106 protein-coding genes and 2 pseudogenes (1 of these 108 running past the window's edge) are annotated in these 115343 nt (G+C 63.2%); 57 read left to right on the top strand and 51 right to left on the bottom strand.

Annotated elements, in window-relative coordinates:
• Positions 1-772: the beginning of a S9 family peptidase gene (locus CV102_RS14300; protein WP_148858685.1), read on the bottom strand. Its footprint begins 1112 nt before the window's first position; only the first 772 of its 1884 coding nucleotides appear in the window; it begins with the start codon at positions 770-772; its stop codon lies beyond the left edge, outside the window.
• A 49-nt stretch (positions 773-821) separates the two neighbouring features.
• A complete protein-coding gene (locus CV102_RS14295; RefSeq protein ID WP_148858684.1) occupies positions 822-2078 on the bottom strand; it encodes an RNA-guided endonuclease InsQ/TnpB family protein in 1257 nt (418 codons plus the stop codon).
• Between the two features lie 152 nt (positions 2079-2230).
• Between CV102_RS14295 and CV102_RS14290 the strand changes: the two genes are divergently transcribed.
• Positions 2231-3574 carry a M28 family peptidase gene (locus tag CV102_RS14290; protein WP_148858683.1) on the top strand — a complete coding sequence of 448 codons (1344 nt, stop codon included), beginning with the start codon at positions 2231-2233 and terminating at the stop codon, positions 3572-3574.
• A 68-nt stretch (positions 3575-3642) separates the two neighbouring features.
• Here the strand turns inward: CV102_RS14290 and CV102_RS14285 are convergent, their stop codons facing one another.
• The gene (locus CV102_RS14285; protein WP_148858682.1) at positions 3643-4194 is read right to left on the bottom strand and encodes a DUF4188 domain-containing protein; all 552 of its coding nucleotides are present in this window, start codon (positions 4192-4194) and stop codon (positions 3643-3645) included.
• 117 nt (positions 4195-4311) lie between these two features.
• Here CV102_RS14285 and CV102_RS14280 point away from each other — a divergent pair, with 117 nt between their 5' ends.
• Positions 4312-4962 carry a helix-turn-helix domain-containing protein gene (locus CV102_RS14280; RefSeq protein ID WP_148858798.1) on the top strand — a complete coding sequence of 217 codons (651 nt, stop codon included), beginning with the start codon at positions 4312-4314 and terminating at the stop codon, positions 4960-4962.
• A 137-nt stretch (positions 4963-5099) separates the two neighbouring features.
• Here the strand turns inward: CV102_RS14280 and CV102_RS14275 are convergent, their stop codons facing one another.
• Both CV102_RS14275 and CV102_RS14270 read right to left on the bottom strand, forming a co-directional pair.
• Entirely contained in the window at positions 5100-5906 is an 807-nt protein-coding gene (locus tag CV102_RS14275; RefSeq protein ID WP_148858681.1) for a class I SAM-dependent methyltransferase, read from the bottom strand.
• Complete coding sequence (locus tag CV102_RS14270) at positions 5896-6465, bottom strand: hypothetical protein (RefSeq protein ID WP_148858680.1); 570 nt, start codon at positions 6463-6465, stop codon at positions 5896-5898. Before CV102_RS14270 ends, CV102_RS14275 begins: the two co-directional genes overlap by 11 nt.
• Positions 6466-6777: 312 nt before the next feature.
• Between CV102_RS14270 and CV102_RS14265 the strand changes: the two genes are divergently transcribed.
• The gene (locus tag CV102_RS14265; protein ID WP_148858679.1) at positions 6778-7995 is read left to right on the top strand and encodes an RNA-guided endonuclease InsQ/TnpB family protein; all 1218 of its coding nucleotides are present in this window, start codon (positions 6778-6780) and stop codon (positions 7993-7995) included.
• Positions 7996-8096: 101 nt separating this feature from the next.
• On the opposite strand, the gene CV102_RS14260 is transcribed toward CV102_RS14265, so the two are convergent.
• Positions 8097-8735 carry a helix-turn-helix domain-containing protein gene (locus CV102_RS14260; RefSeq protein ID WP_148858678.1) on the bottom strand — a complete coding sequence of 213 codons (639 nt, stop codon included), beginning with the start codon at positions 8733-8735 and terminating at the stop codon, positions 8097-8099.
• Between the two features lie 302 nt (positions 8736-9037).
• Here CV102_RS14260 and merB point away from each other — a divergent pair, with 302 nt between their 5' ends.
• Complete coding sequence (gene merB, locus CV102_RS14255; RefSeq protein ID WP_148858677.1) at positions 9038-9676, top strand: organomercurial lyase; 639 nt, start codon at positions 9038-9040, stop codon at positions 9674-9676.
• 35 nt (positions 9677-9711) lie between these two features.
• Here the strand turns inward: merB and CV102_RS14250 are convergent, their stop codons facing one another.
• Positions 9712-10350 (bottom strand): helix-turn-helix domain-containing protein, encoded by a 639-nt coding sequence (locus CV102_RS14250; RefSeq protein ID WP_233710695.1) that lies wholly within the window; start codon positions 10348-10350, stop codon positions 9712-9714.
• A gap of 210 nt (positions 10351-10560) precedes the next feature.
• Here CV102_RS14250 and CV102_RS14245 point away from each other — a divergent pair, with 210 nt between their 5' ends.
• The 6 genes from CV102_RS14245 to CV102_RS14220 all read left to right on the top strand — a co-directional run bounded on the left by CV102_RS14245 (position 10561) and on the right by CV102_RS14220 (position 19148).
• Positions 10561-10854, top strand: a complete 294-nt coding sequence (locus CV102_RS14245) for a hypothetical protein (RefSeq protein ID WP_148858676.1) — start codon at positions 10561-10563, stop codon at positions 10852-10854.
• Entirely contained in the window at positions 10851-11816 is a 966-nt protein-coding gene (locus CV102_RS14240; protein ID WP_148858675.1) for an ABC transporter ATP-binding protein, read from the top strand. The genes CV102_RS14245 and CV102_RS14240 overlap by 4 nt, the downstream gene beginning before the upstream one ends.
• Positions 11813-12661 (top strand): ABC transporter permease subunit, encoded by an 849-nt coding sequence (locus tag CV102_RS14235; protein WP_148858674.1) that lies wholly within the window; start codon positions 11813-11815, stop codon positions 12659-12661. The genes CV102_RS14240 and CV102_RS14235 overlap by 4 nt, the downstream gene beginning before the upstream one ends.
• Positions 12662-12762: 101 nt before the next feature.
• Positions 12763-15306, top strand: a complete 2544-nt coding sequence (locus CV102_RS14230; protein WP_148858673.1) for an efflux RND transporter permease subunit — start codon at positions 12763-12765, stop codon at positions 15304-15306.
• Positions 15307-15690: 384 nt separating this feature from the next.
• Positions 15691-17493: a PAS domain S-box protein gene (locus CV102_RS14225; protein WP_148858672.1), complete on the top strand. Its 1803-nt coding sequence runs from the start codon at positions 15691-15693 to the stop codon at positions 17491-17493.
• Positions 17490-19148 carry a sensor histidine kinase gene (locus CV102_RS14220; RefSeq protein WP_148858671.1) on the top strand — a complete coding sequence of 553 codons (1659 nt, stop codon included), beginning with the start codon at positions 17490-17492 and terminating at the stop codon, positions 19146-19148. The genes CV102_RS14225 and CV102_RS14220 overlap by 4 nt, the downstream gene beginning before the upstream one ends.
• A gap of 12 nt (positions 19149-19160) precedes the next feature.
• On the opposite strand, the gene CV102_RS14215 is transcribed toward CV102_RS14220, so the two are convergent.
• Positions 19161-20153: an FAD-dependent oxidoreductase gene (locus CV102_RS14215; protein ID WP_267903126.1), complete on the bottom strand. Its 993-nt coding sequence runs from the start codon at positions 20151-20153 to the stop codon at positions 19161-19163.
• 467 nt (positions 20154-20620) lie between these two features.
• Between CV102_RS14215 and CV102_RS14210 the strand changes: the two genes are divergently transcribed.
• Genes CV102_RS14210 through CV102_RS14195 form a run of 4 tightly spaced genes read left to right on the top strand, consistent with a single transcriptional unit; the run spans position 20621 to position 22312 of the window.
• Positions 20621-21034, top strand: a complete 414-nt coding sequence (locus CV102_RS14210; protein WP_148858669.1) for a carboxymuconolactone decarboxylase family protein — start codon at positions 20621-20623, stop codon at positions 21032-21034.
• A gap of 14 nt (positions 21035-21048) precedes the next feature.
• Positions 21049-21222 carry a DUF1059 domain-containing protein gene (locus CV102_RS14205; RefSeq protein WP_148858668.1) on the top strand — a complete coding sequence of 58 codons (174 nt, stop codon included), beginning with the start codon at positions 21049-21051 and terminating at the stop codon, positions 21220-21222.
• Positions 21223-21237: 15 nt separating this feature from the next.
• Positions 21238-22008, top strand: a complete 771-nt coding sequence (locus tag CV102_RS14200; RefSeq protein WP_148858667.1) for a methyltransferase domain-containing protein — start codon at positions 21238-21240, stop codon at positions 22006-22008.
• 10 nt (positions 22009-22018) lie between these two features.
• Positions 22019-22312 carry a GYD domain-containing protein gene (locus CV102_RS14195; protein WP_148858666.1) on the top strand — a complete coding sequence of 98 codons (294 nt, stop codon included), beginning with the start codon at positions 22019-22021 and terminating at the stop codon, positions 22310-22312.
• Positions 22313-22914: 602 nt separating this feature from the next.
• On the opposite strand, the gene CV102_RS14185 is transcribed toward CV102_RS14195, so the two are convergent.
• Positions 22915-23310 carry a winged helix-turn-helix domain-containing protein gene (locus CV102_RS14185; RefSeq protein WP_148858664.1) on the bottom strand — a complete coding sequence of 132 codons (396 nt, stop codon included), beginning with the start codon at positions 23308-23310 and terminating at the stop codon, positions 22915-22917.
• 147 nt (positions 23311-23457) lie between these two features.
• Here CV102_RS14185 and CV102_RS14180 point away from each other — a divergent pair, with 147 nt between their 5' ends.
• Positions 23458-24042, top strand: a complete 585-nt coding sequence (locus CV102_RS14180) for a response regulator transcription factor (RefSeq protein ID WP_148858663.1) — start codon at positions 23458-23460, stop codon at positions 24040-24042.
• Between the two features lie 22 nt (positions 24043-24064).
• On the opposite strand, the gene CV102_RS14175 is transcribed toward CV102_RS14180, so the two are convergent.
• Together CV102_RS14175 and CV102_RS14170 are read right to left on the bottom strand one after the other, a co-directional pair.
• Positions 24065-25627: a bacterio-opsin activator domain-containing protein gene (locus tag CV102_RS14175; RefSeq protein WP_148858662.1), complete on the bottom strand. Its 1563-nt coding sequence runs from the start codon at positions 25625-25627 to the stop codon at positions 24065-24067.
• Positions 25628-25636: 9 nt separating this feature from the next.
• A complete protein-coding gene (locus tag CV102_RS14170; protein WP_148858661.1) occupies positions 25637-26695 on the bottom strand; it encodes a sensor histidine kinase in 1059 nt (352 codons plus the stop codon).
• A 181-nt stretch (positions 26696-26876) separates the two neighbouring features.
• Here CV102_RS14170 and CV102_RS14165 point away from each other — a divergent pair, with 181 nt between their 5' ends.
• From CV102_RS14165 to CV102_RS14145, 5 genes are all read left to right on the top strand, one after another.
• Complete coding sequence (locus tag CV102_RS14165) at positions 26877-27074, top strand: hypothetical protein (RefSeq protein WP_148858660.1); 198 nt, start codon at positions 26877-26879, stop codon at positions 27072-27074.
• Positions 27075-27134: 60 nt separating this feature from the next.
• The gene (locus tag CV102_RS14160; RefSeq protein ID WP_148858659.1) at positions 27135-27365 is read left to right on the top strand and encodes a Sec-independent protein translocase subunit TatA/TatB; all 231 of its coding nucleotides are present in this window, start codon (positions 27135-27137) and stop codon (positions 27363-27365) included.
• A gap of 367 nt (positions 27366-27732) precedes the next feature.
• Positions 27733-28527, top strand: a complete 795-nt coding sequence (locus tag CV102_RS14155; RefSeq protein ID WP_148858658.1) for a helix-turn-helix transcriptional regulator — start codon at positions 27733-27735, stop codon at positions 28525-28527.
• A 286-nt stretch (positions 28528-28813) separates the two neighbouring features.
• Positions 28814-31567: a PAS domain S-box protein gene (locus tag CV102_RS14150; RefSeq protein ID WP_187432978.1), complete on the top strand. Its 2754-nt coding sequence runs from the start codon at positions 28814-28816 to the stop codon at positions 31565-31567.
• 11 nt (positions 31568-31578) lie between these two features.
• Entirely contained in the window at positions 31579-31788 is a 210-nt protein-coding gene (locus CV102_RS14145; RefSeq protein ID WP_148858656.1) for a hypothetical protein, read from the top strand.
• Positions 31789-31799: 11 nt separating this feature from the next.
• Here CV102_RS14145 and CV102_RS14140 read toward each other — a convergent pair whose 3' ends face one another.
• Both CV102_RS14140 and CV102_RS14135 read right to left on the bottom strand, forming a co-directional pair.
• Positions 31800-32144, bottom strand: coding sequence for a hypothetical protein (locus CV102_RS14140; RefSeq protein WP_148858655.1), 345 nt, complete (start codon positions 32142-32144; stop codon positions 31800-31802).
• A 214-nt stretch (positions 32145-32358) separates the two neighbouring features.
• On the bottom strand, positions 32359-34215 hold the full coding sequence (locus tag CV102_RS14135; protein WP_148858654.1) for a hypothetical protein: 1857 nt from the start codon (positions 34213-34215) through the stop codon (positions 32359-32361).
• A gap of 300 nt (positions 34216-34515) precedes the next feature.
• Between CV102_RS14135 and CV102_RS14130 the strand changes: the two genes are divergently transcribed.
• From CV102_RS14130 to CV102_RS14115, 4 genes are all read left to right on the top strand, one after another.
• Positions 34516-35106 (top strand): hypothetical protein, encoded by a 591-nt coding sequence (locus CV102_RS14130; protein WP_148858653.1) that lies wholly within the window; start codon positions 34516-34518, stop codon positions 35104-35106.
• A gap of 237 nt (positions 35107-35343) precedes the next feature.
• Positions 35344-35694, top strand: coding sequence for a DUF6677 family protein (locus CV102_RS14125; protein WP_148858652.1), 351 nt, complete (start codon positions 35344-35346; stop codon positions 35692-35694).
• A 137-nt stretch (positions 35695-35831) separates the two neighbouring features.
• A complete protein-coding gene (locus CV102_RS14120) occupies positions 35832-36704 on the top strand; it encodes a DMT family transporter (protein ID WP_148858651.1) in 873 nt (290 codons plus the stop codon).
• A gap of 361 nt (positions 36705-37065) precedes the next feature.
• Positions 37066-38031: a transcription initiation factor IIB gene (locus tag CV102_RS14115; RefSeq protein WP_148858650.1), complete on the top strand. Its 966-nt coding sequence runs from the start codon at positions 37066-37068 to the stop codon at positions 38029-38031.
• 515 nt (positions 38032-38546) lie between these two features.
• Here the strand turns inward: CV102_RS14115 and CV102_RS14110 are convergent.
• Positions 38547-39881: a metallophosphoesterase gene (locus CV102_RS14110; protein WP_148858649.1), complete on the bottom strand. Its 1335-nt coding sequence runs from the start codon at positions 39879-39881 to the stop codon at positions 38547-38549.
• Positions 39882-40026: 145 nt separating this feature from the next.
• Here CV102_RS14110 and CV102_RS14105 point away from each other — a divergent pair, with 145 nt between their 5' ends.
• Positions 40027-41001, top strand: a complete 975-nt coding sequence (locus CV102_RS14105; RefSeq protein WP_148858648.1) for a TackOD1 domain-containing metal-binding protein — start codon at positions 40027-40029, stop codon at positions 40999-41001.
• Between the two features lie 238 nt (positions 41002-41239).
• The gene (lrp, locus tag CV102_RS14100; protein ID WP_148858647.1) at positions 41240-41707 is read left to right on the top strand and encodes an HTH-type transcriptional regulator Lrp; all 468 of its coding nucleotides are present in this window, start codon (positions 41240-41242) and stop codon (positions 41705-41707) included.
• 155 nt (positions 41708-41862) lie between these two features.
• Here lrp and CV102_RS14095 read toward each other — a convergent pair whose 3' ends face one another.
• Together CV102_RS14095 and CV102_RS14090 are read right to left on the bottom strand one after the other, a co-directional pair.
• Complete coding sequence (locus tag CV102_RS14095; RefSeq protein WP_267903125.1) at positions 41863-43374, bottom strand: MATE family efflux transporter; 1512 nt, start codon at positions 43372-43374, stop codon at positions 41863-41865.
• Positions 43371-44015, bottom strand: coding sequence for a TetR/AcrR family transcriptional regulator (locus CV102_RS14090; RefSeq protein ID WP_233710694.1), 645 nt, complete (start codon positions 44013-44015; stop codon positions 43371-43373). Before CV102_RS14090 ends, CV102_RS14095 begins: the two co-directional genes overlap by 4 nt.
• Positions 44016-44418: 403 nt before the next feature.
• Here CV102_RS14090 and CV102_RS14085 point away from each other — a divergent pair, with 403 nt between their 5' ends.
• Complete coding sequence (locus CV102_RS14085) at positions 44419-44622, top strand: hypothetical protein (protein WP_148858646.1); 204 nt, start codon at positions 44419-44421, stop codon at positions 44620-44622.
• 370 nt (positions 44623-44992) lie between these two features.
• Here the strand turns inward: CV102_RS14085 and CV102_RS14075 are convergent, their stop codons facing one another.
• From CV102_RS14075 to CV102_RS14060, 3 genes are all read right to left on the bottom strand, one after another.
• Positions 44993-46387, bottom strand: a complete 1395-nt coding sequence (locus CV102_RS14075) for a protein adenylyltransferase SelO (RefSeq protein ID WP_148858645.1) — start codon at positions 46385-46387, stop codon at positions 44993-44995.
• A 556-nt stretch (positions 46388-46943) separates the two neighbouring features.
• On the bottom strand, positions 46944-48254 hold the full coding sequence (locus tag CV102_RS14065; protein ID WP_148858644.1) for an MFS transporter: 1311 nt from the start codon (positions 48252-48254) through the stop codon (positions 46944-46946).
• 542 nt (positions 48255-48796) lie between these two features.
• Complete coding sequence (locus tag CV102_RS14060; protein WP_148858643.1) at positions 48797-49777, bottom strand: hypothetical protein; 981 nt, start codon at positions 49775-49777, stop codon at positions 48797-48799.
• Positions 49778-49802: 25 nt separating this feature from the next.
• Between CV102_RS14060 and CV102_RS27230 the strand changes: the two are divergent.
• Positions 49803-49874: pseudogene (locus CV102_RS27230) on the top strand (hypothetical protein); the annotation flags it as partial.
• A 377-nt stretch (positions 49875-50251) separates the two neighbouring features.
• On the top strand, positions 50252-50497 hold the full coding sequence (locus CV102_RS14055) for a DUF7861 family protein (protein WP_148858642.1): 246 nt from the start codon (positions 50252-50254) through the stop codon (positions 50495-50497).
• Between the two features lie 254 nt (positions 50498-50751).
• Here the strand turns inward: CV102_RS14055 and CV102_RS14050 are convergent, their stop codons facing one another.
• From CV102_RS14050 to CV102_RS14040, 3 genes are all read right to left on the bottom strand, one after another.
• The gene (locus tag CV102_RS14050) at positions 50752-51078 is read right to left on the bottom strand and encodes a TRAM domain-containing protein (RefSeq protein ID WP_148858641.1); all 327 of its coding nucleotides are present in this window, start codon (positions 51076-51078) and stop codon (positions 50752-50754) included.
• Positions 51079-51296: 218 nt separating this feature from the next.
• Entirely contained in the window at positions 51297-52820 is a 1524-nt protein-coding gene (locus tag CV102_RS14045; protein WP_148858640.1) for an alpha-amylase domain-containing protein, read from the bottom strand.
• 238 nt (positions 52821-53058) lie between these two features.
• A complete protein-coding gene (locus CV102_RS14040) occupies positions 53059-53367 on the bottom strand; it encodes a hypothetical protein (protein WP_148858639.1) in 309 nt (102 codons plus the stop codon).
• Positions 53368-53596: 229 nt separating this feature from the next.
• On the opposite strand from CV102_RS14040, the gene CV102_RS14035 reads away from it, so the two are divergent.
• Positions 53597-54754, top strand: coding sequence for an MFS transporter (locus CV102_RS14035; RefSeq protein ID WP_148858638.1), 1158 nt, complete (start codon positions 53597-53599; stop codon positions 54752-54754).
• A gap of 128 nt (positions 54755-54882) precedes the next feature.
• On the opposite strand, the gene CV102_RS14030 is transcribed toward CV102_RS14035, so the two are convergent.
• Both CV102_RS14030 and CV102_RS14025 read right to left on the bottom strand, forming a co-directional pair.
• Positions 54883-55998 (bottom strand): DUF1616 domain-containing protein, encoded by a 1116-nt coding sequence (locus CV102_RS14030; protein WP_148858637.1) that lies wholly within the window; start codon positions 55996-55998, stop codon positions 54883-54885.
• Between the two features lie 130 nt (positions 55999-56128).
• The gene (locus tag CV102_RS14025; RefSeq protein ID WP_233710692.1) at positions 56129-58189 is read right to left on the bottom strand and encodes a hypothetical protein; all 2061 of its coding nucleotides are present in this window, start codon (positions 58187-58189) and stop codon (positions 56129-56131) included.
• A 198-nt stretch (positions 58190-58387) separates the two neighbouring features.
• On the opposite strand from CV102_RS14025, the gene CV102_RS14020 reads away from it, so the two are divergent.
• The 3 genes from CV102_RS14020 to CV102_RS14010 are packed head-to-tail and all read left to right on the top strand — an operon-like array spanning position 58388 to position 61346.
• Positions 58388-59899: a DUF58 domain-containing protein gene (locus tag CV102_RS14020; RefSeq protein WP_148858635.1), complete on the top strand. Its 1512-nt coding sequence runs from the start codon at positions 58388-58390 to the stop codon at positions 59897-59899.
• Positions 59896-60429: a hypothetical protein gene (locus tag CV102_RS14015; protein WP_148858634.1), complete on the top strand. Its 534-nt coding sequence runs from the start codon at positions 59896-59898 to the stop codon at positions 60427-60429. The genes CV102_RS14020 and CV102_RS14015 overlap by 4 nt, the downstream gene beginning before the upstream one ends.
• Positions 60426-61346, top strand: a complete 921-nt coding sequence (locus CV102_RS14010) for a hypothetical protein (protein WP_148858633.1) — start codon at positions 60426-60428, stop codon at positions 61344-61346. The genes CV102_RS14015 and CV102_RS14010 overlap by 4 nt, the downstream gene beginning before the upstream one ends.
• Before the next feature lie 44 nt (positions 61347-61390).
• Here the strand turns inward: CV102_RS14010 and CV102_RS14005 are convergent, their stop codons facing one another.
• From CV102_RS14005 to CV102_RS13995, 3 genes are read right to left on the bottom strand one after another with little or no spacing between them, the layout of a single operon-like run.
• Positions 61391-62392 (bottom strand): AAA family ATPase, encoded by a 1002-nt coding sequence (locus tag CV102_RS14005; RefSeq protein ID WP_148858632.1) that lies wholly within the window; start codon positions 62390-62392, stop codon positions 61391-61393.
• On the bottom strand, positions 62392-63501 hold the full coding sequence (locus CV102_RS14000; protein WP_148858631.1) for a DUF4350 domain-containing protein: 1110 nt from the start codon (positions 63499-63501) through the stop codon (positions 62392-62394). Before CV102_RS14000 ends, CV102_RS14005 begins: the two co-directional genes overlap by 1 nt.
• 37 nt (positions 63502-63538) lie before the next feature.
• Positions 63539-63820 carry a hypothetical protein gene (locus CV102_RS13995; RefSeq protein WP_148858630.1) on the bottom strand — a complete coding sequence of 94 codons (282 nt, stop codon included), beginning with the start codon at positions 63818-63820 and terminating at the stop codon, positions 63539-63541.
• A 156-nt stretch (positions 63821-63976) separates the two neighbouring features.
• On the opposite strand from CV102_RS13995, the gene CV102_RS13990 reads away from it, so the two are divergent.
• The 3 genes from CV102_RS13990 to CV102_RS13980 all read left to right on the top strand — a co-directional run bounded on the left by CV102_RS13990 (position 63977) and on the right by CV102_RS13980 (position 69171).
• A complete protein-coding gene (locus CV102_RS13990) occupies positions 63977-67027 on the top strand; it encodes an FtsX-like permease family protein (RefSeq protein WP_148858629.1) in 3051 nt (1016 codons plus the stop codon).
• A gap of 62 nt (positions 67028-67089) precedes the next feature.
• The gene (locus tag CV102_RS13985; RefSeq protein WP_148858628.1) at positions 67090-68436 is read left to right on the top strand and encodes a S8 family peptidase; all 1347 of its coding nucleotides are present in this window, start codon (positions 67090-67092) and stop codon (positions 68434-68436) included.
• Between the two features lie 60 nt (positions 68437-68496).
• Positions 68497-69171: an ABC transporter ATP-binding protein gene (locus CV102_RS13980; RefSeq protein WP_148858627.1), complete on the top strand. Its 675-nt coding sequence runs from the start codon at positions 68497-68499 to the stop codon at positions 69169-69171.
• 55 nt (positions 69172-69226) lie between these two features.
• On the opposite strand, the gene CV102_RS13975 is transcribed toward CV102_RS13980, so the two are convergent.
• A complete protein-coding gene (locus CV102_RS13975; RefSeq protein ID WP_148858626.1) occupies positions 69227-69952 on the bottom strand; it encodes a hypothetical protein in 726 nt (241 codons plus the stop codon).
• A 135-nt stretch (positions 69953-70087) separates the two neighbouring features.
• Here CV102_RS13975 and CV102_RS26015 point away from each other — a divergent pair, with 135 nt between their 5' ends.
• On the top strand, positions 70088-70252 hold the full coding sequence (locus tag CV102_RS26015; protein ID WP_187432976.1) for a hypothetical protein: 165 nt from the start codon (positions 70088-70090) through the stop codon (positions 70250-70252).
• 932 nt (positions 70253-71184) lie between these two features.
• Here the strand turns inward: CV102_RS26015 and CV102_RS13970 are convergent.
• Together CV102_RS13970 and CV102_RS27025 are read right to left on the bottom strand one after the other, a co-directional pair.
• On the bottom strand, positions 71185-72801 hold the full coding sequence (locus CV102_RS13970) for a sodium/phosphate symporter (protein WP_148858625.1): 1617 nt from the start codon (positions 72799-72801) through the stop codon (positions 71185-71187).
• A 460-nt stretch (positions 72802-73261) separates the two neighbouring features.
• Entirely contained in the window at positions 73262-73396 is a 135-nt protein-coding gene (locus CV102_RS27025) for a hypothetical protein (protein WP_267903124.1), read from the bottom strand.
• 799 nt (positions 73397-74195) lie between these two features.
• On the opposite strand from CV102_RS27025, the gene CV102_RS13965 reads away from it, so the two are divergent.
• A complete protein-coding gene (locus CV102_RS13965) occupies positions 74196-74642 on the top strand; it encodes a hypothetical protein (protein WP_148858624.1) in 447 nt (148 codons plus the stop codon).
• A 474-nt stretch (positions 74643-75116) separates the two neighbouring features.
• Here CV102_RS13965 and CV102_RS27020 read toward each other — a convergent pair whose 3' ends face one another.
• On the bottom strand, positions 75117-75245 hold the full coding sequence (locus CV102_RS27020; RefSeq protein WP_267903123.1) for a hypothetical protein: 129 nt from the start codon (positions 75243-75245) through the stop codon (positions 75117-75119).
• Positions 75246-75666: 421 nt separating this feature from the next.
• On the opposite strand from CV102_RS27020, the pseudogene CV102_RS26625 reads away from it, so the two are divergent.
• The 6 genes and pseudogenes from CV102_RS26625 to CV102_RS13940 all read left to right on the top strand — a co-directional run.
• Positions 75667-76017 (top strand): annotated as a pseudogene (locus tag CV102_RS26625) (ribbon-helix-helix domain-containing protein); the annotation flags it as partial.
• Positions 76018-76020: 3 nt separating this feature from the next.
• Positions 76021-76212, top strand: a complete 192-nt coding sequence (locus tag CV102_RS26620) for a hypothetical protein (protein ID WP_233710706.1) — start codon at positions 76021-76023, stop codon at positions 76210-76212.
• 342 nt (positions 76213-76554) lie between these two features.
• On the top strand, positions 76555-76818 hold the full coding sequence (locus CV102_RS13955; protein WP_187432975.1) for an NAD(P)-binding protein: 264 nt from the start codon (positions 76555-76557) through the stop codon (positions 76816-76818).
• 132 nt (positions 76819-76950) lie between these two features.
• Positions 76951-78201, top strand: a complete 1251-nt coding sequence (locus CV102_RS13950; protein WP_148858622.1) for an RNA-guided endonuclease InsQ/TnpB family protein — start codon at positions 76951-76953, stop codon at positions 78199-78201.
• Positions 78202-78293: 92 nt separating this feature from the next.
• Positions 78294-79460 carry an NAD(P)/FAD-dependent oxidoreductase gene (locus tag CV102_RS13945; RefSeq protein ID WP_233710691.1) on the top strand — a complete coding sequence of 389 codons (1167 nt, stop codon included), beginning with the start codon at positions 78294-78296 and terminating at the stop codon, positions 79458-79460.
• A 306-nt stretch (positions 79461-79766) separates the two neighbouring features.
• Positions 79767-80033, top strand: a complete 267-nt coding sequence (locus CV102_RS13940; RefSeq protein WP_148858621.1) for a hypothetical protein — start codon at positions 79767-79769, stop codon at positions 80031-80033.
• Positions 80034-80086: 53 nt separating this feature from the next.
• On the opposite strand, the gene CV102_RS26385 is transcribed toward CV102_RS13940, so the two are convergent.
• The 3 genes from CV102_RS26385 to CV102_RS13930 all read right to left on the bottom strand — a co-directional run bounded on the left by CV102_RS26385 (position 80087) and on the right by CV102_RS13930 (position 81949).
• On the bottom strand, positions 80087-80227 hold the full coding sequence (locus CV102_RS26385) for a hypothetical protein (RefSeq protein ID WP_222863697.1): 141 nt from the start codon (positions 80225-80227) through the stop codon (positions 80087-80089).
• A 198-nt stretch (positions 80228-80425) separates the two neighbouring features.
• A complete protein-coding gene (locus CV102_RS26615) occupies positions 80426-81301 on the bottom strand; it encodes an HTH domain-containing protein (RefSeq protein ID WP_233710690.1) in 876 nt (291 codons plus the stop codon).
• Between the two features lie 462 nt (positions 81302-81763).
• On the bottom strand, positions 81764-81949 hold the full coding sequence (locus tag CV102_RS13930; RefSeq protein WP_148858620.1) for a DUF7563 family protein: 186 nt from the start codon (positions 81947-81949) through the stop codon (positions 81764-81766).
• Positions 81950-82622: 673 nt separating this feature from the next.
• On the opposite strand from CV102_RS13930, the gene CV102_RS13925 reads away from it, so the two are divergent.
• A complete protein-coding gene (locus tag CV102_RS13925; RefSeq protein ID WP_148858619.1) occupies positions 82623-82817 on the top strand; it encodes a hypothetical protein in 195 nt (64 codons plus the stop codon).
• A gap of 174 nt (positions 82818-82991) precedes the next feature.
• A complete protein-coding gene (locus CV102_RS13920; RefSeq protein ID WP_148858618.1) occupies positions 82992-83258 on the top strand; it encodes a hypothetical protein in 267 nt (88 codons plus the stop codon).
• Between the two features lie 163 nt (positions 83259-83421).
• On the opposite strand, the gene CV102_RS13915 is transcribed toward CV102_RS13920, so the two are convergent.
• The 3 genes from CV102_RS13915 to CV102_RS27400 form a co-directional block, all read right to left on the bottom strand.
• Positions 83422-83892, bottom strand: a complete 471-nt coding sequence (locus CV102_RS13915) for a hypothetical protein (RefSeq protein ID WP_148858617.1) — start codon at positions 83890-83892, stop codon at positions 83422-83424.
• Between the two features lie 234 nt (positions 83893-84126).
• Positions 84127-84711, bottom strand: coding sequence for a cupin domain-containing protein (locus tag CV102_RS13910; protein WP_148858616.1), 585 nt, complete (start codon positions 84709-84711; stop codon positions 84127-84129).
• 402 nt (positions 84712-85113) lie between these two features.
• A complete protein-coding gene (locus CV102_RS27400) occupies positions 85114-85353 on the bottom strand; it encodes a DUF7351 domain-containing protein (RefSeq protein ID WP_449289631.1) in 240 nt (79 codons plus the stop codon).
• A 73-nt stretch (positions 85354-85426) separates the two neighbouring features.
• Between CV102_RS27400 and CV102_RS13905 the strand changes: the two genes are divergently transcribed.
• A complete protein-coding gene (locus tag CV102_RS13905; protein WP_148858615.1) occupies positions 85427-85858 on the top strand; it encodes a DUF3995 domain-containing protein in 432 nt (143 codons plus the stop codon).
• Positions 85859-86315: 457 nt separating this feature from the next.
• Here CV102_RS13905 and CV102_RS26610 read toward each other — a convergent pair whose 3' ends face one another.
• The 4 genes from CV102_RS26610 to CV102_RS13890 form a co-directional block, all read right to left on the bottom strand.
• Entirely contained in the window at positions 86316-87737 is a 1422-nt protein-coding gene (locus CV102_RS26610; protein ID WP_187432974.1) for a S8 family peptidase, read from the bottom strand.
• A gap of 137 nt (positions 87738-87874) precedes the next feature.
• On the bottom strand, positions 87875-88024 hold the full coding sequence (locus CV102_RS26010) for a hypothetical protein (protein ID WP_187432973.1): 150 nt from the start codon (positions 88022-88024) through the stop codon (positions 87875-87877).
• Between the two features lie 18 nt (positions 88025-88042).
• On the bottom strand, positions 88043-88390 hold the full coding sequence (locus tag CV102_RS13895) for a hypothetical protein (RefSeq protein ID WP_233710689.1): 348 nt from the start codon (positions 88388-88390) through the stop codon (positions 88043-88045).
• A 546-nt stretch (positions 88391-88936) separates the two neighbouring features.
• Positions 88937-90178 (bottom strand): carboxylate--amine ligase, encoded by a 1242-nt coding sequence (locus tag CV102_RS13890; protein ID WP_148858613.1) that lies wholly within the window; start codon positions 90176-90178, stop codon positions 88937-88939.
• A 268-nt stretch (positions 90179-90446) separates the two neighbouring features.
• On the opposite strand from CV102_RS13890, the gene CV102_RS13885 reads away from it, so the two are divergent.
• The 4 genes from CV102_RS13885 to CV102_RS13870 all read left to right on the top strand — a co-directional run bounded on the left by CV102_RS13885 (position 90447) and on the right by CV102_RS13870 (position 95786).
• On the top strand, positions 90447-91799 hold the full coding sequence (locus tag CV102_RS13885) for an LLM class flavin-dependent oxidoreductase (protein WP_233710688.1): 1353 nt from the start codon (positions 90447-90449) through the stop codon (positions 91797-91799).
• Between the two features lie 885 nt (positions 91800-92684).
• Positions 92685-92903: a hypothetical protein gene (locus tag CV102_RS13880; protein ID WP_148858612.1), complete on the top strand. Its 219-nt coding sequence runs from the start codon at positions 92685-92687 to the stop codon at positions 92901-92903.
• Positions 92904-93269: 366 nt separating this feature from the next.
• On the top strand, positions 93270-94553 hold the full coding sequence (locus CV102_RS13875) for an outer membrane protein assembly factor BamB family protein (RefSeq protein ID WP_148858611.1): 1284 nt from the start codon (positions 93270-93272) through the stop codon (positions 94551-94553).
• A gap of 393 nt (positions 94554-94946) precedes the next feature.
• Positions 94947-95786 (top strand): succinylglutamate desuccinylase/aspartoacylase family protein, encoded by an 840-nt coding sequence (locus CV102_RS13870; protein ID WP_148858610.1) that lies wholly within the window; start codon positions 94947-94949, stop codon positions 95784-95786.
• 492 nt (positions 95787-96278) lie between these two features.
• On the opposite strand, the gene CV102_RS13865 is transcribed toward CV102_RS13870, so the two are convergent.
• The 3 genes from CV102_RS13865 to CV102_RS13855 form a co-directional block, all read right to left on the bottom strand.
• Entirely contained in the window at positions 96279-96878 is a 600-nt protein-coding gene (locus CV102_RS13865) for a hypothetical protein (protein WP_148858609.1), read from the bottom strand.
• A 48-nt stretch (positions 96879-96926) separates the two neighbouring features.
• On the bottom strand, positions 96927-97874 hold the full coding sequence (locus CV102_RS13860; RefSeq protein ID WP_222863696.1) for a thioredoxin domain-containing protein: 948 nt from the start codon (positions 97872-97874) through the stop codon (positions 96927-96929).
• 984 nt (positions 97875-98858) lie between these two features.
• On the bottom strand, positions 98859-99590 hold the full coding sequence (locus tag CV102_RS13855; RefSeq protein WP_148858607.1) for a hypothetical protein: 732 nt from the start codon (positions 99588-99590) through the stop codon (positions 98859-98861).
• A gap of 552 nt (positions 99591-100142) precedes the next feature.
• Between CV102_RS13855 and CV102_RS13850 the strand changes: the two genes are divergently transcribed.
• Positions 100143-103559 (top strand): hypothetical protein, encoded by a 3417-nt coding sequence (locus CV102_RS13850; RefSeq protein ID WP_233710687.1) that lies wholly within the window; start codon positions 100143-100145, stop codon positions 103557-103559.
• A gap of 217 nt (positions 103560-103776) precedes the next feature.
• Here the strand turns inward: CV102_RS13850 and CV102_RS13845 are convergent, their stop codons facing one another.
• Both CV102_RS13845 and CV102_RS26605 read right to left on the bottom strand, forming a co-directional pair.
• Complete coding sequence (locus CV102_RS13845) at positions 103777-104898, bottom strand: guanosine monophosphate reductase (protein WP_148858606.1); 1122 nt, start codon at positions 104896-104898, stop codon at positions 103777-103779.
• Between the two features lie 300 nt (positions 104899-105198).
• On the bottom strand, positions 105199-105483 hold the full coding sequence (locus CV102_RS26605) for a VOC family protein (RefSeq protein ID WP_233710705.1): 285 nt from the start codon (positions 105481-105483) through the stop codon (positions 105199-105201).
• On the opposite strand from CV102_RS26605, the gene CV102_RS26600 reads away from it, so the two are divergent.
• The 4 genes from CV102_RS26600 (at position 105442) to CV102_RS13820 (ending at position 108751) form a co-directional block, all read left to right on the top strand.
• Entirely contained in the window at positions 105442-105576 is a 135-nt protein-coding gene (locus CV102_RS26600) for a hypothetical protein (protein WP_233710701.1), read from the top strand. The two genes, CV102_RS26605 and CV102_RS26600, sit on opposite strands and share 42 nt — an antisense overlap.
• Positions 105577-106518: 942 nt before the next feature.
• Entirely contained in the window at positions 106519-106866 is a 348-nt protein-coding gene (locus tag CV102_RS13830; RefSeq protein ID WP_148858604.1) for a cupin domain-containing protein, read from the top strand.
• Between the two features lie 255 nt (positions 106867-107121).
• Positions 107122-107784, top strand: coding sequence for a hypothetical protein (locus tag CV102_RS13825; RefSeq protein ID WP_148858603.1), 663 nt, complete (start codon positions 107122-107124; stop codon positions 107782-107784).
• 286 nt (positions 107785-108070) lie between these two features.
• Positions 108071-108751 carry a helix-turn-helix domain-containing protein gene (locus tag CV102_RS13820; RefSeq protein ID WP_187432972.1) on the top strand — a complete coding sequence of 227 codons (681 nt, stop codon included), beginning with the start codon at positions 108071-108073 and terminating at the stop codon, positions 108749-108751.
• Between the two features lie 44 nt (positions 108752-108795).
• Here CV102_RS13820 and CV102_RS13815 read toward each other — a convergent pair whose 3' ends face one another.
• The 4 genes from CV102_RS13815 to CV102_RS13800 all read right to left on the bottom strand — a co-directional run bounded on the left by CV102_RS13815 (position 108796) and on the right by CV102_RS13800 (position 113577).
• Positions 108796-109998: a M20 family metallopeptidase gene (locus CV102_RS13815; RefSeq protein WP_148858601.1), complete on the bottom strand. Its 1203-nt coding sequence runs from the start codon at positions 109996-109998 to the stop codon at positions 108796-108798.
• Positions 109995-111263: a threonine synthase gene (thrC, locus tag CV102_RS13810; RefSeq protein WP_148858600.1), complete on the bottom strand. Its 1269-nt coding sequence runs from the start codon at positions 111261-111263 to the stop codon at positions 109995-109997. The genes CV102_RS13815 and thrC overlap by 4 nt, the downstream gene beginning before the upstream one ends.
• A 486-nt stretch (positions 111264-111749) precedes the next feature.
• Positions 111750-112958 carry a S8 family peptidase gene (locus tag CV102_RS13805; protein WP_148858599.1) on the bottom strand — a complete coding sequence of 403 codons (1209 nt, stop codon included), beginning with the start codon at positions 112956-112958 and terminating at the stop codon, positions 111750-111752.
• A gap of 67 nt (positions 112959-113025) precedes the next feature.
• Positions 113026-113577 (bottom strand): hypothetical protein, encoded by a 552-nt coding sequence (locus tag CV102_RS13800; RefSeq protein WP_148858598.1) that lies wholly within the window; start codon positions 113575-113577, stop codon positions 113026-113028.
• Between the two features lie 134 nt (positions 113578-113711).
• On the opposite strand from CV102_RS13800, the gene CV102_RS13795 reads away from it, so the two are divergent.
• Positions 113712-114689: an MBL fold metallo-hydrolase gene (locus tag CV102_RS13795; RefSeq protein ID WP_148858597.1), complete on the top strand. Its 978-nt coding sequence runs from the start codon at positions 113712-113714 to the stop codon at positions 114687-114689.
• Between the two features lie 286 nt (positions 114690-114975).
• Here CV102_RS13795 and CV102_RS26375 read toward each other — a convergent pair.
• On the bottom strand, positions 114976-115343 hold a 368-nt coding region (locus CV102_RS26375), incomplete at its 5' end, for a hypothetical protein (protein ID WP_222863695.1).

Here is a 115343-nt window from a genome sequence, read left to right as displayed (position 1 = left end):
CTGCCGGGTTGCCGGAACGGATCGTCTCGGCCTCGAGCGTCTCCGGGTCGATCCGGACCAGTTCCTTGGTGTCGGCGTTCGCGTCGCTCGCGCAGTAAATCGCGTCCCCGTCCGGTCCGAACGTGGGATGGCTGTAGCGTACGTGTCCCTCGTGTGGGGTGACGTGCCGGGACTCGCCGGTCGTCAGGTCGACGACGTGGAGGTCGTCGTCGGAGCTCGCGTGTGCCTTTCCGACGAGAAGCCGCTCGCCGTCCGGACTCCAGTCGGCCACGCTGGTCCGTCCGTTCCCTTCGTAGACGAGCCTCGGTTCGTCGCTGGAGCGAGCTGATTCCCGGTTGTCGGGCGAGCTTCGATCACCGCTGTCAGCGACGTCCATCACGTACACGTCGAAGTTCGCAGTATCGCGGCGGTTGGCGGTGAACGCGATTCGATCGCCTGCGGGGCTCCAGGCGCCCCACGAATGGATCGCATCGGGCCGATCGGTCAGTTGTTCGATCGTTCCGTCGTCGGGCTCGAGTCGGAACAACTGGTCGTGCTCGTCGGCCCCGGCGTCCTTGCCGAACGCGACCGCGTCGCCGGCCGGCGACCAGGAGACGAACGAGATCCGCTCGTCGTAGAACGTCCGCTGGGTCGGCCACCCTCGCGGCTCGTCGAGGGTCCAGACCTGCATCGTCCCCGTCGTGTCCGCGCGGAACGCCAGCCGACCGTTCGGTGCGATCGTCGCTCCTCTCGTCCCTCGAGCGGTTAGATAGCGTCTGACGTCGTTCGTCATACTCTGGTCCACAAATGCCGTCGATGTCAACTACCCCACCCTACTTCGCTCACCCTGACGGGTTCGCTCGTGGAGGGTGGGGCTTGTCCATGAACTCGGCCTCGAACCCTTCCGGGTGGGCGGTGAATCCGCCACTCGGCGTCACAGTTCCAGACTTTAGGGCAAGCTGACTGTTGCCCGTCCGCCGAGACGACTGTTGGCCCCGACGGACATACCGCATACCGATGTTCTTCGCTGCGTTGTAATCCGCGTTCGCTTCCGACTCGCACTTCACGCACCGGAAGTCGTTTCGGGTCGGGCGATTCTCGTCTGCTGTGAAACCACACTCGGCGCACCGCTTCGAGGTGTACGCCGAACCCACCTGCTTCACCGAGATTCCTTCCGCTTCGGCCTTGTACTCCACTTGCTCGTAGAGTGTTCGGAACGCCCACTTGTGACCCCACGACGCTCCGGTTCGGTCGCGGATGTGAGTCAGGTCCTCGAACACAATTACGTCACAGTCGTACCGGAGTGCTTCGTCTACGATGGCGTTCGACGCCCGGTGTAATACGTCACGGACGTATCGAAGTTCGCGGTCACTTGACTGTTCGAGCGTTCGGTGGGCGCTTCGCGTCCCGGTCTGTTGGAGTCCGGCACGTACCTTCTCGAACTCGCGGAGGTTGTGGGTCAACTCCCGCCCGCTGAAAAAGTAGGCGGTGCTTGTAACGGCGAGGTTTTCGATACCGAGGTCAACCCCGAGAACCGTTCCGTCCTCGGCGGTGTTCCGCTCGGTGTCATTCTTGTGTCGGCGGAAGCCGATATGTAAGTGGTAGTCGCCATCACGGGCGGTGAGCGTACTTTCCGTGACGCTCCACTCGTCTGAATCGAGGTACTGCCGTTGGTAGCCATCGTCGGCGTCGGGTAGAGCAAGGTCACACCGGACGCGACTCTCCGTGGTGGAAAGCGACACCGTATCGTCATCAAACAGCGTCATAGTCCGAGTATCGTACTTCACCGTGGGTGCGGTGAAGGTCGGTTTGCTCACCTTCTTGCCTTTCGACCGACGTTCGATACAGCCGGTGATGGCTTGTGCAGCTTGGTGGGTGGCGAGAATCGCGTGCTGACTACCGAGGTCGGTGTGTTCGCGTACGTCGTCGTAGGCGAGGGGCTGTACGTCGCTTTTCGCGCTACACTTTCCCCACGCCATATCCATGGCGATTTGGCAACCACGCTTCCACTCGGAGATAGTATCTTTGAGGAGGTCGCGTTGCTCGTCCGTAACCTCAAGACGAGTGATTGCCGTCCGACGCACGTAGTCGTCTGCCACAATTTCAATGTGGGTAGATGGCTACTTATAGATTGGTGCTTGTGACCGATGCGAACGCGCTCCTCCCCTCCCTACTCGCTCCCTCCGGTCGCTCCTTGAGGAAGGGGACTCCGCGCGACCGCGAAGTTGAACAGCCATACGCTCGGCCATTCATGACGAAACTGCTGAACGACGTCGTCGGCGATGCGTACACGAGTAGCTTTCACTGGGACGTCCTCGAGGATCTGGTCGACGTCGGCAACCGGATGGCCGGCCAGGAGGGTGAACGACGAGGCGCCGAGCGCGTCCGGGAGGCCTTCGAAGAGATCGGCCTCCGAAACGTCCATCTCGACGAGTTCGAGATCGACGGCTGGTGGCGTGGAGACGCCGCGATGCGGACGAGTGGTGCCCACGAAGAGAGCTTCGCGGCCGACTACCAGGTGATCGGACTTCCGGGCACACCCGGCGACACCGTCGAGGCGGAACTCGTCGACGTCGGCTACGGCCGCCTGGCGGACTTCGAGGACGCCGACCTCGAGGGGAAGATCGCGATGGCCTCGAGCGAGACGCCCGACGACTACGGCCGCAGGCTCCACCGGATGGAGAAGTACGCCAGCGCGGTCGACGCTGGCGCGGTCGGCTTCGTCTTCCGCAACCACGTCGAGGGCTGTCTGCCGGCGACCGGCGAGATCGGCTACGACAACCGGCCCGGCCCCGTCCCGGCGGTGGGCGTCTCGAAGGAGGTCGGGCACCGACTGCTGCGCCACAGCGAAGACGGGTCGCTGACCGTCGAACTCGACGTGGACGCCCGCAACGAGCGCACCGACTCGGTGAACGTCGTCGGCGAGGCCGGACCGGACACCGACGAGGTGGTGATGGTGACCGCCCACGTCGACGCCCACGACATCGCCGAGGGGGCCAACGACAACGGCGCGGGCACGGCGCTGGTCTGCGAGATCGCGCGGCTGCTCAAACGGGTCGAGGACGACCTCGAGACCCGCGTGCGGTTCGTCCCCTTCGGATCGGAGGAGATCGGCCTGCAGGGCGCCTCCCACTCCGCGGCGAGCCAGGACCCGTCGAACGTGAAGTGCGTCATCAACGTCGACGGCGCCGGCAACTCCCGGAACCTCCGGGTCAACGCCAACGAGTTCGACGCCCTCGAGGCGCTCTTCGAGGAAGTAGCCGACGAGTTCGACGTCCCGTTAGCGACGGGGGATACCATCAGCCCGCACGGCGACCAGTGGGCGTTCGTCCAGGAGGGCGTTCCCGCGTCGATGACGTCCTCGACCTCCGACTCGAGCGGCCGCGGCTGGGGTCACACCCACGCCGATACACTTGACAAGCTGGACCTCCGGGATCTGCGGGACCTGTCCGTCCTCATCGCTTCGGCGGCGTTCACCGCCGCCGAGAGCGACCGCGAGTTCCCCCAGCGCACTCGAGAGCAGACCAGGGAGATGCTCGACGAGGGGTACGTCCAGGAGCTGAAGGTCGGCGGTCGGTGGCCCTACGACGAGTAGCTCCATTTCGGCCGATCCGATGAAGGTCGGAGACGCAGATCCGCAGTGTAGCCTCACGGATGGGCCGATCAGTTCGTTTCACTCGTTCCGACGGCGGAATCCGTCCCGTCCGGGTGACCCAGCCGACCGGAAGCCGTCTCCCGCCGACCCCCTGCGGACACGATCTCCGTTCCGTCGCACGCGGCGAGTCCGTGCGGCGGCATGTTGTTGTAGACGGTCTCGTACTCACCGGCCCGAACGAGGTAGGTTTCGTGCCAGATGCCGACGGCAGTGTCCTTCTTGGTCCCGCTCCGGTAGTACTCCTGCCAGGCAGGGAAGTGCAACCGATCGTCGTCGCGGGCGTACTCCCGCAACGCGTCGAACGACTCCCAGTACTGGACGAACCCGACGTGGCGAACGCCCGGTCCGACCACCGTTCGACTCCCGAGCAGGCCCGACTCCGGATCGTCGACCAGTTCGCGGACCATACGTGGCGCGATGAGCACCAGCGGGAGCCACCGGTGAATCTTCCAGAACTCGTTGATCCGCACGCCGATGTGGAAGACGACGAACTCCGCCTCGCGTTCGGCGGTTACTTTCCGCTCGATAACCCCGTCGTCGCTTTGGTGCTGTGTCGCCATCACACTCATACTCGCGGGGGTTCTCCTTGCTGATTGCCCCAACGTGTTGGCGTCGAACCCGACCATCCGATATCGGCTCGGGTCGACGACACGGTCACGCCGACCCACCACCGAACCATGATTCGCGCACAGTTCCGGATCCGTTTGCCGGAGGGCGTATGGGTGACGGACCTCTCAAGGCGGTTTCCCGACGCGACGTTCAGGCTCCTGGCGGGACGTCGGATGGACGACACCGCGGTCGAACTCGGAGAGGTCAGTACAGCGACTCCGGACGCGACCGTCGACGCGCTGCGCGCGCATCCTGCGATCATCAGGTACGAACTGCTGGAATCGACCGACAGGCGCGCGTTCGGAAAGTACGAAACGACGGATACCGATCTCTACGACTTCGTCGAACTGCTCTCACTCCCCGTCGAGTTCCCGGTGGTCGTGCGAAACGGCTGGTTCGAGTTCGACCTGACCGGGACGCAGGAAGAACTCGAGCAACTGCGGGCAGCGCTCGAGGCAGGGGACGTCGCGTACGAACTGCAAACGCTGGTGCACACGACGGACACGGAGACGCTGTTGACCGATCGGCAGCGCGAACTCCTCGAAACCGCACTCCGAGAGGGCTACTTCGAAGTACCGCGGGAGTGTACGCTCGCGGAACTCGCCGAGACGGTCGGCGTCGACAAGTCGACCGCGAGCACGGTGCTGCGCCGAGGCGAGGCGACGCTGCTCAAGTGGTTTCTGACCGGTCCGGAAACGAAAGGCAGGCGCTTTCGGTGACCGGTGTGGTGAATCCGCCCTTGACTCCGATACCGAGTGCGGACCGGGAAGTACCGCCCGATCGACCACCGGGGTGACCAGTCGGCGGCCTGCCGTCGTAGTCTCCTCTCGAGGGGGGCGACCTTCGAGTGCTCTCGTTAGTTCGATTCCGGAACCGTCGCCGTCGTACTGCGGTACTCGAGTTCGACTGCATTCTCGCCGTCGTCGAAGTGTGATTCGATCGTCTCGAGCACCGCTTCCCGGAGTTCCGGCCGGTCGTCGACCCGTTCGATGTACGTGATGAACAGGCCGGAGTGAGCGACCAGTTCCCGCCAGAAGTGGGCCGGCGAGAGGGCGGGGTACAGCACCGTCTCGGCCCGGAACGTCAACTCGTCGACGGTCGCTCCCAGTCGCTGCGTGACGACGTCGGGATCGCCCCACGCGAACGGGGGTTCCGAGAACTCCGGCCGATCGTCCGGAGAGAGGCGCGCTGCCACGAGTCCAGCCATCTTCGGGAAGAGGCCCGTCGGCGTCCAGGCGGTGAATCCGATCCGTCCGCCGGGTCGCGTCACGCGAAGCAGCTCTCGAGCCGCAGCGTCGGGCGGATCGCCGTACATGTGCCCCAGCGACGAGAGCGTCACGTCGACGGCGTTCTCCTCGAAGGGGAGGTCGGTCGCGTCCCCTTCGTGCCACTCGACGTCGTCGACACCGGCGATCTCGGCGTTTTCCCGCGCTCGCTCGAGCATGACGGGAGCGACGTCGAGGCCCGATACCCGCGCACCGCGACGGGCGGCGGTGATCGCGACGTTTCCCGTACCGCATCCGACGTCGAGCACCTCGTCGCTCGAGTCGACGGCCGTGCGTTCGACGAGCTGTGCGGCCATCGACCGGTAGTTCCTGGCGAGTTCGACGTACGACCCGGTCGACCACGCTTCTTCGAGTGCTGCTGTCGGCTCAGTGCTCATCGGCCACCTCCGCTACTGCGGACGAGCTATTACCGGATCGCGTTCCCCGGTAGGCCAGCACGCCGCCGCCGATCAGGATCGGCAACCCGAGCGCGGCCGGCCCGAGGTGCAACAGGAAGTCGAACTCGAAGTGGACGGTCTGGTGGACCGGGAGGGAAAACGCCGCGAAGACGAGCGGCACGCCGAGCGCCGTCGTCAGCGCCCACCCGTCGCCGCGCCGAACCCCGTACCAGGCGAGGGCGACGATGCCGAGTCCGACCGCGATCATGAGGCCGGCGAAGCTCACGTGAACGTGGGCGATGTAGGACGCGACCTCCGGGTGGGTCGCGGCGAGTTCGGTCGCCGTGACGCCGTCGAGTTCGTCGACGCCCAGCTCGAACCCCGAGGTGTAGTAGGTCCGGTAAATGAACCCGATCCCGTGGAGCACGAACATGAGCCCGGCAGTGGCTATCAGATAGGCACCCCACCGGAGTCGCCGATCGGCGTCCGCGGGAAGTGATTCGGAACCGATTGTGTCCGTCCGATACCGTTCGTCGTTCGCTGTCGTCTGGTCTCCCATACGAGAAGAACTGTACACCGAAACCAGCATCTCGGTTCCTGCGGATGTACTGGGTGGGTTTAAACCGGCTCGACGATCTCGGGCCCCGAATACGTCTCGGTGTAATCCGTTGGTTGTCACTCCCGGCTCCCGGACTCTACGGGCGAGTACCACGGGAAATCCGGCTCCGGAGAAGTTCACAGGCGGTACAAGGCGGATGCCCCGACCCTTGAGGTCGGGGAGGAAGCCGACAACCGCTGACACAAACCACGTCACGACGGCAGGCCGACTCCCAGACGTATAAGTAACATCAGCCATATATGTGAAATCACAGTGGAATACCGTCGTACCGCCGTCATCAAACTCGACACTCCCGAAGGAGCCGACGATTCGCTTCGAGAGACTGTCGAGCAGTTCAAACACTGCGCCAACACCGCGAGCGAATGGTGCTGGCACGGCGACGACGGCTACCACGTCATTTCCAAAGCGAAAGCCGAACGCGCCCTGTACGACCAACTCCGCGACGAAACCGACCTCACCGCGAACCTCGTCCAGAAAGGGATTCGCAGGGCGGTTGAAGCCGTCAAAAGCGGAGTCGAACGACTCAAACGTGGCGAGAACACGTCGCAACCGCACTTTTCTGCGGATAGTGCGGTGTACGACAAGCGGAGCGCGACGTTCCACCGCGATCACGTTTCTCTCTCCACCGTGGATGGGCGTGTTGAGTGCGATTACATCCTCCCCGACGACTCGGAGACACCGCCCACGAAGTACGTCTCCGACGAGGGCTTCGAGTTTCGGATGGCGCACTTACAGTATCGGGACGGTGACTGGTATCTCCACGCCTCGATGGAAAAAGTCGAGGCAGACGAGGAAACGCCCGAATCCGAGTCCAAGCACAGAACAGTCCTTGGTGTGGATTTGGGCGTCAACAACCTCGCCGTCGCTTCGACGGGGCGATTCTGGTCGGCAGACGAGTTCAACCACTGGCGTCGAGAATACGAGAAACGTCGTGGTTCGCTTCAACAGTGTGGTTCTCGTCACGCCCACGAGAACATCGAATCGGTCGGGCAGAAAGAGTACGGACGCTTCGAGATACACCTACACACAGTGGCGAACGAACTTATCGTGGAGGCTGTCGAAAACGACTGTTCGCATATCGTGTTCGAGGATTTGACCCATATCCGGGAGAATATTCCAGGGGCGACGTGGCAACACGTCTGGGCGTTCCGACGCCTCTACGACTACGTCGAATACAAGGCCGAAGAACACGGCATCGAAGCCGTACAGGTTGACCCGCGAAACACGTCGAAGCGGTGTTCGACGTGTGGGTTTACCCACGATAACAATCGGGTGGGAGAGGTGTTCGAGTGCCAGAAATGTGGGTACAAGAACCACGCCGATTACAACGCTTCGAAGAACATCGGTTTGCAGTATCTCCGTCGTCGGCAAAATGCAGACGATGGAGGCGCACCCGTAGATGTGCGCTTGAATCGCGGGACGCTGAACGTGAGCGGGGAGTACGTACCCCCTGCCTCTACTGAGGCATAGAACGGGAGTCCACGCGAAAGCCTCGGGGTCGTACGGAAGATCTTCGATCTTCCGTGATGACGAGAGACGAAGTCTCTCGAACCACTTGACCCCGAGGCGATTTACGCCGTGAGTTGCTGCGTCAGGAGATTCCGCTCGGCCCGCTGGAGATGTTCCGAAACCGTCGCCGTGTTGAGATCCAGCGCTGCTGCGACGTCCTCCGTGGACGCCTCTCGAGGGATTTCGTAAAAGCCCATCTCGTAGGCCGTTCGGATCACCTCGAACTGGCGGTCGGTGAGCGCGTCGAGTGAGTTCCGGTCGCCCTCGTATTCGGCGAGTTTTTGGAGGGCCGGGGCGGTGCCGGCGGCCTCGTAGTGACGAAGCACGTTGCGGATAGCTTCCTGCGAGCCGACGAACGACAGCAACATCCCGCGATCGCTCACAGTGGGGGAACACGTACCGATCAGTTCGTCGAAATCGTCGTCGATTTCGGGTGGAAGCCCAGTGGCAGTGAGTTCGAAGAGATAGACGTACGTGTTCGACTTCTCGGTCACTAGCTCCCATCGGTCGACGCACTCGAACGTCTCGAGCGCGTCTTCGTCGAGCCGTGCTTCGACCTCGACCTGGGGAACGCAGGTGTACCCCTCGTCCTCGAGCATCTGGATCTCACGCACGCCGGCGTCTCGAACGAGAGAAACGAGGCCGCCGAAGCCAACCGCCTCGAGTTCGGAGTCGCTGAGCGTGATGATTGCTTCGCGCATCGTTTTGGTTCGTTCGGGCGGATATCCGCCGTCTCTCGTTCGCTATCGTTTGACAGCGGTTCACATAGCGGTGGTGGTCGACGACCGCGCGTTACCAGACAAATATAACGAATGTTCCGTCGGTATCGATCGCGATTCGGAGACCATCTCGGGAGGTTGCGTGGATCTCGACCGCGGGAACGAACCGTCGACCCTCACGGTCCCAGTCGCTTCCGAAAACCGCTATGCATCATGCGGCCGAGATAAACCCGCCCAGCAGGTTGGGAGTCACGCCGATTTCCGTCGCGAACGTAGCCGTCGCTATGCTAGAGGACTCGTGTACCTGCTGTGGTATCCCCGAGAACCGAGACGACCGAACAGCGACGACTGCGACCCAGTGGAGTACAGAGACTCCCGTTCTCGAAGCCCAACTCCCCGAAGAACTGCAAGCGGCTCTCGGTCGATTCCTCGGCACGGAACCGGTCGAAACGCTGGGCGACTGGACGACAGCCGTTCGACGACTCGCGGGTGACGGATCGATTACGCTCGAGGAACTGTGCCTGTCCGAGGAACCGACGGACCACTGGGCCCTCGTTGACGGCGAGCGGTACGACTTCGCGTGTTTTTACGACGCGGTGATACTGGCGGGACTAACGGACCGTCCGGTCGATATCCGAACGAAAAGCCCGGGCGGCACCGTGATCGAGGCCCGGGCGATCGGGACGTCCGAACTGACGGTCGCCCCGCGAGAGGCGGTCTTCTCGTTCGGGATCGACGCGAGCGTCGAACCGCCGTCGGACGGAGAGCCGTCGCTCGAGCAGGGGTATGCAGCGATCTGCCCGTACGTGAAGGCGTTTCCGGATCGGACGGCGTACGAACGATGGGCGACAACCGTTCCGGCTGCGACCGTTGCGATGCCGCTTTCGGGAGCGACCGAGTTTGCGACCCAACTCGTGAGGTAACGTACAGCTCGAGACGCGGATTCGTGAGAGAATCGCTAGAGCAGTCGATCGAAGACGTTCCGTTCGGCCCGCTGGAGATGTTCGGCGACGGTCGAAGGGTCGAGTTCGAGTTCCGAGGCGACGTCGTCCGTCGTCGCGTCTCGAGGGACCTCGTAGTACCCCAGGCGATGAGCCGTTCGAAGGACCTCGCGCTGCCGGTCGGTCAACTCGTCCAGCGGTCGCGTTCGTCCCTCGTACGCGCCGAGTTTCCGAAGGTCGGCCGACACGCCGGCAGTCTCGAACTCGCCGAGCGTGGACGAGATCGTCTCCTGCGAGCCGACCAGCGAGATCGACGCGGTCTCCCCCTCCAGTTCCGGATCGCAGGTACCGAGCAGGTCGTCGGCCCGCTCGGCGAGAGTCGTCGGCAGTTCGGGGGCGGTAAACGCGATGACGTACACGTGTCCGTCCGCCGTCTCGGAGACGCGGTTCCACCGGTCGACGCACTCGAGCGCCGAGAGTCGCTCCTCGTCGTACCGCCGCTCGACGGTCACCTGTACGACCGCGCCGGTCCCGCGACAGGCGAGTTCTTCGAACTCCCGAATCCCCGCGTCCCGACTGAGAGAGAGGAGTTCGCCGATCCCCATCGCGTCGAACGCGTCGTCACTCACGGTGACGGTCGCTTCGCGCACGGGCATACCAGAATCTCCACCGAACGATCAGTAAAGCGTTGTGCCCGGGATACGGGTGTTCGTCCGACCCAAATCGTCGCCGCCCCCTCGGCTCGAGTCACAGTCCCATACATAAACCCACCCAGCATATCCGGAGCAATCGACCTCGGACGGCACCTCGTTTCTCCAAGTGCGCGTGGCAGGAGAACGTCACGGCGTCCAGAACGGTGAGTACCCATGTACACTGGAACCAGAGACCCTGAGAGTACGGAAACGGCGGTCGCCAGGAGACGGGCGGCCCGGCGAACCGCTGGCGGTGCGGTCGCATACGTCGGGCTGCTGGCCGGAGCGTTAGTTGCGGTATCGAATCCGATCGCGACGGCGATCGGTATCGGCAGCGTCGCCGTCGTCGCCTGGAGCGTCCGGTGGATCCTCGACGAATCGCGCACCGAGGACGATCGGTCGGGGACGAAACGTCGAGTCGAAACGCTCGGAAACCGAGTATCGGCGTTCGTCGGGGTGCACGGATGACTGCTATCCAGACGACGGGGCTCACGAAGCGCTTCGATGGGGGCGTCGTGGCCGTCGACGACCTCGATTTGCGGGTTCGGGAGGGTGAGGTGTTCGGATTCCTCGGTCCGAACGGCGCCGGGAAATCGACGGTCATCAACATGCTACTCGACTTCGTCCGCCCGACCGAGGGGTCCGCGACCGTCCTCGGTCACGATCCCACGACCGACGCGGATCGGATTCGGCGTCGAACCGGGGTCCTTCCCGAGGGAAGCAGCCTCTACGAGCGCCTCACCGGCCGCGAGCACGTCGAGTGGGTGGCTCGAGCGAACGACGTTTCGGTAGACGCCGGCGCGGCACTCGACCGCGTCGGGCTCTCGAGCGCCGACGCCGACCGTGCGGTCGGCGGCTACTCGAAGGGGATGCGACAGCGGCTCGCGTTCGCCATGGCGCTGGTCGGCGAGCCCGACCTGCTGATCCTCGACGAACCGTCCGCGGGGCTGGATCCGAACGGGATGCAGGAGTTTCGCGAGATCGTCCGCGAAGAGGCACGCGACGGACGGACGGTATTCTTCTCGAGCCACGTTCTCGGTGAAGTCGAGGCGGTGTGCGATCGGATCGGGATCCTGGACGACGGGGAACTCGTGGCCACCGGAACGCCCGACGCGCTTCGAACGACGCTCGAGTTCGGCGGTACGATCAGCGTCGACGTCGCTCGCGTCCCGGACGATCTCGCGCTCGAGCGGCGAAACGGCGTCGAGTCCGTTACGGTCGAGGGATCGACGGTGAGGGCGTCGCTGGCCGATCCGACGGCGAAAGCCGAGGTCGTCGCCGCACTGGACGAGCGAACGCGAGTCCTGGACATCGTCTCGGAAGAGACGTCGCTCGAGCGGCTGTTCAACACCTACACGTCGAACCACCGGGCGGAACGGTCGCTGACGGACGACGGGCGAGAGGGCACTCGAACGGAGGTGGCGGGATGAGCGTTCGGACCGTCGCTTCCAAGGATTTCCTCGACGCTCGGCGGGCGAAGATCGTCTGGTCCGTCGGCGTCCACTATCCCCTGTTGATCGCGCTGTTTTTCCTCCAGGTCCGACTCGGCAGTGTCGCGGGACCGCCCGATCTCCTCGTGGCGCTGTGGAACATGGCGTTCGTCGGCGCGGTGTTCGTTCCGGCGATCGCGCTCGTGGCGACCTACCTCGCCATCGCCGGCGAGCGCGAATCCGGGAGCATCAAGTATCTCTTGTCGACGCCGGTCAGCCGCCGCGACGTGGTTCTCGGGAAGTTCGTTTCGAGAGCGAGCATCGTCGCCGCGTCGCTCGTCCTCGGGTTCGCGGTCGCCGCGATCCTGGCGGTGGCGTGGTTCGAGTCGCTTCACGCGGCGGTGTTCGTCAAAATCGCCGCCCTCACGACGGTGTACGCGCTCGCTTACGTCGCAGTCGCGATCGGTATCTCGGCGGCAACGGCGACTCGGTCGCGAGCGATGGCCGGCGCCCTCGGGTTTTACTTCGCGACGAACCTCGTGACGCTGAACGACGATATCTCGGGGTTAGCCGGGCTCGAATACGTCCTCAACGACGTACTCGGGCTCGGCATTGGTGCGGATCTCATCCAGTTCGTCGGCATGGTCACGAACCCGACGCGAGCGTATCTCGTCTCGACGATCGGCGTCTTTCCCGACGGGATGACAGCGACGATGGGGCTTCCTCGTCCCGACGAGCTTTCGTGGTACGTCCAGCCCGAGATCGCCGCCGTGATACTGGTCGGCTGGCTGCTGGTGCCGATCGTCCTCGGTGTGAGACGGTTCGATCGGGCGACGCTCTCCTGACTCACTTCCTGGGACGGTCACTGGCACCACCCCGTTTCTGGCTCAGAAACGGCGAATCCCGTTATTTGGACCTCCCGGTTCGAGTCGGAACCGAGCAACTCATGGGTCGAATCGACGACACGATCGATCGAATCGCAGCGATCGTAACAGCGCACAACCGGCTGGTCCTCCTCGTGATGCTCGTCGCGACGGCCGGCGTGTTGATGGGCATCCCGCAGATCGAAGCGGAGCAGGAGGAAGCGTTCGGCGACGAACTCGAGACCCAGACCGAGGTCGGAGAAGCGGCCGAGTACGTCGACGACAACTACGCCGACGAAGACGACGAGCCGACGGCGACGTCGAACGTCTACGTCAGAGACGACACGGGGAACGCGCTCTCGCAAGCAGCGCTGCTCGAGGCGCTAGAATATCAACAGGAAGTCACGGAATCCGACGCGGTCGCCGACTCCCTCGAGGAAGACGGCGTCGTCGGCCCGCCGAACGCGATCGCGATGCAGTTGGCCGGCGATCCCGACGCGGACGTAGACGAGCAGATCGAGGCGCTCGAGGCCGCGGACGACGACGAGGTTGCAGCCGTCGTCGAGCGAACGTTCACCGGTGGCGAGGCGACGCAGGCGTTCTTGCCCGCCAGCTACGAGTCCGGCACCGCCGAGGCGGAGTCGTTCCGGATGCAGTTCGAGTTCGAGGTCGACGAGGCGCCGGAGAACCAACTCGCGTCCCCGCCCGAAGACGCCCAGCGGACGCTGTTCGAGGCCGCGGAAGAGCGCGACGACCCCGACGTCTTCACGCTGGGCGAGTTCGCCCAGGAGCCCTGGATCGAACAGCAACAGAGCGACACGGTCTGGCTGATCCTGCCGCCGGCGCTGGTGCTCGTGCTGGCCGTCCTCGCGTTCGCCTACCGTGACGTCGTCGACGTGCTGATCGGGTTCGTCGGCGTCGTCGTCTCGGTGCTGTGGATGTTCGGCATCCTCGGCTGGCTGGGCATCCCCGCGGGGATGACGATCATCATCGGACCGGTGTTGATCGTCGCGCTATCGATCGACTTCGGGTTACACGTCTTCATGCGGTATCGCGAGCACCGCGGCCCGGAGGACGGAATTCGGGAGGCCATGTCGCGGTCGACGGGATCGGTCGCGGTCGCGTTCCTGCTGGTGGCGCTGACCGCCGCGATCGGCTTCCTCTCGAATCTCACAAGCCCGCTGTCGATGATCCGAGAGCTCGGGATCGGCATCACGCTCGGCGTGCTCTCCGCGTTCGTGATCTTCGTCACCCTCGTTCCCGCGCTGAAGATCGGTGCCGACGGCTTGCTCGAGCGATTCGGGTTCGACCGCCGGAAGACCGCCCTCGGGAAGGGGCGGTACCTCCGCCCGGTCCTCTCGAGTGGCGTCCACGTCGCCCGTCGCGCGGCGCCGGTCGTCGTCGTCGTCGCCCTCGTCGCCGGCACCGCCGGCGGACTCGCGTACGCCGACATCGACAGACAGGGGTTCCAGCAGGACATCGAGGTCGCCGACTGGAAGACCGAACTGCCGGGGCCGATGGCCTGGGAGGCGGCCGACACGGAGTACCAGCAGAACCTGGCGTACGAGCAGGAGCAGTACCAGGGCGACCACGAGTTCACGAGCAGCACGCGCTTCCTGGTCGACGGCGATCCCACCGATCCGGAGACGCTCGAGGCGGTCGCCGACGGCCACGCGGCCGCCGACGACAGCGACGTGACGTACAGCCAGGGCGGCGAGGTCGCGGTGCTGTCGCCGCTGTCGGTGATGGCGGAGACGGCGGCGACCGACGAGGAGTTCGCCGAGGTGTACCACGGCGCCGACACGACCGGCGACGGCGTTCCCAACCAGGACGTCGACGAGGTGTACGACGCGCTGTTCGACGCCGCGCCGGAGCAGGCCGAGCAGGTGATCGAGCGAACCGACGACGGCGAGTACCGAACGCTGCTGGTCCACGTGCCGGTCCAGCAGGGCCTCGACGTCGGCGAGCAAGGCGACGCGATGCACGACATCGCCGACGAGATGGAAGACGGCTCGGCGGCGTCGGTGACGCCGGTCGGGGTCGCGACGCTGAACAACGCCGAACTGGCGGTGCTGGCAGACGACATTATGGAGACGATGCTGATCGCGCTCGCCGGCGTCCTCGTCGCGCTCGCGGCGATCTACCGGTTCGAGCGCGACAGCGCCCTGCTGGGCGCGCTCACCGTGGTCCCGATCGCGCTCGTCGTCGGACTGGTCATCGGCAGCATGTCCCTCTTCGGCGTGCCGCTGACGTTCGTGACGGCGCTCCTGATGAGCATCACGATCGGGCTCGGGATCGATTACAACATCCACGTGAGCGACCGGTTCGCGCAGGCCCTCGAGCGCGGCGCCGATCCCGCGACGGCGCTCTACACGGCCGTGACGGGGACCGGCGGTGCCCTGCTCGGCAGCGCGCTCACGTCCGGCGCGGCGTTCGCGACGCTCCTGCTCCACCCCGGGCCGCAGATCCGCTCGTTCGGCGCGATCGTGGTGCTGGCGCTCGCGCTGTCGTTCCTGCTGAGCGTCTTCGTCCTGCCGAGTCTGCTGTACCTGTGGGCGACTCGAGTGGCGGAGTGGGACGCGGCCGAGAGCCACGAAACGCGGCCGTCGGTCGCGGACAATGATTGATACTGTCGGACAACAGGCAGTGACCACTCGATCGCGTTTCGTGGATCGTTGCCGCCAGCACCGACCGCTCGAGTGCGATCGATGTGTGAATGGTTTCGTCCGACAGTCTGAACCGATCGAGCGGGCGTCCCGCGGTCCGATTCCGCGGCGAGGCCGCCGCCGGGATTTAATAGAGCCGCTCACGACGGTACCGATTATTGAAGTCGTGTTGACTCGCTCACAGATCGGGTTCGGGATTCGATCCGCCAGGGGTCCGCCAGCGGATGCCGAGGAGCCGTTCATCACCGCGAGGTGGCGCGATCGGGCGTACCGACGATCGGCACTGGAGCGCTCGCCGGGCCGGCGAGACGAAGCCGAACGAGGCGACGGGTTCAGTTCACAGCCATGACCGCGGCGACATCCGTTCTGGGGCTCGGCATCGAACTCGCTGCCGTCGTGCTGACGGGGTATTTCGTCGTCGCGATGTGGAAACGGCGTGCGGAGCCGACCGCACGTCCCCTTCTCGTGGTCGCCGTCACGATGTTCGCCGGTACGGTCGCGCACCTCGCCGTAGTCTATCCCACGCTCGTCGAACGCGCGCTGTCCGCTATGGTCCCGGCGGCGGTGGCGTCCCCGCTCTGGGTAGGAGTTATCCACGTGGTCGTGATTCTCGCCGCCGGGTTCTGGTTTCTCTTCACGCTGCAGTACACCGGCCGCGGCGGCCGGCTCTTCTCGCTCGCCGCTGCGACAGTCGTCCTCGCCTGGGTTCTCGTTCCCGCGATGGCGCGCTTCGGTGAGCTCTCGCCACCCCCCGAAGCGGAGATGGAAACCAGCCTCGAGCTCGCGCTCGGCTTCGGCGCGTTCTTCCTGATCGTGCTGTTGAGCATCGGCGTTCTCCTCGTGCTAACGACGTCGCTCCAACGGAACGCCGTCCGGTTCAGGGAAGGGGTCGCGCTGTCCGCGGGGGCGGCGGTACTCGCACTCGGTCCGCTCACCGCCAACAGCCTCGTCCGGCCGAGCACGGTCCCCGCGACGGTACTGCTCTCCAGCGGGCTGTTCGTCCTCGCGATCCGTCGGTATCCCATTTTCGAGGCCCCGCCCGTCGCACGCATCGCCGGTCGAGACCGACTCATCGAGGAGATGGCGGACGCGGTCGTCGTCGTCGACCGCGAGGAACGGATTCGTGATCTCAACCCCGCGGGCGAGCGCTCGTTCGACACCGAGCGATCGGACGTTCTGGGCGAGCCGCTGGACGCGCTGCTCCCGTCTACGATCGATCTCCCCGAGGTGGCAGGGGCCGACGAGCCGGTGCAGGTTCGGACGGCGGCGGATGCCACACTCGCGGTCACCGCGAACCGTATCACCGACGTCCGGGGTCGATCGTTCGGCTATCTGCTGGTCTGTCGGGACGTGACCGACCGCCAGCGCCGGGAGCGTCGACTCGGCGTGCTCAACCAGCTGCTGACCGGCGCCGTCAGCGACCGAATGGCAGCGGTCGCTGACGAGGCGGCGACGGTCGCGGCGTCCGAACGGGACGCCGACTCCGCCACGGAAGACGCGGACGAGGAGCCGGATCCCGCACGTGTCGGGGCCGAGATTCGTCGAGAAACGACCGCAGTCGTCGACCTCGTCGCCCGGACGCGGGAGATCGAACGTGCGCTGGCCGCGGGTGGTTCCGGCGCGGCCGACGTCGCCTCGGTCGTCCGAACGGTCGCCGTCCCCGCCACCGAGGATGCCGACGTCGACCTCGAGATCGCGATGGACGACGCTCCACCAGCCGCAGCGATAGACGCTGCCGTGCTCGAAGCGATCCTCGAGACGCTGCTCGCGGACGCCCTCGAGCACGGACGGGAAGTCGTCGAACTCGAGGTCGTCGACGGCGACCGAACGCTCGAGATCGCCGTCACCGACGATAGGCCCGTGGACCCGGACGAGGGGGCCACCAGCGCCGAATCCGGCGTCATCGGCAACGACGTCCAGTCTCCGGGCGAACTCTCGGCCGAGATGGCCCGACTGGCGGCACAGCACGTCGGCGGAGACGTTTCGGTTCACGTCCCGGAACCTGGAGTACGGCGGGCCGTACTCGAGGTGCCGACGGCCGACGCCGCCTCGAGCAAGGAAATCGAATCGACTCCCGAGACCGGGGCTGCCGAAGTCGTGGCCGACGGTGAAACCGGGACCGGCCGCGAGGGAGGTGACCGACGGTGACTGATCCGCTGGCGCTCGGGATCGGCGTCGCCGTCGTCTGTACGTTCGGTCTCGTCGCGCTGCTGGCGTTACGCCATCGCGAGCAGCCTGGTGCGGTCCCGTTCGTGGTGCTGACGGCGCTTCTCGCGGTGATGGCGGGCGTCGTCGCGCTCGGACGGGCGGGCATCCTCGCCGACGTCCGAGGCGAGTTCGCGATCTTCGTCCCCTTCGTGTTCGCGTCGCTCGCCTGGCTCGTCCTCGCCTTCGAGTACACCGGCCGGGGCCCGGTCATGACGATTCGTCGTACCGCCGCGCTCGGCGGGTTCGGCGTCGCCGTGATCGGCATTACGGTGTTCGGCCTCGTCGTCCCCGAGTGGCTGTTTTCCGTCTGGGTGCTGGTCGTCAACGTCTTCCAGTTCGCCCTCGTCGCAGCGGCGGGGTACGGCGCGATTCTCGTCGCGCGATCCGCGATCAGTTACGGCGATCTGCCGCTCAGCGGGAGTCTCGTCCTGACGACGGCCGGCGGCGGTCTCACCGCGATCACGATCGTGCAGTTATTCGTTCCAGCCGTTCCCCTCGAGACAGGATTCGACGCGCTGCAGGCACTCCTCGCCGGAACTGCGGTTCTCCTGTTGCTCGCCCAGGTTCGGTACCGCGTCTTCGAGACCGGTCCCAGCGCGGGTCACCTCGCTCGCGAGACCGTTCTCGACGAGATGTCGGCGTCGGTCGCGATCACCGACCGCGACGGGCAGGTGATCGATCTCAACCAGACCGCGGAACGAACCTTCGACGTCGATCGGTCGGAGGCGCTCGGAGAACCGATCGACGACGCGTTCGGTATCGATCCCGACTCGACCGACAGCCAGCCGACGACGATCGAAACGAGCGACGGCCGACGGGAGTTCGTCGTCGACCGGTTGCCGCTTACGAGCCACGGCGGCGACCCGATCGGACGGGCCGTTCTCCTCCGGGACGTGACCGACCGGCGAACCCACGAGCAACGCCTCGAGGTGCTCAACAGGGTGTTGCGACACAACCTCAGGAACGATCTGGACGCTGTTCGCGGGTTCGCCGAAGCGCTCGAGCGGGACGACGAGACCGTCGAACCGGCGGCCCTCGCCGAGCGAATTCATGCGACGGCGAGCGAGGTAGCGGAGCTCGGAACGGCGCTCAGGCGAGCCGAACGGTTTCTCGCCCGGGAGACGGTCGACTCCGAGCCCGTCGACGTGATCGGGATCGCTCGTCGGGTCGCAGCCGACGTGGAAGCGCGGTATCCCGGCGCATCGGTCGCGGTCTCGGCGCCGGATTCGGAGCCCGAACTCAGGCTCCGGACGGACCGACACGTCCTCGAGACGGTGCTCGAAGAGACCGTCGAGAACGCAGTCGAGCACAACGACGCCGCCGACCCGCGCGTGGATCTCGGCATTCGACGGGAGTCGTTCGGGGTCGCGATCGACGTCGCGGACGACGGGCCGGGGATCCCGGATCAGGAACGGACGGTTCTGCTCGAGGGAACGGAGACCCCCCTGCGTCACGGGAGCGGAGTCGGACTCTGGCTGGTGTACTGGGGCGTCACGCGGCTCGGGGGCGACCTCGAGTTTCGCGAGAACGATCCGCGAGGAAGCGTCGTCTCGATCCGGATTCCGGGACCGTCGTTCACGGGGGTTCGGGAGTGACTACCGGGCGGCTCACGCTTCGTTGGGTGTGAGGGCCCGAATTCGCCGTCGGAGCGCCCACTCGACCAGGGGCGTGGCGGAGAGCACCCCGTCCCTGAGCAGGCGAAGCGCTCGAGAGTCCGCGAGGAGGAACGGCTCCATCACGGCCGTGTCGCGCTGGACGGAGCGAACGTCCGCCTCTCGGTCCCGAAAGTACCCCTCGAGTGCCCCCGGAACTGTCGAGGACCGATCGACACGGTCCGCGAGCGTCCGGGCGTCTTCGAACGCAAGCGCGGCGCCCATTCCTGAGATCGGGTGTACCGCGTGGGCGGCGTCGCCGATCAGGGCGATCCGATCGCGGATCCAGCGGTCCATCGTCACCTCCCGCACGTGGTCGGCGAACAGGGGTCCGGTCCTGCGGTCGAGCGTTGCCGGGAGCACCCACCCGAGTTCCTCGAGGACGGTTCGAAGCCGGTCCGCGGTCGGGGCGGGTTCGTCCTCGGACTCGAGTTTCGTCGCGACGTTCACCAGCCCGCGGCCGTCGATTTCCACGAGGATCGCCTCGGTCGCCGGTCCGGATAGACTCGTAATTTCTTCCGGGAACGGGGCCGTCGCCTCGGTCCAGAACGACCACACTCCCGTGTCGACGGGGTCGAGAAACTCGCTGTCGAAACACAGCCGTCGCACGGCCGACCCGACGCCGTCGGCGCCGACGACGAGATCGTAGTCGCGCGTTTCGCCGGTCGACAACTCGACGTCGACAGTGTCGGCGCGTTCGCGGATCGCTTCGACCGTCGTCCCGAACTGAACGCGTTGCTCGGGCACCGTCTCGAGGAGCGCCTCGTGGAGGTCGGCCCGGTGTACGACGACGAATCCGGGTTCAGGTCCGACGTTCGGGAATTCGATCGTCGTATCGACTCTTCCGGAGGCGGTACGAAGCCGGTAGTCGGCACTCGTATTTCCGAGCCGACAGACGCGCTCTCTGACGCCCAGATCGCCGAGCACGTCGAGTCCGTTCGGCCACAGTCCACCGTGAGACGAGCGAGAAATCCTCGCAGATGACGCTCGCGTCCTACACGGACTGAAACCTGCCAGATTGGATTCCCCTCGTAGGGGAAGCCCCGCCGTTCACGGCGGGGAGGATGTCACACTGTAACGAGTGCATGAGTAGCGAGATAATTCCGGGGCGAACGTGATCGTCCGCTATCCGTTTGTTCGAGATGACGGTCCGAGAGAGATTGCCTCGAATACCGAAACGCGTGTTCAGCAACCGTTGGGTCGCGGTGACCCGGCCCCGTGGACGGGTAGTACCGATTTCTCCGCGCACAGCGGGTGACCAGTTTTCACTCTCTGCACAGCAGTCAGTGCCCGCCAGAACGCCAGTAGCTAACTTTTTCCATTCCCGTACTGCCAACTAGAGTGGTGCTTGGTAACAATATTCACTACCGGGCGACCGTAACCGTTCGGGTTCCGATCGAACGGGAGGGAAAACCATGGCTATCCAACAACAACCGTACGACGAAACAATAACAGACATCGAGGAAACGCTCGGACTCGTTCCGGGATACCTAGACGCGGTTCCAGAACAGGAGCTAGTCAACGAGTGGCCGAACATGAAGCGATTCCTCTTCGGGGAAACGGAGATCGACCCGAAAACTCGCGAGTTCGTCGGCCTCGCGATGGCGGCGGCGATCGGCTGTGAGTACTGCAGGCACTTCCACAAAGGTGCCGCAGAGCTCCACGGTGCGACCGAGGAGGAACTCTCGGAGCTGTTCTTCCTGGCGAGTTACACGCCCCGGTACAGCGCGATCCTTCAGGCTCAAGACTACGACATTGACGTCTTCAAAGAAGAAGTCGAGGAGATCGCTACGCACTTGCAAGCGCAGATGACCGCGGAGGACGACTAAGGGGGTGTACACGCATGGCAGACGCACACAAACTCGATTGTGAAGCGGCAGAGGCAGATTGCCGGTTCATCATCCAATCGGAAGACGAAGACGAGGCGCTCGAACTGGCCCAGAGACACATGAAAGAGGTTCACGGAAAGGAGTTCTCGGACGAAGAACTCCGGGAGGAACACCTACAAATCGTCTGACGAGGTGAGCGAAGAATGACAGAAATGCTCGATGTGGAAAAACTCGAACGCGAAGTAAAAGCGGTGTATCGGGACGTTGCCCAGACTCCGGACGAGGAGTATCACTTCGAGATGGGACGGCCGCTCGCGGAACGACTGGGCTATTCGGCAGCCGATCTCGATCGAGTGCCGACGGAAGCGATCGATTCCTTTGCAGGCGTGGGCTACCACTTCGATCTCGCCACCCTTCAGGAAGGGGACGCCGTGCTCGATCTCGGATGCGGGTCCGGGATGGACGTCTTCGTCGCGGCGCTCCACGTCGGCGATTCCGGACGCGTAACCGGTCTGGACATGACCGACGAGCAACTGGAGAAGGCGCGAGAATTACGCGACGCGGCCGGGTTCGAGAACGTTGCCTTCGAACAGGGATACGTCGAAGACCTGCCGTTCGAAGACGAGTCGTTCGACGTTGTGGTATCCAACGGCGTAATCAACCTCTCGGCGGAGAAAGATCGAGTCTTTGCGGAGATAAGCCGCGTACTCAGATCTGACGGGCGATTGGCGCTCTCGGACATTATCAGTGAGCGGCGACTGTCCGAGGGCATCAAAAACGATGCGGATCTCTGGGCGGCGTGTATCGGCGGCGCCGAACAGATCGACGACTACACGGAACTGATCGAGACACCCGGCTTCGAGATCACCGAGGTACGGGATAACACGGAGTACGAGTTCACTTCGGACCAGGCCCAGAGCGCCTGCCAGAAGTACGGCGTGAAGAGCATCTCGCTCGGCGCACGCAAACGCTAACCCAGATAGAATGCCGACGTACGTATTTTTGACCAGATTCACCCAGCAAGGGATCGAAAACGTTCACGACAGTCCTGCTCGGACCGAGGAGGCGAAAGCGATGATCGAGTCGATGGGCGGAACCTGGAGGGACTTTTTCGTCACGATGGGGCGGTACGATGGCCTCGTTATCGCCGATCTTCCGGACGACGAAACGGCGACACGAGCAGCCCTCACGCTCGCCGGCAGCGGCAACGTCACGACTGAGACGCTTCGAGCGTTTCCACTGGACGAATTCCGGGACATCGTCGAACGGATGGCGTGACGTCCATGATGAGACGAAAACATGCTCTTTGCGTAGCACACCTCTCCTCTCGCTGGATCGGTACTGCGTCGAGTTTCGGATATCCACCGATCCGGTAACAGTATGTAACGATCATCTCTGTCGTGCAACTCTCCGAGACGCCTCCGATCGGATTTGCAGCAACGGAAACGGTATTTCGTCGTTCATCGCTCCCGAACCGGCGCCTCTTGCTCTGACTTCTCGCCGGTTAGAGTGTCGACTGTTTCCAGGGCGTTCCCGTATGCGTACATCAAGAAACCGATAACCTCTGGATTGGTCGGTTCGTATCCCAACTCCCGCTCCAATTCCGCCTGGATTTGTTCGAACCGTTCACCTTTTTCGCCGTAGAGTTTGATATGTGTTGGCATATATCCCACGCCACAGTCGAATTTTGTGTCTCGCGCCGTAAAACGCTCTATGCTATTCTAATCGATCTCGAGGACGTTGACTCGACTCTCGAATACGCGTCCTCGGCAAACGGCTCGGATCGAGGCGGTTCGGCAATTCAGAGCGTTCGTCCCCTTCGATCAGTTGATCGTGCTCGCTCGATCTTGCGGTGAGAGAGTGCCAGACGCCTCCGCCAGCTAGCTCCGTTCGGCGGAGTTCAGGTCGATGGTAACTCTGAGTTCGTCGTCGAGTTCCAGGGTCGCACCCTCGAGCACCGCGGTGAACTGTTTGTGGTGGTTCCCGTTCGGGTCGAGAATGGTCTGACTCGTCACGAACCCGATCTCTTCGAGTCGGTTGAGGCGCCGGTACGCGGTCGGTCTCGAAACCGACGCCGCCTCCGCCACTTCCCGCCCGCTCCGCGGTCGTTCGGAGACCGCGTGGAGGACGTTTCGGGTGTGTTCGTCGCCGAGCAGGTCGAACAGCTCCGACGGAGAGACGTCTGGATCGTCTGACCGAGCCCGGTTCACGCCATCAGTGCGACCGGCGGAACCGACGTGGTGGCCGCGGTTCCGCTGGACAAGTTCACTCGCCATGTTTACTACAACGAGCGGCGATCACCTGTGATGGGACGCTAGCTATTCGGATCCTCGCGTCGGGATGATCTAGTAATCCAGACGCGAGCGAAATTGGTAGTCATTTTACGTTTCGCTGCTATACTCACCCGTAGGTGTCGCACTCATATGCCCGAGGCTACGGAGAGCGAGGCGCTGCCGACCGTACTCATCGTCGACGATGAGAAAGAAGTCGCAGACGCCTACGCGCTTCGACTGCGCGGGCTGTGTGACGTCCAGACGGTTTACGACGGCTCCAGCGCGCTCGAACTCCTCGAGGCCGAGGAGATCGACGTCGTCTTGCTCGACCGCCATATGCCTGGGTTGTCCGGCGACGAGGTCCTCGCCGAACTGGACGAGCGCGACTATTACGGTCGAGTGATCATGATCACGGCCATCGACCCCGGCTTCGACGTCCTCGACATGCCGTTCGACGACTACCTCTGCAAGCCGGTCGAGCGCGAAGACGTCAGGACGGCCGTCGAACACCAGTGTTCGATCCTCGGCTACGAGACGCTCGGCGAGTACTTCGCCGTCGAAGCGAAACGCAGCGTTCTCGAGGCCGAACTTCCCGCCTCCGAACTGGAAGCACACGACGAGTACGCCGATCTGAAGCGCCGTGGAAATCAGCTTCGACGGCGGGCCCGACGGCTGCTCGACGATCCTCGCGACCTGTTCGAGACGTTCGACGCCGTCGGACGCGAAGGCCGGTGAGCGTCGTCGGCCGCCGTCCGCGTCACTGCTCTCTCCCGACTTCGGCGTGCTCCTCCGGTTCCGGGTCGAAGAAGGACTCGAGGAGCTTCCGCTGGCCGGCCCGGAGGTGATAGAGCAGCGTCGGTCCCGTGATTCCGAGCGCGCTGGCGACCTCCTCGGCGGTGCTCTCTCGCGGCGACTCGAAGTAATTCGCGAGGAAGGCGGCCCGGAGCGCGTTTTCCTGGTGGTCGGTCAGCCGGTCGTGAAGCTCCTCGCGGAACTCGCGTGCGGTCGTGATCGAGCGCTCCCGTTCGCGCTTGGCGACTACCGCTGCGTCGAACGCGCGGGTCACGACGTCGGCGACGCGACGAACGTCCTCCTCCGGCGGGAGTTCGATCACGACCCGTCCGGATCCGGGCTCGTACTCGGCCGACCGGACCGTCACGCCGCGTGCTGACACGCTCCCGAGCGGCGTCTCCGCGTCGAGCAACACCTCGACGGAGCCGGCGTTTTCGCCGCCGTCGACCACTCGAGCGTGACCGGCCCCGTCCATCGCTGCAAGCGACTCCGCGCACCGTTCGGCTGCGGAATCGACGGAGAGGTAACAGAGGAGCTGTCCGTCGTCTTGCGACACTAGCCCGTCGACCGAGAGGGGAGTCTCGAGTTCGGTCGCCACAGCCACCAGCGGCGTTCCGGGATCGGTGATCTCGAGCGTGAGTTCGACGACCGTATCGGACAGCAGGAGGTTCCGGTGGCGCGTCGCGTTCACCGCGAAGCCGGCCATCTCCCCGAGCGTGCCGAAACTCGCGCGGTCGCGCTCGGAGAACGCGTCCCGGTCGGCCGCGTACACGCCGACGACGCCGTACACGCTCGAGCCGTACGTCAGCGGAATCGCCAGCAACGACTGGAGACCGTCCGCGAACGCCGCGCGCCTGACGGGCTCGGGGACGGACGGCTCCTCGCCGAGCGACTCGACCAGTACGGGGGTCGCCGTCTCGACGGCCTGTTCCTCCGGGAGGGCCGCCGATTCGTCGAGCTGGTCCGTCAGCCGCTCGAGGGTTCGGCCGGTCGTTCCCGATGCGGCCCGAACGACGATCCGATCGCCGCCGAGTTCTCGTTCGCCGACCCAGGCGAACTGGTAGAGGTCGGTCTCGCCCAGCCGTTCGCAGATCGTCTCCGCGATTTCCTCGCGCGTCGACGCCTCGACGAGTTCGTCCAGGACGTCCGAGATGAGCTCGTTGATGACGACGAGGCGATCGAGGTCGCCCCGGAGCCGATCGACCGTCCGTTCTGTCCGCCGGTAGTCGGTCCGATCCTGAAGGTAGAGCGTCGTGGTCTCACCGGCTGGGACGGCCGAAATCTCGAGCCAGCGATCCAGCGTCGGATAGTACTCTTCGACCGAGAACTCGTCGGCGATCGACTCCGCAAACGCTCGCGGAACGGTATCGTCGACCGAGTGAGGGAAGACGTCGCCGACGGCGCGACCCCGAACGGCGTCGGGATCGACCTCGAGGAGCGCGGCCGCCGCGTCGTTGATCGCCGTTACTGTTCCGTCCGTTCGGACGTCGAGTATCCCGATCGGTGCGCGCTCGAATCGTTCGTTCATAGGTTCTCCTCAGTCGTGGTCGCGCGATTCGACGCCGGTGATCTCGAACCGCGCGCCGCCGTCGGCGGAGTCGGTGACGGTGACGGACCACCCGTGTGCCTCGGTGATCCGATCGACGATCGACAGGCCGAGACCAGTCCCGCCGTCGCTCCCCGTGTATCCCGGTTCGAAGATCTTCTTCCGACGGGGTTCGGGAATCCCCGGCCCGTCGTCCGCCACGTAGAAGCCGCCCGACTCGAGGGTCCCGACGGTGACTGTCGGTCCTTCACCGTGGTTCTCGGTGGCGTCGTCGGTCTTCGATGGACTGCTCGTGGAACCGTGTTCCACGCAGTTCCGAAACAAGTTCTCGAAGAGCCGACCGACTCGATCTCGATCGGCGACGATCGTGGGTAACGATCCGTCGATTCGCACCCTCGCGTCCTCCGTCTCGACGGTTTCCCAGGCCGCTTCGGCGGCCGCCTCGAGATCGACTGTGTCGGACGGGGTGATCACGTCCTCGCTGCGGGCCACCGTCAACACGTCTTCGATGATGCGCTCGATCCGGTCGTGTGCCCAGGCGACGTGTTCGAAGTGCTCGTCGTTCCCCGTTTCCCGGCCGGCGCGGAGTCGAGCTTTCGCGACGTCCAGCGGGTTCCGGAGATCGTGGCTGATGACGCTGGCGACGTGATCGATCTCGAGTGGCGTACGCTCGTCGGACGTCTCGAGCGACGGCGTTTCGACGAAGAGCATGTATCCGGCACCGCCGTCCGCGGGCGGTACCGCTCGCACGAAGTATCGCTCACGGGCCTCGGTCTCGTCCGTCGTTCTCTCGACACGAACAGTGCAGCCCTCGTCGTCCAGGAGACATGCAGGAAACGCACGCGTCGAGTCGGGGACGAAGACGTCGACTTCGTCGAAGACGGTCGAGAGGGGTGTTTCAGCGGGAAACACACCGAACGTCGCCTCGAACGAATCGTTCGTCGCCCTGAGTACTGGGCGGTCGTCCGTAACGGCGTAGTTCAGCACGGGATCGTGATACCGCTCGAGCGGGAGCGATCCGACGTCGTCCGCTGTCTTGTCGCCGGTCATGACGATCTGTCGTTTACGCTTCCCCGTCGTTTCCGTCGTCCATCGATAGCTGGCCGACGACGGGCCAGAGACGAGGATTCGTACATAGCCTGTGTACTGTGTTGCTACTGATCGGTCTTAGTGATGCAGTCTAGCTATCCAGATCGTTCTGCGTTCCGGCGTCTCGAATCGGAAGGGGACGATGATGTGGCAGGTTCTCGTCTTCCTCGCGGAGAGTGTCCGCTCGCTGTTCTATCTCGTTCCGACGCTTCGCGACTCGATGGCTCACATCTCCCTGGGAACATCGGTTCCGTCGGCGACGATCGGATTCGTTGTCGCCTCGACAGCGAACGAACGCCGTTCCGTGGAGTTCTTCGGCTTCCACTTAACTGACAGATAGAACCCAGTGCCGGCTGTTCGAGGGAAAAAGCCTACAAGTGTCTCCGGTGGTAGTGAAGACGTGATATCAATCGCACCGCTGTTCGTTCCCATCCCCGGCGGGCCCGAACTGCTGATCATCGTCGGGATTGCCATCCTGCTGTTCGGCGCGCAGAAAATCCCGAAACTCGCCCGGTCCGTCGGCGAATCGGCCGGCGAATTCAAGAAAGGACAGGAGAAAGTCGAACAGGAACTCGACGACATCAGACACGAAGCCGCTGCCGCCGACGCCGACGCGGAGTCCCAGTCGTAGAATATTCCCGTTTTTCTGTTTCGTCGCTGATTGCCCGACTAGCTCTCGCTCGGGTGGCGTGTACTGGCCTTCTCTGCTCGCCTCACCGTCTGTAATCGCGTCGACGCGATCGATACCCTGAGTTACGTCGTTATCTGGTCCGATTCCTGCAAAACGCGTTCTTCGAGCCGCGATCTTTCTGGAAGTAGTGGAACGGGTATACTGTGGTCAGGCACCGCTCGAGTGTGCTCGCCCCTCCGATCGAATGCTGGAGACCGATCGTCGCTACCGGTCAAGACGAGTGGAATTGCCCATTTTTCACCGATACCTTCAAATTCGCTGTCGACTTCCATAGCCATTCTTTATGTGCTAGATGGTACCAGATACCATGGCCGATCCGCTCGACGACATTGCGTTTCTCGCAAACTCGGCCAACCGGGTAGCGGTGCTCGAAGCGCTCACGACGGGGGCTCACCACAGGGACGAACTCAGAGAACGTGTCGATGTCTCCCGGGTAACGCTCGCACGCATCCTCGACGATTTCGAGGATCGGCGGTGGATCGAGCGCACCGGCCAGACGTGTCGAGCAACGCCGCTGGGCGCGTGGGTCTCCGAAGCGTTCGCTGAGTTGCGGGAGACGATGACGAGCGAGCACCGCCTCCGGGAAGTACTGCCCTGGTTCCCGGCCGAGCAGGTGTCGTTCGACGTTCGTTGTCTGCGCGACGCCGACATCGTCACCCCGACGCCGACGAACATGTGGGCGCACGTCCAGCGCGGTGCCGACTGCTTTCGCTCGGCTCAGCGGGCTCGAGTCGTCTCCACTCAGACTGCCCCACCGATCGTCGAAGCGACCAAAACCGCGGTCGAGGAGTACGAGCAACGCTTCGAGGCCGTGCTGACTGCAGCGTTGATCGAAACGGTGGGGAGCAACGCGACGATGGCTCCGCTGTTCGCCGAGTTGCTCGACGCACCGACCGTCGACATCTACGTCTACGAGGACGAACTGCCCGTTACTGTGTTCCTCACTGACGGTACCGTCGGCCTTCCACTGACCGACGACGAAGACATCGCTCGCGCGCTCGTTCTCAGCGAGAACGAGACCGTGTACGACTGGGCTGAATCCACCTTCGAGCAGTACCGCGCCCGGTCGGATCCGGTCGATCCGGATGCGTTCACGGCGTGATATCAGAATCACCGCGGATAGCGGCTGCAGAGGTGAGGACTGTGCAATCCGAGCAACACATGGGACGGTTCACTCTGTGAACGAGGTTCACGGTGTGAAGGATTCTCGTGCGATGAGGTGATATGAATCGGCCGCGAAGGTATTCCACACACCATCCACGAGGTGGCGAAGCAACCGATGATACCGTAACTTCACGATAAAAGGATCTATGTCAGACGCTACCGACCCAGAACCGAACAACCTTCCCCTGCCTCCTCGCTCGGCAGATCCATACTCCGGAGACGTAGTGGCGCCGGTCTCTGACGGACTCGTCTGTCTCGACACCGGCGGGACGATCGTGTTCGTCAATCCGTCTGTCTCCAAACTGCTGGGATACGAGTCCGAGGAGCTACTCGAGCGGCCGATCGATCGCCTCTTTCCGGAAGCGCCACCGGATCCCCTCGGACTCCTCGTCGAGCAGGCGGCCCCCCCTACGGAGAGTCACACTCGCGACGGGCGTAAACTCACGCTCGTCCACCGCGACGGCCACGAGGTGCCGGTTACACTCGACGTGAACGAAATCGAGTACGACCACCAGCGGTTTTTCGTCGCCATACTTCGAGATCGCTCGGGGATCGAAGAGAAACGGCGGTACGAAGCGATCGCGAACACGGTCGACGACGGAATCTATCAACTCGACAAAGATGGAACGTTCGTCGCGGTCAACGACCTGATCGTCGAGGCGACCGGGTACGAACGCGAGCAGCTACTCGGCGCACACGTTTCGCTCCTGCTCGATGACGACACGATCGACCGAATCGAACGGCGAATCCGCGACCTGTTACGGACGGGCGAGGAGTCGACCACGCTCGATCTCGACGTCCGAACGGCGAACGGCGATCTGATCCCGTATGAGCTTCGAATGCGTCTCTTACTGGCGAACGACGAATTCGTGGGAACCGTCGGCGTGGTCCGCGACATCTCCGACCGTCTCGAGCGCGAGCGAGAGGTCAGCCGTCACTCTGCGGTCATCGAGTCGGCGATGGACGGAATGGGGATCTCCGACGAAACCGGCGAACTTCGTTACGTGAACGGCGCGCTCGCCAAACTTCACGGCTACGACGATCCAGAAGACCTCGTCGGAGAATCCTGGCAGGTATTGTTCCCGGACGACGAAGCCAGGCGCCTGGAACGGGAGGTCCTGCCGACCGTGCTGGACCGGGGCTACTGGCGCGGCGAAGCTGTCGGCGAGCGAGCGGACGGCTCGCGGTTCCCACAGGAGCACTCGCTCACTGCTCACGACGACGGGGTCGTCTGCGTCGTCCGCGATATCACCGCACGGAAGGCGCGAGAACACCAGCTCGAGGAACTCAACGAGATCGCCCGCGAGTTGATGAGCGAGGAGACGCACGACGAAATCGCCCAGACCGGCGCCGAAGCGGTCGAGGACGTGCTCGGATTCGAAATCGCGTGCGTTCGCCGCTTCGACGAGAAAGTGAATCAACTCGAACCCGTCGCCCTGACCGATGGGGCTCGAAAGCTCCTCGAGACACAGACCGCCTACGACCTGGAAGCGACGCTCGCCGGCCGCGCGTTCAGAAACGAAGAGCCGCTGATCAACGTGGTCCCGGAGAGCGATTTGCCCGAACCTGTCTCGATGTTCGAGCACTCTAGCGTCCACGTCCCGATCGGATCGTACGGTGTGCTCAGTCTACTCGTCAGCGACGACGAGGAGTTCGACGACAGCGATATCCACCTCACGGAGATGCTGGCGATGGGGATCGGCGCAGCGCTCGCACGGGCGGATCGAACCCGCTTACTTCGGACGCAGGAACGGGAGCTGCGCCAGCAGCACGATCAGTTAGAGACACTGAACCGGATCAACGCCGTCAATACCGAGATCAGCACCAGTCTGGTCGCGGCGACGACTCGCGAGGAACTCGATCGAACGATCTGCGAACACCTGGTGGGTTCGGAGCTCTACCGAAGCGCCTGGATCGGCCACATCGAAGGGAGTGGAGATCGGATCGGAACGGCCGTCGGCGTCGGCGTCGAAGACAGCTATCTCGACACGATCACGAACACGTCGTTCTCGGGAGTCGCCGGTGGGGCCGTCGAACGAGTGATCGAAACGCACGACGTACAGGTCATCCGCCAGTACCAGATCCCCGGGATCAACGGGACGAGCGAGAGCGAGGAAGAGCGCGAGCCCGGCGAGGATATGGAGGCGATCGCGGTGGTTCCGCTGCTGTACGGCGATCGGTTGATCGGCATCCTCGTCCTCAACAGCGTTCGCGACGAGGTCTTCTGTGAGGACGCCATCACCGGCTTCGGATCGCTCGGGAAGATTATTGGATTCGCACAGAACGCGATCAAAAGCCGGGAGCTACTCCTCGCCGACTCGATCGTCGAACTCGAGTTCACCCTGCGCGATCACAGCGTGTTCTACGTCCAGGTGACGGCGGAACTCGACTGTCGCTGCGAGTTCCAGCACGCGGTCCCGATCGAGAACGGGCGGATCATCACCTACGACGTGATCTCCGGTGCCGATCCCGCGACCGTCCTCGAGCTAGCAGAGGACGCACCCTACATCGAACGTGCCCGCGTGGTCTCGAAACAGGACGGAGAATTCGTTCTCCAGACGGTCACGTCGCGTTCGATGGTCCAGTTCGCACTCGAACTGGGAACGACGGTTCAGTCTGCAACGGCCGACGGCGGCGAGGGGACGGTTATCGTCGAGGCGCCACAAGCGGCGGACATTCGCGAGATCGTGACGGCGTTCGAGCGCGAGTTCGACCCGCTCGAGTTCGTCGCGAAGCGTGAGCGAGAACACTCCGTGACGTCCGCCGGCGAGTTCCGTGCCTTCGTCGCGGATCGACTCACGGAGAAACAACGTGCCGCGCTCGAGTCGGCGTACTTTGCCGGCTACTACGACTGGCCGCGAAAGATCACCGCGGAGGAACTCGCCGACTCGATGGAGATCTCCTCGTCGACGCTCCACCAGCATCTCCGGAGAGGCAACTGGTGTCTGCTATCGGCGTTCTTCGAGGATCAACCGTAATCGAACCGACGATGACCACGAGCATCAAACTCTACGGGATGAAAGCGGACCGATTCGAACAGATCAAGGCGGACCTGACCGTCCAACTCGGGTACGAACCGAGCAATCCCGAGGTCATCGGCTTGCTGATGGCGTCGTTCGACGAGGACGAGTTACCCGGGGTCGTAGAACGCAGCGATCGATCTGTCGAATCGCGGCTACTGGACGATCCGGAGAACTGATCCGGACCGTTCTAGGACGTCGCTGCGAGAGCGGCTGCGCGGTCCCGGCAAAACCCCTCGAACGAGATCGGCTCCCGGCCGGTAACGTCCCGCACGCTCGAGGTCACGGTGCTCGGAACGCTGCGGACGTACCGGTTGGCGTCGACGGACGCGTCCGCAATCTCCTCGGATGCACCGCTCGCAAGGAGGGTCTGGCGGTAGTCTTCGTCGCTGATTCGGACGTAACGGATCGGCCGTCCGAGCACGCGGGTGAGCGTTTCGGCCATCTCTTCGTGGGTGAGGGCCTTCGGTCCGGTCAGTTCGTACGCCGTTCCATCGTGTCCGGACTCGGTGAGCACGTGTGGTGAGACCGACACCCCGTACCCGGAACGTCTCGTGGCGAAAGGTCGATATTTCGGTTAACTACCGCCGAATAGAGTGCGTCCGACGCGTCGTGAGAGTCGGGTTCACGTAACAGTACGAGTGACTGTCTCGACGGGTTTCGACAGTGCCGAATCGACAGGGGTCGTCACAAAAAATGATCCCCGAACGGGGACGGTCGGTCGTTTCGCGTCCGCTGTAGGGACGGCGTCAGTTCACGGCGACAACTGCGATCGGGACGAGGGTGCCCGCGTAGGGCATCGTCATGGAGTTGCTGTCCGAGCCGACCGAGTCACAGTCTTCCTCGAATCCCGAGGAGGTGCTCGATTCTTCGCTCACACTCTCCGAGCGCTCGCTGTCGCTGTCGCTGTCACTGCTGGTTCTGTTCGTCTCGCGCGTGTCGAGGGTCGTGTCGCTCTCGCTCTCCGAGCGCTCGCTCTCCGCTTCGCTGTCGCTCGCGCTCTCGCTCTCGGTCAGTTCGCTTTCGCTGCTGTCGCTGTCGCTGTCGCTCGAGCGTTCGCTCTCCGAGCTGGAGCTTTCGATCTCGTCGATGCCGGTATCGCTCTCGCTGTCGGTCTCGAGTTCGGATTCGCTGCTCTCGCTGCGGTCGCTCTCGCTCAGGTCGTTGTCGACGGTGTGCGTGCTGCCGTCGCGCTCGGTGGTGAGACTGGAGCTACTGCGCTCGCTGTCGCTCGAGTCGCTCGACTCGCGTTCGTCGCTGCTGTCGGTCGTGTCGAGTTCGCTCTCGGCGTTGTCGTTGTCAGTCTCGCTGACGCTGCGGTCGCTGGCGTCGCTGCTGCTCGAGGCGCTCTCGCGCTCGCTGTCGCTCTCGCTGCTGTCACGCTCGCTCTCGTCAGCGCTGCTCTCGGAGCCCTGATCGCTGGATTCGCTGAGGTCGCGCTCGCTCTCGTCGGATTCGCTGCTGTCGCGCTCGGAAGCGCTCTCGCGGTCGTCCGTTTCGCTGAGATCGCGCTCACTCTCGTCGGAGGCGCTCTCGCGGTCGTCGCTCGAACTCTCGCTCAGGTCGCTGGTGCTCTCCTCGCGGTCGCTCGAGTCGCTCTCGCTGACGTCGCGCTCCTCGTCGCTGTCGATGACGTCGAAGCTGTCGCGGTCGGCGTCGCCGCGTTCGACGAGGTCGCGTTCGTCCAACTCGGAGCTGGACTCGCTCTCGTCGAATTCGCTCTCGTCGCTCTCGCTCAGCTCTGACTCGTATTCGTCGGTTTCGGACTCGCTCTCGGCGCTGTCGCGCTCGCTGCTGTCGCGCTCGCTCTCGGCGCTGTCGAAGGAGCTGGTCGCCGCGTCGCGCTCGCTGTCGCTCGCGTCGCTGCTGTCACTCTCGCTCAGTTCGCGGTCGGTGAGATCGTTGTCGACGTCGCGCTCGCTGCTGTCGCGCTCGCTCTCGGTCGACTCGCTGTCGCTCGAACTGTCGCGTTCGTCGCTGTCGCTCTCGGTGACCTCGCTTTCGTCGAGCGTACTGTCGTTATTGTGACTCTCGCGCTCGCTGTGCGTGCTGTCGCTCGAGTGTTCGCTGTCCGAAGAGTCGCTCGAGTCGCGTTCGCTCTCGCGGTCGTCCTGCACGTTCTCGACGTCCGTGTCGTCGATTTCGTTCTCGCTGACGTCGCGCTCGCTCTCGTCGACACTGCTGACGTCGCGCTCGCTGGAGCTGTCGCGCTGTTCGTCGCGGTCGTTCACTTCGGAGTCGGACCGCTCACTGTCGCTCGCGCTGTCACTCGTCCGTTCGCTGTCCGAGGTGTCGCTCTCGCTCAGTTCGCGATCTTCGCCGCTGTCGCTCGAACTGTCGCGCTCGGACACGTCGCGAGTAGTGTCGCTTTCGCTGTGGTCACTGCTGGACCGTTCCGACTCGCTCTGGCTGTCGCTCTCACTCTCGTCTCGTTCGTCGAGGGAACTACTGTCTTCGTCGTCGTGTTCACTTGAATCACATCGATCGACGTCCTGTGCGCTGAGTGCGGTCGTGCCGGCATCGCTTCCGACGACGCCTCCTGCGCCGACCGCACCGGCTAACACGAGCAGGCCGATGATTGTGATAATTCCAATTTCTCGACTCATCTGTGCAATTGTTGTACCTAGTCGTTCACCCCATCTGGTCGACCACTAGGCTACTCCGACTATCCGCGGTCCGGTTTCAAAAATAGCGGACGAAAACTGGGGAAGAATGGGGACGATCGACGCTGTTTGGCATCCCTGGCGGTCGCCTCGAGTCGAGAGCATAGCGGCCTCCGGTATCCGTCGCGCTCGTTCTCGAGAACGAAACGAAAACTGGCAGCAGACGGCAACTACCGTACGTACGACCGCGGAAACCGACGAACAGTTAGCCACTCACCACGTACGCACAGTGGGGTGAGAAACGTGACCACCAGCGCGTGGACCGTACGAGATACGGAGAGTGGAAAGAAACGGGAGTTCGACTCGCGCGCAGCGGCGGAGCGCGCGATAGACGAACTCGAGGACCTCGGTATGGACGTCGAACTCGTGGCGCCGACCTCGGCCGAAAAAGAGCCGGTAGCGCTCGAGGTCATCGACGCCGATACTGACGCCGACGCCGTCGACCCGGCGGCCTACGACCTTCCGGACCGGTCGATCTCCGACGATCCGCTCGAGTGGGTTCCCGGCGAGTTCATCGACGAAATCGACGGCACGCAGGCGATCAACCGGAAGGGGTTCGAAGTGCTCTCGCACTTCTACGACATCGACGTCGAGACGGACGTCCAGGTTCCGCCTCACGAAACGGGGTTCACCTACTGCCAGGTGAAGGCCGCCGCCACGACGCCCGACGGTCGTCGGTGCGAAGCGCTCGGCAGCGCACACGTCGACCGGGGCGACGACTCGGTCCTGCTGCTCGAGTTGGCCGATACGAGAGCACGCAAGCGGGCGCTCTCCATCGCAACCGGCGTCGGTGCCGTGGCGGTCGAGGAACTCAAAAACGAGTTCGACCGGTGAGCGACTCGCGTCACCGCACAGTTCTCTCGTCGGGTCGGCGCCGTCCCGCGGTGTCGCCGTCTCGCCTGCCGTCGCTCGATAGCGATCCGCCGGCACGGCCTCCGCAGCGTCGTACGTCCGTCTGACTGACGTTTTTGAGGCCGAGTCTGGATACGCATGCTATGGAGGCACCATCGATCCCACTCATACCGTCTCTCGACGACCACCTGCTCACGTCCGTCCGGAGGCGATAGCACCATGTCCACGACCCGATCTGCAGCGAGCCGTTCGATCGCGGTCGTCGCACGCGTAAAGACGTGGCCAGCGTACCTTCTGGCGGTGTGTTTCCCGGGCGCCGGACACTGGTACACCCGTCAGTGGATGCGCGGTCTCAGCTGGGCCGTCCTGTACGCGGCCGCGCTCGTCTTCCTCAGTTCCGGAGCGATCTTCCTCGACGGCACGGTCGCCGACCCGCTCGTGATCACCATCCTTCGGCTCGAGGGGGCGGCGTTCGCCGATGTGGCCGTCCCCCTCGCCGTTCTCGTCTGCAGCGTGCTCGATCTCTACACGCGCGTCGCACTCGTCGACGACGGTCCCGCATCATCGTAATGTGGGTTCGCTGCCCCGGTGGACTCGATTTCGGGGTCGACGCCGATACCCGTGTCCGATCGCTATCGATTTTCGACCGACCACGAGCGGTCTCCCGATCGAACGACTGATGTATCGGTTGTCCCTCCAGCCGAGTAATGGATGCCGGGGTCGGCTTTGCGATCGTTGCAGCGTTCGTGTGGGGCTTCTATATTTATGTGCTGAAACGCTCGTTCTCGGGCTACCCGCCGGCGGCGCTAACCGTGCTCCTCAACGCGTTCGCTATTACCTGGTATCTCCCGGTTATGGTCACGCAGACGGAGTTTTCGAGGGACATGTTCGACGGCATGGGGCTCTCGGAACTGGGTATCGTCGTACTCACCGTAGTCATGACCGCCGTCGCGTTCGTGTTGTTCTTGCAGGCAATCGCCGAGGGAGACGTCTCGTACGTGACGCCGATCAACAAGATCGTCCCGATGTTCGTCCTCCCGCTCGAGATCGTCTTACTTGGCCAGTTTCTCACACCGCTACAGGTCGGCGGTGTCGTCGTCGCGACGCTTGCAGTGTACGTCGCGAACTACGATCCCGGCGGGTTCTTTCGGCCGTTCGTCAAAGCTGCACGGTCGCGACCCGCACAACTCGCGTTGCTGAGTGCGATGTGTTACGCGGTTAGTGACCTCGGAAAGCGCGTCTCGCTACAGGAACTCGCCATCCCGGAAACGCTCTGGGTTCCGATGTTACTGTTCGGCGTTGGGATCGTCCTCTTGCCGAACGCGGTCCGAAATCCGCCGACAGCGGTTCGCAAGGACGTTCCCAAACTGGCCGCCGCCGGTGCGATCGTCGCGCTCGGCGAACACGTCACGACGCTCGCCTTCGCGGTGCTGCCAGCGAGTATCGCCTCTCCGATCATCAACACGCAGGCGATCATCGCCGTCGTTCTCGGCGGGATCCTCCTCGGCGAGCGCTACTTCCGACTTCGGCTCGTCGCTGCCGTGCTCGCCGTCGTCGGGGTCACGCTCATCGCACTGTGACGTCCTCACCAGCTCACAGGCCGGGAGAGCGGAAGCCGCTCGATCGTCACCGTCGAAGCGATCGACGACGGTGACGCGGCGCTCGAGCCCCTTCGAACGGCAGGCTACCCGAGTTACGTACTCCGAACGCGACTGCCGCCATCACGACGGCCACGTGATCGCTCGAGTACCTGGTACTGGACGATTACGACGGGTGGCGGTCCACTCTTCGACGACTTCTGATAGCGACCCGCCGCGATTCCCGACGAACGTGTGCGTGTCGAACGCTCGCTTCGGTGTAGCACTCGCGTGTATTCGACTCGATACTCGGACGATTGCTCCAAGTGTTTAACCGTCTCGGGTGACTCTCTACAATCAACTGATGAAACGGCCGACTCGCGAAAGAGAACGTGAGAGTGTGAGCGACGAGGAAACGACCGAGAAGGAGGGTGCTCGGACCTGTCCCGAGTGTGATTCGAGCACGCTCGTCAGGAGTTCCGACGGGAGCGAAATCAGCTGTGAGGACTGCGGGTTGATCCTCGAGGAGGAGGCGATCGACCACGGGCCGGAGTGGCGAGCGTTCAACCAGTCGGAACGGGACAGCAAATCCCGCGTCGGGGCGCCAACGACCCAGACGATGCACGACAAGGGTCTCACCACGACGATCGACTGGAAGAACAAAGACGCCTACGGGCGCTCGCTCTCCTCGGAGAAACGGAATCAAATGAGTCGGCTGCGCAAGTGGCAGGAACGAATCCGGACGAAGGACGCTGGCGAGCGCAACCTTCAGTTTGCGCTCTCCGAGACCGATCGAATGGCCTCTGCCCTGGGCGTTCCCCGCTCTGTCCGGGAAGTGGCCAGCGTCCTCTACCGACGCGCGCTCAACGAGGACCTCATCCGTGGCCGCTCGATCGAGGGCGTCGCCACGAGCACACTGTACGCGGCCTGTCGTATGGAGGGGATCCCGCGGTCACTGGACGAAGTCGCGGCGGTCTCGCGCGTCGATCGGATGGAGATCGGCCGCACGTATCGGTATATCTCGCAGGAACTCCATCTCGAGATGGAGCCCGTCGATCCGAAAAAGTACGTCCCCCGCTTCTGTTCTGAACTCGATCTCTCCGAAGAAGTACAGGCGAAGGCGAACGAAATTATCGACACGACGGCCGAGCAGGGAATGTTATCGGGCAAATCACCGACCGGATACGCCGCGGCTGCAATCTATGCGAGTGCTCTCCTCTGTAACGAAAAGAAGACGCAGCGGGTCGTCGCCGAGGTCGCTCAGGTAACCGAGGTAACGATCCGAAACCGGTATCAGGAACAGATTAGCGCGATGGGGATTCACGACTAACCCCGGTCGTCGGTCAGGTTCGAGAGCACACTCGTCGCCGTTCATACCAAGCTCGCGGAAGCGGATTTCTGGGACGGAGTACAGGATGGCCGGGTCGTCCCGTCCCTACTCGGGCCGACGGAACAGCGCACAGTTGGGACACCAGATGCTGGTATCGGCCCGGACGATCTTCCGCCCGCCGCAGTCGGAACATCGATCGCTCGAGTAACGCGTCATACTGTGCAGAGACGGGCGCTAGGATATATACTTTCTTACATATCGTATAGATGCAAATATGCAGTATACTATTCGTGTCTAGAATTTACCGTTGGGTCGGTTCGAGACACAACAAACGATCTTCACGGATCGATACGACTCTTGGCTGCGAACTCGGCGGCGCCTCGAGCCGACTACTGGACTCGCTCGAACGGGTCCGCCGGCGACAGCGCTTCGAAGATGCCGAGTACGAAACAGTCGAGACCGTGTGAAACGCGAGGCAGACGGAGCCTGTGCACCTCCCACGAGACGTCGACCGATCACTCGGCCGTCTCTGGAATAGGTTGATCCGCTTCCGTTTCCACGACGTAGCGGTCGGGCAGTTCTGGCACGGGCTCTCGACCGACGGTGAAGAAGCGTTCGGTGCGCGTGAGGTCCTCGGCCGCAGGACTTGGCTTCGTGATCTGCTCGTACTCCACCGCCACGCCCGCGGATTCGGGGGCGATGCGAACGGCAGCTAACTGGTAGGAGGGGTAGAAGACGGGCGGCAGGATGCCGATGATACCGTCCCGACGGTGGAGTCGCTTCAGCCACGTCCCGGTGTTGACCAGTATTCCTCCGTCGACCTCCTGAAGCGTCGGTCGGTGAGTGTGGCCGTAGCAGAATATCGTTTTCTCCGGCTGTTCGGCGAAGATTTCGGCGGCGGCTTCTCTGTACGGTGCTTCGGAATCGACGGTCAGATCGGTCTCGAAGACCCCGAAGCGATCGACGGTCTTCCTGATATCCCGGCGGATGAAGTACAGCGGGATTCCCACGAGCAGCAGTAAGCCGGCGACGGTCGCATTGAGCGCGAGGAAGAACCAGGCCGCCGTGCCGGCTCTGCCGAACTGACTGAGGAACGCTTCCGTTCGATCGACCGGCATCGACCAGACCCCCATGAGATCCAATCCTGCCAGCACGGCGAGGATCGCGCTGATATTGAACAGCAACAGGAACGGGACCAGCGAGTAGCGCAACAGCGGGTTCATCTCCCGGTAGAAGTACTTCGAGAGGAGCCAGACCGGCATCCGTTCGGTCGGGGTGACCGCCTGAACGTCCTTCAGCCAGTTGTACCGCCCGCGGTCGGAAAGCTGACCCGCTCGACTCGTGACGAGGGTGTTGTAGTAGTAGCCGAGCGGCGTCGCGTGAGGGTTCCCCCACTCTTCGATCTGGTTGTTAGGATCTTGCTGGTGACCGTGCTCGAAGTGGATCGCCTGCTCGCCGACCGACCGGGAAATCGACTGGTCCTGGACGAGGTCGACGTTGTACGCAGCGAACCGCTCGACGTACTCGTCGTACGCCGCGAGTTCGTGGTCGTGATTGCCCGGCAACAGCGTGATCGAGATATTCTCGCCGGTCGCACGGAACTGTTCGAACAGTGTCGGATACGTCTCCTCGAGCACGTCGAACTTCTCGATACCCTCGACCGTCGTAAACTCCCAGAGCCCGAACGCATCGCCGTTGATGATCAACTCGGCGTTCTCGTCGGTCGTCTCTAATCGTTCGAGGAACGCGAGTAGCTCTTCGATAAACTCGACCTCCTCGAGTTGTTCGTCGCCGCCGATGTGTAGGTCGCTTATCACGTAGTAGACCTGATCATCGGTGTCGGTGGCCATCGTTCTCAGAGCCTGCCGTTATCCCGAAAAGTGTTGCCTTCTCTCTGTGCGGATTCGTGTTGCGCTTCCCACAGGATCGCGGCGATATCGGCGGACGATCAGGGCAAACGTATAGGTCGATTGGAATCCCAGAAGGGACAGACATATGGTTTCACCAGGGGAACTGCGGTTGATCGATACGCTCACGGAAAAAGACGCGTTCGAGCCCGAAATTGCCGACAACGGTGCTGTCAGCTATCCGGACGTAACGCGGCTCCTCGACGATGCCGACGGCGATCCGGTGGACGTCCTCGATCGCTTCGCTGCCCGCGGGGTGTTGGCGAGCGAGTTCGTCTCGAAGGTGTACGTCTGTCCGGAGTGTACTACCGAAGGCCTGCAGTATACCACCGTTTGTCCGGCGTGTGAGTCCGAACACGCCATCGAGACGACCGTTCTGGAACACGTCTGCGGATACGCCGGTCCCGAAGCGGAGTTCGACGCCGAGGACGGCTTCCGCTGTCCGGACTGCGAGATGGATCTCCAGACCGAGGACGTAGACGAGACGGAGCGCTACGTCTGTAACGAGTGTCCGGAGGTGTTCGCCGTTCCCGAGGATCGACTCTGGTGTCGATCGTGTTTCGCCATGGTCCCGCCGCTGGAAGCGACCGAACGAGCACTGTATCAGTACACTCTCACCCCCAACGGCAAGCAGTGGGTGGATCGGCAAAAAGCCGCCCTGCGGACGGTCACGGAGGCGTTACAGGAACGCCGATTCGAGACGGAGATCGACGCGACCGTTACCGACGAGACGGAGTCCCGATCGGTTCACGTCCTCGCCGAGGACGGGCTGATGGGCGACCAGCGGATCGTGAGCATCCACGAGACGCCCGACGCCGAAAGCGTCGAGGAGTTCTGTGCGTTCGCGCACTCGATCGACGCTCACCCGGTCGTCGTTACGACCTCGGGAACCGTCGAGGGGGAGGTCGCAGCACGTGCGGAGGGCTCCGAACTGACGGTGCTTGCCTTCAAAGGGAGCGAGACGCTCGACACAGCGTACGACACCGTCGAGAGTGCTGGTTCCCAGCAGGGACTCTTTCAGCGTCTCAGCGCCGCTCTAGACGTTCCTGTCGGAAAGAGATAGTAGTGGATTTGATCGGCGTACCGTCCCGACGCGGAGACCAAACACGTCGACGATGATCCTGTTCGGTGGCGACGGCCCGAGTGAAGAAGTCTCTCCCCGGATCGTTCTCGGTTTGATTACGGCGTATAGTGTATGTACGTAGTGAGTGGGCTCTCACTCGCCTACGAATCAGAACGATGAATAAATACTCGGTGGATGTTCGTAAACTTCTAGTAGAGGGAGTACGTCGAACCTGCTAATGACCTACGAACACCTGGACACGGATCTCGTAGACGAACTGCTCGATAACGGACGCGCAAGTCTTCGCAGCCTCGCCGAAGAACTCGACGTTTCCGTCACTACCGTCTCGAACCACCTCTCCGATCTCGAGGAAGAAAACGTCATCCAGGGTTACACACCAATAGTCGATTACGACGCCGTTGGATACGACGTAACCGCCGTGATACAGCTCAAAACCGAGGGTACCGCACTTCCCGAAATCACCGAGACCCTGAAAAACCACCGGCAAATGACCTCCGTCTACGAGGTGACGGGCGACTACGACGTGATCGCGATCGGGAAGTTCAAGGATACCGAGGATATGAACGACCAGATCAAGTCACTGATCACCGACCCGGATATCAACCAGTCGAACACCAGTATCGTTCTCAACGCCGTGGCCGAAAACGAACAGTTCGAACTCAAAACCGACGACGACGACACCTGATCCCGATAGTCGAGATTCGTTCTCGCTGGCCAACGCATCCCTGCCGTCCAACTACGCACGACCATCACCTTCTCACGGTGCTCACGAACCCAGGTCTCGACTCTCGTCCCGCCTCGAGGACCTGTCCTATCGTATAATGTGTTCCTGATTGTAAGTTAGTCGTCCTCGACCCCGTCACTCACCGGCGTCGGGTGATCGCCGGCATCGATTTCCGGATCCGGACCGGGTCCCTCCTCGATCACGTTGTCAGTCCACGTGCCCCGAAGGAGGTACGCTCCGGCGAGGACGACGATGAGGACGTTCGTCAGGGCGTCGCCGATGAAGACGCCGGTGGCGCCCATCCCCAGGGGTTCGGCGAGACCGTAGGCGAGCAACGGGCGGAGAACGATGAAGCCGATGATCGCGAATCCCATCGCGATCCGGGTGCTTCCGCTGCCGCGGAACGCACCCTGAACGATGTAGAAGGCCCCGAGGAAGACGAACGAAAGGGAGATGATACGCAGGTACTCGGCACCGATCGCCGTCACCTCGGTCGCACCCGATCCAGTGATGAAGACGCCGACGATCGGATCGGCGAGGGCGTAGACGAAGACGCTGAAGAGGAGGAAACAGCCGGCGACGAGTCCAGCCGCGGCGTACACGCCGCGCTTGGCGCGATCGACCTGCCGGGCGCCGAGGTTCTGCCCGACGAGGGTCTCGACGCCGCGAGCGAGGCCGAGTGCCGGCAGCACGACCATCGACGTGACGCGGGTTCCGATACCGTAGCCGGCGACCGCCGTCGGACCTGCCAGCGCGACCAGCGCAGTGAGAATCGTCACGCTGAACGCCTTGGTACTGATCTCGATGCTCGCGGGCGCACCGATCGTGACGAGCTGTTTGACGGTCTCCATCCGGAGCCGGAAGTCGCTCCGGGTGAGCTGAATGCCGACCGATCCCGAGAGCAACAGCCAGATCCCGATTCCGGCGGCGAGTCCGCGCGAGAGGATCGTCGCGAACGCCGCACCTTGTACCGCCCAGCCGTCGAACCCCGTGAGCGCGAAGAGTCGCGCCTCGAGCGCCTCGAGACCGAACCACGCGAAGATTACGTTGTCCTGAAACCCGAGAATGAAGAACGGGTCGATGGCGACGTTGAGCACGACGCTGAAGGTCATCAGGTACAGTGGCGTTCGGGTGTCGCCCCAGCCCTGGAGCAGCGACTGGAAGACGAAGAACGCGAAGATGAACGGCATGCCGACGAACTCCGTTCGAGTGTACGCGAGGGCGTAGTCGTACTCCAGGGTCCCCGGTTCGGCGCCGATGAACCGGAGCATCGAGGGCGTGAGGAAAAATCCGACGATGCCGATGAGCATCGAGAGCAGGAAGACGAACGTGACCGTCTGGCCGGCGACGCGGCTGATCCCGTCGAGGTTGCCGGCGCCCTTGTTCTGGGCGACGAGTACCGTCCCCGCGACGTTGAAGCCGATCCCGAAGCTGATCACCAGGAAGATGATCGCCCACGAGAACGACAGCGCGGAGACGCCAGCCTGACCGAGACGCCCGACCCAGAACGTGTCGGCGAGGTTGTAGCCGACCATCAGCAGGTTGGTGAGGACGATCGGCACCGAAAGGACGATCAGCGGCCACACCAGTCCGCCGTTGATGACGTCGACCGATCGATCTCGGCTCACTCGATCGCCTCCGATTCGTCGTCCGGTGCGACCAGACGGGACTCGACGTAGGCTCGCAGCTCGTTTCGGACAGCCGCGGTTCGCTCGGTGTCGGTCGTCGCTTCCTCCTGCATCGCACCGTGTATCGCCGAGAGCATCATCGCGGCCGCCCGTTCCGGATCGACGTCCCGGAAGACGCCCTCTTCGATTCCGCGGCGAACGACCGCGGCGAGTCGTCGACGGAAGAACCGGTCGTTCCGGGAGAAGTGCTCGCGGTAGGCCTCGTCGGTCGCAGCCTGTGCCCGCAGTTCGACCATCGCGGCCCTGAACTCCGCCCGCTCGGAATCGAGGTCTGTCGGGAGCGCGTGGTCGAGGATCGCCTCGAGGTGGTCACGGGCGTCGTCGTGCTCGCGATCCGGAATCGTCGCCTCGAAGCGCTCGAGCATAAACGAGAGAAACTCGAGCAAGAGCGCGTCCTTTCCGTCGTAGTGGTGATAGAGGAGCGACTTACTCTTCGGGAACTCGTCGCCGATTCGCTGGATCGTCAGCCCGGCGTAGCCGTGTTCGCAGAGCGCACGGTAGGTGGCCTGCATGATGGCCTCCTGGGTGCCGTCCGGCTCGTCCTCGAAGAGGCTCGTCGATCCCATTGATTGAACGTTCATTCACCTTCGACACGGAAGACGGTTATGATCGCTCTAACCGGCAAAAATCCCCTCTACGGAGGGGACACGGCTTACTCGAGAGTATCGACGACTCACTCGAGACTGTCGGTGCTACCTTTCAACAGCGAGAGAGTCCCGGCCTTTAGGCCGGGCGTGAATCGCGTCCATGCCTGGAAGAAATCGACGTGTTACTGCTCCTCCTGAGTCTCCAACATATCGAGCCCGGCTTCGAGGGTACCGTCCACGTGGACGGGAATGTTGCCTCCAGCGAGTCATAGACTGGCTGAGACTCCCACGGAGGAAACCCCGGTGTTCACGCCGAGGAGGATGTCATGTAGATATTCTCAACACAGTCTGGTATTCCTGAGATCAGTATTATAACGATGCATGACATAGTTTAGTTATGTGTGAACAGTATTCCTCTCTCGAGACCGAACCGGAGTTTCACACGGCGCTTCAGACGGTCGTCACAGATGCGATGAAAAACAGTGTTTCCGTCACAGGTAGCTGGGACTGCCGATTCCCAAACGGTGATCTCCCCGACCTGGAAATTACGATTATGGAAGTGGAAAAACCGTTCCCCGAATCAGTCAACGGAAATGAATAGCTGTTCTCCGAAATCATCCCTCCTTTAGTGAACCAACCGATACGTAGCTGTGCTTATTGAACGTTGAACGGTCTATCAGGTCTGATAGATGTTCAAAATATCGTGCTGAATAGAGAGCGCGTGTCATGCATTTGCGAATGCTGCTCTCTCAATCGGCAATGCCCAGCAGTTCGCCGACAGCAACCACCGCTCGCCCGATGATAGCGTCCCAGCCTGAGCAATAGAGAATACTCCAACCCAAGCGGAAACTCATACTCCTCGCGGAGCTGCGGATCGGCCAGCCTTACTGACAGTTTGCGATGGTATCGAGGAGATGGAACCGCTTGCGACAGCTAAAATCGATGACTGTATTCATTTTGATCATATTCGTTCAAGTATTACAGTACGTTGTATACTCTGCATCGAATTCTCGTGGCGGTGGTTGCTGGAATTGTGAACCCATATCCTTCGATGTATAGGGGTTTTCCAATACGGTCAATAACCCCTTGAATTTGGATAGATCCCCAGTCTCGAGATACTCATCCAATGCCTCTTCAACCTGGTAGTTGCGGGGGATATACCGCGGATTGGATTCCTGCATCAACTCCTCATCTAGGCCGACAGCAGCCAATTTATCCCTAAGCTGTTCGAATTCTGCAGTTGCAAACACTGGGTCATCAAACGTACCAGGCGTCTCTAATTCGAGGAACGTATTGGTATAGTCTGCGTTCGATTTGCGAAGCCACCCCAGGAATTCATCGACGAGTTCTTCTTCGCCATCTGAGTTGATCCCCAGTTTCTTCCGCATCATCGTGTAGTATTGCGCATCAAATCGATCCTCAAATTCGTCTAGTTTGACTTTGAGTTCATCATACATGAGCGCTGATTGTGTACACAGCGGTTGGAGTGCCTCTGCGAACCGTTCAAGATTCCACCGCAAGATTGGTCGCTGGTTTCCGAATGCATATCGCCCGTGCTTATCGATTGAGCTGAAGACCGTCTCCTCATCATAGTAATTCATGAAGGCACAGGGTCCGTAATCAAATGTTTCTCCATCGATACTCATGTTGTCCGTATTCATGACGCCATGGATGAATCCGACACGCAGCCAGTCAACAACCATCTCAATCGACGACTGCATGACTGCATCGAAGAACTCTATGTATGTACGCTGCTTTGCATTTAGCTGTGGGTAGTGCCTGTCAATAACATAGTCAGTGAATCGCTGTAGTTCGTCGGATGCTTGGCCTGCAACATACTGGAAGGTCCCGTATCGAATGTGGCTGTTCATCACTCGGACAAGGATGGCTCCAGGTTCTGTCCGCCGTCGTTCGACTGCTTCGTCAGTTTCGACGACTGCCAGACTCCTCGATGTATTGATATTTAGAGCCTGCATCGCATATGAATACAGATACTCTCTGAGCATCGAGCTGACAGTTGCGTTGCCATCGCCCCTTCTGGAGTACGGCGTTCGACCAGACCCTTTCAGTTGAATATCGTATCTATTACCATCGTGTACATGTTCGCCGAGTATCATCGCTCTCCCGTCGCCCAGGACGGTAAAACTGCCATACTGGTGGCCTGCATATGCTTGGGCGATTGGTTCTTCCAGGAGGTCCTGGCCTGCTAGAATTTTAGCATTGAGCTCCGCTGTATCCAATCCAAGATCAGCACATAGCCCGTCATTAAGAACCAAAATTTCGGGATTAGCGATACTTTTGCGCGTTACTCTCGAATAGAGATTCGAGTCTAAATTTTTGTAAGTGGTATCAAATGAAAAGGCCATTTATTTTCATATAATATTATGTTGCTCCCTTTAATAATCTTGCCCTTGAAAATGTTAAGGATCGATCGATTGGAGAGGTTCAAATTGGCGTGTGCTGCATACACGCTCTATATTCAGCACTGTCGAACAATCTCAATTTTGAATATTTCCACATTCGCGCTCGACGATCAATAGACGGGAACGAAGCTGCGGAGACTGCCGATCTCCGGGGGCGCGTCTACCCACACTGTTTGCGAGCAACCGCTGCGAGCTATCACGCCTATCAGGGAGTTGCGCCAGTTCCGCTTCAGGCCTTGATGGGGTGGAGCGATCTCGCCACTGCCCAGAAATACATTCGAATTTCCGGAACAGCGATCGCAGATGCACTCCGGCAAGCGCATCAGCGATAACTAACAGTCTACTCACGATTCTTGTATTGATACATTGACACTCCACGGTGTGCAGATAAGTGTATTGCTGGCTGCGTCGCCAGGAGTCAAATCCGAGACCCTTCCTAAAATCTGACCCAGTACCCCGTGGGCAGGGTGACGTTCGAGGCAGACAGCAAGACTGCCAGCTATCCGGTGACACCGCTCTCACTGATACCCGTGTCACGGCGCTGCTCCCGGACGTACAGCCAGAGCGAACTGAGAAACGCCACCGCGACGGCGACGGTCGTGATGGCGAAGGCGACGCGGTACCCGAACTCGGTGTAGACGACGGTTCCTGCGACGACGTCGCCGGTTCGATACCGGTCGAGTGCGATGCCCATCAGCGGCGGGAGGACGGTCGCGCCGAAAAAGCCTGCCCCGTTGACAGTCGCGGTGGCGACACCGCTCGCCTCGGGCGGATACTTTTCTTTGACGATCGACAGCGAGAGCATCACGAATCCGAGGGAGAAGCCGATGAAGAAGTACGTCGCGGCGATAACGATCAGCGGCGGGTTGCCGAAGACGGGAACCGTGGCGAGCGTGAGGACGAACGCACCGAGACCGACGGCCATCGGGAGGAATCGCCGCCCGATTCTGTCCGATATCCAGCCGACCATCGGCGCGCCGATCAGCATCCCGACCGACCCGAGGAGCGTGTAGTACGACGCCGTCGTGACGTCGAGTTCGTAGACGATGACGAGGTACGGCACGCCCCAGAGGCCGATTATCGTCAGGATGGTCCCCATCGAGGAGAAGAAGATGATCGACAGCAGCCACTGGTCGGCGTCGCCGAGCAGTTTTCGCAAGTAGTCGATCGTCTCAGCGAGCGTCACTGACGGTTGTTCGGGGACGTTCTCGATCGGCTCGAGGCCGGCGTCAGCGGGCGAACTCCGCGTAAGCGCGAGGACTGCACCTCCTGCGACGAAGCCGAGGAGGGCGAGCCCAAACACCGTCTGGCGCCACCCGAACCAATCGATAGCGACCGCCAGTGGCGTCGTCGCGAAGATGGCCCCGAGACCGGCGATGCCGCCGGTCAGGCCCGTCATCGTCGCAAACTCGTCGATCCGATACCAGTTCGCGCAGAACCGCAGGATCGAGATGAAGATGACGCCGCTTCCGAGGCCGATAAGCGCTCGCGAGAGAAAGGCCACGAGGTAGCCGTCACTCGCCGTGAATCCGATCGCACCGAGACTGAGGGTGAACGCGCCGGCCGCGCCGACGTATCGCGGCCCGTACCGATCTGCTAACGCGCCGGTCGGAATCTGGACGATCGCGTAGATGACGAAAAACGAGGCGTGAAGCGTCCCCAACTGGGCAGCCGTGATGCCGAAGTCGACCGTCAACTGCTCTGACAGCACGGCCGTCGATAGCCGGTGGACGTTGACGAGCAAGAAGACGAGAGCCAGCGCCCCCCACGCGAGCCAGCGTCGTTTCGTGGGGTCTGTTAGCAGATTCACACCAACGGCTTCTCGGGGTTCGTGAGTAAATGTTCTGATAGCGGAGTCTCCGTTGGAGTTGAATTCATCACCTGGAGCCCGATCGCGATAGTCGCCACCTGGAGTCAGTGCAGACCCGACCGTACGACGACGCGTTCGGTGTGCAAACCGTTTTGATCGGCACTCCGCGCCTCGTCTGCAGAACGTGAACCGAGCAATCTGTATCGAAGTTGGGACGCTGTGACGGCGATGGAGGCGGCGATCACGACCGTTGGGTGCTTGGGTTATCGGGGTGGGGTCGCCGCCTCGAGTGAGGAACCGTCGAACGCTGGCGTGGTACAACGGGGCCAGATTTCGATTCCTCGTCGCCCGATTGCAGGCGTTGGTACCGCGCCTACGTGCATTGTGTTGTCATACCACATGAAAAACCTATGCTCTGGCTCAGTATTTGCCTCGTCACCTGCCTCTGCGCAGTCAGTTCGAGAGCCGTCCGCGGCGGGCGGCCGTACTGCGAGAAAGTCGGCGACGAGACGACGGGAGAAACTACGCGTGATCTGGAGAGTTTAGTCGTCCCCGCTATGGACGCCGTCGGGCGGTGTTTGACGTGCCTGCCCCGGTGTCCCGTCTCCCTTCGTGTCTCGCTCGCACGCGTCGAACAGTGGGAACGCCTCGTTGAACGCGGTGGTCTCGAGGACCGTCGGCTCCCCGCCGACGTTGTTCGTTTCGTCCGTGAGTGTGTCGTCGTTCAACCTGAGGTCGGTGTTTAGCCGCCGGGCGAGCAGATTCAGTTTGTCGACGTGGGCCGGTTCGGCGTCGGCACTGCCCAGAAGGATCACTGCCCCGCCGTCGTTGCGACACTGTCTGAGCGCGATAATTTCCTCCATCTCGAGTTCGCGAGCGGGTGCGCTCACGAGGACGGCGCGTGGCGTCTCGTCTTCGGCCGGCAGCGTTCCAGCCAGATCGTTCACCTGTCGCAGCCGGATACCGACCCCCTCGAGATACCGCAGGAAGAACTGGCAGCGCTCAAGCGAGAGCGAACCGGCGGCGTTGAACTGGCCCTGCCCGCCGGCAACGAGGACGTCGCCCGTCGCATCCGAGAGGTGCGCGATCAAGTTCGCGAGGAACGGGAAGTTGCCGTACTCGCTCGCGTCCGCGAAGCCCTCGCTCTCCTCGTACCGTTCGTGAACGGTGAGGCCGCCGACGATGCCGACCCGGCGCTGTTCGTCGACCCCCACGAGCGGGACGTCGTCGTAGGCGACGCCGCCGTCACCGAGTTCCTGTTCGACGCTGTCGGCCGCGTACACGGGGACGCGGTCCTCGTCGAGACGACCGTCGTCTCGCTTACGGGCGCTGTGAACGCTCCGGGCGTCCGGAACGAACAGTCGGTCGACGGGGTCGTTACGGATTTCCGCCAGGGTGTCGAACTCCGCCGCCGACCAGATGCCACGCCCCTTGGCGAGCGCGTCCTCCTCGAGAGCCGCCCACTCGTCGTGAGTCGAAAAGCCCGAGGAGTAGACGCGGGCGGTCGAGGACGGTGAGTACACGCTTACCGCGGAGGCGGACGGCTACCCGACGCTGGAGGAAACCGTCGAGATCGACGGCGACGTGATATACACACTGACACTCTACACGAATGACTAACCGATTGCAGTCCCCGAATGCACCTCGTCGTGTGGGACGTTCGCCCGTTTGAGCGCTCGAGCGGCGACGGCTCCCGACCGGAGTTCGCCTCCCGTTCTGGGAACGGTTGCGGGACTGGTCGAGATATCGACGTTGGCCGCCGGATTCGACTCCCGTCCCAGTAACGTTGTCTCGCTCGAGTCTCTACCGTACCACGTCGAGGAGCGATGAACGTTCTACACGAGGGGGCAACAGCCTGCACCGCTGTTCGCCTGATCTCCTCGCCGCTTCGTACGCGCGGCTCTTTTGCTGAAAGACGAGACGCGGGACCGGACAGTGAACGCACGGCTCCTCTCGGAGCCACGACCCTCAACTGCCTGCCCGGCTTTTAGTTGCATATGGCCCACGACCGCATCCACGCACGAAAACCGACACACGACCTCGACCGGTGGTCTGTCGGGACGATCGAACACATCCACGATCGGGATGGACACTGCGTCTTCAAGGTCCAGACCGACGACGGAGAGCCAGTCGAACTCGTCGTTACGGTCGCGATCCGGGAGTTAGTACTGAGCAGGCTGGACCTCGACGAGGGCGAGTCGCCAGTCGGTGCTCGAGTCTGGTATCGAAAACACGGAGGGTAACGGGCTCGATCGGCGGCACGCGGCGACCCGGTCAGCGTCCGGAGAAGCGACACGACGGCGCGAGTCGGTCGATGCTCCTGGAACCGAGCGTCCGAGTTGCGGGCGCTGCGGAGCCGATCGATTGACTGCAGGAAGTGGGGTGTCGCTAGCGAACTCGAGGGCGTCGTCGACGACCGACGTCCGTCACTGACCCAGATCGACGTCCGTCACGGCTTCAGACGGCTACAGCGAGCAATCGATACGACCCTCTCCAGCTACAGTTCCGTTTCGACGAGTTCTGCTTGCCCGGAGGTATCGCTCACGGAGGTGACCCGAACGGTGGCCTCGATCGCCGACGTGTCTTCCTCGAGAAAGAGGACGAACCCGTTCTCCATCTTGCAGACGAGCGTTCCGTCGGATTTTCTGTCGACGATGTCGACGGTAACCTCGTCGCCCGGTTCGGGTTTCCCGCTTAGAGACTCCCCGCATCGCCAACACTCGGTCTCGTACTCTGCAGACCCCTCTGGAGCGTTGTTCGCCCCGCATCGAGGTGTGTCACATTTGATGAACGAGTCGTGTTTTCCCGGCTGATAGCGTCCCACACCGCTAGTATTTCTACCAGCTACTAAAAAACGTGCCGCCACGTTCGGCGGCGCCGTTACTGATACGGTCGGTTGTAACTGGGCACCGGTGCAACCGCACGGCGGTTCGCAGTCGCCTCGGAACCGACTTTCAACCGACCGTATGAGTGGAGCCACGGGGCCCGACGACAGTCACGTGCAGGTCTCAGGGCTATCGAATCGTCCCCCGGAACTGAGGGCTATCGCTTCCCGGGGCGACACGTTCGTTCGTCAGCGTTCGAGGACTCCGCGTGTTCTGGCGGATTCTTCGCCCCTTTCGAGGGACACGGGGCGTACATGACCCAGCTCTCGGCGGGAACCTCGAGGGTGGCCATCCCGTCTCGATCGACCTCGACGTCGTCGCCGTGACCGGCGTGATCGACGAGCGTTCGATTCCGCCACGAGGTCTCGACGGTGTGTTCGGCCGCCGACTCGCCCTTGTTGATCGCGGCCAGCAGGTTCCGCTCGCGTTCGAAGACGTAGACGTCCTCGGTGACCTCGCGGTCGATCACGTCTCCGTGGGCGAGGTGGTTCGAGATCCAGACGAGGTCCTGTAAGCCGTCGTCCTCGAGTTCCGGACGCGCCTCGGCGCCGCCCCGGTAGAGCATCGGCATGCCCGCGTACGCGAGGACGAACGCTTCGGCGAGTTCGACCGCCCGCCCCTCCTCCTCGTTCGGTTCGACGGCAGGCCCGACGGTGTCGTGATTCTGGACGAACGTGACGGCGACGTCGGGGTCCTCGTGGACGACTCCTCGAGCGGTCTCCTGGGAGAGCTCCGCGAAGCTACCGCCCTCGAAGGTCTCGACGATCGCCCGGTACAGCGGGAAGTCGAAGACGGTCATTCCGGTGTCGGCGAACTCGAGGAGTCGGTCGACGTCCGCTTCCTCCCAGATTTCGCCGACGCGCCAGAGGTCGAGGTCGTCAGCCCACTGGTTGACGTACTCCTCGAAGTAGTACGGCCAGACGTGGGCAGCGGCGTCGATGCGGAGTCCGTCGGCACCGAGATCGGCGATCTTCTCGAGGTAGGCCTCGTGGGCCTCCCGCACCTCCGGGTGCTCGACGTCGAGCGACGGCAACCCGAGGAGATCACACTCGTACTGGGCCTGCTCCCCCTCGAGTTCGCAGTCGTCCCACAGCGTCCCGTAGTCGTGGAAGTGTTCGCCGAGGTCGAACTGCGGGTAGTCGACTCGCCCGTCGGGCCCGTTCGGGTTCGCCATGTGGTTCAGGACTACGTCGACGATGACGTCGACGTCGTGGTCGTGTGCGGTCTCGATCAACGACGCGAGTTCGTCCTCGGTGCCGTGCGCGGAGTCGAAGTCGCGCAGGTCGATCGGCTGGTAGCCCAGCGGCGGGTGCGGGTCGCGTTCGCGGCCGTAGGCGGATTCCTCGCCCTCGTAGAATCCGTCCTGATCCTGGTAGGTCTGGGTCTCCCAACTCAACTTCGATACCGCGGGCTGGGGGATCCAGATCGCGTCGACGCCCAGTTCGGCGACCCGCTCGAGGTCGGCTTCGATCTCGGTCCACCGCCGGTGAAAGTACTGGTAGCCAACCGTCCCGTCGTCGATCGTCGATCGATTCGGTAACGCGGCCGCACCGTTCGAACCCAGGCCGACGCCGGAGAGCGTCACCGCACCCAACGCCGCGCTCGCTCGAAGCACGTCGCGTCGGCTCGTGCTCGCGTTCGCTCCGTCACCGGATCCTGTCTGACTGTGATTCTGACGCATTCCGTTCGCTGATATAACGGGTGACGTAATAATACATAATTATTTTAACAACGTTCCGAACGATAGTTATCAATTCCACTTGACAACGGTTCGAAAAACCGAGTTGCGGATCGCGCGACATCGAGAGCGGGTTCGATCGTTCGAGCGCTCGAGCGCCCGAGAGCGCCAACGAGGTGCTACTGGTCGACGACGGTCGTCTGCGACCAAGGAACGCCGACGGTATCCGGAGCGACGACGGCTACCCACGGCGCTCTCGGATCCGGTCACTGGTCGTCACCTGAATCTCGAGTTTGTCGGTCCCCCGTATCCAGTCGATGTAGCCCTGCAGGCGGTCCGCCGACTGCAGCGCGTCGATCGTATCGTACGTCTCCCGAAGTTCCTCGTTCGCGAACACCGCATGAATCTGCCTGTGACACGGCCGACAGAGCATCACCGTCGGACTCTCCGCTCGCCGTTCCGGCCGGAGGTGGTGTTCCTGAACGACCTGCGGGTCGTCGATTTTCTCGTCGGGAACGATTCGCTGACACAGCGCACACGTCGTCGGCATCAACAAGTGTAGGCGATCGCTGCGCAAAACGACTCGCATTCGTTGCCCCACATTGCTATCGCGGTATCCGGTCCGACGGGAGCCGCATTTCATCGGAAACCCGGTGTGTCGCACTCACGGAGCACCTCGGAGCCAGCATCCGTTCCGGGCCGGCCTCGTGTGGTCGGTGAACAATGTGGAATCGCACCGATTTCGGAACGCTTGAGACCGCCTGTTGGAAATACCGACTGTGACTCGCGCCCGACTCTTCGCCTCCCTTTGTGGGTTCGTCTTTCTCATCAACCTCGCCAGGATTGTCTTTGCGCCCCTTCTGGACGTTTTCATCGCCGAGTTCGGCATCGGCGAAGCGACCGCCGGACTCATCGTGACGCTCGCGTGGGTCGGGAGTGCGGCCCCTCGACTGCCCACCGGCTGGCTCCTCACGAAGGTCCCGAGACACCACGTCGTGGTCTCGTCGGGAGTGATTCTCGCCATCTCCTCCGGAATCGCCGCGACCGCGACGACGGTTCGACACCTCATGGTCGGCGCCTTTCTTATGGGCATCGCCTCCGGCGTCTACTTCGTCTCGGCGAATCCGCTTCTGAGCGAACTGTATCCGGAGCGCGTCGGACGAATCCTGGGGATTCACGGGGCCGCCAGCCAGGTTGCCGCGGTGATCGCCGCCCCGTTCGTCGTCCTCGCGCTCTTCATCGACTGGCGACTCTCGCTGTGGGCGATCGCCGTCGGTGCGGCAGTGACGACGGCCTACACGTGGTTCGTCGCGCGGAAGACCGAGATGCCGGTGGCCGGACAGGACGATCGAAACTTCGTGGCCGGCGCGCTGTCGGAGTGGCGGCTTATCGTCACGGCGCTGGCGATCGTCGGCGCGGCGTCGTTCGTCTGGCAGGGCCTGTTCAACTTCTACGAACTGTACATGCAGTCGAAGGGGCTCTCCGGCTGGGAGGCGGGGGCGATGCTCACGATCGTCTTCACCGCCGGCGTTCCCGCGTTTTACTTCGGCGGCGATATGGCGGATCGATTCCCGCAAGTCCCGTACCTGCTCGGGATCGTCGGTGCGTTCTCCGCGAGCGTCCTGCTGTTGACGATGGTCGAAAGCCTGCTTGCGCTGATCGTGGTCACCACGGTCGTCGGCTTCATCATCCACGCCCTGTTCCCGGCCATCGACACCTACCTCCTCGGGACGCTCCCGGATTCGGCACGGGGCAGCGCCTACGCCGTGTTCAGTTCCACGTGGATGCTCATGCAAGCGGTCGGCTCCTCTGTCGTCGGCCTGTTCATCGAGCGCGGCTACACCTACGATTCGGTGTTCGGCAGCGCTGCGCTGCTCCTCGGAGCCACGGTCCTCGTTCTCGTCGTCCTCGAGCGAACGGGACGATTGCCGAGCTAACACGACACCCAGGGCTCGTAGACTGAGTGACGGTCTCGAGATTTTGCTGACCGATATACAGCGCTCGTGCGGGTCTCGACCGAGTAGACGGTGTCGCCGCTTCGCCACGCCCCGCTACGGATTGAATCTCAGCCGCCGCCCTCGTCGACGTCGACCCAGAGGTGAACGTGATACTCGGTGTCGTCGATCGACGGCTCCTCTGGAACCTCTCCGTCGGGATACAGCAGCCACACGATGCGGATGTCCTCGCCGACCATCGTCGGCTCGAGGTCGTGCGTGTGGTGCCACGATTCGTTGTGTGCGAGCGTCGTCTCGAACCGGTCGAGTTCCTGCTGGTCGGTGACGACCGTCTCGTTGACCGTCGTTTCGTTCTCGGTAGTCTCGTTCTCGCCGCCGGGTGGCCCGGTCGCGCTCTCGTTGACCACGGTCTCGGTCTCCTGTTCGAGGACGACGACGGTGTAGTCGGTCGTCTCGTGTTCGTGGTTGTCGACGCCGAGTACGATCTCCGCGCTCTCACCCTGCGTGAACTCGGTCGGATAGCCGTCGGCGACGAGTTCGCCGTCGTCGTCCTCGGTGAGGATGTAGATCGCGGAGAACTGCTCGCCCTGGGGTGGAGAGACGACGGCGAAGCCGACGACCCCCACCGCGAGCACGATCGAGCAGACCAGCAACACGTTCAGGGCACCGTCGAGCCGGGTCTCCGGTTCGAACAACTCCGCGCGACCGGCACCGTACCACTCGCGGTACGGGACGTGGAACCGCTCGTCTGCGGGGAGCTCCCACCGGCGGTGAGCCGCGACGGCCGTCGCGACGACGGTAAACGCGGTCAGCGAGACCATGATGGGCGTCAGCCGGATCCCCCACGGCGTGAAGTTCAGGAGGAGTCCGATCAGCGGAACGATGGCGATGCTCAGACCGAAGGCGAGTGCGACGCGTTCGATGCCGTCGATACCCGACCGGAACGGCGTGTCGGCGAACACGCCGTTCGCGTCCGACTCGTCGGTCGACTGCTCGGCCGTCGGGGACTCCCCGGCCTCGGGAAAGAGCGCGGCGATGAAGACGTACCCCGGGACGAACAGCGCGAACGCGAGTCCGAGCGGCACCCGGAGCGGCGTCTCCCGGAGCAGGGGTGCGAAGACGGCGACGTTGACGAGAGTGGTCACCGCTAGCATCGCCGTGAGGTCGGCGGGGAGCCTGCGTAACGGGCGAGGGAGCAACAACCGGAGCGACCGTCGATCGTCCATTCACTACTGCATCGGCAAGGCGGTAATAAAAGTCGGTCGATCGCGACCGCGTCGTTGTACCGACTGAAACGATGCACACCCGACCGCACGACGACTGTGCAGTCGGGGAGGCAGTGGCTCAGTGGCGACGCTAGTCGTCACTCGGCTGCGGCGACCCCGATGAGGCAATCGCGTCACCCTTCGTCGCCTCACAGAGCTGCTGGGTTCGCTCAAGGACGTGTCGGGCCACTGACTCCGAGACGGAGGTGGGCGTAAACGCAGCCTGCTCGTACGTCTCGATGAGCTCGCGGAGCTCGTCGGGTTCCGTCTCCGGACGAGCGGACTCCGAGTGACGACGGTAGAACTCCCAGTGTGTCAGTCCCCCATCGTCGGGATCCGTTCCGTGTGCGTACCGGACGGCCGCATAACAGGACCGGACTGCGGAATCTGCTCGCCCAGCAGCGAGTTGTTCCGATGCCTGCGCGACCAACGCATCGACGAGTGCGTGAGGGTTCCCTGTTGGCCCTGCTCCCTGCCGATCGTCGGTCGGACTTCCGTCGCCGGTAATTCCGGGTTCTGGCTGGTGCGTTTCGGACCGTCGGCGACGCCACCAACCGATTGCGATGATCGCTACAACAGCGAGCAGGGCGCCAAGAACAGTCAGTGCTGTGGACGGGATGCCATCGAGGAACCCGCTTCCGGAGCTGGGCATCGCCACCGTGGTCTCAGTCGTAGCGCCAGCAAGACTCGTCCCCGCTCCCTCGTAGGTTGCAATGACGGTGGCGTTCTCGTCTGCCGTCGACGGCGTCGTTATCGTCCCGGCGAACTCGCCATCCGCATCGGTGGTGACCGTTTCAGTCGTGGTCCCGTCGACCTGTATCTGGATCGGTTCTCCCTCGAGACCGTCACCGCCGGTGGTCTCGAACTGCCCCTCGAGTGCGAGTTCGTCCTCACCGACTGCCGTCGCTTCGAGCGCCAGGTCCGTCTCCGTCTCGGTGACCGTCAGCGATGACTCGGCGGTCGTAGTGGCGAGTGCCTGATCCTCGAACGGCAGTGAGATGCGTACCGTCTGGGTGCCGTCTGAGACGCTTGCAGGCACCTCGCCCGTCCCCTGGAAGGTTCCGTCAGTCGCGTTGAGAGTACCCAGGACCTCGCCGTCGACGGACACCTCGAGCGGGACGTCGTCGACGGGGATCCCGTCGACGGCGATCTCACCGCCAACCCAGAGCGAGTCGCCGTAGGCAACCTCACCAGTGGTCCGCACGTCAGAAATCGTCGGTTCCTCTTGCTCGATCGCGACGTCGAGTTCCGCCTCGCTACTCAAGTGATCCGAGTCGCTCTCGGGGACGTACTCGACGGTAACCGTCTCCGTCGCGAGATCGAGCGCAGTCGGTCGGTACTCCAGTTCGAATCCGCTGTTCGCATCGTCGGACCACCAGTTGTCCGGCTCGCTGTCGACGGTAACCGGTTCACCCTCGACCCGCAGCTGGATCTCCTCGCTTTCGATCGTCGATCCGTCGGCCGTCCGGAGCTCGCCGCGCGCAGCGAGCGGATCGCTGAATGACACCGTTTCGTCGTCCGTCTCGACGTGAAGGGCCGTCTCGACGAACTGCTGGTCGCGCACGACCGTCTGCTCGTCCTCGATCTCCGATCGCGTCTCGTCGACCGTTTCCGTCGCCTCCGAGAGGTCCTCGTCGGTCTCGAGCGTGATGTGTTCGTAGCTGGTAATGAGGGTGTCGCTCGACCCGTCGATCTCCTCGTACAGCTCCTCTAGATCCCGCGCGAGCTCGTGGGCGCGCTCCTCCTCACCTGCCTCGAGTGCGGCCTCGTACTCCGCTTTCGTCTCGCGGTACTCCTCGACGCGATCTGCCAGCTGTTCCTGTTCTTCGGCAGCACTCTCGTAGGCCTCGACGGTCTCGTTTGACTCCTCGTCGGTGCCGGCTGAGTCGGTCTCGCCGGCGACCTCGACGTACTGCTCCAGACGATCGTCGTACTCCTCGCCGACGAGGTCACGGGCCTGGTCGTACTCGCCCTCACTCAATGCGATCGTACTGTCCCCTAGCTGTGAAGCGAGTTGATCCGACAGCCAGGACTCGAGTTCGTCGTCATCGGCCTCGCCGTCGTACTCGTCGGGATTCTGGTGACGAACCGTCTCGTTCGATGTCTCCTCGTCGACTGCAGCGACGGCCCCGGAGATCGTCTGTGGCTGCATCGCTTCGTCGCTGGCTGGCGTCCCTGCCCCTGCAACTACTGTTCCAGGGAGACAGCAAACCAATATCGCGACCACGAACAGACTAGCGACCCCATCGTTCACGATCCGTTATTCGTCGCTCGATACAAAAAGTATCCGGTCGGTCTCGCGATCGGTAACCAGTAGGTTCAACATGGCACCCCAGAACCAGTGACGTATATGCGTCCGACGCGTCAGCTGTGGGGGGTCGGCATTCTCGCCGCGGTGCTTGCCGGCCTCGCAGCCGTCTTCGCCCGCCCGCTGTTGCTCGGAGCGACAGTGTTGATCGGAGCGTGGCTCTTGACTCGCCAGTATCTGTTTGTGACGACCGTTCGGAAGGCGAAAGCGTCGCTAACGGCCACCCAGGCGCTCGATACGAGCGCAACCCGGGTCGACGACGCAACACCTGTTACGCTCAACGTAAGCCTCGAGCGCCCACGTTCACTGTCACTATCGCTCGAAGCGGGGATTCCACCTGCGGGCGTCGTGGCCGATCCACTGGTAGTGTCACTGGCGCCGAACGAGACGACGGCTCAACAGACCACGACCGTGAGTTGGCCTGTTGCGGGTCGCCATCAGTTCGAGCAGGCGACGCTCACGGCGACGGACGGCCTCTTCGAAACAACGGTTCCAGTCGGCTCGACGCCGGGGATAACGGTCGAGCCACGAAGTCCGAGATCCGTCTACATCGGGAAAGGAGGTGATCGACGGGCGATCACCCGAGGCGAACACGAGGCAGAACGGTTCGGATCCGGAACCGATCCTGCCGAGATCCGTGAATACGTTCCGGGCGACACGGCCGACAAAATCGACTGGAAAGCGACCGCTCGCCTCAATGCGCTTCACGTTCGCGAGTTCGAGGCCGACACGGATCGCCCGACGATGCTGATCGTCGATCACCGAGCGGCACTCTCGGAAGGGCCGCCGGCCGAGTCGAAGCTCGCGTATCTCCGGGAAGCGGCGCTTGCGACGGTTTCCAGAGCCCGCCAGCTCGGCGACCCGATCGGTCTCCTTTCGATCGGTGACGCCGGACTCACCTCGCGGTTCGATCCGGCGACGGGTCCCGGACAGTACGTGTCGATCCGTCGCCAGCTCCTGGATCTCGAGCCGACCAACGCGAACGAGCGATCCGGCTCGACGGACGATAGCACCGGTCCGGTAACCATCGAGGAGACGGCTACGAGTAGCCTGATCGCTGCCGGGAGACGACCAAACCACGCTTCACTGGATACAACAGCTTCTCCTGGAGCGACGCCCGCCGACACCGATCGATCCGATGCCTTCGTCCGGACGCTCGAGCCGTTCTATGCGAACCAGCAGTATCAAACGCGCTTCGAATCGGATCCGTTGCTCGGAGCCGTTCGGACCGCCGCGGCGACGTATCACGACCGCGTCTGGACGATTATCTGTACCGACGATTCGGACCCCAACGCCCTCTACGAAGCGGTCCGCTACTCTCGATCCAAGAACAACGACGTTCTGGTGCTGTTGACCCCGTCGGTGCTCTTTCGACCGAGTGGGGTAGCCGACGTCGAACGGGCGTACAACCAGTACCAGTCGTTCGAGGAGTTCCGCCAGAAACTCGACCGCCTGGAGGGGGTTACGGCACTCGAGGTCGCTCCCGAGGAGCGGCTGTCGACCCTTCTCGCTGTCGGCCACGAACGCACGCAGAGACAGGGGGTGCGCCAATGACCGACGGGGAGAGCGCCACCGGTGGGCGCGTCGAATCGCTTCTTTTGAATCGCGGTCAGGCGGATTCCCGACGGCTGACCGGCGTTGCGGCGCTCGCCTTCGTCGCGATGTTCGGACTCGCGGCCGGCCCACTCGGCGTCGCCGCGGGGATTACGACCGCTCTCGTCTGGGTCGCCGTCGGCACTCCGTACGCGATCGCCGTCGGTCACGTCCTGATCGTTGTCCTGTATCCCGCCGGTATCGATCCGGTATCGATCGTAATCGTCGAACTCGGATTTCTCGTCCTGTTGCTCACGGCGGCGGTCCGTGCCAGCACACCGGGTCGTGTCGTCGGCTGGACGATCGGTGCCGCCGCTGGGCTGGGTGGGGTTGCATGGTTCGGGGTCCGTTCACAGTCGCTGTGGCTCGCGGCAGCGCTCACAACCGGCGGGCTGGCACTCGCGAGTTACGGAGTATACCGCTACGAACTGGTCACACTCGGCCTCGTCGACGACTCGAAGTCGACACACGATACGACTGAGAACCTATGAGTATGAACGACGTTGACAGCACCGATCGCACTGAACCGGAGTCGACCGACGACGATGACGATGCCGTCGACACCGAAGCGCAACTCGAACGAACAGCCGCGCGTGCGGAACTGCTCGCCGAGGAGAACGACCGGCTCCGGAACGAGTACGCGCGCGCACGACAATCGCGATACCGTCGAACTGCGATCGGTCTCGGAGCGATCGGCCTCCTGGGACTCCTCGCAGGCGCGGTGTTCCCCTCGAGTCGTGAGGTCCTCTTCGCGCTCGGTGCCACTGGCCTGTTCGGCGGCCTCCTGACGTACTATCTGACACCCGGTCAGTTCGTCGCGGCCTCCGTCGGCGAGCGCGTGTACGCCGCCTGGGCGGCAAACGGCGCGGCTATCACGTCGGAACTCGGTCTTCGCGAGGAACAGGTCTACCTCCCGGACCCCGGACAGGAGACTGCACGGCTGTACATCCCACTGCACGCGGCGTTCGAGCCGCCCCAAGACCGTCACGGACCGGTCGTCCTCGAGGAGGGCGAACAGGGTCTCGTGCTCCTTCCGACCGGCGCGACGCTCTTCGAGGAATTTCGCCACGCGCTGGCCGGTGACCTCGCACCCTCGGCCCGCCCGCTTGCGACACAGCTCTGTGACGGTCTCGTCGAACAGTTCGAGTTAGCGGATCGGGCTGACCCGGACGTAGACGCAGCTGATGGTCGCGTTACGGTCGCGATCTCGGATAGCGCGTTCGGTGCCGTCGATCGGTTCGATCATCCGATCGGTTCGTTCGTCGCTGTCGGCCTGGCTGTCGGCCTCGATCGAACCGTCCGTCTCGAGGTCGAACCCGGCGACGAGCGCGCAGACTGGCTGGTGACCTGTCGGTTCGAGGTGGACGACGCTGACGCGTCGGCTACTGAAAACACACCCACTGGGTAGGTGTCACGGACGACTTCCGTCCGGCGAGGACTTCCCGACGCGAGTCACGGAGTCGTTTGTAGGTTGGCGATATCCATGTCCGGCACCGCGACGGTGTCGACGAGCTCTTCGACGACATCTGTTGCCCTGACGTCTCCCAGTTCCGCCTCGGTGTTTAATACGAGACGGTGGGCCAGAATCGGCTTGGTGAGCGCTTTGATGTCGTCCGGAATGGCGTAGTCGCGACCGCGAATCGCCGCCCGTGCCTTCGCTCCGTTCTGGAACGCGAGCGTTCCCCGTGGAGAGACACCGTGATCGGTGTGTGTATGGTCACGGCTCGCCGCGACGAGATCCAGGATGTACTCCTTGATCGGGTCGGCGACGTAAACGTCAGCGATGGTGCGTCGGGCCGATTGAATGCTTTCAGGTGTGACGGCCTGTCCGATCTCGTCGGGCCCGAGTGTCGGCTCGGCGTCGAAACGGTCGAGCAGTTCGGCCTCCTCGTCCCGTTCCGGCAGATCGACCGTATGTTTGAACATGAAGCGGTCGCGCTGGGCTTCCGGGAGTTCGAAAACGCCCTCCATCTCGATCGGGTTCTGCGTTGCGACGACCATGAACGGCTCCGGCAGTGCGAGGGTCTCGCCCTCGATCGTCACGGAGCGTTCCTGCATCGCCTCGAGCAGGGCACTCTGGGTCTTCGGTGTCGCCCGATTGATCTCGTCGGCGACCACCAGGTTCGCGAAGACAGGACCGCGCTGGAGTTCGAACTCACCGGTTGGCTCCCGGAAGACGTGGGTTCCAGTGATATCGGCGGGAAGAATATCCGGCGTCATCTGGATACGCTGGTACTCGAGCCCGCTCGCCCGTGCCAGGAGGTTCGCGATCGTCGTCTTGGCAACACCGGGAACGCCCTCGAGCAAGAGATGGCCGCGGGAGAGGAGTGCGATCGTAAGGTATTCGATCGCTTCGTCGTTCCCGATCAGAACACGCTCGGTTTCGGCTCGAATCTCGTCGTAGACTGCTTGTGGATCACCGACGGAGAACTCGGTGCCATCGATCTCGCTCATCAGTCGCTCCGTTTCGACCGGGACCGGTTAAGCGCTGTTATCACACGCTGGATACGTTCTTCGTCCCAGTCGGGATGGCTCTCGCGGAGGGCAGCAGCCCGTTCCGTGTCGGAGAGTCTGCCACGCTCGCCCGAACGACCGCCTTCGCCCTGCGCACGTGAGAGCCGGAGTCGGATGCGTTCGAGCGTCGCCCCGGGTGGCCGTCGTGTGGTCCCGATGACGGTCGCGATCGCCAACAGCCCGACCAGTGCCTGCAGCGCCGGCCAGTTGCGAAGCGTCAGCAGTGCGCCGGCGAGGGGCGGCAAATCGGCCGTATGGCTGACGTCGAACAGAACCTGCTCGTCCTCGGCGTACTGACGCTGGAGGAAGGCAGCGTTGTCCGGTTCGCCGTACATCACGTTGATCGCGATGCTCGGATCGCCGACAACGACGACTTCACCGTCGCCGACCGCTTCGGTCGTCGCCACCGGATACGAGTCGAGCACCGCCTCGTCGTCGAGTTCGGCGTCAGCCGTCTCCCCGAGGTGGGCGTAGTCGCTGGTCGCGACAAGTACCGTCGCGTTGTTCGGCTCGACCGCCGTCGCATAGTTGAGTGAGAGTTGCTCGATGCCAGCAGTGCGCGAGTGGTTCGCGACCGCCGTCGCGATGGGCATCGCCGGACCGTGCTCGTAGTTGCGCTGGTCGAGCACGAGGCGACCGTCCGTTCGTGCGTCCGCACCGACGTCGTCGAGCAGGTCGTTGGCGTTCGGTTCGACGTTCTCGAGGACGACGACCGTCCCCCCGTCTTCGACGAACTGCCGAACGCGGGCTGCGTCTTCCGTCTCGTAGGTCTCTTCAGGAGCGATGATAATCGCAGTCGTCTCGTTGGCTGGGACCTCCTCGTACCGTTCGGTCTCGCGGACCAGTTCACCCTCGACGTCCTCGTCGGTTTCGATCACGTCGCGAAAGTCGTCGGTACCGTCCCACGCGGGGTTGTAGGGATCGAACGCTGACGACGACGTACTGGCTGCGACCAGGGTCGTCCCGCAGACGACGAGTGCGAGCGTGAGCAACAGGACGGCCGGCCAGTTGACGCCGTCGCCGTCGCGAAGCCACGAGCGAAGGCTCATGCTGTTCCCTCGCCAGTCCAGCGGCGACCGACAGGGATCACCACGGAAGCACCTCCGGTGGCAGGATTTCCAGGATCCGTCTCACCACGATGATCGTGAACCCGACCAGTCCGAACGCGATCAACCAGAGGAGCCGCCGCCGCCAGGCCGGAGTAATATTGACGGGTGCTGTCAGCTCCGTGACGATCAACAACCCGATCAGCGAGAGCACGAAGAACAGCTCGTAGGAGAGCGAACTGAGCAGCGTCAACGCCAGAATCGTTCCAATCATCCAGGCGATCTGTCCATGGACGAATCGCATTCGACGCTGCGTCGGCATCTATTCCTGTGACCGTGTGGGCGGGTGATAAAAGCCTCGCTCGACGTCTCTGACTGGAATCGTCGCCTGAGACGTGTGGACAGACCACATTTCGAGAAGACGTCACACCTTTATTTACCCTGCAAACGGTCTCCCAAAACGTACACTCTCTACTCTATGAGCTATCTTCGCGTCCTCGTCGGTCGCTGGTCGCGCCGCGACCGACTGGCAGTGCTCGTCATCGCGCTCACGGTGGCGCTGCTGGTCGGCGCCACACTGTTAGTTGTCGCTGCGGGCGACCAGACGAGCAGTCTCGCCGACGAGTACGACGCGAACGCCTCGGTCGCTTCCTACGACTCCGTCAACGCCGCCCAGGAGGTCGCGGGCTCCGATGCGGTCGTCTTGCCGATGGCGACGGCAGCCAGTCCGGATGGGGAGCCCCGCCGCGTCGTCGCCGTCCCGGACGACACCGCCGGCCTCGACCTGCCGGCCCAACCGAACGGCACCGTCGGTCCCGGATCCGAGTCCACCGAGTGGCGCCTCGAGGGAACGGACGGCTCGCGGACGGAGCCGGTCGAGCCAGCCGGGACGTCCTCGGGCCTCTTGCCGCCGACGTGGCTCCGGACGACGCCCGACACGCTCGAGGCGGTCGGCCCGACGGACGCGCTGGTCGTCTCCCCGGCGACCGACGACGCCGGCGCTGGGGACGGAACGCCGCTCGTCGGCACACTGTCGTTTTTCGTCGACGGCACCGACGACGTCCTCGAGATCGTCTGGACCGGCGTCGCCGCGGCGGGCGTGATCGTCGCGGTGACCCTCTCGAGCGTCGTTCGGATGACGATCCGGGACCGCGCGCCGACGATCCGCGTCATCAGGGCGACGGGGGCACCGCCACGACGGGTTCGGGCCGCGCTCGCGGCGAGAGCCGGCGCGCTCGCGGCTGCAGGTGGCGTCCTCGGCTACGCGATCGGGGTGATCGTGACGAACGCCGCGGTCACCGTCGCGGTGGTTGTCGGCCTCCCGACGACGCTCTCGGTGCAGGTCTCCCCGCGAATCGCCATGGGTCTCCTCGGGATCCTCGCGGTGCTCACGGGCGTCGGCCTCGTCACCGGCTACCTCACGGCGCGCATCGCGACGGCGAAACCGCCGGCCCACGTCGGTCGCGACGGCCAGCCGTCCGGCTCGAGCGGACTGTCCTCGCGACTCGCTCGCGACGACGCCCGCTCGTGGCGCCGCCTCACGCCGACGGTGCTCGCCGCGCGAACGGTCGTGCCGACGACGGCGACGCTGTCGACGTTCGCCGTGATCGTCCTGCTGGTCGCGTCGCTGGGTGCGATCGGTGCCTCGGTCTCGACGGGCGAGACGACGATTTCGGAACCCGACACCAGCCACCCCGTCAACAGTCAGGTGCCGGCGGGGTACGCCGAGGCGCTCGCCGCCGACGGCGTCGCAGCCAGCCCCGAAATCCTGCTGTTCACGAGCTACGAGGAGCAGCCGTACCTCGCCCGCGGGGTCGACTACGAGGCGTTTGCCGACGTCACGGGCGCGCGTCTCGTCGACGGTACGACGCCCGAGACGGACGGCGAGGCCGCCGTCGGCGTCGAGTTGGCCCGGACGCTGGAGCTCGAGCCCGGCGACGAACTGGTCGTTGGCGGCAGCACCGAGGAAGCACTGACGGCGGTGACCGTCGCCGGGACGTACGAGACCGGCGGGCTGGAGGACCACCAGTTGCTCGTCTCGCTGCCGACGGCCCGACATCTCTCGACGGTCGAGCCGGGAGCGGTGAATCTGGTCCGAACGGAGGCGACGGACCGATCGCTCGCCTCGGGGACGAACGCGACCGTCGTGGACGTCGACGTCCCCTCACACGTGCGCCCCGACGAGACGGTCTCGGTCGAGACGACCGTCTGGAACCCGACGGACGATCCCGTCGACCGGGAGATCACGGCGACGCTCGGCGCGTCGGAGACGACCCGGACGGTCGAACTCGACGCCCACGAGCGCCGAACCGTCACGATCGATCTCGAGGCCCCGGCGGCGGGCGAGTACGACCTCGCGGTCGGCGAGCACGGTCAGTCGGTGACCGTCGCCGACGCGCCGCCGCTCGACCTGCTCGCGTTCCCCGAGACCGCGCCCTCCGGCGAGTCGCTCCAGGTACACGTTCGCGATACAGCCGGCTCGCCCGTCGAGAGCGCGACGGTCGCGATCGACGACCGAACCGCCGAAACCGACGCGGAGGGGATGGCCTGGCTCGAGTTGCCGACGACGGCCGGCACGCACGACGTAACGGTCCGCGCGGACGACCGCGAGCTGAACGAGTCGGTGCAGGTGGCCGACGATGTCGAGACGAACCCTGCCGCGGACGTCTCGGTGAGTCCGGACTCGCCGTCGATCCACACGGAGCCGACCGCCGAGATCCGGCTCACGAACCCGTGGAACCGCACCGTGGAGACCCACGTCGAGATCGAGGGGCCGGAGACCGTGCACCGCGAGGAGGTGGCGCTCGACCCCGAGGAGACGACGACGGTGACGACGACGCTCTCCCACCAGCCGCCGGGTGAGTATCCCGTTCGCGTGACCGCCGCGGACCGGACGCTCGCCTCGACCGAGTACGAGGTCGTCGGCGACGACCGCCTGGTGAGTGCGATCGCCGCGAGCGGCCACCAGCAGGCCGGCGGCGGCCTCGGGAGCGCGATCGAGTACGCGATGGGGAACCTCCAGGTCCTGCTCGGCGCGCTCACCGGGCTCGCCGCCGTGACGGTCGTCGGCGCGACGAGCGCCGTCCTCGCACGCGCCGTGCGTGCCCGACAGCGGACCCTCGCGATCTATCGGGCCACCGGCGCGTCGCCGCGCCGCCTCCTCGGGATCGTCGTCGCCGACGCGATTCGGATCGGAACCGTCGCCGCTGTCGGGGCGCTGCTTGTCGCCGTCGCCGTCCTCGAGGGCCTCGCCGCCGTCGGGCGACTCACCGCGTTCGGCATCACGCTCGCGTCGTGGCCGACCGCTCCGGTTGCGGTGGGCGTCGTTGGCGGTGGCATCGCGCTCACTCTCGTTGCGGCGCTCGTCGCGACCGTCCCCCTGCTTCGTGTTTCGCCGGCGTCGCTCCTGTCGCCGTCACGAGCGAACTCGGCCGGTCGAGACGACGGCTCCCCAGCCGGCCGATCCGGCGAGTCGGAGCCACACTCGGACGACTCACCGGTTCAAGAGCCCAATCACAATAGCGATTGATGTCGTATTCACTTCCTGAACAGTCTGTGAAGAATTAATAACTCGTCCTCGAACTAGTTAGTGTGTCACGAAATCACACAACGCGACGGAACGTACTGCGGACGATCGGTGCAGCTGGTGTCTCCCTCTCGTTCGTCGGGCTCGCGTCGGCGAGCGACGGCCAGGCGCGCTACGTCGCGAAGACGACGGGGGATGCGGTCGAATCGATCGAGGCGGCCGGCTTCGACGTCCTGGCTGAGCTGGCCGGCGGCGACGTCGTGCTCGTCAAGGGTGGTGCGGACGAGACCGACGATCTCGGCACTGTGAGCGGCGTCTCGATAGCCGTCCGGGACTTCGAGGTCGAACTCGAGAGCCCGGTGTCGGTCGACGCCGACGTCCAGAACGGCGCTGCTCGGAGGGCCGCCGGGACGGTCGACGGCGACGAGGTTTACGACGAGTATCTGTGGGACAAGCAACTCCAGGAGGTCCGGGCGGCCCACGAGTACGCCACCGGCGCCGGGCGGACGGTCGCCGTGCTCGACACCGGCGTCGACGCGAGCCACCCCGATCTAGACGTCGATACGGACCGCAGTGTCGTCATCACCGACGGCCAACCCGTGCCCGAGGTGGGCGACTCCGGTTTCCACGGCACCCACGTCGCGGGCACCATCGCCGGGACGGGCGACGTCGCGATGGTCGGGACGGCACCCGACGCGACGCTCGTCTCCGTGCGCATCCTCGGTCCCGAGACGGGAACGTGGGGCGATATTCTCGCCGGCATGGCGTACGCCGCCGAGATCGGCGCCGACGCCGCCAACATGAGCATCGGGACGGCACCGATCCCGCCACAGGCCCACCGCGACGGCTACAATCGACTGCTTCAGTCGGTCGCCAACGCCGTCACTCGTGACGGCACGCTGCTGGTCGGAAGCGCCGGCAACTCCGATGCGAACCTCCAGCAGGAGGGGTACTTTACGCTGCCGAACAGCCTCTCGGGCGTGCTCTCGATCAGCGCGACGACGCCGACCGATCTGAAGACCTACTACTCCAACTACGGCACCAACGAGATCGGGGTCGGCGCCCCCGGCGGCGGTTACGAGACCGCCGAGAAGACCCTCGAGGGCGACGAGGTCGAGTATCCGTGGCCGCTCAACGCCGTCTTCTCGACGGTGCCGGAGCCGGGACTGCTCCCCGCGCCGTACGTCGACACGACGATCGACGGTGAGACCTACGCCTGGCTCATGGGCACGTCGATGGCGGCCCCGCAGGTGTCGGGGCTGGCCGCGCTCGTCCGCGAACGCGATCCGTCGGCCGGCGCCCGAAAAGTCGAAAGCGCGATCGCTCACGGCGCCGAGAGCGCGAACGGCCGCAGCGACCACGAACTCGGCGCGGGCCGGATCAACGCGTTGCGAACGGTCGAAGACCTGTAACGCGTCACCCGACCGACGAGACGTGCAGCTATTTAACGGCTGGCAGGCAACTATGCCGCTGTGAACGCTGCTGACTCCGTTCTCGCTGCGGACGCCGTTTCGGTTCGGCGGGGCGACCAGTCGATCCTCGACGAGCTGTCGCTGTCGATTCCGGCCGGCTCGCGAACGCTCGTGCGCGGTCCGAGCGGGTCCGGAAAGACGACGCTGTTCTCGATTCTGGGGCTGCTCGATACCCCCGACGAGGGCCACGTACTGGTCGACGGCACCGACGCCAGTTCGCTCTCCGAGCGTCGCCGCGCCCGGCTGCGCCGAGACGCCATCGGCTTCGTCTTCCAGGACTTCCAGCTGGTGCCGGACCTGACCGCGCGCGAGAACGCGCTGTTGCCCCAGACCCACGGCGGCGAGCGCGATCCGGACTGGGTCGACGAACTGCTCGAGACGCTGGCGGTCGCCGACCGGGCCGATCGGTATCCGGCGACGCTCAGCGGCGGCGAGAAACAGCGGGTGGCGATCGCCCGCGCGCTGGCGAACCGACCCGACGTCGTGCTCGCCGACGAACCCACGGGCCAGCTCGATCCCGAGACGACCGAGCGCGTGACGGGGCTGTTGCTCGACGTCCACGACTCCGCCGACACCGCGCTCGTGACGATCAGCCACGACCCGTCGCTCGCGTCGCTGTTCGAGCGGACCGTCACGCTTCGGAACGGCCAGCTATCCGAGACGAGCTCGGCGTAGCCCATACTCGACTGTCGGGACCGCGCGTCGGGCGCGACCCAGAATAGTCTCGGTGTTACTTCGTCTCCGGCAGGTCGTACTCTCTGCCGGCGACGGTGAACGCGTCGTAGTAGGTGTCGATAACCGAGGGCTCCATCGTCGGCGTGCCGTGGCCGAGGCCGGCGGCTCGCACTCGGGTGTCGTCGTCGAAGTGGGCGAGCAGGTCCTCCTCGAGGTGCTCGATGTTGCTTTCGTCCATCGCGGTGACGTTTCGGTGGGTCACGTTCAGGCGCTTCCAGGGCTGGTCGCTGCCGGGGCGGTCGCTCTCGCCGGTGAGTTCGGGCGCGACGTCCCGGGTGTGCCACTCTTCCCTCTCGTTGTCTTCGTCCTCGTCGTCTTTCGTCCGGAAAACCAGATCCATTCCGCTCCCGCGGCCGGTGAGCACGAGACACACCTCGTTGGGTGCCATGCTGGTGTTGTGCTCACCGACGTAGTAGTCGTAGCTCAGTCCGTCGTCGACGAGATCCGCGAGCGTCAGCTTCGCGAACGCGAGGTTCTGGAGGGCGGCCGCGTAGTCGCGCGTCGCCGTCTTCTGGGAGGTCGCCTGCAGGACGCGCCCTCGCCCGTCGCCGGGATCGACTGCCCTGGTAAACTGTACGTTATCGGTCCCGTCGCCGTCGACGTCGAACGATCGCGAGAGCGCCGCGGAAACCGGTTGGTTGAATCCGTCCGTGCCCTTGCCGACGGCCGCACCGCCCAGTGTTGCTCCGACACCGGTCTGGAGGAATGACCGTCGTGACATTCGTGGTGACATTCACTGCAGAGTTATTTTGGTCATAGATAAGTGTTTCTACATAGCTTAATATAGTTAATAATATAACTAATCTGGAGATATATAAGGTCGTCTCGATAGCTACAGCGATCGCGACGCCAGGTCGTGACGAGCGACGAGACGCTCGGCTCGAGCTGGCAGTACGTTCAGTCGGGGATCGATAGCGTGTCGGAGAACGTCGAGTCGCGATCGGATCGCGAACGGATCGACTTCAGCGAGCGCAGTCGTGGAAACGATGATCGGCGCTGGGCCACGCTGGCCGTCGCGTAGATAGCGTGTTCGGACAGAATCGACTCTCCACGGCCAGCTGTTCGATTGTCAGCAGGTCGGCAGAGGACTGCTCCGGGCCGATGGGCTTCGTGGTATCCGTCTGCGTCACTACGTGCACGCTATCCACTGGCGCCCCCATCCACTGCTCACTCCTCGATATCGCCACCGCACGTGCGACAGAGATCAGATTGCCACGAGACCGTTCGCTTGGTTGCTCGCTCTTCGTCACAGTGTGGACAGTACGCGCGTGTCGGTTCTTGCCTCATGTTCCCCTCGAGAGGAAAATACTCCGAACACCACATATATGTTGTGGAGAAAGTTTACACTTGTCTATTTCTATCGAACAAATCAAAACCCATTAAAAATAGAGTCTGTCTGGGTGATAACTGAAGTTTTGAACACCGTGGATATATGCCGGCTACTGGCCCTAGATGCCCCAGTCTGAGGGGCGGAGGACCGTCGGTCCACAGGTGGAGCGCCCGTCGCTGTGTGCGATCCGCTCTGCCGGCTCTGTGTTCTGGTGGCCGTTTCCACGAGCCACACGCGCAACTCGAGCCGTTCCGTGAGTGACCGGACGACGAGTCCGAGGAGTCGGCGCGGACTCCACCCGACCGGCTCAGCCCTCCAGTTCGAGTTCACTCCAGATCATGAAGTGACCGGACGCGTTTCTCGCCAACTCGTTCAGCGCCGGCTCCTCGTCCTCGCTCGGCCAGAATACGGCCGAACGCGACTCTGCTGCGTGCCGTCTGTGATGGGCCCGACTCCTCTCCGACCGACACGCTCGAGGCCGAGAGCTCTCCGACTGTCGACATCGACACCTCGTCTCCTCCGTCTTTCTGTGATGGCTCAGCAACCCAGGCGAGTCCGTTCCCGTGCTGGGTGACGACCCTGGCGTGTGGGAGCGATGCAGGCCGCCGGAGTCGACGGGCGGTTCAACACGCCCGCTCGCCCGTCGGCACCACGATCGTCACCGGATCGGCGCCGGTCGTCGCGTAGACGGCGTGCTCGGTCGTGACCGTCCCCGAGTAAGCCAACTGATCGATCGACAGCGGGTCGGCGGGATACTGCTGGGCGCCGACGGTCTGCCACGATGCTTGCATTACGGTCGGACACTGGAGGTCGCCGCCACCGCCGTGAAGCCAGCCGTACGCCGGCTGGGGTGAAGCGCTCGTCCCGTGGTAGTTGCTCGCGACGCGGGTGATGTGGTCGTCGCTGGTCCAGTCGTCGCCGAGCGTCGCCGTCGCGAAGCCGGCGGTCTCGAACTCTTCGGACGTCGTCGTTCCCTGGTAGGCCAGCGCCTCGAGGCCGGCGAACGCCAGCGGGAGCGAGGCCAGCGCACAGACACAGAGCAGGATGGGGAGGCCGACGGTGACGACGCGCCTATGGGAGGGATCCACCCGCCGAGCGAGCGCGACGATCGCCAGGCCGGCACAGACGACGGTCGCGAGATGGACGAACGTCTGGCCCCGGCGGGCGAACAGCGCGTAGACGGGATCGACGCCAGCAGTGACCGCAAAACCGACCCAGGCGAGAGGTGCGACGAGCAACGCGAGCACGATCGCCCGGTCACCCTCGGGGCCGGTACCCAGCGGGAGCCCCCAGATTGCCAGGGCGGCCAGCACCGTCAGCGGCGCGACGTAGACGAGCAACCGGGGCGGCGTCGCTGCGGTGGCGGGAAAGAGTTCCCAGAGCGCGTTCGCACCGAGGATGCCGAATCCTCCCACCGCAACGCCGGCGATAGCCAGCCGGAGGGGGCGAGCGCGGGCTCGAGCCAGCCACAGCGCGCCGATCGCCATGACGATCACCCAGGCGGCGAACAGCCCCGGCTTCGACGCGAGGTCGTCGGAAAACGGCGGGCGCGTCAGCGCGTAGTAACCCAGCACGTAGCCCCAGAACGGCAGGGCGAGCACGACGAGGCCGGGCGCGAGCGCGCGCTGCCAGTCGCGCGCCACGGCGAGCACGACGACGCCGGTCAGCGTCAGCGCCGCCATGAACGTGCTGAGGTGGTGGGTGATCGGCAACGCGACGAGCAGCATGCCGGTTGCGACCCCCCAGGCCGGGCGTCGCGTCCGGCAGAACCGATAGGCGCCGATCGCGACGAGGGCGACGAAGAGGAGCCCGAGGACTTCGTAGCTCACCGTCACGGTGCGGCGCAGGTAGAGCCCCTCGAGGGCGAGCGTCAGGCCGGCGGCGAGTGCTGCGAGCGTGATAGCGGACTCGCGGCTGTGGTGGCTCGCAAGGCGCCAGACCAACAGGACGGCGAGCACCGGTGGGATCGCACCGACGACCGCGATGGTCGGCTGGGCCAGGGCCAGCGGCGCGACGTCGGTGATCACGCCGGTGAGCGCGAGCAGTGTCGGGTAGATGTAGCCCTGTGGGTTGATCGACTCGAGCGGGAGGGTGCCGGCCGCGATCGCATCGCGCGCCTGAGATGCGAAAACGAAGCCGTCGGGGTTGAACGGGTGTGGCGTCCACAGCAGTGGGAGCAACCGGGCCGTAATCGCCACTGTGACGACGATCACCGCTACCTTGCCAAGTCGACTCCCCATTACCCTTCTGACTGGCCCTCGGCATCGAGTTAACGATTCCGACTTGCATGGTCGCTGATCTGTACCGAACCGGTGTGTTTCCGTACTCGAGCAGCAGGGACGCATGCCACAGGCAGCGCTACGCGGCAGTCTCGTCACCACACGTGCGATACCAACCGATTGCCACGCCACCGTCGCGTGCGTTCCCGCTTTTGAGGATAGTACGCGTGCGTCGGTTCTCGACTCATCGGTCCCCGTCCGGACTACTTCTGTGAACACTCCCCACGAAAGACATATGTCTCTCTCCGATCTGTCTTGAGGTGATGTCAGAAGGGTATTACAAGTGCAGTTCGTGTGGCAGCGAATTAGACTATCAGACGACGAAACATAACGGATGTCCGCACTGCGGACTCGTCCCGCTTCACAGTGCTGACTGAGCCGGCTCGTGACCGTCCCTAGAATTGGCCTGTGCTCGCGCCGGTCAGTTTGGCTTCCGCTGGGTCCCCCGCTGCGGTGACCGGCGCTCGCTCGAGTGGTCCACCCCACCCCCGTCGTGGCGTTCGCGGAACGTCGTCCAGTCGGGGCAGTCGTGGACCTCGCCGTCGACGCCGAACACTCGAAATTACGAGTGACGTACTCGTTGCAGTCACTTTAGTTCGCCACGAGGAAGTCCGGCGCCTTTTCGAGGCGTAACTCCGCTGGCCGAGACGACACGTAACGGGTCACGGTCGTCGCTGCGGTGGTGCTTCAACTCGTCTCACTCACTCTTCGACTCGACGTGTACGCTCGTCCACGAAACGATCGTCCCGGATCCGCGCCCGTCATCGTCTCACGGGACGAACGGGCACGCTCGTCGCTGCGGTGGCCGATCGACTGTTCGGACCTGGTGGCTCGACTGGCCGCCGCCGAACTGGCGCAGCGACTCTGTTACCGTCGTACTACGCGACACCGAGCAGTCCCCCGGCCGAACTCAGACCTCGATGTCGCTACCACACGCGCGACAGAAGTCGGCCTGCCACGGCACCGTTTGTTTGATCTCTCGCTGTTCGTCACACCGTGGACAGTACGCGAGGCGGGTTGTTTTCATCGTGTCCCCTCTCGAGCGAGATTGGACCGATATAACATAAAAATTCGTGATGTATATTTTAGCTATATGTGTCCACGTGTCTCGAAGCACTGTTCGCGCCGCCGGTTCACTCGGCTGGGAACGACGAAGTCGCTGTGCAACCCCGGCTCCCGACAGTGACGAGTAGCCCAGCGGCTGGGAACGTTCGGGCTGTACGCACGGCTCCGAGCGCCGATAGCCGACCAGCGCGATTCCCGCACCGAAACAGTCATCCAAAGGAACGTGACTACCTGGGTCCCTCTCTGTCGCTCAGGGCACGACCGGCTTCGCCACCAGCGAGTGCTAGGTCTTGCCCTCATCCTCTCCATTATATGCGTTTTCAATACAATCTTCAGAATCTTTCCAAACTACTACGGCAATAGGCTTACTTTCTCGAATAACCTGGGAAATCGACATGGCCCCTTGTTCCTCGAATCCCACTGACGAGGATGACACCATCGAAATCCCAGTACCGATGGACGAGCTACCTGGGGAGTTCGTGGTAGACGTTCCTCGTGGCGTGCTGACCGAAGCGATCGAAGACAGCGATCTCGACGTTTCTCCGGCAGAGAACAGCGATCCACACCACCACATCACTATCCAAATACCGCCCGATATCGAGCGGGCAGCCAGAAAGCAGTACGAAAAACGGACGGAAGCGAATCCGGCTGCTGACGGAGACCCAAAGGAGTACGCCTGGAACTTCATTACGATCGATCTCGAATGGAGTACTGAGACGGACTCGTTCCCGTACTGAACGACGGGACGGGAACGTCTCTGCAGTGTCACGAAAAGACCGACCGCCTCGAGAGACCCCGGGGCTGCTCTCGATGTCAGACGAGCAGTAGCGTGGGGCGCACAGTTAGCGCCGCTCACCGAGTGAGGATTTCCAGGACGGCCGCTCAGAGTTTCGTACTCGCGAACCGAAGTCGCTCGCTCCAGCGTCTCACCGGGGAGGGAGGCGCCTGTCTCTGGAGCGTTCTCGTATGTAGCCATCAGAAACCCGATGACGTCTGGAGTGGGCGGCCCGTCTCCTCGCTCCTGTCTCAATCATGCCAGGTGAGCAGGGCACGACCCGCGTCGAGTAACTCGGTGTGGTACACACCTCTGTCGAACGAGGACGGCCGCCGTCGACGGAGCGGCCGGTCGGGTGGCTCATCGACCACCAGACGAAACACGCTGCCGGGCAGCGATGTCGCTACGCGCCGCGCTCCGAACCCGGACTCACCTGCTAGCGGAGTGCGTAGCCGAGTTGCTCGAGCAGCACGCGCACCACCTCGAAATAGCCGAGCACTCCGAGGAGGACAGTGACGCCGACGAGGACGAACGGAAGCGCCCGACGAAGGGTACGCACTGTCATGGCGGTTGGAACCATGATACACGAATATAAACCGTACTGCGGCCGTACAGCAGCTGAGAACGACCAACGAGTACACTACGAATCGTTCCGAGAGCAGCCAGGGACCCTCCGCTTCGATCCGGGAGATGGCAACTGCGCTACGGCGCGCTCGGCCAGTCGCCCTTCTGATCTGGTGTCGGTAATAGTGACACTTTCTGTCGGTCCAGGGTGAGCGTGACGTCCTGGCAGTTCTCCACGGAGACACCCTCGATCACTCGCGTCATCCGTGTCCTGTGGGACAGTCATCCCGACCGCCCGCTCACAACGACGTGAATGCAGTCTGACGACACTACTGTGAGGTACCTGACTCGTCTGAACGATCGAATAATACTATGAGGATCGAACGAGATGGGTGGCGTAACGAGGATCGGAGTTCCCACATATGCCATCAGAACGACCGAACGCAGACGAATATATCGAGTTTCCAGATACCGACCATCCCGCAGGATCACAGAGTGAGTGTGTCATCTGTGGCTCGACAGACTCGCTCTCGGAGTACTCTTTCGGCCCGCCGTCGGACGAGGAGTCAACGGTCGTTCTCTGCTCGAGTCATTATCAAGTCGCGGCTATTTTGAACGACTCCTCTTCTCAAGACGCAGCCGTTTCGCTGGATTACGATCTGCAGGAAACGAGGAAGATAACGGTTCGTGTTCCACGAGCCCTGATCGAAAGCGCTGATTCTGTCGCTGAACAGCAGGGCCAAACACGGAGCGAGCTCGTTCGTGACAGCATCCAGATGGCGATCACGCTGCAAGACGTCGACGAGGCGTTCGACGAGATCCTCTCTCAAGCGGTGCAATCACCGACCGAGGCGGACGCACACTCGGCCCAGGAAGCGGACACGGTCTCGGAGGCCGACGTCGAGTTTCTCAAAGAGCGAATCCGAACGCTCGAGTCCCTCCTCGAGGACAGTATCGAGAAGATCTGACCTCGTTCACCTTCTGCATGTGTGGTGTGTCCCGATCGAGGGGACCGCTCGACCGCCCGACCCCCCGCAGATCGTCGCGTGACGATCCCAGCGCCGTGCGGGAGGCCTCACCACCTGCTCGGTCGTACTCTCGTCTCCGTTCGTGGGTTCTGAGTCGTGCCACGCAGGACGGACTCCTGTCACAGCCGGCTTCGAGCACCACCTGTTGACGCTTTTTCATCGGGTGCAGGAACGGTAGTACCCGCCGACCGATCACGAAATGGGTACAAGAGCCCTGGCTCCGTAGTGTCTCCGGCCGGGACGCGGACGGACCCGTGCGTAAGGGAGGGCTGACCGACTGAGATGACCGTAGCAACCGTTCCACGGTACGACAGCGAACAGGTCTCCAAACGAAATGGGCGTGCGGTGGTGGTCGGCGCCGGTATCGCCGGCCTGGTGGCTGCCCGTGTCCTTGCGGACGCGTTCGACGAGGTGACGGTGATCGATCGTGACCCGCTCCCCGACGAGCCTGTTGCCCGTCGTGGCGTCCCCCAGGCCCGGCAGATCCACATCCTGTGGGAGGCCGGACGGGCGACACTGGAAACGCTCTTCCCGGGCTATCTTTGATCAGCGAGAGAATCCCGGCGTTTGCGCCGGGCGTGAATCGCGTCACTCAATCACACGATCCACCATCGATAGCAGAACGGATATTCCACGATAATCCACACCATTAAGTTGGCTTGTCTAGATAGGCTATGTATGGCGATTCAGGTCACTCGTACCTATGTTGGTTCCATACAGAACCAGCAACAGGTCTGCGATGACCTTGACTCGCTCGGAGATTCCGCCTCGAAAATCTGGAACGTCGCACGCTGGACTGCCGATCGCATCTGGGATGGAACCAGTGAAATTCCCGATGAAGGAGCGCTAAAAGCGTACATGAAGAAGCAAGCGTGCTGGAAAGACTTGAACGCACAATCCAGTCAGAAAGTCATCGAAGAACTTTCTGACGCTTTCCAGTCGTGGTTCGATCTGCGACAGAAGGACGACGAGGCGAACCCGCCCGGCTACCGCAAACACGGCGATGAACGACCACGCAGTACGGTCACGTTCAAAGCAGACGGCTTCAAACACGATTCCGACAACAACCGCGTCCGGCTGTCGAAAGGGTCGAATCTTAAAGAGAACTGGTCGGACTTCATCCTCTGCGAGTACCAGACCCGGCCAGACGTTGACCTCTCGGCAGTCAACAAAGTGCAGAACGTTCGCGCCGTCTGGAACGGCGACGACTGGGAACTGCACTTCATCTGCAAAGTCGAACTCGAAACTCAAGATTTCGCTGGCGACGGAGTTGCAGGTATTGACCTCGGCATCACGAACATCGCAACGGTCGCGTTCCCCGACCAGTACGTCCTATACCCCGGCAACTCGCTCAAACAGGACAAGCACTACTTCACGCGTGCCGAGTACGACACCGGGGGTGAGACCGGACCGTCCGAGAAGTCGATGTGGGCACGTCGAAAACTCGCAGAACGAGAAGCACACTTCTACCACGTCCTCACGGACACCATCATCACCGAATGTGTTGAACGAGGTGTTGGAACGCTGGCAGTGAGTTGGCCCGAAGACGTGCGTAAGTCTGACTGGGGCAAAACCGGGAACAAGAAGTTGCACTCGTGGGCGTTCGACCGCATCTACCAGTATCTCGCATACAAAGGCGAAATACGTGGTGTTGAGGTGCTGAAGGAGAACGAGTGGGATACGTCGAAGACGTGTTCGGCGTGTGGCGACGACACGAAATCAAACCGTGTGGAGCGTGGGCTGTATGTTTGCTCATCGTGCGAGTTGGTAGCCAACGCGGATTGTAACGGGGCGGAGAATATGCGACAGAAGATAACTCCGAGTCCTCACGGCGAGGATAGGAGTAACGGCTGTGTGGCACAGCCCTCGACACACCTGTTCGACCGCGAGAGCGGGACGTTTCGCACGAGAGAACAGGTCGTATCGTAAACCGGCAAATATCCCACCTGCGGGACGGGAAGCCTCGCCGTTTACGGCGAGGAGGATGTCACAGCGAGGAGCTGTGTGCCGCTGGCGGTGTCGTGATCGACGGCCAACGCGACTTCTACATGTACAGCCAGGGCGAGTTCCTCGCCGCCACCTCGACGCCCTTCCCACTGTCTGCAGCGACGCGGCCACTGTACGAGCAGGTGCTCCGCCGGCGTGTCGCCGACCTCGAGGGGGTCCAGCTGCGGGGCCGCTGCCAGTGCAGTACGTACCTCGCTGACGATGGGTCGACGACCGTCCACGGCGTCGCAATACGGGATCAGAGCGGCGAGCAGGAGGCGCTCGTCGCCGATCTCGTCGTCGATGCCACCGGCCGAACGAGTCGGACATCGACCTGGCTCGAGACACACGGCTACACGCCGCCTGCTACCGAGGAGTTGCACGTCGACCTGGCCTACAGCGCCACCCTCATCGACCGGCCTGCCGACGACCGCCGTATGATCGGAATGCTGGCCGAGGCGCCGCGCACCCGTGGTGGTGCAGTGTTGCCCGTCGAAGGCGACCGCTGGCTGGTGAATCTGCACGGCATCCACGGTGATCATCCCCCGACGACCATCGAGGCCGCCAGAGAGTTCGCAGCGAGCCTTCCCTCCCCCGTGTTCGCACGGTTTCTGGACGAGTACCCGCAGGTCTCCGAGGAGATCCATCGCTACCCGTTCGCGTCGAACCGGCGGTATCACTACGCTGATCTCGACCGCTTCCCCGACGGGCTCCTCGTCATCGGTGATGCGATCGCCAGCTTCAACCCGATCTACGGGCAGGGCATGTCAGTGGCTGCACTCGAGGCGCTGATGCTTCACCAGACGCTTGCAACGGACGACCGCGAGGACCGTGCGCTCCGCTTTTTCGACCGCGCTGACGCGGTCATCGACCCCGCGTGGATGCTGGCGACCGGGGCGGATTTCAGCTTTCCCCAGACAGCCGGCGATCGGCCCCGTGGAACCACCCTCTTCAACTGGTATCTGGACCGGTTGCTCCGGAAGGCACACACCGATAGCGTCCTGACCGACGCGTTCACTCGCGTCCTCTCGATGCAGCACCCCCCGTCCTCGTTGCTGCGTCCCGGCGTCGTGTGGCGCGTCCTCAGACCGGGCCGTAGCGGCGGCCACTCGCTCCCACGAGAGCCGCCGCATGGTCAGCCGGCTCACCCTGCGGAGACCACGTCGGCCCGCTCTCCACGGACTCTGGAGACCGAGAGATGAGAACTCACGACCGAAGCACCACCGGGTGCGACGACGGAACCGCCCGGAGGCGGCTGTCGGGACGCCCTTTCCCGACGCCGTCGGCGTGAGTGACGAGGAACTCGATCACCTCGAGCCAAGCTCTCACTGAAACCGTGTTGGCGCCGCCCGGACCCCGCGAGTTCCGGCCTTTCACGGGTCGCCGTCGGCCTCGAGGGCGCTGAGACCCTCACCCTCCCGACCCTTCTGCTGGTCGGCTCCAGGAGCCACGCCGGGAGGCGCTCTCCGTCCCACCCCGTTTACTATCGTTCGAATGGGAGCGTTCGTATGGGACGGGACACCCGTATCACGTTCATCGACGAGAACAACGACCGTCACGACGGCCGGCTTCCCCGGGAGGACGTGGTCATCGCATCCGGCATTCGAACGGTGACGGTGGATCTCCACCACCGGTGGACCGACTGGTTTCCGGGGATCCCGGTGGCGGCAATGAAGGGGTGGGAGGTCGTCATCACCGACGGCGAACTGGACGTCACGTACAGCGGAATGATCGAGGAGATCTCGCCGTTCGGACTGATCATTCGAGAGGCGTAACCGCACGGAACGGCGGCGTGAAGCGATCCTGGCGGCGCCGGTGTTGGCGTCAGTCAGACCGTCGCCGGTCCGACCCCGTCGCGGCCGAGATCGGCAACCCGGTCGACGGCAGTCGTGCGGATCCCTCTGCCGTGGGCAGCGAGGGACAGAACGCCCGGGGCCGCGGCCAGGCGGACGCAGGCTGGTGATCGCATCAGGACGGAGACCGGCTCGAGCCCGGCACTCGGGGCGTGACCGGCGTCGCGACCTTCTGGGACGCGCGCGATTGCAACCGTGGATGGCCGCCACGCAGTACGGATTCGACCGGCAACTGATTCTGGTCCCGGTCTCATCGGGGACCCACAACTAGCAGAGTTGGTCGTTCGGAACGACTGTTCAGCACGGGGGTGCCGTCACTGGGTGCCGTACTGTCGGTGCGGTCGCGCGTCGCCGCTCAGTTCGTCCCGGGGGAGTCGATACTCGCCGGCCGCCGTCCGTTCGACGAGGTTCCGCTCTCTCAGGGTTCGAAGGAGCCCGTACAGCGCGCCCTTCTCGAGATCGAGCACGGCTCGGAGCGCGTCGATCGATTTCGAGCCGTCGGCGAGCGACAGGTAGACCAACTTCGCTCCGGATGACTCGAGGGCATCCAGACCCCCGTCCGACCATTGACATGCGTTGCACGCCGGTATCCCGTGGACGTCGACGAGCACGCTGTCGCAGTTCGGACACGACGCCGGAGCGACCCGCTCGCGGTCGGCCGAGCGCCGACGATCCGGGGAGAACGCGGCAGTGGCGTCCTCGGTCGAGGCGTTCGACGCGGGTGTGGACGACCGTTCTACTGGCGGCGGAACCGTTCCCGCTTCGAGATCGGCGATCACCGCCGTTGCGGTGTACGTCGATTCGCCATCCGAATGCGGGTAGACCCCGACCAGCTGGTCGCCGTGATAGAGCGCGAGGCAGAGTGCCGGCGTAACGAGGACGCGCTCCGGCTCGTCATCCACGAGCGATGTCACCGTCTTGACTCTGAACGGTGGCCGAACGCTCACGTTGTGGGAGGCTGCCCATTGTTCGAATCGCTCGAAGCGATTGCTGACCTCCTGTTTCGGGCTGTCCGACTCGAGCGAGACCTCGCCGGGCCAGCTCTGGAGACGGAGCGAGTCGATCCGTCCGTTCTCTTCGCAGCGTCGCAGCGCCTCGAGTTGCGAATCGACCGGATCCAGGAGGAGCGGTGCGCGGACGTGACAGGCGACGGTGAGGTCGGTCGGATGTACGTGACTTGAGGAACTCATACGGTCTCATCTCGTTGATCGTGCGGTGGCTCGCCGTCGGTCGGTGACTGCAGTTCACGACACCTGGCGTCGTGGACCGGCGTCACCGGTCGGTTCTCGAAACCGATGGACTGTCCGAGAGCACGTCGTATCGTCCACCACTGCTTCGGGCGCGACCTAGTCGCGTGGAACAAGACGGCTGCCAATAAAATCCAGTATTCCTAGTTCGAAACTAATTGGTCGGGACGAGACCAGTTCGCGGACCAACACGCGGGACTGCGATGGAATCGATGGGGTGAACCGGTGTTCGGATGACGCAAACTCTTCGCAATCCGTTCGTTTCGTCGCACACCGACTCCCCCACTGCGGACGCGTCCCGCGTCAGTCAGCGACCACCGATTGCGATCGTGGGCTTCCGCCTCGGGGGTCGTGTGACGCCGTCGAAGCGTCGCCACACCGAGGGTCGTGCTGCTCGTCGGCCGATCAGTTCGGCTTTCGCTGGACCCCTGCCTCTGGCGAGCGACTCTCGCTCGAGCGGTCTACCCCACCCCCGTCCTGCAGTTCCCGGTACGTCGTACAGTCGGGGCAGCCGTGGACCTCGCCGTCGACGCCGAACACCCGGACGAAATCGCGGGTGACGTACTCGCCACAGTCAGCACAGGTTGGCATAGGAGACCATTGGTTTCCACCCACTAATAATCGGGTGACGAGAGCAATTACTCGCCCGGCGCATCGCTACTCTGGCGGGCGTGTGCCGTCTGCCCCGCTCGGTTCGGGGCCTCGCGGCGGGCCTCGGACGCCGCTGGTGGGCCCGGAGGCGGGTGCACGATCTCGGTCGTCGCTGCCGAGATCCGCAATCCGGTCGACGGCGGTCGTCGTGCGCGTCCCGAAGCGGTGGCGAGCGGACCGTCGGCGTGCTCGCGGACGTGCACCATCGCGTCGATGCAGTCGTCGGCGTGCCTCTCGGACTCTGTTGGCGAGCGCTCTCGAGATCGTCACCATCCGGGTTGTCGTCCAGTTTCTCGATGCAGTCGGTGAGCACGGTACCCCACCGCTCGGAGAGCTGAACACGGGACGCAGAGCTATCGAGCACGGATCGAGACCGAGTCGTCGGACTATAGGGGCGGACCCGGCCCCCATTCCTGCGAATGCGCGACGCAGTGTGTCGAGTGCCGAGTGGGCGTACACTTACGAAGATGCCTGTCCAACTCACTGGTATGGAACGCGGGATCGTCCTCTGGCCGGGGTGGACTGGGTCACAGAACGAACTGGCGAACGCCACCGGAGTGCGCTCGTCCCCGCCGCGTACTCCCGGGATTTCGGTCACGAGGTGAGCACGCAGATGAGCGTGTACACTGTTGAACTTCCGGACGAACGGGAACGGGGGATCCGCGTCGAGTGTGATGAACACGGCGAGTCCGAGGAGTTCGAACCGGGGTATCGAACGGTTGCGTTCTACTGTGAGCTGTGTGGCTACGAAGTCGAAATCAACGTCCACGACACCCACGAGTGGCGGGATTTCGGCGAACGGTGCTGAGTCCGACGTACGATCCACCGACACGACGCTACTGCACCAGAGCCGTCGACGAGAATCGTGACTGTCTGTGCGAACCAGCGGTGCCGTTCGAAGGCGGCGCTCCACACCTCGCCGTTCCTTACTGACCGTTGACGCTTCCACAGGCTTTTGCGGTCGCCACGCGTTTCTCCGCCCATGGTGTCGCTCGCCGAGATCATGGCGCGCCTCGATCGGATCGAAGAGCGAGCCGAGGCCGCCCCCGGTGCAGCACAGGACGACCTCGAATCCGTGATCACTGACCTCGGCGAGGTGATCGCCGGTCGGCAAGACCGTGCCGCCGCCCTCTTGCATAACGAGGATTTCCCGGGGGCAGCCCAACTCCTCGGCGAGAACGCACTCGCCATGCAGCGAGCGTCAGTCGTCGCCCTGGAACTTCGCGAACAGATTCGACGTCGCCGGTAACACCGTCAGGCGTCCGCAGGGTGACGCGGAGGCCTTACCACAGCCGGCTGGCATCTACAACCCGCGCTGGACGCCGTTTCCGAACGACTCCGGCGGGACGCTCCCGCTAGTTCCACGCTCTCGGCCGTGTTTGGTCCTCCCGGTGACGATCAACGCTCGTCTCTCAGTTGGCCGCCCTCTCCGCCTGCCGACATGACGTAACGAACTCTTTGACGATCGATTTGAATTCGTCGAGATCGACGTGTGCCGCAACCTTCTCGAACGCCACCGATTTCACTCGTCGCGGGTTGCCGTTCAGCGACTTGAACGCCCGCTCGTACGCCTCGTAATCCGCCGGATCCCACGCGATCGACTCGAGGCCCTCGTCGTGATCCAAGGGCATCCTCGCCGGCCAGACCTTCAGATCGCCGTCGACGTTCGCAGTAAAGACGCTCGGATTGCCCTGGTACTTGCCCTGATGCGCGTCGACTTTCAGTTGAAAATTTGCGTTTTTCGCCTGCCCGATGGTCGTTCTATCACCGATTTCCTGTGCGAACTCGTACAGATCGGTGAACGCGACTGCCGTCTCGGTCGAGATCTCGTCTCGTTTCTGTTTCCGGTTCAGGTCGGCAACCAGTTCTGATTTCGACTCCACGTAGCCAGGTCCTGTTCGTGACACGACCAAATGACTCTTTTTCAACCAGTTATATATGTCGGCCGCAGATATTGTTCGTGATACTTAGGGGTATCAGGTCGGTCAGCAGCGAACGGTACCATCCGCTCGAGCCACACCGAAGTAGACGTCTCGATACCGACGGTCTGTGATCCCAGAACCCGGCGGCAGAGTCGAGACCGCCAAATCCACCGAATAACCAGCACCCCGGTCTGCTTACAGAGAGTCGGATCTGTCACTCTCTGCCGTTGCATACTCCGGGACACCGTACCCGACCACACTACCGATCGTTCCAAGAACGGGGAACAGGACGCGCTGTACTGGAACTGGAATATCCGCTGGCTGCATCTCGTCTTGGAACTCGTGGATCAGCGCTGCGGCCACCAACGGATTGGCGGGCATCCCGTCAGCATCCAGCCCGTCCGCTCGGTCGAGTTCCACCATCGCCCGAATGAACTCCTCGAAGCGAAGCGCTGGCCGGTGTTCGGTCGTCATATGGACTTCACCGTCTCCTGCGTTCCAGAACGTGTGCGGCGTCCCGGCAGCCACCGTTTTCTCCTCCCCGGGTTCCAACAGCTGTTCGGCGTCTTCGATAGCGATGCCGAGTGTCCCGTCGTGGACAATGAACCGTTCGTCCTGCTTCGGATGGCTGTGCAGCGGTCGCCTCACACCCGGATCGAGATACGTATCCATCCGCAACAGTTCGCCGTCCGTCTCCTCGGCGGTATCCCGAAGGACGAATCGTTCCCCGAAACTGGTTTCGAGCGTCGGTGCTCCACTCCCGTGGCCCGATGACGCCATCAGATCTCACCCCAACTGTGTGGTACGATATCGTGGCACAAGATACTTGGCCAGCTCTCTCCCGACCGATGTCTCGAGGAGAGAACACGGCCGGAACCCGAAGCTGTGATCGATCACTGACCTGTCCATCGGTCGAGTGTGTGTCCGCTCTCGTACCGGGGTGATACCTCCCATCGGACGGTCGAGCGTGTCCCCGAGACGGACGCCCTCACAGGATTCCAGCGAGAGCCGCTCTCCGTCGTTGCAGACGCTGCACCCATCCGGCCGTGGACATCTTGGCCGGATGGATGTCCACGCCGGGGTCGAGCAGTACTCCAGTTCCGAGATCACCCATGGCTGGCTGTCTCCCACGCTCGATACGGGGAGTCACCACGGAACGGGTGACCCCTTTGGCCCACCTGGTCACGCAGTCGCAGTACTGAGATCGTCGTTGAGGGCGATCGTCATCCCATCGCCGTCATATTCGAATGTAGCCTCAATGTGCCACGGGGATTCCGCGATGACCGTGAGCGTGGGATCGACAAACAATCGGGCGTTCCAGATATCGATCGTGTGCAGGTCCACACCGTGATCGACGTAAAATCTGCCAACGTTCGGTTGAGTGAACAGATACGAACCCACGGACGCCGGGTGGCACGGCATTATACAACTTGGCCGTGTAAATCGCTCTGAATTGCCGTCTCAATTCCAGTCACGATCACGGTTGGTTGCAGGTATGGCCGCTACGTGGTGGACCATATTCGCCGCATTCAGTTTCTACTGGGCTGCTGGTGGAACGTTTGCTCTCGGGACACTCGGTGAAGGAATCGAGTCACACGCGGTGGCCCGTGAAGGCTGGTTTGTCACACTTGTCGCAGTGACTGGTGTCGTAAAGCTCCTTCCTGCGCTTCTCGTTCTCTCCCTGATCCAGACGTGGGGAGACCGGCTTCCGTGGCGAATCCGTCTGCTAGCAGTGGGTGGTCTGGGGGTGCTCTCGGCTCTGTATGGTGCGGTGAGTATACTCCAGAAGACTCTCGTATTGATCGGCGTGTTCTCTCCCGAAGACGTCGATCCGGCCGGATTCTGGGGACATTTCCTCATCTGGGATCCAGTCTGGGTGATTGGTGGGCTCCTCTTGTGTGTGACTGCATGGAGCTATAGGGAATAGCATCGCTTGCGCTCGCGCTGGCTGCTCCCCCGCTCTCCACCCTGTCTGCAGGGGTGATTCGGCAAGCTACCGTGGGTTTGTCAAACTGTTGTGCTGAATACAGTGGAGGAGTTTGGACACCGCACGAACCTTCGTTCATTCCAGACGTTCTTCGCTGAGCGAGTTCTCGGAGCCCACCTCAGCACTGATGCTCGGCGTTGGCCACGGTCCGGGATTGCTATCAGAATAACTGCATTTATTGCTGTCGGTAGCCGAGCGAACACCTTTGGGAGGTCTCGCTTCGATGGCGAGGACGGCGTCGACGGCTTCCCGAAGTCGGCGTTTCGACCGAGAACACGCTGCACAGCTGGTCGGCATGTGAAGTGTGCAGTGGTTTCACGAGTATCGGTATCCAAAGAAGAGGATTTCAACAGAGCCGTCGAGACGGGACAACTCGACGGGCGGGCGAACTACGCGATTACTCGTCGATAACCCGTTCGACGGTGTGCAGCGCGTTGACGCGCCCCGCACCGAGTTCGGGATCGCCGCGGCTCTCCACCGCTTCCGCCCCGCTGCGGATAGCCTGGTGGACCTGCTGGGGACCCGCATCTGGCTCGAGTTCCCTGACGAGCGCAGCGAGACCGGTCACCTGCGGCGCCGCCATCGACGTCCCCGCCAGCCACGCGTACGCGGGCTCGTCCCCGTCGTCGCCCTCCGACGGAACGTATGTCGAGAAGACGAAGTTGAACGGATACGGCCACTCGGGGATGGTACACGGGATGCACTCCTCGGCCGCTTCGTCGTCTTCGTCGGTCGCCACGACGATGCTGCCGTCCTCGTCGAAGCAGACCTTCGTCTCCTCGCCCGGCTCGACGGGGACGTCGGTGGGCGTCATCGGGGTGCCCGCCGACACCCACTCGGCATACCCGCAGTACGTCTCGGGGATGAGTTCCTCGTAGCCGCCGCCGGGGGCGCCGACGTCGATGTCGTTTCGCCCGTAGTTCGAATAGAACGTCAGCCCGTCGTCGGGCGTGGTTGCACTCACGCCGATGACACCGGACAGCCCGTTCCAGAGGCGGAGCCAGCCACCCTGCAGGTCGGTCTCGTCGTTGCCGCCCGACCCCACGTACAGCGTTCCGTTGCGCTGGCCGTAGTTGGCGACCGGCTCGAACATCCGCCGGTACGCCCCGGGGTTCTCTGTTACGTCGGCGAACTCTTGGGGGGCCACCATGTAGCCGAGGCTGATGTTCGCAGCGTCCGCGCCGACGTCGGCGGCGTGTTCCATTCCGACCATGATATCCCCGAACGTGCCGGTGCCGTGCCCCAGCACGTCCACGGAGACGAGCCTGGCATCGGGCGCCGTCCCGAGCATGTGGGCGTCGCCCGTGGCGGCGGCCGTCCCGGCGACGTGCGTGCCGTGCCCGTGGGGGTCGCCCTCGTGGGGTTCGAGCCGGCCGTCGTCGATACGGGCGCTCTGTTCGGTGTCGAGGTTCGAGAGGTCCGGGTGGTCCTCGTCGACGCCGGTGTCGATGACCGCAACCGTCGCCCCGTCGCCCGTCGCGTGCGCCTGGGCCTCACGGACCGCCTGTTTCTGCTTGTCCCACAGCACCTCGTCGTAGACCTCGTCGGGGTCGTCCGGGAGTCCGCCATCGTACCCGTTCTCCTCGGCGACCGGTTCGATTTCGAGGGCGACGTCTCGTACCGCGGCGGTGACGCCGCGGACGTCTTCGAGGTCGTCGACTGCGTCTTCCGGGCCAGTCGCCAGCAGGAGTTCACCCGCCGCGAGTTCGTTCAGCACCGCGAACCCCGCGGCCTCGAGATCGCCACTGCGCCCGTTCGTCCGCGCGAGATAGCGCGCCTGTCCGTCGCTCGCCGACGCGAAACCGGTGGCTACCACCATCGCCCCGGCGGCGCCGACACCTTTGATCACTGATCGCCTATTTATTGGCATGGTCCAACCCACAGTTCACGTGAATACCACAATATACTGATTAGATTTCTCACAAAATATTACTGGTCGACAAACATATAGTATCGCTACGCCTGGTGGTCGACGTTGCGGCCCCGACCGCGGGTCGCGCGGACGCGCTCCGGTTCGTCGATCGCTAGCTGCGTCTTCTCGGCCGTCCGAACCGACCACCGCGTCTCGAAGACACCGAGCAGGGTACCGACGTCCACTGTCGGCACGGTCTCCTCGGACAGTCGTTATGAATCGTCCTCGCCGCCCTCCTCGTCACCGTCGTCCTCGGTATCACCATCGCGGCCATACCCTTCGACCTCCTGAATTTCAGCGTCGTCATCGTCCTCGGCGCCGCCCTCAGTCTCATCCTCGTTTTCGTCATCGTCGACTTCGTCGTCGTCTTCCCCCTCGTCGTCCCCGTCCAACCCGTCGTCATCGTCTATCTCTCCGTCATCGTCTTCGGCGTCCATCTCGTCCTCTGCAGGCTCTCCCGGCCCTTCGTCTCCGCTGTCTCCGCAGCCGGCCAGTCCCACTGCGACACCCGCGCCGACACCCGATAGCATTCGGCGACGCGTGAGGGTTCGGTCTGTCATGATGCAGTTCGGACACACCGGAACGGAACAATAAGAGCGGCCGATCGTTCGGAGTCTCAACGTGGATTGGCTGTAATCCGACTGAATTGCGTTTTCGATGGGTGTGGTTAAATCAGTCACCTCGGTCGGTATCTGTTGTCTTCGCTCTCCTTCTCGAACAACACCGGAGCGACGCCGATCGAGCCGCGTTCGGCGCTGTAGACGGACCGTACGGTCGACAGCGCCGGCGCCGCGGCTCGCGTAGCGAGCGACTACTATCGACGGCCGCGTGCCTCCGCGTCACGGACGATCGACGAACTTCCGGACGATTCCGAGGCGGATCACACACCTCCGAACGCCGGACGAGCGGGTCGTCCCACTCCCGAGTCGTGCGGTCCCGGTCGATGAACTGCGCAACTCCGTCTCGACCGTCGGTCGTCGGTTCGTCGCCCAGTAGGTCGGTGACTGCCACGATGTCGGCGTGGCTGTGGTCGGCGTTGCCCTCCCGAGACTCGCCGACCGCGAGTGTGAGCGCGGGATCGGCAGACTTCGGAAAGAATCGGTCGTTCAGCAGGCGCAGTAGTACTCTCGATCGGAGAACTCCGTTTCGAGCAGTTGCGCCGTCGGCCCCGGATCCGACGGCCGGTATACCGCCGTCGTCAGCCCCCCGTCGGTCTCCTCGAACGTCCCCGAGGCGAGCGCTCGCCAGTGCTCCTCCTCGAGGGCGGGTGGCGTCGTGTCGTCGGTCGCGAGCAGCGACACGTAGTCCTTCAGGGAGACCCACAGCGCGTCCCGCGAGGGCTCGGGGTCGTATGCGGCGTCCGTCACGTCGGCGTAGGCCGCCGCCGGCAGGTTCGCGCCCGCCGTGACGGGCATCTCGATCCACTTCCAGGGACGGGTGTTGATGTCCAGCAGGACGTACTCGTCCCGATCCGCGTCGTAGACGAACTCCGCCTCACTGATGCCGTGGTAGCCGGTCTCCTCGAGGACGTCGAACGCCCGCCCCTCGAGCGCCGGCCGGTTGACCCGTTCGACCACACAGGAACTGCCGAACGATCGGGGGTAGCGAAGGAGCGGGTTCCCGACGACCGACAGCGACTCCTCGACGCCGCTGGGCGGGACGTACGAGGCGACCGAGCAGTCCTCGCCGGGGGCGACGTTCACCCGTTCCTGGGCCATGATCCGGACGTCGGCCTCCTCGGCGGCCGCGACGATCTCGGCGAACTCGTCCTCGTCGGCGACCTCGACGACGTTGGTGCCGATCGCCTCCTCGAACTCGCGCTTTCGGGCGGGTTTGACCACGAGCGGGAATCCGAGATGGTCGGCGGCGTCCTCGGGGCTGGTCTCGCTCAACCGGTACGTTTCGGGGTACGGCACGTCGAGTTCCTCGGCGATCGCGTACAGCGACTCCTTGTCGAGCACGCGCTCGATTCCTGCCGCATCCGAGAACGGTCGGCGGAGGCCGTCGACGTCCGCGGCGGCGTAGGCGTGGACCCACTCGTCCATGCACGGAAAGGCGACCACGTCCGAACCCGCGGCGTCGACGACTGCTTCGAGATCCGCCTCGAACCCGGCGTGATCCTCGAGCGGGTACGTGATCCGCCCGGCGTAGTCGATCGCCGTCGAGGGCGAGGCGAGGCCGTCGCCGTTTCGATCGAGTGCGATGACGGGAACGTCGAGGGCGTCGAGCGCCCGGGACACGGCGAGACCGGTATAATGAGCGTTCGAGACGACCGCGGGCGGCCGGTCGAACGACGCCGACTCGAGGTCGTCGAGAAGCGACGAGAACGATTGGAACTGCGTTGCCATACCGGTGGATGGCTCCCTCCGGGAGAAAAACACACGAGAACCGGACAGTGGTGCCGGCGTCAATGACGGGCCTGATTCGGATCTCGACCGCCGGCCGAGATCGCTCCGCACCGTGGCGCCGCCACGACAGCCTCCCCATCGGCAGCGAACGGCCGTCGCGATCGCTGGGCAGGAGTCGGATCGGCGCCGCCGATCGTCGAAGGTACCAACAAGATTGGCCACCTCCTCCTCGCTCTTACGATTTCGATTCGTAACCTGCCGTACACCGATGCATCTCAATCTTTTCACCATGAACGCCCCCGAACACGTCTCGCCCGGCTCGTGGACGTATCCGGGCGACGGCTCGACCCGGTACACCGACCTCGAGTACTGGACCGAGGTCGCTCGGACCGCCGAGCGCGGGGGGTTCGATGCCGTCTTCTTCGCCGACGTTCGCGGGATCTACGACGTCTACGGCGACGATCGGCACACGGCAGTCGAACGCGGCGTCCAGACGCCGGCCAACGACCCGCAGCTGGTGGTCCCAGCGATGGCCGAGGTGACCGACGACCTCGGCTTTGCAATTACGCGCTCGACGACCTACACCCACCCCTACCAGCTCGCCCGGGAGTTTTCGACGCTCGATCACCTGACCGACGGCCGCGTGGCGCTCAACGTCGTCACCTCGTATCTCGAGTCGGCCGCACAGAACCTGGGCCTCCACGAGCGGATGGACAAGCAGACGCGCTACGACCGCGCCGCCGAGTTCCTCGAGGTCTGCTACGCGCTGTGGGAGGAGTCGTGGGACGACGATGCAGTACGGACCGACGCCGAGACCGGGGTGTACACCGACCCGGATGGAGTCTTGCCGATCGATCACGAGGGCGAGTTCTTCTCCGTTCCCGGTCCGCACGGCTGCGAGCCGTCGCCGCAGCGAACGCCCGTGATCTATCAGGCCGGCTCCTCGGACCGCGGTCGCGAGTTCGCGGCCGCGAACGCCGAAGCGGTGTTCGCGAGCCAGCCGACGGAGGCAGGGATTCGCGAGTACATGACCGACCTCAGGGAGCGCGCCGCCGCCCACGGCCGCGATCCGGACTCGCTGCGCTTCTTCATCGGGGTCGTTCCGATCGTCGGCGAGACGGAGGAGATCGCTCAGGCGAAGTACGAGTCCTACAAGGACCACGTGGACGTCGAGGCGACGCTCGCACTGCTCTCCGGCTTCCTCGACATGGACCTCTCGGAACTCGAGCCGGACCAGAAAGTCGAACACATCGAGACGGACGCGATCCAGGGGACGATGAACGCCTTCACCAAGTCCCAGCCCGACCGGGAGTGGACCGTCCGCGAGGTCGCGGAGTTCTGCGGCCTCGGCACAACTTCCCCAAAACTCGTCGGGACGCCGGAGACGGTCGCCGACGAACTCCAGTACTGGCACGAGGAGGTCGGGGTCCATGGCTTCAACGTCAAAGAGGTCGTGCGGCCGGACTCGCTGCAAGATTTCGTCGATCTGGTCGTGCCGGAACTCCGCGAGCGGGAGCTCCTGCCCGAGGGCCGACCGGGCGAGACGCTCCGGGAACGGCTCTCCGGGGCCGACGACTCGCGGCTCCCTGCCGACCACCCGGGTTCGCCGCGCTCCAATTGATATCCTCCCCGTGCGACAGCGCGAGGATTCCTCCAGTGGAGATTCGGCTGCCGACCCGCGGAGGCAACGTGCGGGCTCGTGCACATTTCGTTGGTTGTGAGGCGGTGATCACCCCGTTCGTCGGGCCGCTGAGGCGCCCTCTCGCCGCTCGAGCGTGCGCGCCCCGGAGATACTATTTGGTACGCATCGTCGCTTCGTCGGTCGACTGAGCTCAGTACGAATTCACGAAGCGGATCCCGAGATAGACCAAACAGTTCTCTCGTTACAGGGATGCAGCGCGAAAGCCCACGATTTCAGTCGTGGGATGAGGCGCGTACGCTTGAACCGACCTCGAACCGTACGTCCGTGTACCGAGGTCGAGGTAAGGATGTGCACCCGAGAGGGGAAGATGAAGCCCGCGATCTCGCCCAGGGGTCGCGCTGGCCCGACCCAGAACGCGGGTCGCCGAGGGAACTGGCGAACCCGCGAACCTCCCCGCTCGTGGGACTCCCGTTCGCGACGGGAACTCCACGACTGAAGCCGTGGGAGGAGGTCAGTGCACATATCTGTGTGCATGGAGGACACCGAGTACCGCAACGTTCGGCTCACCGAGGACGCGTATCAGCACCTCGAACGTTGAAAACAGTCGGGCGAATCGTTCTGTAGGTGCTCGATTTTTTGCCGGCGCTCCGTCGTACCTGATCGACAGAACGACCGCCGCCGGCTCAGGGTTCCCGTCTGTACGGACCCGTTGCGTGGGGTTTGAGACGGATGGGCGGCCACTGTGAGGCGAAGCGTATCCCCCTGTACTCCACAAGACATATTACAACCACCGAGAACAGTGACAACTATCCTCTAATGATCTGGGTGGTGGTGCAAAAAATAGTTTCCTGGCTTGCGGCACTGGTGAGCCGTGGCCGACTCTCGAGGGGGGATGGCTACGCCTATCGGGTGTATCTGACCGACAACCGTTCCGAAGCGTTTGCAGAGGTGACGCCCCTCGAGCACCTCGAGGCTGACTGGGTTCGGTGTACACGTCCAGAGCTCTCTCCGCGCGAACGGTTGCCCACGACGACGAAGTACTACCACAGCAGCGAGATCGTTCGGATCTCGTCCGAGGAGTAGGAGGCTGGCGACTGTCCCACTTCGAGGCGGAGACACAGTTTCCGATGTCGTGGCCGTCGCGGTGGAGCGGGTACTGTGGGTTTGGCTGGCAAGGTGGGTAGCGATTCTGATGGCCGGATTCGGCTCGATCGGCGACCTCAGCGAGGGAGTCTGTGGCACATCGCTGATCCAGCCCCGCTCACTCATAGACTCGGAGGCGGGCTCGTGCCCGGGACGGCACTGCCGATCGCTTAACCCTGCCTCGGATTCGAGACCAATTTCACCGGACTATCATCAACCCTTGAAACGATATTTTACTGTTCATCAAGACTCAACCATTATGCTATGAACTAGATAAAGATATAGTCGATAGCGAGGAGAATTGATATGGACGATTGGCAGCGACGATCGGTGTTGGCAACTGGGGCAGCGCTTTCGGCAGGTGGGATTTTTGCTTCGCTCGGAGCTGGGGAACCAACTTCCGACGGGAGTCGGCCACAACTCGACGAACCCGACGGCTGGTCATCGTACGGCGGGACGGCGGGGAACACGCGGCACAATCCGTCGATAAGCGACTTCGAGAAACCGGAGACCGTCGCCTGGCAGTACGACGAGACAGGCGACGCTGCAGTCGTCGACGGGAGGGTTTACCTTCGAACAGGGGAGGAGGTTCATGCTCTCGATGCAGACGACGGTAGCAGATTGTGGACGTGTCCTCACGTCCACGCTGCCGGGACGCCGGCGGTCACCAGGGACGGAGTCTACGTCGCTGGAGACCAACTGACAGCGATCGATGCCGACAGCGGCGCTGTCCGCTGGAGCGAAACGTTCGGGACGGACGTCTCGGTTTCAGCTCCGGTCGTCGCGTTCGAGACCGTGTACGTCACCGTCGAGGGGACCCTCCACGCGTTCGACGTGGTCGATGGGTCGCGCCGCTGGACGTGCGAGACGGTCGCCGTGACCTCTCGTGAGGACGATTCGGGCACACACACCTACGTGTTCAGTACGCGCACTGGCGCGATTGCTGCTGCGGACGGCATGATCTGGGCGCTGCTCGACAAACGACGGAGTGGCGCAGCCATCGATGCGGACGCGCTGGTTGCCTTTGATCCGGTGGCCGGAGAGACGCTGTGGTCGGATCACCTAGAACCAGGGGGCTCCGCTACTGGACTCACAGTGACCGAAACCACGTCCTTTCTCGAAAATTCGAGCGAAGAGGACGTGACCGTCTTCGACACTGCCTCGAAGGAGGAACAACAGCACCTCTCGGACGCGTTAGTGACCGCTGTCGCCGGCGATCGAGTCGTCACCCGTGGACGACATCGCCTCAAGCTGAGTTCCCCCTGCGGTTCCTGGGAAAAGAACGGGACGTACTCGTACGGAGCGCCAGCTATCGCTGGCGAGACTGTCGTCGTTGCGCACAGTCTGAACGGATCGTCGACGGCCGACGAGCTCGTCGGGTACGATCTCGAGAGCGGCGACGAGCAGTGGCGGTTCACGTTCGACGAGTCACAGTGGACCGACGGGTTCGGCGTCGACTGCGTCGTCGATGGCGAGACGGTGTATCTCAATCGAGACGGGGGATTGACCGCCCTTTGCCCGTCCGGTCGTGATACCGCGAACCGAACCGAGAAGATGGACGGGACGACTGCCACCGAAGAGGACTGTTGAACCAGGAGTGGGCGGAACACGGCTAGATCGTTGCGACCCCCCGTCGCTGCTCCAGACGGCCTACCGTTCGATAGTCGTGCTGTATAGTACGGCTATACAGTTCGACAGAGAGCCCGAGAACGAGAGGACGGGAAGCGATCTCGAGGACCCAATTATTCTTATTCCCGACACAGTAATTATTTTATGAATTTCTCCAAAGATATGATTTAACACTACGGTTGATTAATTGATGTGTATAATTTCGGCATATTATTATATTAAGAACCAATTGTTTCAAATTACATACCTCTGGCTCGTTGGTAGCCCTGGTGTGTTGCAGAGGCGAAATGAATGCAACCGAAGACTGATACAGATCGACAGCAGAGCGAGCATAGTTCACGATCGCGGCGGTCCATGTTATTCCAATCAGCCGGTGTGATCGGCGCAGTCACCGCAGGACTGTCCCAGCTCGGAACGGCCGAGGCCGACGACAGCCCCGTGTGTCCCACTGACTTCTCCGAGCAGGACGAGGACGAAGACAAAGACGAGGACGAGGACGACACGGTGCCTGATCTCCGAGAGGAGCGGTTTACGATCCAGGAGGGGACCTCGTATGCGACCGACGCGTTCGTCCGAGAGTCGTCGACAGACGGGCCGACCGCGGTCGTCTTCGGTGGCCTCCACGGGAACGAAACCGCAGGCCACCGTGCTGCAGCACGGATCGCTGACTGGGAGCCCGTGCGTGGCACGCTCGTCGTCGTGCCGGAGGCCAACGCCGTCGCGGTCGAACGGAGTACTCGAGTCAGCCCGAACGGCGATCTGAACCGCCAGTTCCCTGCCGATGAGGAGCCGACGACGCCGCTCGCGAGAGAACTCTGGGAGATCGTTGAGGAGTTCGACGCCGACGTCGTCCTCGATCTCCACACCTCCCGGGGGATCTGGAACTCCGACGTCGGCCCGACCGGATTCGGCCAGGCCGTCTTCCCGACGGAAGCCGGTCGGCCGATCGCGGACGAGGCGATCCAGGGGATGAACGAGTTCCTTCACAGCGGGAAGCCTGGACACTACACGTTCACGCGCGGAAACACCCTGACGGGAGCACGGCCGATGCTCATCCATAAGGTCGGGAACGATCTCGATCGGCCAGGGTTCCTCCTCGAGGCGACCCAGCACGGAACCGACCTCGAGACCCGAACGGCCTGGCTCGAAGAGTTGACTGCGCGAATCCTTCGTCAAACCGGCGTCGAAGTCTGACGGATGCGATTGGTCCCCTGGCTGTCCACAGCCAATTTGCCCGCCCCCCTTCGTACGACCTGTTCGCGCTCGGTGTTCGGCTTCGCTCGGTGACCTCCTCCCGCGCCTGAAGACGCGGATACGTGCTATCGCTCCGTACCACGGGCTGCTCACGATACGATCGTCCGCTCGTTGCGCGCAGTCGATCCGGAACTGACCGGACTAAAAGCAGCCGTGAGGCGATCGTCGGTTCGTGATTCGTTCTCGGATGCCCTCGAGGACAACCAGGCGGACACCGGCGTGTGTGGAACACCGATCCCGGCTTCCAGGTCGGAACGCGACGGCTGTCCCGACCGATCTCGACCACCGCGAGACCGCTGTGGAACCGGGTTCTTCGGAGCTCCCCTGCCTGTGGGGGGTTTCGATGTCGAACTGTCGAAAAGGGCTGTCCTCGAGCGCTGTCCTCGAGCGAACCGTCGGGCGTCGCGATGGACCGACCTCGGTCGACGGCAGTTAGCCGAGGTCGATCGGACAGGCCTCATCGCCGCCGGACTCGATCCCCGTGACGAGCCAGTACGTCGAGAGCGGGACGACGACGACCGCGGTGAGGAGGAACTCCAGGCCATCGAAGGGGAGGTAGGCGATGATCCCTGCGGCACCGAACAGGCCGAGGATCGCGCTGGCGACCGCCGCGCCGCAGACTGCACAGCCGGCGCCCATCGTCCCCAGGACGACGCCGGTGAGACTCCCGGAGCCGCCGGCGAGGGAAAGCCCCTGCTCGTTGAGGTGGAAGGCGAGCATCGAGAGGTTGATCCCGACGAGCAGACTCGTCGCGAGCATTCCGACCCCGGTGAGCGGGTCGGTGGCGCTGCCGACGAACGGCAGCATGAACACCAGGATCTCGAGGCGGGACTCGATCGGGAGTGGTCCGAAGACGACCAGGTCTCGAACCAACGTTACGTTCTGTGCGACGACGATGGTCAGTAACGACGCGATCGAGGCCACGAGCGCGACGACCGCGTACAGCGGCACGGAGAGCACCGACCCGATGGTCCGGCCGACGAGTCGCACGTCGTCGCTCCGGGTTGGTATCCACCGACTACGCCGTCGCATCGGCTCCCTCCGTCCGGTCCGGTCGGTATCGCTCCTGTCCTGTCATGGTTAGAGTTCGAGTGCGCTCTTGAACACGCGGTAGTCCTCGGCGCCACGGATCTCGGTCCGGAACTCCCCGTCTCGAAAGAGGAAGAAGTACGGCGTCGCGTCGATTTCGGCCTGTGCGGCCGCGTCTTCGTCGAGGTCCAGCGTGCGTTCGTACGTCCCGGCTTCCGCCTCCGAGCGGATCGCCGCGGTGTCGAGGGCGGTCGTCTCCGCGAGGCGGTCGAGCAACCGATCGACGGCCTCGTCGTCGCTGTCGACCGACTCCTGGATCTCGAAGGCGTACTCTCGAAGCGCCCAAAACGCGTCGACGTCGCGCTCGTACGTCGCCCACAGCACCTCCAGGGCCGCGTCCGACCAGTCTGCGATGACCGGGATTCCCCGCCAGACGATCGACAGCTCACCCGCGTCGGCGTGCGGTTTCAGCTCCTGGAACGCGTTCTCCTCGAAGAACGCGCAGGCCGGACACGCCGGATCGTCGAACATGATGAGGGTCGCCTCGCCGCTCGTCGGCTCCGGCCCGAGGACGGGTGAGTGGGCCATGTTCCCGGCCGCCGGGTGCTCGAGGGCGCTCTCGTCGGGTTTCTCGTCTTCCGCCCCCTCGTTCGGCTCGTCGTCGGGTTCCTCTTCGGTCGCTTCCGCGTCGGATTCGTCCTGGTCGTCGCTCGTCTCCTCGGATTCGTTCGTCTCCCCAGTCGGACTGTCCGATGCATCGTCGGTCGTCTCCGCCGACTCCTCTTCGCTCGCGTCGTCTTCGTCATCGGTGGGCTCCGCGTCGTCTTCGTCGAGCGTCTCCGGGTCGGCGACATTGGACTCCTCGTCCCCCCCTGGTCCTGCATCCGTACACCCAGCGGTGACCCCGATTGTTACGCCCGCTACCGTGAGAAACGTCCGTCTCGTCGAACGCGATCGCGGGGCCAACCCACTCTGCAGAGACCTCCCTCGTTCGTCCATTATTGAGTGGATCCGATCCTATCATAATAAGTGACGTGATTTATTATATTTATTGCACGTAACTCTATCAATACACTGAACGGTTCACTCGACGACACACAGGAACGGACTGTGTTATAATATAGCCAGGTGGTATATTTTGATCTTACACTTCCACATACAGAAAGTATTAATGAGTTCTTTGAGTACACACATCTGGTCGGAGATCCACTGTGCCTCTGACGGCAGCTCCTCCGACCCACCCTGCGAAACGTCACCTGTCAGCCACGGAGAAGCGGTGAGTTGAATCCCCACTTGCGACTCATTCGCTTTCGACGTTTGGTGTGACCACCGAGATCACTGCGGAGTTGTTCGAACCTGCTCGCTGGGGGCCGGATAGGTCTCGACAGTCTGTCGGTGTGCTTCGATTTCGGCAACTACGTCTCTTCGTTCTGCTCGATCCGTGAGGTCCTCTCGCGGCTTCAACCGTGGGATTCCTCGCGGCTGAGTCAGGCTCTGCCGCCATCCTGAAGACGAGTATCCTCCCTCAGAGACTTCGGTTTGTGGGTTCTGCCCTGGTCGACTGATTCCGCTGTTGCCAGCGGGATCGGTTCACTCGAGGACCCGCCTGCAGACGCCGTCGAGTCCGCGACAGAAATGGCTGGTCGCCCTCGCCTCGTCGACTGGCGCCCCCGCTGACGAATGGCGGTGCGAGCTGGCCGTCAGTTCTGGGCCGACCAGCGGGACTCTGAGGGGCCGTTCGATATCGTAGCCACTGACAGTCAGTGCGCACCCGAGCGCACGACGGGAGCGCGGTTCGGAACGTGCGCGGTTCGGAACGAACGAAGTGAGTGAGAACCGCGGAACGCGAACGGGGAGGAACGACCCGTGAGCGACGCAAGCGAGAACCCCGGACAGTGCGGTCGGTGTGCAAACCGTTTCAGTTGTTACAGGGATGCAGCGCGAAAGCCCACGACTTCAGTCGTGGGAGGAGGTCAGTACAGCTCAGTCGGAGACCTCTGAGACCTCGTGTGCGTCGAACGTCAGCCGGTATCCCGTTGCATCGGCGCACTGGTCTACGGAGAACGTAAACGTCCCCGTTTCTTCGGGATCGAGACCGAACTGGTTCACGTCGCCAGCCAGCGAGTTCCCGTTTTCGTCCGTGATTTCTCCGACGGCCTCGAACCAGAGCTGGTGATCTGCGGACCCGTTTCGCACCTCGAGATTGATGTTACAGAGGTGCGAACCCTGCCCTGACTCCCAGCTAAACTCGTGGTGAACGACCTCGAGCAGCCCCTCGAGCTCGTCGTCCATACTGATCTCTGCATCCATCTCTCCGGCCTCTGGGGGGCCATCGTCGTCGTCGTCGTCCTGGTCGTCTTCCTCTTGCTCCTCGTCACCGTCCTGCTCTGCTTCGTCGTTTTGCTCTTCGTCGCCGTCGTCCTCGTCGTCATCGGTCTGCTCATCTACGTCTTCATCGTCGTCGGTCTGTTCCTCGTCGTCTTCCTCCCGCTGTTCGTCGTCGTCCTGCTCGTCCGCCTCTTGTTCCTCGTCATCAGCCTGCTCGTCGTCATCGGCTTCTGTGGAATCATCTGTCTCGCCCTCGTCGTCGGCAAGGGTGTCGGTGTCATCCGTCCCATCCGAATCGTCATCGGATCCAGGACCAAGGGATGTACATCCTGCGAGAGCACCGGCGAGCGAGACGCCAGCCGCCTTTGTAAACAGTCTCCGATCCATACGTATAATAGAACAGGACTATTAATAACTCTATCCGATAAGAAAAGAAAGTGGCTGGGGCCCGACATTGTCCTGGAGAGTCGGTTCGCTGGTCTCGTACGGCACATGCCACGGTGGACGCCCATCCACAGAACGCGTCGCGTTCTGCTCTGCGAACGAGATACCCAGTATCCCGTCACGTTCTCGGAACTCTCCGGGCTGGGTGTGCGCGTCCGATTACAGGCCGTACACGATCTGTAACGCCGTGCAGAGCAGGGTTTGGTCGCTGAATTAAGAGCGCACCTGAAAACAATCGATGAAAAGAAGCCATCACTCAGAATTACAGTAATTCCTGAATTACTTGAGATATTAACTTTCTGCGTCTAATAAGTTAGCGTCCGTCTTTCGGATGCAGGATAAAATTCAGCATACAACAACGTTTTTATACTACGTATCATTCTATAATTAGATAATACAGTTGCGAGGACTTGAATAAGCAGATGTCATGCACTCACCAACGACAGAACCGTAGGAGCGGCCGATCCGGCGGTAATCCGGGCGTAATCAGGAGAGATGGCATTTAGCACAGAGCACGCGGTGGACGAGACGAGCAACGAGTCAGACGGTGGAAATGGGGCAACTAGCGGGAATACGCTGTATCTCGAGAGCGACGACGAGGGCCAACCGTTTCAGAACAACCGCTCGGGCATCAGACTCGAGACGACGGCGGTCGTCGACGGCCTGGAGTGTCGGCTCTCCGCAGAGACGGCGGGGATTCTGACGGCCTACCTGACGGACGATTCGGGCGAGATCCTGGAACGACAGTCGGTCGCCACGCTCGAGGCCGGCGACACCTTCGCGTTCGAGCGCGAGCTTGCGGCCGACGAGACGTACTGGATTCTCTGTGATGCTCGGGGCCGGAACTACGTTCGGGGCCGCGCGGCGGTGGAGTACCCTCTCGAGAGCGACCGCTTAGCGGTTACCCACGGCATCTACGCCGGCGACGGTGCACAGTCGAGCAGTTACCGCTACTGTATCGATCGGATCAGAACCGGCGAGACGGCCACCGAGATCGGCGACGCGCTCGACCTCGAGCGCGACGACGAGGGCCAGTCCTGGAGCGGGTTGAGCAACCAGTCCGGCGTTCGCGTACAGCCGACCCAGGCGATCACCGGCCTGGCGTGTCGCATCTCGGCGGAGACCGAGGGGCTGACGACCGCCTACCTGACCGACGACGAGGGGACCGTGCTCGACCAGCAGGCGATCGCCGAGCTCGAGGCGGGTGACGTGTTCAGCTTCGAGACCGACCTTCTGGCCGACGAGGCCTACTGGGTCGTCTGTGATGCGGAGGGCGACGACTACGTTCGGGGCCGCGCCGCGGTCGACTATCCGATCGCGAGCGACTCGCTCGCGGTGACCCACGGCATCTTTGCGGGCGACGGCGCCCAGTCGGACAGCTATCGCTACTGTCTCGACTGGATTCAGCCGACCGTGTCGGGGATGGTCGGCGCGCTCGATCTCGGACGCGACGACGAGGGCCAGTCCTGGGGCAGCCTGACCCACCCCTCCGGCGTTCGCTTCGAGGCGACCGACCATATCGACGGCCTGGAGTGTCGGCTCTCCGCAGAGAGCGAGGGGCTTGTCACGGCTTATCTGACCGATGATTCGGGCGCGGTGCTCGAACGACAGCTGATCGCCACGCTCGAGGCCGGCGACACCTTCGCGTTCGACACCGAGCTCGCGGCCGGTGGCGCCTATCGGATCGTCTGTGACGCCCGGGGGCAGGCGTACGTCCGTGGCCGAGCCGCAGTTGACTATCCACTCCAGTACGATTCTCTGGAAGTGACCCACGGCATCTATAACGGTACCGAGCAGTCCGAAAACTACCGGTACTGTCTCGATCAGATTCGTCCCGAACCCGGTGATCCGTCGCCGCTCGACGAACTCGAGAGCGGCATAAGTATGCTCGAACTCGAGCGCGAGACCGAGACGCTCGGTCTCGGGAGCGATACCGAGGGGGAAGCTGGCTACTCGGGCCGGTCCGGAGTCCGCCTGCGGACGACCGAGGCGGTTCACGGCCTCGAATGCCGCCTTTCCGGGGAGACCGAGGCGACTAGAGCCTACTTGACCGACGACGAGGGAAGCGTGCTGTCCGAGCAGTCGGTCGCCGACCTCGAGGCGGGTGAGACCGTCGTATTCAACACTGCGCTCGAGGCCGACGAGGCCTACTGGGTGGTCTGTGACGGCGGCGGCGATCCCTATACGCGCGGGCGGGCCCGTGTCGACTACCCGCTCGAGAGCGAGTCTCTCGTCGCTACCGAGGGGATCCACGGCGGCAGCTTGCGGACCTCGAGCGTTCGGTTCTGTATCGACCGCGTCCGAACGATCGAAGTGGAAGACGACCTGGCGGCACTCGATCTCGGCGCCGATACCGCGAGCCAATCCCAGTATTCGAGCCGGTCCGGGGTTCGCCTGCGGACGACCGAGGCGGTCTCCGGCCTCGAGTGCCGTCTTTCGGCGGAGACCGAGGCGAGTACGGCGTACCTGACCGACGACGAGGGGAGCGTGCTGTCCGAGCAGTCGGTCGCCGACCTCGAGGCGGGGGAGACCGTCGTGTTCACCGCCGACCTTCCGGCCGACGAGGCTTACTGGGTGGTCTGTGACGGGGGTGGCGATCCCTATACGCGCGGGCGTGCCCGTGTCGACTACCCGCTCGAGAGCGAGTTCCTCGTCGCCACCGAGGGGATCCACGGCGGCAGCTCGCGGACCTCGAGCTTTCGGTTCTGTTTCGATCGCATCCGAACGACTGCTGCCAGTCGCGGACTACTGGCAGCGCTCGACACCCCTTCTCTCGGCGTCACGACCGTCGACGTCTCCCTCGAGCCGTCGATCGACGTCGACGGCGATCTGGCCGCGGAGCTCCGTGCGTACCTCGCGAGACAGGACGAGGTCAACCACGAGTTCGTGCTCCCGATGGGTAGCTACGACTGGAACACGCAGTTCGTGCTCAACGGACCGATCCGGTACTTCGGGATCAGCGGCGATCCACGGGCGACGCTCCAAATCCAGAATCCTGACATCGGGCTCGCGTTCGAGTTCGGACGGTGGGGCAGCGACAACCCACCACAGCACGTCGTTCTGCGGAACGTCGATGTCGATATCAGCGACCAACCCGAACGAGACGCCGGGCTCATCACCGCCCACGTCGGGCGCTGCCTGATCGATAACGTCGAACTCGTCGGCCAGCGCTGGAGCCACGGCCCCGAGAGTGGCGACCGCTACACCTGCATGGTCAACACACGAGAGGAGAGCGCACTTTCGGTGATTCGGAACCTCTCCCTGCCGGATGGCGAGGTCGAGGATCCCGACGAGCCGTCGGTCGGCCATTCGATCGGTATTAGTGCCGATCCACCACACACCGGCATCGACGTCTGGACGCAGTGTTACGTCGAAGAGTTCGTCGACAACGGCTTCTACGTGCGAAACAGCCCCGGCGACAACATCATCGCTCACAGTATGGCGGTCAACTGCGGGAACGGCAACCTCCGGCTCGGAGAGGCTGACGAGGCTCTCGACTGTCGGCTCCGCCTCGATACCGGATCGGAGCAAGACTATCCCGGTGCGGGACTCTGGCTCAACGGCGGCCAGCCGATCGCCGAACGGATCGCCATCGACGCCAGCGGCGCCGACAACGACGTCGTGCGGATCAACAGCGGGGCCGACGGCGGGCAGATCAGGGGTCTCGACCTGTTCTGTGGCGTTGATGTCGTCGCCCCGACGATCCGCTGTACGGAGACCTCCGACACGGACCCGTCCGGTGTTCTCATCGAGGATTTCGCTATCGACGATACCACCGAGGCCGACTCCAATGCGAGCATCCGCGTCCGGCGCCCCGACGTCACGCTCCGCTCCGGTCTCGTCGCCGCCGAGCATCGTGAGGCGCTCGGTGGCTCCGAAGATCCAGAACTCGAGGACGTCGAGTTCCAGTGATCTCCTCCCCGCGTAACGCCCTGGCGGTGATCGCTTCGGAGAGCTGCGAGCGGTAGAGCGCGTTCTTTTTTGTTGTTGACCGAACGCTGAACCCGCCGTTCTGCTGGCCTGGATGACATCGAACGCGCGTCTCAGATCCGTTCGAGAACGCGGCTCGATCAGGTCCCCCGTGTCTGTAACGCTCTGGATGCGACCGCTACCCTGTCCGATTGTGGGCTCAGTCGTCGCTCTCGGCAGCGGTGTCCACGCGCTCGTCGGGCGTCTGTGAGTCGCCAGCGGGCCCTTCGCTGTCCACGCTGACGCCTTCCCAATCGTGATCCGCGTGGTATCCCTCGCGTTCTTTTGCGCTGGGTGCGACGCGCATGAATTCGGCCTGTTCCCGGGCGGCCGGGATCGTCCGCCCGCCACAGTAGGAGAGGCCGGACTGGATGCCGGCGCGGAACTCGGCGACGACGTCGGCGACCGGCCCCTTGTACGGTGTCAGCGCCTCGATCCCTTCGTCGGCGCGCACGTTGTTCGCCTTGTCGTCGCGCTTTTCGGCTGCGGTCGTGGTTGCCATCCCCCGCGAACGCTTGTACCGTGTTCCGTCGACCTCGACCACTGCCCCGGGCGCCTCTTCGGTGCCGGCGAAGAGACTGCCGAGCATCACGGTGTCGGCTCCCGCCATCAGCGCCTTCACTGCGTCGCCGGCGGTGCGGATGCCACCATCAGCGCAGATGGTGACACCCACATCCTCGGCGGCGGCCGCGCAGTCGTCGACGGCGGTCAGCTGGGGGACGCCGGCGCCGGCGACTTTCCGTGTCGTGCAGTGCGAGCCGGGCCCGATACCCACTTTCACGCAGTCGGCGCCAGCCGCCGCGAGATCTTCGACACCCGCGGGGGTGGCGACGTTCCCGGCGACGAGGTCGATGGTCGGGAACTCCGACCGGAGCGTCTCGACGGCCTCGAGCGTCCGCTCGAGGTGGCCGTGGGCCACGTCGACCACGAGGACGTCGACGCCGGCCTCGAGCAGGGCGCCACTGCGTTCGACGTAGTCCTCGTTGATCCCCACGGCAGCCCCGACCCGCTCGTCGGCGGCTTTCACCTGCTCGACCTGGTCGGCCTGTTCGGTCGGTGTGAGGAAGCGGTGTACGATCCCGAGTCCCCCGGCGCGCGAAAGTTCGGCTGCCAGCGCCGCCTCCGTCACGGTGTCCATCGCCGCGGAGACGAGCGGTGTCTCGAGCTCGATGGCTGGCGTCAGCGGCGCCGAGAGATCCACGTTGCTGCGGCTTTCGACTGGCGAGCGCTTCGGGACGAGGAGGACGTCACCGTAGCTCAACCCCGTGCGTAGATCGTTCATGCCCCCAACACTTCGCACCGCTCTCGCATAAATTTCCCTCTCGAGCAGCTCTCGGGCGAGACGAGCCGTCCTCGACGGCCGTTCTCGCTGCTGACCGGATACTCTGATACGGACTGTTGTCAGTCGTTGCCGGCGAAACCGCGACGGGTCTGCGGTTCCGCCGGTAAATCGGTACAACAGACCGTACGAGTTGACGATTCCGTGTCGGCACTCTGAATCAACTCCGTGTCGCCCGGCGACAGCCACGCAGGGTTACGACTCCGGGACGGCGCTCGCTGCGTGCTCTAATGCAAGTCGACGTTAGTCCAACTGTTCAACGAGTTCGACCACGTAGCCGTCGGGGCCCTCGATGAACGAGACGTGAGCGTTTGCCGCGTCTATGGTCAGCGGTCCGTCGATGACGACACAGCCGGTTTCCTCGACCATCCGCTCCGTCTCGGCGTCGGCATCGTCGACGGACACCGCGATGTGGTCGATCGTCTCGCGGTCGGGATCGGGTTCGTCTACCGGGGCGAACTTACCTTCACCATTGAGGAAGATACGGTGACGATCGGTCCGGGCGACACGTACATCCTGTACAGTCATGAGACACACGCGGCGGAGAACACCGGTGATATCCCCGTTGAGGGGGTCGACGTCTTCTGTCCACCGCGTGGCGCCGCAGACTGGATGGAGTGAACGTGCTCCCGGAGCCCGTCGATGCCGACGACCCGCTGGGGACGCTCATTGGCTCTCCGGTCGTTCGTGGGAACGACCTCCACCGACTCCGCCTCAAACTCGAGCAATCGCTCGAGACGCCAGCAGCGGTCGCTGACGATGTACCGAATTCGCGGTGCACGTCTCCCTTTCGACGGTCGATCGGGCAGCCTACGCACCGACTGCAACCCGGATTCCACAGTCGAAGAATTTGCGACCAACTCGAGATATCGTTTCGTTGCTCCACGCACTGACCGGTTCACCGTACACCGCTGCTCGAGCACTCCACCAACTCGCCGGTTGAGACGAGAGTCGTGAACTCCGGTACGCGTTGGGAACGCTCGAGCCTGCTCACTTGCTCTCCGAGCTGCTACCGACCGTCGGACAAATCGTTCATACGCTTCTCACCGTTGAGTGCCATCTGTCACAGCGCGACCTTCTGACCGGCGGACGTATCGGCACGGACGGTTTGGAGCTATCGAGACCGGCTTGAGTCCTCCGCATCGACGAGAACGGGTAGGTGACGACGACCGCCAGAAGCGGACCGAGCAGAGAGTTAACGGCGAGCCGACCGCAAACACGAAGAGCCCCCGGCTAGCCAGTGGCCACTTTTTCGGCTCACATCGTCGTGTAAGCCAATATACGTGATAACTATCTTGAAGGATTGCCTAGCGTTTCTGGAATTGGGCAGGTTTTGTGCGAGATACGCGCCGTGTATCCATCACGCTCCGAACCTACTTATTCAGAAGTTGTTAGAAATCGACTGCTGACTTCAGAGGACCGTTCATCACACGCAGTGACGTCGCATTCCTCTCGATTTCGATTCACGAAGGGGCCGTTTGCGATTGGGGCTTCATCCAAACCCGTTCATCTCCGTTCTTTGTAGAAACAGTTATTCTCCACCACAATGTGCTACCATTCACCATGGTCGGAGAGTTACAAGTAAAGTCGTTCGAATCACCCGACGAGACGGTCACATTTGACAATGGTCAAGCCAAAAGCGTGCAATTTGGGGACGGAACGTTCTGGCTGTACAGGCTCGATCCGGGCTGGAAATTTTCCAGAGATAACGCTCCCGAACTGGAAACGGAAAACTGTCCGTCTCCTCATCGGTGGTACATGCTCGACGGGAAGATGACTGTAGAAATGGATAATGGAACCCGTGAAACCCTCGAAGGGGGTGATGTCGCCTTGATCCCTCCGGGACACGATGCGTGGACGGTGGGGGACGAGCAGGTCGTCGCCTTTGAAGAAGAAGTGAGTGAGCAGTAATTCTCTTCCCTCCGTCACTGCTCATTCGCGATGCATTCGCGCTGTGTATTCAACAGAGACTGAATCCGCCCGATGAACTCGACGCTCCGTTATTTGTCGTCGTGAGGCGTACTCAATTACGATGAAAGGCAGATTCGAGTTCATATCGAGACGAGTACATCAATACGCACGACCCGAGTCAGCCGCACATTCTCGACGGGGAAAGGAACAACGGAACTATCCTCGACGGCAACCCGTCGGCACAACGGTGTGTTGATGGTACTCCTGTTGGCCGGTCTTGTCACGAGTTATCACGTTCTTTTCCGGTCGTGGCACAGAACATGGGGTGCCACGGACGAGGAGATCAGCCGACAGTTGCCGGGCGACGACCTCGTTCCTGAACCGAGCGATGAAACCACCCGCGCGATCACGGTCGAGGCACCTAGTGAGGACGTGTGGCCGTGGATAATGCAACTCGGACAGGGACGCGGTGGCTTCTACAGTTACACCCGGCTTGAAAATCTCGTCGGCGCGGATATCCACAACGTCGATCGAATCCTCCCGGAGCTTCAGGAGCTGGAGGAGGGTGATTCGATTCGCATGGTTCACGAAGAGTACTGGTTACAGAGTCCGGTTACGTCCATGACCGTGAGGCGAATCGAACCGGACCGAACGCTCGTCCTCCAGGGACACGACGGCGGGACGTGGACGTTCCATCTCGATCCGGTGAACGAGGAGACGACGCGTTTCATCGTTCGAGGTCGAAAGCCGAAGACCCGAACAGTCCTCGGGTACGTTCTCCGCTATCTGGCGTACGAACTCCCTCATTTCATCATGGAGCGTGGACTGATGCGTGGGATCAAAGGGCGCGCTGAACGCCTCGGTCAAGACAAGAGTAGTCGCTCTTCTAGTCGATGCCCATACCGTCCCAGTATCTGATCTTCTCGTCACTGGTACCAGTTCTCGAGACGAATCAAAAGAGCGTATTTTCGAGCCTTCCTTTCCGAGTGTCCCCAAGCGAACAGAGCCAAAAAATTACACCGCCCCGCCTCCCCACGCAGATTTCCAATTGAAACAGATGAAATGGAGTCACCAGATCGCGGCAACTTTTGTGTCAAACTAAAAGATTGAACGACTCATGCCGGGAGCTGGCGAACAGTACCTATAGGTTGTCCCCGTGCGATTCCGTGGCAAGGGCATGTGTGTGGAATCCGAACCAACACGAGTGACTCTGGAAGTCTGGCATCCTGGCTGCTGGACGATTGAAACCACCGAAGCGACGGACGTCGGCATTCTCGGGCGTGTCGTCTCGAGGACGACCGGAGCCCGGTCGAAGGCGTTTGTCACACTCTATGCCGATCGACGGCGTGACCTTGACGACGCCGTCGAAACGATCAGGACGTTCCCACAGGTCCATACTGCCACCGAGGTCCCCAACTCTACGCCCGAAGCGGTCGTGCAGGGATCGAAGCCCGGGAACGCGACCCGCGACCTGTTGATCGAACACGAAGCAGGCTCTCAGATCAGTGGCGCCTTTCTTTCGCGGGACTTCGTCACCGCTCAACCGGTCAACACCCATGACGGACGAGAACAATGGAATCTACTCACGATGCGGACGCGTCGAGACGTACGCGATACGCTGGACACGATCGCCACGGCACACGACGCCGAGATCACCGTCTCTAGTCTCGCCCGCACGACGAACACCGCCGGCGAAGCGCCGTTCTCGATCACGTCACTCTCTGCCCGACAGCGCGAAGTTTTCGAACTCGCTCGCGCCAGAGGCTACTACGAATGGCCGAAACAAATCTCGGGCACCGAATTAGCAGACGAACTAGACATCGCAACCGCAACCCTCCACGAACACCTCCACAAGGCCGAGGCCAAGCTGCTGGGAACGCCGTGACTCAGTCATTCGACCAGTAAGAGTGTTCCTCTCGTGACACGGACTCAATTCGACACCGATGAGTCCTCCGTCAAGAGTGTTCTCGCCGCCCGTTCGAGGATTACCAACCCAGTCTCCGCAGCAGCCAACTCGACGTATTCGTCGATGGTATGTGCTTGCGCCAAACTTCCGGGACCCCAGGTGATTGCTGGGATTCCGGCACTGTTGACGAAGTCTCGAACGTCGGTGGAAGCCTTGATCCCCCATGGCTCGGGGGAGATATCTGCCACCGCTTCGGAGTGGTCGCGAACGACCCCCGCAAGCCGGTGATCGACCGGGATTTCGGCTGAGGCGTACGTCTCGTGACGTTCCCACGTCGCAGCAATGCCGTGTTCACGATTGAGGGTGTCGATCAGTTCGGCAACCTCCTCGTCCACCTCCGTGATGGTTTCCTCGGGGAGAATTCGACGGTCAAGTGTCACGTATGCCCGGTCTGGCAGGACGGCCTTGTTTGAGTCGGCTCCCGCGACTACCTGCGTGACGGTCCCGTACGCCTGTCCGCACAATGGATCACTCCGCTCTCGGAGCCGGGCATCGTAGTCTGTAAGCGCGTCAGTGACGGGTTGGATGTGTTCGATCGGGTTCCGTCCCTGGTCGGGTCGGCTGGCGTGAGCCGGCTCTCCCGCCCAGCCGATCTCGTACCACGCCATCCCCTTCTCGCTCGTCGCGACTCGCAGTTCGGTTGGTTCGAGGACGATACCGAAATCGCCATCAAAGCCCGCCTCAAGAAGCGATTTCGTTCCGGGGGCAGCTGTCTCTTCACCAATGGCGGCGTGGATGACGATCGAGCCATCAAGCTCCCCTGACTCGATCTCGCTACGGAGGTTGTACGCCGAGAGCATGGCGATGGCGACGCCCGTTTTCATATCCACGCTCCCGCGGCCGTAGAGACGTCCGTCGTCGATAACGCCGTCGTACGGCGGGTATGTCCACTCGTCGGGGTCGCCGGCGGGGACAACGTCGAGATGACCGTTTAGCACCAGCGTTGGACCACCAGTCCCGACTCGTGCACCTACCTGCGGTCGGTCAGGATCGGGTTCTCTGAGAAGGGTCGCGTCGATGCGATGGTGATCGAACCAGTCGTAAACGTACTCCGCGCAGGCCTGCTCGTTTCCCGGCGGGTTTTCAGATTCGATGCGAACCAAGGCGGCTGCAAGCGACGACAGATCCGTCGGATACTCGTTCACTTCCGCCGGATCACGACTCACAATTCGGACCCCGAGACCTGCTCTACGCCGCCATCACTCGCACCATAGTGGGCCGCAACATCATCGAGCGTCGGTTTGATGTCGGTCACCTCACCAACCGCACGCTTCGCGCCCGCCGTGTCCTTTAGTCCGAAGCCCGTAACGACCGCCACCACTGACTCATCATCGGCGATGATCCCACGCTCCCTCGCCGCACGGATACCGGCTATCGGGGCTGCACCTGCCGGTTCAGCGTAAATGCCCTCCGTTCGGCCGAGGAGGGTCTCGGCCGCCAGAATGTCGTTGTCACTGATAGTGACCGCGGTTCCACCGCTCTCCTCGAGCGCTCGACAGGCTTTCAGCGTATTTCGCGGGCGACCCACTGCAACGGCGTCAGCGAGCGTCTCCGCAACATCGTCGATCTCGTCGTGCTCGTGGAACGCATCGTGGATGGCGCTCGCACCCTCAGGCTGTACGCCGAGCATCTGTGGCGTGTCATCGACGTAGTCTAACTCGGCGAACTCCTGGAACCCTTTCCAGCAGCCAGCAATCGTACACCCGTCACCCATCGAGAAGACGACCCAATCCGGGACCTCCTCGCGTGTCTGCTCAGCGAGTTCGTGACCGACGGTTCGTTTCCCCTCGATCTGAAAGGGATTGATCGCAGCGTTCCGATTGTACCAGCCGTAGGCGTCAGTCACCGCTAAACTCAGATCGTACGCCTCGTCGTAGCTTCCGGCCACCGCGAGGACGTCAGCACCGTAGACGCGTGGCTGCACGAGTTTCCCCTCGGGAGCGTCCGCAGGGACGAAGATGCGACAGTCGAGGCCGGCCCGTGCTGCGTACCCCGCGAGCGAGGCCGCAGCGTTTCCCGTCGACGCACAGGTGACGACATCCTGATCCGCGTGCTGGGCTTTGGTGACTGCGACGCTCGTCGCACGGTCCTTGAAACAGCCTGTCGGATTTCGGCCATCGTTCTTGATTCGGACGTTCACACCAAGTGTCTCGCTGAGTTGTGGTGCGTCAAGAAGTTCCGTCCCGCCCTCCTCAAGCGTTACCGGGGTCGCCGACGTATCGACTGGCAGGAACGCCTGGTACTTCCATTGGCTCGAAATGTGTCCGTCCAGTACAGCATCGAACTGGTCGTTGATGACATCGTAGTCGTACTTCACATCGAGAATGCCAGCCACCCCTTCGTGGTTGGGGCATGTATAGATGACTTGGTCGGGATCATACGTTGCTCCACAGAGCGTACATTCGAGGGTTTCGACGTGGTCCAGCGCCATGGTATTACTACTCAGATATGATTCGTTATGTTACTACCTGTCATTGTCGGGGATCGGGCAAACCGTTCACCGCCCGGATTGCACAAGCGGACGGCGTACATCGAGCGCCGTCCAGAGCGCGGTGATGACGCTTCTGGTGGGCGTCGTCGCGTCGAAGACCGGTCGTCCTACGTCGTGGCCGCTCGAGTTACGGAACTCCAGCGGAACTCCGAGTGTGTCTATCACGAGTGGGACCGCAGTACGAAATCGGAGAACTCTCGATCACGGACACCCAGACCGTCGATCTCGAGCGCATCGGCGACTGGGTGTCGGAACGCTGTGACGATCCGATAGTCGCGTCTTACGCTGGTAGTTCGCCAGCTTGCATCCCACGATATGGTAACTCTGGCACGAAACCGTCTCGAGACCCACGAGACACCGCTGTATCGGCCGTCGGGACGTCGAACCTGCCACCAATGGAGCGATCGCCCGAGAGAAAGCCGACTGTCAGGACGGACAACGCGGTCGCTCGACAGTGCCGTCGTCCGACTCGTACCCGTGTGCCGCCGCCACGTCGACCAGACCTCGCCCCTGGTCGGTATCGGCCCAGCCGAGATCTTCGGCTGTCTCGAGGAGTCGCTCGCGAGCGTCGGTCGGGGTGTAGCCGTCGGCCAGCAGCGTGGCGGCGGCACCCGTCACGTGCGGTGCTGCCACCGAGGTACCGCTCTGGACGGCGTAGCCGTCGACGACCGCCGAACAGACGTCTACTCCCGGGGCCGCGATGTCGACCTCGGGGCCGGTCGAGGAGAAGCCGGCGAGTTCGTCGTCGATATCCGTCGCGGCGACAGCGACGAACTCGTCGTAGGCAGCCGGGTAGCCGACGGAGTCGGGCCGGCCGTAGTTACCCGCGGCCGCGACCGGCAGGACGCCCGCCTCGAGGGCGTACTGACCGGCAGTTTGCAGCGCCGGCGACGCCTGGCCCGACCCGAGGCTGAGATTTATCACATCCCACTCCTGGTCGGCGGCGTACCGGATCGCCTCAACGATCGCGGAGGCGCGGCAGCCGCCCGCCCCGCCACAGACCTTCAGCGCGTGGAGCGTCGCGTCCGGAGCGACGCCGACGACGCCATCGTCGCCGTCCGCAGCGGCGATGGTCCCCGCGACGTGGGTTCCGTGCCCGAGGTCGTCCCCCCACGGCTGGTCACACCCCTGGCAGTCGACCCACGACTCGTGGTTAGTCTCGACATCCGGATCCGCCAGGTTCTCCTCCAGGTCGGCGTGGCCAGCGGCGATGCCGTGGTCGATGACACCGACGTCGACGCCCGCTCCCGTTGCCCCCTCCGCGTGGGCAACGTCGCCTCCGATCCGGTCGACTCCCCACGGGAGCGTCTGTGCGGTCCCGTCCCCTCGCGTGGAGACGCGCGTCAGAACGTGGTCGGGTTGGACGAACGCGACGTCGTCGCGAGAGCGCAACGACTCGAGTCGGTCCCGAGAGAAGACGCCCCGGACCAGTTTTAGCGACGTGTGCTCGGTGAGGTCGATCCGGTCGGTCCCGCTGTCCGACACGGACGCGACCGCGGCCGCGCCGTCGGCCGACCGCGTACCGACGATGTAGTGGTCCAGCCAGCGGTAGACGGCGGCTCCAACGCCAAGCCCGAGCGTGCCCGTTCCCACGGATTTCAACAGGTCACGCCGGGACCACTCGTGGCTCCCCATACGCTCGTTCTTTCCATGTCGTTGCTAATAAATCCGGAACCCGGAGACGGGCCGTCGCGCCGGAAGCCTAGTCACGGTCCAGTTCGACGTCGTCGCGGGAGTCGGCCGGTTCGGTTCCCCGTTCGTGTGGTTCGTCGGCCACCGGCTCGTGATCGTTCGCGTCGTCGGCGTGGGAGGCCGACGACGCGGCCGCGGGCGACGAATGGGTGTCGGGACGAGGGGCTCGAGCACCGGCATCCTCGACGGGTTCGGTCAGCCCGTCCCGCAGGTCGTCGCCGAAGTGCGCGCCGAACGCAGCCACGGCGGCGCCGAGCGCGATCGACACAAGCAGGGTCGCAGGATCGATCGCACCGAGTGCGGTCACCGCGGCGACGATCCCGTTTCCGATGCCCGCGCCGGCTGCGAGGATCCCGAGGTTCGCCAGGGCGGCGGCGACGCCGGCCTCGAGTAGCGGACGGTCCTCGAGCGCCATGCCAGCGAAAAACCCGCCAACGAAGAGTCCGACGAAGGAGCCGGCGACGGGTACCAGCGCCAGCCCTGCCGCTGCACCGACGGACACCGCCACGATGGCGACGACGAACCCGACGAGCGAGAACTGTATCCGCGGGCTGTCGCTCACGTGTGATTCAGTCGGCAAGTGGGGTATTGGATGTTTCCCCGCTCGACTAATCACCACCTCGACGGGGATTATTTGTCGGCATCAGGAGTTCGCAGGGTCGGGTCTTAGGAGCACGCCGACTGATCGTTTGCAGTATGTCTGACGGCCAAACGAGCGATCGTGATGGGGTCTACGTCACCGTTCTTGGAACGGGTGCGTCGGCGGTAGACAACGAACGAGCATCTGTGGGATACCTCGTTCACGTCGACGGTGAACCATCCCTGTTAATCGATGCCGGCGGCGGGACCGCTGCCCGGCTCAGCGACGTCCGGATCGATCTGACGGCACTGGATGCGGTCTGCTTCGGCCACTTGCACATCGATCACACGGCCGATTTCCCGGCGATCGTCAAAGCTGCCTACCAGCAGGGTCGCGGCGACGAGTCGCTTCCGGTGTACGGACCGTCGGGAACCGACGACCAGCTCGGGACCAAAGCGTGGGTTTCGACGCTCTTCAACGAGGGATCGGGCGCCTACGGCTACCTCTCGGAGTTCGTCGAGCGGTATGCTGACGGCACGCTCGACGTGCCGGTCACCGAAATTGATGCCGTCGCTGGCGAAGACGACGAGCCAGTACGGATGTATCAAACCGACGGTGTCTCCATCGACGCGATCCCTGTCGTCCACGGTCGGGTCCCGACGCTCGCCTATCGCGTGTCCACAGGCGGGACGTCGATCACGTTCACCGGCGATTACGCCGCCAACACGGACAACGTCCGCCAACTCGCCAGTGGGACCGACGTCCTCGTCCATCATCGGTTGCTGCCTGAAGATGCGGACGGAGCGAAAACGGAACTCCATCCGTTTCCAGACGACTGCGGTCGAATTGCTCGAGCGACCGGTGCCGAGACGCTCGCCCTCTCGCATATCGGTCGTGACGACCGGGATGCGCTCGAGTCCGAACTCGAGACCGTCCGCGACGAGTATGACGGACGGATCATCGTCCTCCGAGACCTGATCGACATCTACCCCGATGGATCAATCGTCGATTCGCGAGAGAATCCTCAGACTGGACGGCGAGAACGGCCGTTCAGAGCCCGGCAACCGGATCATCTCGTTGTTCAGCGTTACTGATATTTGCGAGGCGGATGGCAAATAGCGATCGGAGTAGTAGACGGGTCTGGTCTCGAGCGCACCTTTGATGTCGTGGGACATTCGCGCTGTGTATTCAGCAAAAACTGAACTTCCTACTCAGATTCTGTCAAAAACCATGTGCTGAATATAGAGGGTGTAGTCAGCAAAACGGCTTCATTCGCCTTCACTTCATCGCGCACCGATTGTTTGGCGATTCCAGGGAGCGCCGCCGCGTATACCCAGTGACGCGAGTTGGCGATCGATCCGCCGTTATTAGTCGAGGGCGTCACGTGAGGTATTTCGTGACAATATTCTCTAAGGGCTTGCGCGCGGGTCCATCCCCCTCGACATCGCCTGTCAGATGGATCCGGTACTGTTCATCCAGTTTTTCGACGACCAACACCCCCTCGTCGATGACGGTCTCCCAGTCCGCATCCTCCAGTTTCTCGCGGAGCGGTGTCAGTGCGACAACGCCAGTGTCCTCTTGGCGGAGGGTGGCTGCCTCGGCGTCACTGACTCGCATGAGCCGCGACTCCGGAAACGTATAGCACGTTACATCGTGGTCCTGGGCGCCAGCGTACAGCGAATCCGGGTCCGTATCTTTCCACTCGGGCCAGTGTGCAGCCAGACCGGAGTCGACAAACGCGACCACGA

The sequence above is a fragment of the Natronococcus pandeyae genome, from assembly GCF_008122205.1.
GTDB lineage: Archaea > Halobacteriota > Halobacteria > Halobacteriales > Natrialbaceae > Natronococcus > Natronococcus pandeyae.
The sequence above is the reverse complement of the archived record's forward strand: the minus strand, read 5'-3'. Positions and strand labels throughout refer to the sequence as shown.

Coding starts and splice junctions, on each gene's coding strand:
- CV102_RS14290 (WP_148858683.1), top strand. CDS start 2,231: ATGACGAAACTGCTGAACGACGTCGTCGGCGATGCGTACACGAGTAGC.
- CV102_RS14285 (WP_148858682.1), bottom strand. CDS start 4,194: ATGGCGACACAGCACCAAAGCGACGACGGGGTTATCGAGCGGAAAGTA.
- CV102_RS14280 (WP_148858798.1), top strand. CDS start 4,312: ATGATTCGCGCACAGTTCCGGATCCGTTTGCCGGAGGGCGTATGGGTG.
- CV102_RS14275 (WP_148858681.1), bottom strand. CDS start 5,906: ATGAGCACTGAGCCGACAGCAGCACTCGAAGAAGCGTGGTCGACCGGG.
- CV102_RS14270 (WP_148858680.1), bottom strand. CDS start 6,465: ATGGGAGACCAGACGACAGCGAACGACGAACGGTATCGGACGGACACA.
- CV102_RS14260 (WP_148858678.1), bottom strand. CDS start 8,735: ATGCGCGAAGCAATCATCACGCTCAGCGACTCCGAACTCGAGGCGGTT.
- merB (WP_148858677.1), top strand. CDS start 9,038: ATGCTAGAGGACTCGTGTACCTGCTGTGGTATCCCCGAGAACCGAGAC.
- CV102_RS14250 (WP_233710695.1), bottom strand. CDS start 10,350: ATGCCCGTGCGCGAAGCGACCGTCACCGTGAGTGACGACGCGTTCGAC.
- CV102_RS14245 (WP_148858676.1), top strand. CDS start 10,561: ATGTACACTGGAACCAGAGACCCTGAGAGTACGGAAACGGCGGTCGCC.
- CV102_RS14240 (WP_148858675.1), top strand. CDS start 10,851: ATGACTGCTATCCAGACGACGGGGCTCACGAAGCGCTTCGATGGGGGC.
- CV102_RS14235 (WP_148858674.1), top strand. CDS start 11,813: ATGAGCGTTCGGACCGTCGCTTCCAAGGATTTCCTCGACGCTCGGCGG.
- CV102_RS14230 (WP_148858673.1), top strand. CDS start 12,763: ATGGGTCGAATCGACGACACGATCGATCGAATCGCAGCGATCGTAACA.
- CV102_RS14225 (WP_148858672.1), top strand. CDS start 15,691: ATGACCGCGGCGACATCCGTTCTGGGGCTCGGCATCGAACTCGCTGCC.
- CV102_RS14210 (WP_148858669.1), top strand. CDS start 20,621: ATGGCTATCCAACAACAACCGTACGACGAAACAATAACAGACATCGAG.
- CV102_RS14205 (WP_148858668.1), top strand. CDS start 21,049: ATGGCAGACGCACACAAACTCGATTGTGAAGCGGCAGAGGCAGATTGC.
- CV102_RS14200 (WP_148858667.1), top strand. CDS start 21,238: ATGACAGAAATGCTCGATGTGGAAAAACTCGAACGCGAAGTAAAAGCG.
- CV102_RS14195 (WP_148858666.1), top strand. CDS start 22,019: ATGCCGACGTACGTATTTTTGACCAGATTCACCCAGCAAGGGATCGAA.
- CV102_RS14185 (WP_148858664.1), bottom strand. CDS start 23,310: ATGGCGAGTGAACTTGTCCAGCGGAACCGCGGCCACCACGTCGGTTCC.
- CV102_RS14180 (WP_148858663.1), top strand. CDS start 23,458: ATGCCCGAGGCTACGGAGAGCGAGGCGCTGCCGACCGTACTCATCGTC.
- CV102_RS14175 (WP_148858662.1), bottom strand. CDS start 25,627: ATGAACGAACGATTCGAGCGCGCACCGATCGGGATACTCGACGTCCGA.
- CV102_RS14170 (WP_148858661.1), bottom strand. CDS start 26,695: ATGACCGGCGACAAGACAGCGGACGACGTCGGATCGCTCCCGCTCGAG.
- CV102_RS14165 (WP_148858660.1), top strand. CDS start 26,877: ATGATGTGGCAGGTTCTCGTCTTCCTCGCGGAGAGTGTCCGCTCGCTG.
- CV102_RS14155 (WP_148858658.1), top strand. CDS start 27,733: ATGGCCGATCCGCTCGACGACATTGCGTTTCTCGCAAACTCGGCCAAC.
- CV102_RS14145 (WP_148858656.1), top strand. CDS start 31,579: ATGACCACGAGCATCAAACTCTACGGGATGAAAGCGGACCGATTCGAA.
- CV102_RS14135 (WP_148858654.1), bottom strand. CDS start 34,215: ATGAGTCGAGAAATTGGAATTATCACAATCATCGGCCTGCTCGTGTTA.
- CV102_RS14125 (WP_148858652.1), top strand. CDS start 35,344: ATGTCCACGACCCGATCTGCAGCGAGCCGTTCGATCGCGGTCGTCGCA.
- CV102_RS14120 (WP_148858651.1), top strand. CDS start 35,832: ATGGATGCCGGGGTCGGCTTTGCGATCGTTGCAGCGTTCGTGTGGGGC.
- CV102_RS14115 (WP_148858650.1), top strand. CDS start 37,066: ATGAAACGGCCGACTCGCGAAAGAGAACGTGAGAGTGTGAGCGACGAG.
- CV102_RS14110 (WP_148858649.1), bottom strand. CDS start 39,881: ATGGCCACCGACACCGATGATCAGGTCTACTACGTGATAAGCGACCTA.
- CV102_RS14105 (WP_148858648.1), top strand. CDS start 40,027: ATGGTTTCACCAGGGGAACTGCGGTTGATCGATACGCTCACGGAAAAA.
- lrp (WP_148858647.1), top strand. CDS start 41,240: ATGACCTACGAACACCTGGACACGGATCTCGTAGACGAACTGCTCGAT.
- CV102_RS14090 (WP_233710694.1), bottom strand. CDS start 44,015: ATGAACGTTCAATCAATGGGATCGACGAGCCTCTTCGAGGACGAGCCG.
- CV102_RS14085 (WP_148858646.1), top strand. CDS start 44,419: ATGTGTGAACAGTATTCCTCTCTCGAGACCGAACCGGAGTTTCACACG.
- CV102_RS14075 (WP_148858645.1), bottom strand. CDS start 46,387: ATGGCCTTTTCATTTGATACCACTTACAAAAATTTAGACTCGAATCTC.
- CV102_RS14055 (WP_148858642.1), top strand. CDS start 50,252: ATGGCCCACGACCGCATCCACGCACGAAAACCGACACACGACCTCGAC.
- CV102_RS14045 (WP_148858640.1), bottom strand. CDS start 52,820: ATGCGTCAGAATCACAGTCAGACAGGATCCGGTGACGGAGCGAACGCG.
- CV102_RS14040 (WP_148858639.1), bottom strand. CDS start 53,367: ATGCCGACGACGTGTGCGCTGTGTCAGCGAATCGTTCCCGACGAGAAA.
- CV102_RS14030 (WP_148858637.1), bottom strand. CDS start 55,998: ATGGACGATCGACGGTCGCTCCGGTTGTTGCTCCCTCGCCCGTTACGC.
- CV102_RS14025 (WP_233710692.1), bottom strand. CDS start 58,189: ATGCAGCCACAGACGATCTCCGGGGCCGTCGCTGCAGTCGACGAGGAG.
- CV102_RS14020 (WP_148858635.1), top strand. CDS start 58,388: ATGCGTCCGACGCGTCAGCTGTGGGGGGTCGGCATTCTCGCCGCGGTG.
- CV102_RS14015 (WP_148858634.1), top strand. CDS start 59,896: ATGACCGACGGGGAGAGCGCCACCGGTGGGCGCGTCGAATCGCTTCTT.
- CV102_RS14010 (WP_148858633.1), top strand. CDS start 60,426: ATGAGTATGAACGACGTTGACAGCACCGATCGCACTGAACCGGAGTCG.
- CV102_RS14005 (WP_148858632.1), bottom strand. CDS start 62,392: ATGAGCGAGATCGATGGCACCGAGTTCTCCGTCGGTGATCCACAAGCA.
- CV102_RS14000 (WP_148858631.1), bottom strand. CDS start 63,501: ATGAGCCTTCGCTCGTGGCTTCGCGACGGCGACGGCGTCAACTGGCCG.
- CV102_RS13995 (WP_148858630.1), bottom strand. CDS start 63,820: ATGCCGACGCAGCGTCGAATGCGATTCGTCCATGGACAGATCGCCTGG.
- CV102_RS13990 (WP_148858629.1), top strand. CDS start 63,977: ATGAGCTATCTTCGCGTCCTCGTCGGTCGCTGGTCGCGCCGCGACCGA.
- CV102_RS13975 (WP_148858626.1), bottom strand. CDS start 69,952: ATGTCACGACGGTCATTCCTCCAGACCGGTGTCGGAGCAACACTGGGC.
- CV102_RS13970 (WP_148858625.1), bottom strand. CDS start 72,801: ATGGGGAGTCGACTTGGCAAGGTAGCGGTGATCGTCGTCACAGTGGCG.
- CV102_RS27020 (WP_267903123.1), bottom strand. CDS start 75,245: ATGACAGTGCGTACCCTTCGTCGGGCGCTTCCGTTCGTCCTCGTCGGC.
- CV102_RS26620 (WP_233710706.1), top strand. CDS start 76,021: ATGGCGATCACGCTGCAAGACGTCGACGAGGCGTTCGACGAGATCCTC.
- CV102_RS13955 (WP_187432975.1), top strand. CDS start 76,555: ATGACCGTAGCAACCGTTCCACGGTACGACAGCGAACAGGTCTCCAAA.
- CV102_RS13950 (WP_148858622.1), top strand. CDS start 76,951: ATGGCGATTCAGGTCACTCGTACCTATGTTGGTTCCATACAGAACCAG.
- CV102_RS13940 (WP_148858621.1), top strand. CDS start 79,767: ATGGGACGGGACACCCGTATCACGTTCATCGACGAGAACAACGACCGT.
- CV102_RS26385 (WP_222863697.1), bottom strand. CDS start 80,227: ATGCGATCACCAGCCTGCGTCCGCCTGGCCGCGGCCCCGGGCGTTCTG.
- CV102_RS26615 (WP_233710690.1), bottom strand. CDS start 81,301: ATGAGTTCCTCAAGTCACGTACATCCGACCGACCTCACCGTCGCCTGT.
- CV102_RS13930 (WP_148858620.1), bottom strand. CDS start 81,949: ATGCCAACCTGTGCTGACTGTGGCGAGTACGTCACCCGCGATTTCGTC.
- CV102_RS13925 (WP_148858619.1), top strand. CDS start 82,623: ATGAGCGTGTACACTGTTGAACTTCCGGACGAACGGGAACGGGGGATC.
- CV102_RS13920 (WP_148858618.1), top strand. CDS start 82,992: ATGGTGTCGCTCGCCGAGATCATGGCGCGCCTCGATCGGATCGAAGAG.
- CV102_RS13910 (WP_148858616.1), bottom strand. CDS start 84,711: ATGGCGTCATCGGGCCACGGGAGTGGAGCACCGACGCTCGAAACCAGT.
- CV102_RS27400 (WP_449289631.1), bottom strand. CDS start 85,353: ATGCCGTGCCACCCGGCGTCCGTGGGTTCGTATCTGTTCACTCAACCG.
- CV102_RS13905 (WP_148858615.1), top strand. CDS start 85,427: ATGGCCGCTACGTGGTGGACCATATTCGCCGCATTCAGTTTCTACTGG.
- CV102_RS26610 (WP_187432974.1), bottom strand. CDS start 87,737: ATGGTGGTAGCCACCGGTTTCGCGTCGGCGAGCGACGGACAGGCGCGC.
- CV102_RS13895 (WP_233710689.1), bottom strand. CDS start 88,390: ATGACAGACCGAACCCTCACGCGTCGCCGAATGCTATCGGGTGTCGGC.
- CV102_RS13890 (WP_148858613.1), bottom strand. CDS start 90,178: ATGGCAACGCAGTTCCAATCGTTCTCGTCGCTTCTCGACGACCTCGAG.
- CV102_RS13885 (WP_233710688.1), top strand. CDS start 90,447: ATGCATCTCAATCTTTTCACCATGAACGCCCCCGAACACGTCTCGCCC.
- CV102_RS13875 (WP_148858611.1), top strand. CDS start 93,270: ATGGACGATTGGCAGCGACGATCGGTGTTGGCAACTGGGGCAGCGCTT.
- CV102_RS13870 (WP_148858610.1), top strand. CDS start 94,947: ATGTTATTCCAATCAGCCGGTGTGATCGGCGCAGTCACCGCAGGACTG.
- CV102_RS13865 (WP_148858609.1), bottom strand. CDS start 96,878: ATGCGACGGCGTAGTCGGTGGATACCAACCCGGAGCGACGACGTGCGA.
- CV102_RS13860 (WP_222863696.1), bottom strand. CDS start 97,874: ATGGACGAACGAGGGAGGTCTCTGCAGAGTGGGTTGGCCCCGCGATCG.
- CV102_RS13855 (WP_148858607.1), bottom strand. CDS start 99,590: ATGGATCGGAGACTGTTTACAAAGGCGGCTGGCGTCTCGCTCGCCGGT.
- CV102_RS13850 (WP_233710687.1), top strand. CDS start 100,143: ATGGCATTTAGCACAGAGCACGCGGTGGACGAGACGAGCAACGAGTCA.
- CV102_RS13845 (WP_148858606.1), bottom strand. CDS start 104,898: ATGAACGATCTACGCACGGGGTTGAGCTACGGTGACGTCCTCCTCGTC.
- CV102_RS26605 (WP_233710705.1), bottom strand. CDS start 105,483: ATGACTGTACAGGATGTACGTGTCGCCCGGACCGATCGTCACCGTATC.
- CV102_RS13830 (WP_148858604.1), top strand. CDS start 106,519: ATGGTCGGAGAGTTACAAGTAAAGTCGTTCGAATCACCCGACGAGACG.
- CV102_RS13825 (WP_148858603.1), top strand. CDS start 107,122: ATGGTACTCCTGTTGGCCGGTCTTGTCACGAGTTATCACGTTCTTTTC.
- thrC (WP_148858600.1), bottom strand. CDS start 111,263: ATGGCGCTGGACCACGTCGAAACCCTCGAATGTACGCTCTGTGGAGCA.
- CV102_RS13805 (WP_148858599.1), bottom strand. CDS start 112,958: ATGGGGAGCCACGAGTGGTCCCGGCGTGACCTGTTGAAATCCGTGGGA.
- CV102_RS13795 (WP_148858597.1), top strand. CDS start 113,712: ATGTCTGACGGCCAAACGAGCGATCGTGATGGGGTCTACGTCACCGTT.